Below are 110,156 nucleotides of genomic sequence, written 5' to 3' on the forward strand. Positions count from 1 at the left end.
CGCGATGCCGAGCCGCTTCAGTGGGGCGCGCTCGCGGACCACCGTGCCGTGCCCGCGCGACGCGGTGACCAGCCCTTCGGCTTCGAGTGCCTTGTACGCGGCCAGAACGGTCGACTTCGACCCTTCTCCCTGCTCCACGAGCTCCCTGATCTGCGGTAGAGGCTGGCCGGGCCGGTACTCACCCGCGTTGATCCGTTCCGCCAGCTTGTCGGCCAGCTCTCGCCACTTCGGCGCCATCTCGGGACTCCTCTCACCTCTGCCAGTCAAACACAGTCCCAGGACTGTTGACAGTCCCAGGACTGCGGTGCCATGCTTCTGCTCGTTGGCACGCAGTCCTAGGACTGCGAAGGTCGATGCTGTACACCGCGCCCGGAGGGCCCCGTGAAACGGGCTCGAAGAAAGCGCTCGTTTGCTTGAGAACTGAAGAGTTGCTGCAAGGACTGAAGCCGGGAGTTCCGCATGGGCCCGGCTGGCCCCCAGGTAGGTCCCTGGCTAGGCCGAACTACTGCTGACCAGCGGTCTTTAGGTCCTTGTCCACGCCGCCGCGCCCTGTGCAACGCACGGGACCAGTCGTCTAGGCGTGGCTCACGCGTAACGCACGAACCTTCTCCGCAGCCTGCTCGGCTGCGGGCTACCAGCTACTCGAATCGGAGCAGAACCTTGGGTCTCTTCGGTAAGAAGAAGAGCACGAACGAGCAGTCGACCCCCGCGGCGAGCAAGAAGGCGCCCTACATCGTCAGTGAGGAGCTGGACTTGAGCCGGCACCCGGCGGTGTGGCACATCGTGTGGTCGGACGGGCGCAAGGAGACCACCCGCAAGCACCCGTAGCCCCCTGCCCCCTCGGGCCCAGAAGGGCCCGGCCACGGCTCACAACACGGCCGCGCCAAGACGCGGCCACCTCTGATCAAAACCGCGCACCCCCGGAGTAGCCGCTCCGGGGGTGCTGTCGGGCCGTTCCACCTGGAAGGAACCACGACCCATGAAGACCATCGTTGCACTTCCGGCGGTTGTTACCGCCGACCCGTTCGACGAGGAGCCGTCGAACACCGAGTTGGACGCGATCGAGCGAGAGCTTCCGCTGATCCTGGCGGAAGTCGAGTTGCTGGACGCGCAGATCATCGCCCTGGACCGCGCCCCGAACGAGATCGACGAGCGGCGCATCCGGCGGGCCCGCCGCCGGGTGCTGGCCGAGCGTCGGGCCCTGGCCAACCGCACCAACGGTGTCGCGGAGGTGTCCGCGTGAGCAGCGAGCCGACTCGTGACGTAAGCGCGGCGCTCGATGGAGCGTTCGCCGAGGTCGGGGCGCAGATCGCCCGGACGGATTCCAAGGCGAGCATCCTGCTCGCGTTCTGTGGTGCGGTGCTGGCCGGTGTCCTGGCCGGCGGGAAGGCGCTGCTGGTGTTCTGGCCCGCGGCGGTGGCCGGCGGGTTGGGGGCGGCGCTGCTGGCCGTGGGGGCGGGGGTGCTGCTGTCGGTGGTCCGCCCGCGGCTGAAGCCGGTGGCCCGCGGATCGCTGCTGCACTGGGCGAGCCTGACACCGCAGGAGCTGCGGGAGTCGATGGCGGCGGATCACCGGCATGAGGCTGTGGCGGTGCTGGCGCGGCTGGCCGTGACCAAGCATCAGCGGCTTCAGCGGGCGGTTGACCTGATCCGCGCGGCCGGTGCGCTGCTCGCCCTCGCGGCGGTGCTCGCGATCGGCGGTGCGCTGTGAACGGGCGCGTGTACCCGATCCGGCCGCTACCGGAGGATGATGCGAGGTTCACGTTCGGGCTGATGGTGGATGTGGCCGAGGTACTGGCCCGGCACGGCTACCCGCCCGTCACTGCCGGGGCCGACCTGGTGGGCCTTCAGCAGGCGCTGTACCGCTTCCTGTACGGCGGTGAGGCGCTGTGAACCGGTTCGGGAAGATACTGCTGGTCGCCGCGCTCGTTGCGGTGGTCGGGATGGCGTTTCGGGTGTCGTGGAACGCGCTGCGGGACATCGCCACGGCGACCGGGGCCGACCCGACCGCGGCGACGCTGTACCCGTTCGTGGTGGACGGACTGATGGCGCTGGCGCTGGTCGCCACACTCGTTCTCACCGGCCGGGCGCGGTTGTTCGCGCTTCGGGTGCTGGCCGCGTACACGATCGCGTCGCTGGTGTTGAACTTCGTGCACGGGATGGTGCCCGAGCTTCACGGCGATCGGGTCGACTGGGGTCGGCTGGCCGACTGGGACCCGGCGAACTGGGCCCTGGTGCTGTTGGCGACTTCGCTGCCGGTCGGGTCGATCTACTTCGGCTCGGATCTGGTCGCCAAGGTGCTCCACCACCGGCCCGCGTCGCCTGTGTCGACCCTGGACGCAAACCAGGATGAACAGCAGCGGCACGGGGCGAATCAGTCGCCCCCTGACCTGCCGGAATCGACCCCCGCCGCCCCGCCCCCGGTCGAGGAACCCGCACCTGTGGAATCGGCCGACCCCGCACCGGACACCGCACCGGCCGATCCCGCGCCGCTGCACACGGCAGGTGTGGCCGACCGGCCCCGGCGCGGGGCGACCGGTCGGGTACCGGCCGCGGCCCGATCGGTCCGACCGGCCCGCACCCCCGAACAACTCCTGATCGAGGCCCGGCAGGTGACGGCCGACTGGCCGGACACGGAGTTGACGGCCGAAGCGATCCGCAAGGCCGTGCGCACCGCACCGGCCAAAGCCCGCTCCCTGCGCGACACCCTCAAGGCCGAACGCGCCGAGCAGGCGGCCGGTGACGCACCTGACGTGCCGAGGGTGGTCGCGGCGTGAGCGCCGCCTATGCCGAGGTGTTCGACCCGGACGGGGCCCGGCACGGCATCCCCACCTACCCCTGGCGCCTCGCGCCCGAGGGGCTGGCCACGCGCCGACAACTGCGCGCCAGAGGGTTACGTCCGGGCGGGCAGGAACCCGTCGCGCAGGTCATGCGCCTGCGCCGACGCGGGCACGGGGCGCTGATCGCCTACCTCTACCGCATCGACCGCGCGATGCCGGTGCGGCCGATGACACCGGCCAGGTGGTCGGCGCTGGACTGCGCGATGCGCGCCCGCCGCACCTGCCCCGCCTGCCGCCTGGTCGCCGACTACTGCATCCCCCGCTCCCTCGGGCTGTGCGTTCCCTGCGCCTACCCCGAGCCGGCGGCGGCCCGCGGGAACCGGGAGGAGCCGTGAGGAAGGTACTGCTCTGGTCCGTGGCGCTGGTGGCGCTGCTGCTGTGGCCCGAGGCCGCGGCCGGTCTGCTGCTGGTCGCCGGAACCCTCGCCGTCTGGGCCGCCGCCCAGCCGCAACTCCTGGTTTTCGCCGCCGGGCTCATCGTCGGCAGGCGCATCCTCCGCCGAGACCGGCCCCGGGCTTTCCCGCGCAGGGCGCCCCGTCCGGCTGCAAGCACACCGATCCGCAACGAGTGGACAAGGACTTCGCCATGAATCCTCAGCACGCTCACCACGGCGCGTGCGGCTGCTACACCCCGCCGCCCTCGCCGCCCTCCGGCTGCCAGCACCTCACCGCGCCCCAGTACGCCCCCGCCCCCGCCCCGGCCGTGCAGCCGGACCGCACCGTGCAGATCGCGAAGTGGGCCGCGGCCGGCGGGGCCGCCTCGCTGTTCCTGCTCGCGTTCGCGCTCGCGGCCATCGCCATCGCGGTCGGCGCGGTCGCGGTCACGATCTGCGTCCTGGTGCTGCGTGGCCTGTGGAACGACATGACCAAGGAGAACCGGTGAACGAGACCATCCGCTACACCGCCGACGTCGTACTGCTCGCGCCCGGTGGGCACGTGCTGCTGATCGAACGCGACTGGCCCCCCTTCGAGGGCCGCTGGGCTCTGCCCGGCGGACATGTGGATGCCGGGGAGACCAGCCGCGCGGCTGCGGTCAGGGAACTGGCCGAGGAGACCGGTATCCGCGTGACGGCCGACGCGTTGCGGCAGGTAGGGGTCTTCGATGCCCCGCGCCGCGACCCGCGCGGCCGGTACGTCACGGTGGCCTACACCGCCACCCTGCCCGCCCCGGCACAGCCCGTCGCCGGTGACGACGCCCGCACCGCCCGCTGGTGGCCCCTGAGCGGACTGCCCTCACTGGCGTTCGACCACGCCCACATCCTCAACACGCTCTGAGCAGGAGAAAGATCATGGCGAAGAAGAAGACGAAGAACGCGACGGTCGTGAATGTGGCCACGCCCGGCAGCGTGGTCGGTATCCAGAGCGGTGGCGACGTCAACGGCAACACGGTCGTCGTGAACGGCAACACGGTGACCGCCGACGACGGTGGCCGGTGGGTCGACTTCGAGGACATGGACCGCAGCCTCATCGACGACATCGACTAACGCCCTACCCGTCCCGGGGCCGGTCCCAAGCCTGCCAGCACACGACCGGCCCCGGGCCTCCCCGCGCACCCCATCAGATGCACCGGAGGTACCCCTCATCATGGCCGAACCCGAGATCAACGGACACAGCGCAGATTCCCCCGGCGGCGCGGGCACGCGCGCCCGGGCGCACCTGTCGCTGGTCAAGGACGTACCCGACACCACCCCCACCCCGCCCACCGAGGCGCCTGACGGCGCCACGGTCGAGACGGCGGCGGGGCAGGTGGCCCGTGCCCGCCGCGCCGTGATCGCGGCGGTGCGGCACGAGCGCACCCGCACCGCCGCCCGCTACGCCGCCAGGAACGGCCTGTACGTCGTCGGCGGGGCCCGGGTGCTGACCCGCCGGGCGTGGGAGTCGCGCACCACCGCCCGGTACGAGCGGATGATCCGCGCCGCCGAGGCCACGGGGCAGCTGGAGGAGGCCAAGGAATGGGAAGAGCGCGCGCAGCGGTTCCGCCAGCAGCGCCACCAGCGGCGCATGGAGATGCTGACCGCGCCCGGCCGCGCCGCGAAGGGCGCGGCGTGCGCGGCCGGTCTGGGAGCAGGCGGCCTGCTCCTGCTCGGTGTCGCGCTGGCGGTGTCCACCGAGAACCCGGCCGATGTCGCCGACCCCACGATGTTCGTGGTGGACCTGGTCCGGTGGATGGTGTTCATCGGCTCCGTGGTGTGGGGGCCACTGACCATGGCCGCGCCATGGGCGGCCATGGCCGGTCTGTGGACGGTCGGCCGTAAGCAGCAGGCGGCGCCGAAGTGGGCCCTGCCCGCCCGCCGGCACGACGCCGGTGGTGAGCCGATCACGCCCTCCATCGTGGTCACCGCGCTGCGGGACCTGGGCATCGGCCCGCTGAAGAAGGCCATCAAGGACATGGGCGACGCGGGCGCCGCGATGCTCGGCCCCATCACCCTGGCCGGGTGCGGCGTCGAAGTCGACGTCACCCTGCCCTCAGGCGTGTCCACCGAAGAAGTCATGAACCGGCGCCGGAAGCTGGCGGAGAACCTGGGCCGCCACGAGCACGAGGTCTACCCCACCGTCGCACCCGCCGCGCGCACCATCCGCCTGTGGATCGCCGACTCCGGCGCACTGGACGAACCGGTTCCCGCCTCCCCCCTCGTCCTGGACCCCGGTCTGAGGGCCAACTACAAGACCGGCCGCGCCCCGTGGGGGCTGGACCTGCGCGGCGACGTTGCCGCCATCAGCCTGTTCCAGAAGCACCTTCTGGTCACGGGCCTGTCCAACCAGGGCAAGACCGCCGCACTGCGCGCCCTGGCGCTGTGGCTCGCGCTGGACCCCACTGTGGAGTTCCGCATCGCCGACCTCAAGGGTGTGGGTGACTGGGCCATGTTCGACGGCCTGGCCACGGTGCTGATCCAGGGCCCGGCGGATGAGCACGTCATGCGCGCCACCCACATGGTCGAGGACGCCTTTCAGGAGATGCAGGACAGGCTTCAGGCCCCGCCCGGCACGGTGTTCCCGCCGCTGGTCGTCATCATCGACGAAGCACAGGTCGCCTACGGCTCCGGCGTCATCGGCAAGGACAAGCGGCCCTACGGCGGCGCGAAAGCCAACAGCCGCTACTTCCAGGCGATCAAGGGCATCCACGACCAGGGCCGCGCGGTGAACGTCACCACCTGGGAAGGCACCCAGGACCCCACCAACGACAACCTGCCCAAGCGCTCCCGCGAGGGCAACCACATCCGCGCCTCACTCGTGCTCGGCACCGAGGCGCAGGCCAAGATGGCACTCGGTGAGACGCCCGTGGAGAAGGGCGCCGCCCCGCACAAGCTCCGTCAGGGCCTGGACAAGGGCCAGGTCGTCGCGACCGGTGACGGGGTACCCCTGGGCACCGGGCAGGCGTCCATGAACATCCGCACCCACTACATCAACGGCGACGAAGCCGAAGCCATCGCCGAACAGGCCAAGCAGCGTCGGCAGCCGGTGAACACCGCCGACGACACCGGCCCGGCCGAGCCCGCCGACCACCTCGCGGACATTGCCGCGGTGCTCGGCACGCAGAAGCGGATGCGGACCGAGGAAGTGCGCCAGCGGCTCGCCGAGAAGAACCCCGGTGAGTACCGCGGCTGGACCGCGTCCGACCTGATCCGCACCCTCGAAGCGGCCGGCGCGGACGCCCACAAGTCCAGCGGCGTCATGGTCGTCAGCCGCGCCCGCGTCCTGGAAGCACTCGCCGAACGGGACGACGACACCGACGACGACGCCGACGCCGACGACGACGGAGAGTAACAGGGAGGCGCCGGAGGCGGAGGGAGAACTCCCCAACCGCCTCCCCACCCCCGCCTCCCTGACCTGATCTGCGACAACACCCCGCCAGGGAACCAGGGAAGGCGCACCCCCGCGGCCTGCGGAAACCCCGAGAACACGACCCCGGGGGCGCCCCCTGCCTCCCTCCCCACACGCACAGTGACCAACTGCGTGTGTGGGGACAGCCGAAGTCACGCACACACCACAAGGAGTGCAATGACCTCGCTCACCCACGCCGAGTACCGCCGGCTGAAGAAGGACGCGCGCGCGTTCGCCCGCAACGTCCGGGCCGGCCGGACCTACTACATCGCCGAGAAGACCACCGGCCTCAAGGCCGGCACGTTCGTCGGCGAGATCCAGTTCACCAAGAAGCCGCTGATCGGCCTCACCTGGGGCGGCGGCATCGGCCCGGAACGGTTCTACCTGCTCTACGGCCCCGTCTACGACCGGCGCGACCACCCCGCCATCCGCAACCTGCGCACCTGGCCCGAACAGAACGAACACGAAGCCAAGTTCGAAGCCGCGTTCCTCAACAGCCGCGAACGCCACGACACGGCCACTCACGCCACCCGCGGCACCGCCTTCCGTTCCGCCTTCTAGCCCCACCCCGGGGCGGTCGCCCTCTCGCCAAAGACCGCGACCGCCCCGGCCCAACCAACCAGTTGGAGGTATCCAGCATGACCCATACCCCCCTCCCGCCGCTGGAGGGCGGCAACATCAGTCTGTGCACCGGCTCCGGTGCCCTGGACCAAGCCGTGGAAGCCGTCACGGGCCTGCCCACGGTCATGGTCGGCGAGAAGGACCCGGCCGCGTCCCGGCTGCTGGCCGCCCGCCTGCCCCAGGCACACAACCTGGATGACATCACGGCCGTCGACTGGGCGGCACTGGCCGCCGATCTACCGCGCCCGGCGGCGCTGACGGCCGGCTTTCCCTGCCAGGACATCTCCAACGCCGGACCTCGGGGAGGAATCGCCGGTGACCGCTCGGGACTGTGGAAAACCATCGACCGCGCCATTCGCCACCTTCGACCCCGCCTCGTCTTCCTGGAGAACGTCGCCGCCATCCGCAGCCGCGGACTCGACGTCGTCGCCGCCGACCTGGCCGCGTGCGGGTATGACGCGCGGTGGATGTGCCTACGCGCTTCAGATCCCGAAGTCGGAGCCTGCCACCGGCGCGACCGCTGGTTCGCCGTCGCGTATCCCGCTGCTGAAGACCCCCACATCCCAACTGGGACGCAACGGCGGACCCCAGCACCCGGACAAGCGCAAAGCAGGCGGACACGGGCCCACGCTGGAGGACGAAGTGGTCTTCTTGCTGCCCCCGACGGCCGCCTGACGCTTCTGCCCACCCCCGCCGCCGCCGACGGAACCGGCGGCCCCGGAACCTCCCCCAAGCGCCAAGGCGGCATGAACCTGCGCACCGCCGTCACCCTCCTGCCCACCCCCGAAGCACGCGACTGGAAGTCCGGCGCCTCCAACCTCGTAGGCACCAACTCCCGCCCGCTGAACGAGGTGGTGGTCAACCTGCTGCCCACCCCCAAGCCATCCGACGGACCACACGGCGGACCCAACCAGCGGGACACCACCGGCAACTACTACCTCCCCGGCCAGGCCGTCCGCCTGGACGGGCGGTGGGTGGCCACCAACGGCACCGACTACGGGCCCGCCATCCACCGCTGGGAGGCGGTGTTGGGGCGTCCCGCACCCGAGCCGACCGAAGCGGGCACCAAGGGCAACCGACGCCTGTCCCCGGCATTCGTGGAATGGATGATGGGCGCCGATCCCGGCTGGGTGACCGGCACGGACCTGGGACTGTCCCGCTCCGACCAGCTCAAAATCCTCGGCAACGGCGTCGTCATCCACCAAGCCGCACTCGCCTACCGCACGCTGCTCGCCGCCGACGCACCCGGAGCCGAGGAACCCGTACCCGCCCAGCTCGCCCTGGACGTCGCCTAGACGTGATTCGGGGCGGTCGCCCTCTCGCCAAAGACCGCGACCGCCCCGGCCCAACCAACCAGTTGGAGGTATCCAGCATGACCCATGAACGCCGTGACGCGCTGCTGCGCACGGCACTGAATCTGACCCAGACAGGCATGCCGGTCCTGCCATTGAGGAAGGGCAAGGGGCCGGTGGGCAACTGCCTTTCCTGCTCCGGCCCGACCCCGGGCCTCTGTGGCGGCCGGCCGAACATGAAGCACGCCGGGCCGTGCATCTGTCCCGCGCCGTGCCACGCATGGGCCGCCGCAACCACCAACCCCGCCGTACTCACCTCTCCGGCCTGGGCCCGAGCCTGGCGCGAAGCGGGCACGGTCGGCTACCACCCCGGCGGCGCCGACCTCACCGTCGTGGACCTGGACAACGCGGCGGCCGTCGCCTGGGCCCGCAAAACACTCCCCCCCACCCGGACCGTGCCCACCACCCGCGGAGAGCACTGGATCTACCAGGGCGCCATGGCCTCCCACAACGCCGTGCGCCCCGGCGTCGACATCAAATCGCGCACGGCCTACGCACGCTGGCTCGGCCCCGGCGCCGGCCCCACGACCGATCTGCCGGCGGCCGTCCGCGCGCTGCCGGAGAAGGAAGAGACCACCCCGCCGCGCCCCGGGGTGGTCTCTTCGTCACCGGACCGCGCCACGTGGGACCGCACGGTGGCCACCGGGTGCCGCCACACCGAACGCTTCGTCCGCACCGGACTGGAACGGGGCCTTGCCCTCGTCCGCGTCCGCACCGAACAGGGCGCGGGATCACAGGCGTTCGGCGTGGCCAGGTTCATCGCCGGGCAGCACGCCGCCTGCCCCGGCCCCTGCGGACTGGACACGCTTGGGCGGGACATCATCGACGCCGCGGTTTCCGTGGGCGTCCCCGAGCCCTACGCCGTCCGCGCCGTCACCAACGGCCTGAGCGGGGCGGTGAGGGCCACATGACCACCCAGCCGCGCGGCGCCCGCCAACGCCCGCACACCGCGGCCGTAGGCGCCTCGAAGGGCGTCGCCGAAGGCGTCGTATCTGTCCTTCGCCCTGGCCCGCACCGGCCGGACGGCCGCCGCCCCGTTGCCTGGCTGAACGTCTACGCCCCGCCGGACTGGCGCGTCGTCCCCACCGCCCATTCCTGGTGCCGGTGCGGCAGGGACGAACGTGCCGCCGGGCGCAAGCGCGTCGCCGCACTCGTGGCCGGCCACACCGCACACCGCGACACCTGCCCCCTCCGCAACCCGCAGGAAGGAAGGGCCGCCGCATGACCCCCAGCATCGACGGAGCCGCACTGCTCGACGAGGTGGAAGCCTTCCACCGCCGGTTCAACATCTTCCCCACCGAGGCCGCACACATCGCTGTCACGCTGTGGGACGCGCACGCCCACCTGCTCGACTGCTTCGACTCCACCCCCCGAATCGCATTCCTCTCCCCGGAACCGGGGTCCGGAAAGTCCAGGGCGCTGGAGATCGTGGAAACCCTGGTTCCTCAGCCGATGGTCGCGGTCAACGCCTCGGCGTCCGCACTGTTCCGCGCCGTGTCCGGCATGGACGGCCGACCGACGATCCTGTTCGACGAGATCGATACCGTCTTCGGCCCCAAAGCAGGAGAGAACGAACAACTCCGCGGCTTCCTCAACGCCGGTCACCGCCGCTCCGGCGTCATGTGGCGCTGCGTGGGGGACGGTGCCAACCAGCAGGTACAGGAATTCCCATCCTTCTGCGCGGTCGCTGTCGCCGGTCTGGGCAGCCTGCCCGACACCATCCTCACCCGCTCCGTCATCATCCGCATGCGGCGCCGCGCGCCGAACGAGGACGTGGAGTCATTCCGGCAGCGCATCCACGAGAAGGAAGGCCACGCGCTCCGCGACCGGCTGGCGAACTGGGCCCAGTCCGTGCGGCACCTCGTTGACGGGGTGTTCCCCGAACTCCCCGAGGGCATCACCGACCGGCCCGCCGACGTGTGGGAACCCCTGCTCGCGATCGCCGACGCGGCCGGCGGAACCTGGCCTCAACGAGCCCGTGCCGCATGCGTGGAACTGGTCAACGCGGCCAAGACCAGTGACAAGGGCAGCATCGGCATCCGCCTGCTCACCGACCTGCGCGACTACGTGTTCGCCGGAATCGACCGCCTGCCCACCGTCGCCATCCTCGACCGGCTGCACAGCCTGGAAGAGGCGCCGTGGGCCGACATGAGCGGCAGGCCCCTGGACGCGCGCGGGCTCTCCCGGATGCTCCGGGAGTACATGACCGCCGACAACGCCCCGATCGCTGCCCGCAACATCAAGACCGGCGGCAGCGTCATGAAGGGCTACTACGCGGCAGATCTCCACGACGCGTGGGCCCGCTACTGCCCGCCCCCCGCTGAGAGTCCGCTACTTCCGCTACCTCCGCTACCGGGCAGGTCACCGGTCCTACGCAGGTAGCGGCAAGCCACCGCCGATCCGCTACCGCCCCACCTCACCCGCTACCGGCCCCAGGCACCCGCACGCCGGGCCGGTAGCGGACCCATCCGCTACCGCTGCCCCGATCCGCTACCACGATCATGCCCCTGACCAGGGCGGTAGCGGAGGTAGCGGAAGTAGCGGACCTGACAGGAAGGGGCCCACCAGCCCCGAACACTCCCGGAGGTTCGTCGTGCGCGCCACACCCCCGCCGCTTCCCGAAACCCTCACCATCCCCGAAGTTATGACCGCACTGCGCCTCAGCCGCTCCAAGGTCTACGACCTGCTTCGCTCCGGACAGCTCAGGAGCTTCCGCGCCGGACGGTCCCGCCGTGTCCCGACCGAGGCACTTCGCCAGTACATCGACACCCAGATGGGAGAAGCCGCCTGATGGCAAAGCGCCGCCCCAACGGTGGGGGAACGATCACCAAGCGCAAGGACGGCCGCTACCAGGGCGCCGCCTACGTCACGAACTCCGACGGTATCCGCGTCCGCGTCTACCGGTACGGCCGGACGTACGACGAGGTGGCCGAGAAGTTGGCCAAGCTTCAGGAGCAGGAGCGCAACGGCGTGCCCGTGCCCTCTCGGGACTGGACGGTCGGGGACTGGCTCACGTACTGGCTCGCGCAGATCGTGCAGCCGTCCGCCGAGTACAACACCTACGCCAAGTACGAGGGGAAGGTCCGGCTGTACCTGATCCCTCACCTGGGCAAGAAGTCGCTGCCGCGCCTCACCCCGCACCAGGTGCGGGAAGCGCTCGCCCGGATGAAGAGGGACGAGGTACCGGCGCCGACGCGGGCCGAGACGCTGCGCGTCCTGCGGAACGCGCTCAACCGGGCCCGCCGTGAGGAGCTGGTGACGCGGAACGTCGCTGAGCTGGTGGACATGCCCTCAGTGGACAAGCAGGAGCGGAAGCCGTGGTCCGCGAAGGAAGCGATCACCTTCCTCGGCACGGCCCGTCAGCACCGCCTCTACGCCGCGTTCGTCGTCCTGTTGACCCTCGGCCTGCGCCGCGGGGAACTGCTCGGTCTCAGGTGGCAGGACATCGACTTCGAGAACGAGCAGTTCACCCCCGTCCGGCAGGTGCAGCGGGAGGAGGGGAAGCTGATCCTGAAGAAGCTCAAGACCGACTCCTCACAGGCGGCACTTCCCCTGCCGTCCTTCGTCGCCGAGGCGCTGCGGGAACGCCGGAAGGTGCAGGAGCAGGAGAAGACCGCGGCCGGCGCGCGCTGGCATCAGGAGGCGGGGGAGGAACTGGTTTTCACCGAACGGCACGGCGGGCCGATCGAGCCGCGCGGCTTCTCCCGGACGTTCGAAACGATGGTGGGCCACGCGCCGGTCCGCCGGATCACGGTCCGGCTCGCGCGGCACACGTGCGGGACGTTGCTGGCCTTCCTGAAGGTGCATCCGAAGTCGGCGCAGGCGATCCTTCGGCACAGTCAGATCAGCATGACCATGGACATCTATACACACGTTGTGGATGACGACCAGCGGGCCGCCGCGGCTCTGCTCGCCGATCTCCTGAAGGGAGCGGAGAAGGCGGAATAACGACCGGCTGATGTCAGCCGTAGATGTCAAACGGCCCCGGTCGGGACTGACCGGGGCCGTTTTCGCTGGTGGGGCTAACAGGACTTGAACCTGTGGCCTCATCCTTATCAGGGATGCGCTCTAACCATCTGAGCTATAGCCCCGCGTGGTGCACAGAAAGGCTAGCGCATGTGCACCCCGGCTCCCAAATCGCTATTCGTCCTCCGCCAGCGTCACTTCGATCCCGCCGACGAAACCGGCCGACAGGTTGTACATGAACGCGCCAAGTGTGGCCAGCGCCGTGGCCAGCACGACGTCGATCAGCGCGATCACCGACGTGAACAGCATGACCCGCGGCAGCGAGAGGAACGCCACCAGGTCGAAGCCGCTGTCGGTGTCCGTCTCGGTGGCCTCGGTCACCGTGTCGCCGATCGTGGCGAAGACGCCCATCGCGTCCATCACCATCCACAGGACGGCGACGGCGATGATCGTGCAGATCCCCAGCGCGATGGACAGCAGGAAGCTGACCTTCATCACCGACCACGGATCGGCCTTCGCCACCCGCAGCCGCGCCTTGCGGGTCCTCGGCACGGTGCGCGCCCCCGTGCGGGGGCGGCGCACCGCCGCCTGGCCGGTCCGCTGCGCCTGCTGAGCCTGCTGCCCCTGCGGGGCCTGCTGGCCGCCCTGTGGCGGCCCCTGGGGCTGCCCCGGTGACTGCTGCTGGGACTGGGACTGCTGCCCCACCGTGGGCGCGGCACCCGGCGGGGCCGGGTACGCCTGCGGGGGGTGATAGTGCTGCGGGTCCTGCGCGGAACCGCCGGGGCCCTGCGCAAAAGGCTCCACGGGTCTTGCACTGGTCATCGTGGTCCCCCCACGAGTCGTGTCTTCTGGGGATGTTTTCCGGGAGCGGGAGCTGCCGGAGTCGGTGCCGGTGGCGCCCGCGGCCGGCGGACCCGAAGGTGAACGGTCCGGGGGCTGCTTGTCGTTCCCCGCGCCGCCCGCGGCAGAGCCCCTGGATTCGCTCACGCCTTACTCCTCATCGCCCGGGGCCGGGGCCGCCTCTCCGGACGACTCGGCCTCGACTTCCTCGGCCTCGCGGCCGGCCTCGGCGTTGCGGGCGATGCCGACGACGGCATCCCGCTTCCCCAAGTTGATCAACTGGACGCCCATGGTGTCACGGCCCGTCTCCCTGACCTCGTTGACCCGCGTGCGGATCACTCCACCGCCCAGCGTGATGGCCAGGATCTCGTCCGTGGCCTCCACCACGAGCGCGCCGACCAGGGAGCCGCGGTCCTCCACGATCTTCGCCGCCTTGATGCCGAGACCGCCGCGGCCCTGGATGCGGTACTCGTCGACCGGCGTCCGCTTGGCGTACCCGCCGTCCGTTGCGGTAAACACGAACGTCCCGGCACGGACCACGTTCATCGACAGCAGCTCGTCGCCCTCGCGGAAGCTCATGCCCTTGACGCCCGAGGTGGCCCGGCCCATCGGCCGCAGCGCGTCGTCGGTCGCCGCGAACCGGATGGACTGCGCCTTCTTGCTGATCAGCAGCAGCTCGTCGGCACCCGAGACCAGCTCCGCGCCGATCAGCTCGTCGTCGCGGCCGTCCGGCATCTCGCGCAGGTTGATCGCGATGACGCCGCCTGAACGCGGCGAGTCGTAGTCCTTCAGCGGGGTCTTCTTCACCAGGCCCGACTTCGTGGCCAGCACCAGGTACGGGACGGCCTCGTAATCCCTGATGGCCAGGATCTCGGCGATCTGCTCGTCCGGCTGGAAGGCCAGCAGGTTGGCCACGTGCTGCCCGCGGGCGTCGCGCCCGGCGTCGGGCAGCTCGTACGCCTTCGCCCGGTAGACCCGTCCCTTGTTGGTGAAGAACAGCAGCCAGTGGTGCGTGGTGGAGACGAAGAAGTGGTCGACGATGTCGTCCTCGCGCAGCTTCGTGCCCCGCACGCCCTTGCCGCCGCGCTTCTGCGCCCGGTAGTCGTCCGTCTTCGTCCGCTTGACGTAGCCACCCCGGGTGATGGTGACGACGATGTCCTCCTCGGCGATCAGGTCCTCGATGGACATGTCGCCCTCGAACGGGATCAGCGCGGTCCGCCGGTCGTTCGCGAACTTATCGACGATCGCCGCCAGTTCCTCGGAGATGATGCCGCGCTGGCGCTCCGGGGAGGCGAGGATCGCGTTGTACTCGTCGATCTTGGCCTGGAGGTCGTCGTGCTCCGCGGTGATCTTCTGCCGTTCCAGGGCGGCCAGCCGGCGCAGCTGCATCTCCAGGATCGCGTTGGCCTGGATCTCGTCGATCGACAGCAGCCGGATCAGGCCCTCCCGCGCCACGTCGACGGTGGCGCTGCGCCGGATCAGGGCGATGACCTCGTCGATGGCGTCGAGGGCGGCGAGCAGGCCGCGCAGGATGTGCGCCCGCTCCTCCGCCTTCCGCAGCCGGTAGCGGGTGCGGCGCACGATGACGTCGATCTGGTGCGCCACCCAGTTGCGGATGAACGCGTCGAGCGACAGGGTGCGCGGCACGCCGTCGACCAGCGCCAGCATGTTGGCGCCGAAGTTTGTCTGGAGGTCGGTGTGCTTGTACAGGTTGTTCAGCACGACCTTGGCCACGGCGTCCCGCTTCAGCACGATGACCAGGCGCTGCCCGGTCCGCGAGGACGTCTCGTCCCGGACGTCGGCGATGCCGCTGACGCGCCCGTCCTTGACCAGCTCGGCGATCTTCAGCGCGAGGTTGTCCGGGTTGACCTGGTAGGGCAGCTCGGTGACCACCAGGCACTGGCGGCCCTGGATCTCCTCGACCTCCACCACCGCGCGCATCGTGATCGAGCCGCGGCCGGTGCGGTACGCCTCCTCGATGCCGCTGCGCCCGACGATGAGCGCACCGGTCGGGAAGTCCGGGCCCTTGATCCGTTCGACCAGCGCGTCGAGCAGCTCGTCGGGCGAGGCGTCGGGGTGCTCCAGGCACCACTGGGCGCCGGCCGCGACCTCCCGCAGGTTGTGCGGCGGGATGTTGGTGGCCATGCCGACGGCGATGCCGGCCGAGCCGTTGATCAGCAGGTTGGGGAAGCGGGCGGGCAGGACGGTCGGCTCCTGGTTCCGCCCGTCGTAGTTGTCCTGGAAGTCGACGGTCTCCTCGTCGATGTCCCGCAGCATCTCCATGGCGAGCGGCGCCATGCGGCACTCGGTGTACCGCATGGCCGCGGCCGGATCGTTGCCCGGCGAGCCGAAGTTGCCGTTGGAGTCCACCAGCGGCATGCGCATCGTCCAGGACTGTGCCAGCCGCACCAGCGCGTCGTAGATCGAGGTGTCGCCGTGCGGGTGGTACGTCCCCATCACGTCGCCGACGACGCGGGCGCACTTGTAGTAGCCGCGCTCGGGGCGGTACCCGCCGTCGTACATCGCGTACAGCACGCGGCGGTGCACGGGCTTGAGCCCGTCCCGCACGTCCGGCAGCGCGCGCGAGACGATGACGCTCATCGCGTAGTCGAGGTAGGAGCGCTGCATCTCCGTTTCGAGCGTGACCGGCTCGATGCGCAGCGCACCGGCCGAGTTGAGCTCGGGCTCCTCGCCGGCGGGGGGAGTGGGGTTGTCGTCGGCCATGACGTACGTCCGAATCCTTTCGAGCTGCTGGTGGGGGTGACCGGTGGCGTCCGGCCGTTCAGATGTCCAGGAAACGGACGTCCTTGGCGTTGCGCTGGATGAACGACCGGCGGGCCTCCACGTCCTCGCCCATGAGGATCGAGAAGAGGTCGTCGGCCGCCGCCGCGTCGTCCAGCGTGACCAGGCGCAGCACGCGGTGCGCGCGGTCCATGGTGGTCACCCGCAGCTCCTCGGCGTTCATCTCGCCGAGGCCCTTGAAGCGCTGGATCGAGTCCTCCCTGATGCGCTTGCCGCGCTCGCGGCCGAGCTGGATCAGGCTGTTGCGCTCGCGGTCGGAGTAGGCGTACTCGAACTCGTCGCGGCCCCACTTGATCTTGTAGAGCGGCGGCTGCGAGAGGTACACGTGGCCGGACTCGACCAGCGGGCGCATGAAGCGGAACAGCAGCGTGAGCAGCAGGGTGTTGATGTGCTGGCCGTCGACGTCGGCGTCCGCCATCAGAATGATCTTGTGGTAGCGGAGCCGGGAGATGTCGAAGTCCTCGTGGATGCCCGTGCCGAAGGCCGAGATCAGCGCCTGGACCTCGGTGTTCTGCAGCACCTTGTCGATCCTGGCCTTCTCCACGTTCAGGATCTTGCCGCGGATGGGGAGGATCGCCTGGTACTGCGGGTCGCGGCCGGACTTGGCGCTGCCACCCGCCGAGTCGCCCTCCACGATGAAGATCTCGCACTGCGCCGCGTCGTTGGACTGGCAGTCGCTGAGCTTGCCCGGCAGCGAGGCCGTCTCCAGCAGGCCCTTGCGGCGCGTGAGGTCGCGCGCCTTGCGGGCGGCGACCCGGGCGGTGGCCGCCTGGATGCTCTTGCGGATGATGTCGGCGGCCTCGGTCGGATTGCGGTCGAGCCAGTCGGAGAGGTGCTCGTAGACGATCCGCTGCACGAAGGTCTTCGCCTCCGTGTTGCCCAGCTTCGTCTTCGTCTGGCCCTCGAACTGCGGCTCACCGAGCTTCACGGAGATGATCGCGGTCAGCCCCTCGCGGATGTCCTCGCCCGCAAGGTTGTCGTCCTTCTCGCGCAGCAGCTTCTTCTCCCTGGCGTACTTGTTGACCAGCTGGGTCATCGCCGCCCTGAAGCCCTCTTCGTGCGTGCCGCCCTCGTGGGTGTGAATCGTGTTCGCGAAGCTGTACACGCCCTCGCTGTACTGGTTGTTCCACTGCATCGCGATCTCGACGGAGATCTTGCGCTCGGTGTCCTCCGACTCGATCTCGATGACCGAGGGGTGCACCGGCTCGCCCTTGCGGGAGTTGAGGTGGCGCACGAAGTCCGCGATGCCGCCCTCGTAGTGGTAGGTCACGGAACGCGGCTTGTCGTCGCCGTCCGAGGCCGCCGTGTCCGCGCCCGAGGTCTGCTTCGCCGCCGCCCTCTCGTCCGTGAGCGAGATCGTCAGCCCGCGGTTGAGGAACGCCATCTCCTGGAAGCGGCGCGACAGCGTCTCGAACGAGTAGACCGTCGTCTCGAAGATGTCGCCGTCCGCCCAGAAGGTGACCGTCGTGCCCGTCTCGGCGGTCGCCTCGTTCCGCTGGAGCGGCGCCGTGGGCACCCCGAGCTTGTAGTCCTGCGTCCAGCGGTAGCCGTCCGTGCGAACCTCCACCGCCACCTTCCGCGACAGCGCGTTCACCACGGAGACGCCCACCCCGTGCAGGCCGCCCGACACCGCGTACCCGCCGCCGCCGAACTTGCCGCCGGCGTGCAGCACCGTCAGCACCACCTCGACGGCCGGCTTGCCCTCGGAGGCCACCATGCCCACCGGGATGCCGCGCCCGTTGTCCACGACCCGGACGCCGCCGTCGGCCAGCAGCGTCACGGCGATCGTGTCCGCGTGCCCGGCCAGGGCCTCGTCCACAGAGTTGTCCACGACCTCGGTCACGAGGTGATGCAGACCACGCTCGCCGGTCGACCCGATGTACATGCCCGGCCGCTTGCGTACCGCGTCAAGACCCTCCAGCACCGTGATCGCACTGGCGTCGTAGGAGGGAAGCCCGTCTGCGGACGCGGCCGAGCTGGGAGTGTTGTTGTTGGCATCGCCGGAATCGGCCACGAAGCGCCCTTTCTGGCACAGCACGAGCCAACTCCGGCACAAGGGAGCGGCTGTGTCGTTCGACATGGTCCGCAACGGGGGCGGGTCACTCCAGTCTACCGGTAGCGCCAACCGTAATGACGGTTTGCCGGGCCCTGAGTCCGCATGTGCCGCCCTGAACTGCCATCCGATGACTCCCCATATGCGACCTGGGCCCCTGATCCGCTCACAACGGCGCTCAGCGCTTCGGCCTGTCAACCTCTGGGAACGTGACCGGCATCACTCCCGCACCCCGCGGCACACCCGTCCGCCCGCCGCTCCGGACTTCCCGGGATGCCCCGGGACGCCCCGGGACGCCCCCCGGCGGCCCGCGCTCAGCCGTAGGTGTCGCCCGGCCCACGGCTGCCCGGCGCCCGCAGCCGCCCCGCCCGCCGCACCGGCGCCGCGGGCCCCAGCACCTTCAGCGATGTCACCGTGCCCCGGCCCAGATCCCCGTTCAGCCGGCGCAGCAACTGCGGGGCCAGCAGCCGCAGCTGCGTCGCCCACGCCGTCGAATCGCACCGCACGGTCAGCACGCGCGACTCCTCGTCGTACCCCTCGGGACCGCAGTGCTGCGCCACCTCGGGGCCGACCAACTCCGGCCACCGCCCCAGCACGCCGCCCACGGCCAACGGCATCTCCCAGCCGCGCTCCACCGTCAGCCGCTCCACCGCGGCACCCAGGGGCAACGGGTCGCGCCCGCCGGGGCGCGCCCCGGAGCGCAGCCCACCGCGCCGCGCCTGCCTGCGCTGCTGCACCATCGCCCCGCGCTCGCGCGCCTGCTCCCGCGCCGCGCGCAGGGCCACCCGCGCCAGGTCCACGCCGGACGGCTCCGGCCGCTCCCCGCCGGCCCCCCGCGCCGCGGAACCCTCCGCGCCCGCACCCTCACTCACGGTCCACGCTCCCGCCCGCCACCGTGAACCTGGCGCCCATCAGCGCCATGGGAACGTCCTGCGGCACGGCCGCCGTCACCAGCACCTGCTCGCCCGGCGCCACCAGCTCGGCCAGCCGTTCCCGCCGCTGTGCGTCCAACTCGGCGAAGACGTCGTCCAGCACCAGCACCGGCTCGGGGCCCTCGGCCTTCAGCAGCTCGTACGACGCAAGCCGCAGCGCGAGCGCCAACGACCACGACTCCCCGTGACTCGCGTACCCCTTCGCGGGCAACTCCCCGAGCCGCAGCACCAGATCGTCGCGGTGCGGGCCGACAAGCGTCACCCCGCGCTCGATCTCCTGCGCACGCGCCTCCCCGAGCGCCCCCAGCAGCAGCCCGTACAACTCCTCGCGCGGCACCGCGCCCTCCGCCACCCCGCGGTAGTCGAGACCCACCGGGCCGCCGCCGGGCGCCACCTGGTCGTACGCCTTGTCCGCCAACGGCCGCAGCGCCTCCACCAGCGAAAGCCGCTGCGCCAGCAACTCGGCCCCCGACCGCGCCACATGCTGATCCCACACGTCGAGCGTCGACAGGTCGACGCCGCGGCCGCCGTGCCGACGCGCCATCGCGGCCGACTTCAGCAGGGCGTTGCGCTGCTTCAGCACGCGCTCGTAGTCCGCCCGCACCCCCGCGAGCCGCGGCACCCGCGCCGTGATCAGCTCGTCGAGGAACCGCCTGCGCTCTCCCGGGTCCCCCTTCACCAGGTGCAGGTCCTCGGGCGCGAACAGCACCGTCCGCACCACCCCGAGCACGTCCCTCGGACGCACCTGCGCCGAGCGGTTGAGCCGCGCGCGGTTGGCCCGGCCCGGATTCACCTCTATCTCGACCAGCTGCTGTCGGCCGCCCTCCGTCACCGCGGCCCGCACCAGGGCGCGGTCCGCGCCCATCCGCACCAGCGGCGCGTCGGAGGAGACGCGGTGGCTGCCCAGCGTCGCGAGGTAGCCGACGGCCTCCACAAGATTGGTCTTGCCCTGCCCGTTCGGCCCGATGAACGTGGAGACGCCGGGCCCGAGCGCGACCTCGGCCCGTGCATAGGACCGGAAATCGGCGAGCGACAGATGCGTGACGTGCACCTAGGGCCAACCTCCCGGATACCGCGCCCGACCGGCGCCTGTCTGCTTCCCGGCGCCACGCGGCGCCGCCCCGCGCAACCCGGCGGCTACTTGGGGCTCTCGACGGCGTGCCCGCCGAACTGTTTGCGGAGCGCGGCCACCATCTTCATCTGCGGCGAGTCGTCCTGCCGCGAGGAGAACCGCGCGAACAGCGAGGCCGTGATCGTCGGCAGCGGGACCGCGTGGTCGATCGCCGCCTCCACCGTCCAGCGCCCCTCGCCCGAATCGGCGGCGTACCCGCGCAGCTGGTCCAGGTGCTCGTCGTCGTCCAGCGCCCGCACCGCCAGGTCCAGCAGCCAGGAACGGATCACCGTGCCCTCCTGCCAGGAGCGGAAGACCTCCCGCACGTCGGTCACCGTGTCGGCCGACTCCAGCAGCTCCCAGCCCTCGGCGAACGCCTGCATCATCGCGTACTCGATGCCGTTGTGGACCATCTTCGCGAAGTGCCCGGCCCCGACCTTCCCCGCGTGCACGGCACCGGCGTCCGCCGCCGGCTTCAGCGCGTCGAAGACCGGCTGCACCTTGGCCACGTGCTCGGCCGCACCGCCGTACATCAGCGCGTAGCCGTTCTCCAGGCCCCACACGCCCCCGGAGACCCCGCAGTCCACGAAGCCGATGCCCCGGGCGGCCAGCTCCTCGGCGTGCTTGGCGTCGTCCGTCCAGCGGGAGTTGCCCCCGTCGACCACCACGTCACCCTCGGACAGCAGCGCGGACAGCTCGTCGATCACCGACTGGGTGACCGCCCCCGCCGGCACCATCAGCCAGACGACGCGCGGCGCCGCCAGCGCGTCCACCATGTCCCGCAGGCTGTGGACGTCGGCGGACGGGGTGTCCGGCGCGTACCCGACCACGGTGTGACCGGCCCGGCGGATGCGCTCGCGCATATTCCCGCCCATCTTGCCGAGGCCGACGAGACCGAGCTGCATGGGGGACTCCTTCATAGCGATATGGCCTGAGGCCGAGCCTACGCCCGCGTCCCCGTGCACACCTGTGGGGTCCCGCCGCTCAACAGAGCTGGTCAACGCCCTGGACGACCGCCTCAGCCGCTCAGCCGTACCGGCATGATCAGGTACTTGTAGGACTCGTCCGCCTCCGCGTCGACCGCGGGGCGGCCGCTCAGCAGGGCCGGCTTCGTCGACGTCGTGAACGACAGCTGCGCCACCGGGGAGTCGATCGCGCTCAGGCCCTCGAGCAGGAAGCCGGGGTTGAACGCGATGGAGATGTCGTCGCCCTCCAGCTGGGCGTCCACGCGCTCCACAGCCTGTGCGTCGTCGCTGGACCCCGCCTCCAGGATCAGCACGCCCTGTTCGAAGCTCAGCCGCACCGGCGTGTTGCGCTCGGCGACCAGCGCCACGCGCTTGACCGCCTCGACGAACGGCGCCGTCTCGATGACGGCCACCGAGTTGAACTCCGTGGGGAACAGCGTCCGGTACTTCGGCAGGTCGCCCTCGAGCAACCGGGTCGTGGTCCGCCGCCCGGCGCCCTCGAAGCCGATCAGGCCCTCGCCCGCGCCCGCCCCCGCAAGCGCCAGGGAGACCGTGTCCCCGCCGCTGAGCGACTTGGCGGTATCGAGCAACGTCTTGGCCGGGACGAGCGCCACGGCGGAGATGTCGGGCGTCTCCGGCTTCCACAGGAACTCGCGCACCGCGAACCGGTACCGGTCGGTGGAGGCCAGGGTCACCGAGTCGCCCTCGATCTCGATGCGCACGCCCGTCAGCACCGGCAGCGTGTCGTCGCGGCCCGCGGCGATGGCCACCTGGGAGACCGCGGCGGCGAAGACCTCCGCGGAGATCGCGCCGGTCGCGCTCGGCATCTGCGGCAGCGCCGGGTACTCCTCCACCGGCAGGGTGTGGAGAGTGAACCGGGAGGAGCCGCAGACCACGGTCACCCGCACCCCGTCGGACGAGATCTCCACCGGCCGGTTCGGCAGGGCGCGGCAGATGTCGGCGAGCAGCCGACCGGAGACCAGGACCGTGCCGCCCTCCTCGACGTCCACCTCGACCGAGACACGGGCCGAGACCTCGTAGTCGAAGCCGGAGAGGCTGAGGGCCCCCTCCTCGGCCTTCAGCAGCAGGCCCGCGAGAACGGGCACCGACGGTCGGGCCGGCAGGCTGCGGGCGGCCCAGGCCACCGCCTCCGCGAGCACATCGCGTTCCACCCGGATCTTCACTTCAGCCGCCTCCTGCTGTCGCTGGCTGCTCGCCTGATGGCTTCTTACGGGCCACCAGTCTGACGCACGGCACTGACAGTAGGGGCTTCGGCGAGTCAAATCGACGTGAGGCGGGTAGGACGTCGCCGGCCGAGTTGTGCACAGGCCCCACTTCGAATCGAGTCCAGCGGCTTATATCCGTAGTCGTAGTAGTAGGGCTTGTGGAAACCGTGGAAAACCTCGTTTGCCCAGGTCACCCCCCAGATTTTGTGCACAGGCCCTGTGGGCGGACCGGTGGATGAACAGGGGGTCCCTGTGGACGCCGCCGCGTTGTGCACAGGCCATCCCCAGGAGACCCGTACTTCTCAACAGGTCCGTCCCCAGAATCCGGGCGGTTCTCAACAGGCTCCGGCGGCGCCCACTGTGACCTGTTTCACTCGTCCCGGTGAGAGCGCGCGTTGTGTTGCCGAACAGTGGACAACCCTGTGGATCGACTGTGTACAACTGCCCTTTGCCTGTGGGCGGGCGGTGGACAACGCTCCGGCCCGCCGCCGAGCCCTCGGTCCCGTCCACAGCTGTGGATCACGGCCCTCCACAGTTCCACAGGCACCTGACCTGGGCGTCTGCCGTTTTTCTCGCCTCCCTGTGGACGCGGTTCTGGACGACACGCCCTTCCCACAGGGTGTGGACGGAAAAAATCCGGCAGATCTGTGGAGAACGGGGGGTGTCCCGGCAGTAATCGAACAGCGCCCCCGAGGTGTCCTCGGGGGCGCTGGGGAACGAACGGGCGGTGAGCGGGTGGGGAGCGGGTGGTGAGCGGAGCGCGCGGCGGGCGGGTCAGCCGTTCTTGATGCGGTTGGTGAGCTCGGTGACCTGGTTGTAGATGGAGCGCCGCTCGGCCATCAGGGCGCGGATCTTCCGGTCCGCGTGCATGACGGTGGTGTGGTCGCGCCCGCCGAAGTGCTGACCGATCTTGGGCAGCGACAAGTCGGTCAGCTCCCGGCACAGGTACATGGCGATCTGCCGGGCGGTGACCAGGATGCGGCTGCGCGAGGAGCCCGCCAGATCGTCGACGGTCAGGCCGAAGTAGTCGGCCACGGCCGAGGTGATCGCGTCCGCGGTGATCTCCGGGGCGGCCTCCTCGCCGCCGGGGATCAGGTCCTTCAGCACGATCTCGGTCAGCCCCAGGTCCACCGGCTGCCGGTTGAGGCTGGCGAAGGCCGTGACGCGGATCAGCGCGCCCTCCAGCTCCCGGATGTTGCGGGAGATCCGCGAGGCGATGAACTCCAGCACCTCGGGCGGCGCGTTCAGCTGCTCCTGCACGGCCTTCTTGCGCAGGATCGCGATGCGGGTCTCCAGCTCCGGCGGCTGGACGTCGGTGATCAGCCCCCACTCGAAGCGGTTCCGCAGGCGGTCCTCCAGGGTGATCAGCTGCTTCGGCGGCCGGTCGGAGGACAGCACGATCTGCTTGTTCGCGTTGTGCAGCGTGTTGAAGGTGTGGAAGAACTCCTCCTGCGTCGACTCCTTGCTCGCCAGGAACTGCACGTCGTCGACGAGGAGGATGTCCATGTCGCGGTAGCGCTTGCGGAAGGCGTCCGCCTTGCCGTCGCGGATGGAGTTGATGAACTCGTTCGTGAACTCCTCGGAGCTGACGTACCGCACCCGCGTGCCCGGGTACAGGCTCCGGGCGTAGTGGCCGATCGCGTGCAGCAGATGCGTCTTGCCCAGGCCGGACTCGCCGTAGATGAACAGCGGGTTGTACGCCTTGGCCGGGGCCTCGGCCACCGCGACGGCCGCGGCGTGGGCGAAGCGGTTGGACGCACCGATGACGAACGTGTCGAAGAGGTACTTCGGGTTCAGCCGGGCGGTCGGCTCCGGCGGGCCGCCGGAGTTCGCGGGCGTGGCCTGCTGCGGCACGGCCGCGGGCCCGGGCGCCGCGGACGGCGCGTACCGCTGCTGATCCTCGTAGCGCTGGTCCTCGTAGCGCTGCTCGTCATACCGCTGGTCCTCGTAGGACTGCTCGTCGTAGCGCTGCTCGTACGGCTCCGGGCGCCCGTACCCGGGGTAGTCGCCGCGCTGCCCCCAGCTCACCGGCCGCGGCACGGGCCGGGGGGCCATCGGGTGGCCCGGGTAGGCGGCGCGCGCGGTGGGCGGCCCGTGATAGCCGTCCCCGCCGTACGGGCCGCGTCGTTCCCCGGCCATCGGCGCGCTCGGCGCGCTCGGCTCGGCCGGCTGCCGAGGCTGCGGCAGCGTCTCGGGCGGCGGCGCGGTAACGGTGATCGCCAGGCGGATGGGCTGGCCGCACTCCCGGCTGAGCGTCTCGCTGATCAGCGGGGCGAGCCGGCCCTCGAGCACGCTCTTGGCGTATTCGTTCGACACGCCGAGCAGGGCCGTGCCGGACACCAGGGCCAGCGGCTGGCAGTCCTGGAGCCATCGGTGGTCCTTGTTCTCCAGGCGCTGACCGTCCGCGAGCATCGACGTCAGAGCGCGTGGCCAGACCACGGAAAGGTCTGTAGGTAGGTCAGCCACGAGGCACGCTCTCTCACTCGCAGGGGTGGTGCTGGCTTCGACAGCCGCCCCCGTGTGTGACGGCGGATGCGGTCGGGAAAGGATTCCGAGTTCAGCAACGGTAGTCAGCGCGGCGTATGCGCATCAAGTCATTGTCCACAGGGTGTGTACAAGGGTGCGCCGTCCGGGTTTGACCGGCGGGACGCCTCGCGCGTACCGTTGCGAGGTCGAGTCGTCGACGGATGCTGCCGCCTGCCTCCGATGGTTTGTGGGGCGGCTGACTCGGGCGTTGCGATCCTCGTGGGCGCACGGTGACAGCTGTCGGCGGTCCACACCCTGTCCCGGCAAGCCCGTGCCGGAACACCGAAGAATTTCTGGAGCCCCCGAGTGAGCAAGCGCACTTTCCAGCCGAACAACCGGCGCCGGGCGAAGACCCACGGCTTCCGGCTGCGGATGCGGACGCGTGCCGGCCGCGCCATCGTCGCCAACCGCCGCAGCAAGGGCCGCGCCCGCCTGTCGGCCTGAGCGGCTGACCAGGTCCATGCGGTGCTGCCTGTCGAAAACCGGCTGAGGCGGCGCGAGGATTTCGCGACCGCGATGCGCCGAGGGCGCAGGGCCGGACGCCCGCACCTCGTTGTCCATCTGAGCGGCGGTACGGACCCGCACCCGGTGGGAGAGCATGCTTCTCCGCCGCGTGCGGGTTTCGTCGTGAGCAAAGCCGTGGGGAACGCGGTCGTCCGCAACCGCGTGCTGCGGCGGCTTCGCCATCTCATACGGGACCGGGTGACCGCGCTGCCCGCCGGTAGCCTGGTGGTGGTACGGGCCCTGCCTGGTGCGGGGGATGCTGCCTTCGATCAGCTGGCCCGGGACCTCGACGCCGCGCTGGAGCGGCTGCTGGGAGGGGTACGGCCATGAAGTACCCGCTGCTGCTGCTGATCAAGCTGTACCAGTGGACCATCAGTCCGTTGCTCGGTCCTGTCTGCCGTTACTACCCGTCCTGTTCCCACTACGGGTACGGCGCAATCGACCGGCACGGTGCCGTGAAGGGGACGGCCCTGACCGCGTGGCGCATCCTGCGGTGCAACCCCTGGTCCCGCGGTGGAGTCGACCACGTTCCTCCGCGCAAGCGCCCGGTGTGGCATCAGCGGCTGCTCGGCCGCCTGCGGCCCCGGAGCCTGTCCCACGCCTCACCCGGGGGTGCCCCCAACAATGCCCAAGGAGCCTGACCCGTGGACACGATCAACTCGATCCTGAGTCCCCTTTACTGGGTAGTCACCCAAATCATCGTCCTGTTCCATCGGGGATACAGCCTCGTCTTCCATGAGGACAGCGGATGGGCGTGGGGCCTGTCGATCGTGTCCCTGGTGGTCGTCATCCGGATCGCGCTGATCCCGCTGTTCGTCCGCCAGATCAAGGCAACGCGCAATATGCAGGCGCTCCAGCCGCGGATGAAGAAGATCCAGGAGCGCTACAAGAACGACCGGCAGCGTCAGTCCGAAGAGATGATGAAGCTGTACCGGGAGACGGGGACGAACCCGCTGTCCAGCTGTCTGCCGATCCTGGCGCAGTCACCGTTCTTCATCGCGCTCTTCCAGGTGCTGAACCACATCGCGAACAACGACAAGGTCGGCGTGCTGAGCGCCGAGCAGGTCGACAGCGCACGGCAGGCGACGATCTTCGGGGCGCCGATCGCGGCCCGCTTCCTGGACGGTGCGGAGAAGCTCGCCGATCTCGATGCCTCGCAGGGCACGGTGCGGGTCGTCACCGTCATCATGATCATCCTGATGTCGGCGTCGCAGTTCTACACCCAGCGCCAGCTGATGACGAAGAACGTCGACCTCACGGTCAAGACGCCGTTCATGAACCAGCAGAAGATGCTCATGTACATCTTCCCGCTGATGTTCGCCGTCTTCGGCATCAACTTCCCGGTTGGCGTCCTGATCTACTGGCTGACCACCAACGTCTGGTCCATGGGCCAGCAGATGTACGTCATCACGCGTAACCCCACCCCCGGCAGCCTCGCCTTCAAGCAGCGCCAGGAGCGGCTGCGGAAGAAGGGCAAGCTTCAGGAGGAGCCGGCCGAGACCGAGGCGAAGAAGGCCGGCGAGGCCGCCCGCATGAACCGGTCCCAGCCCAAGCGTCAGTCGAAGTCGCAGCGGCAGGCGGGTGGCACCCAGCCCAAGAAGCAGGCCCAGTCCGCCCCGCAGCTGGACAAGCGGTCGGAGCCGGACCAGCAGCAGTCCGAGCCGGATGAGGGGCCGAAGAAGCAGTCCGACTCGGGACGGCAGCCGAAGAAGCAGTCCCGTTCGGGCCAGCAGAAGGGCGGTCGGCAGCAGCCGAAGAAGTCCCAGTCCGGCAAGCCGAAGCCTTCGGCCAAGAGCAAGAAGTAGAGCGCGAGAAGGAGTCCCACCCGTGACGGACACGACCTCAACCACAGCCGAGGACACCGACGTCCTCACCCGCCTGGAACAGGAGGGTGAAATCGCGGCCGACTACCTTGAGGGGCTTCTCGACATCGCGGACCTCGACGGCGACATCGACATGGACGTCGAGGGGGACCGCGCCGCGGTGTCGATCGTTGCCGAGGGCTCCTCGCGCGATCTCCAGAAGCTCGTCGGCCGCGACGGTGAGGTGCTGGAGGCTTTGCAGGAGCTGACCCGCCTGGCTGTGCACCGCGAGACGGGCGAGCGCAGCAGGCTGATGCTGGACATCGCCGGACACCGGGCGCGCAAGCGGGAGAAGCTCACCGAGCTCGGCAGTCAGACCGCGCAGCAGGTGAAGGAGACGGGCGAGCCGGTCAAGCTCAAGCCCATGTCGCCCTTCGAGCGCAAGGTCGTGCACGACGCCGTGGCCGCGGCGGGGCTGCGCAGCGAGTCGGAGGGCGAGGAGCCGCAGCGCCGCGTGGTCGTTCTGCCGTGAGGCAGGACGATGCTCCCGAGGAGACGGCGGAGGTGCCCGAGCCGCCCCGGGAGGCGCATGCCGTTTTCGGAGACCGGCTGCCGGATGCCGTCCGGTACGCCGGTCTCCTGGCCGATGTGGGTGTGGGCCGGGGGCTCATCGGCCCCCGCGAGGTGCCGCGCCTGTGGGGGCGGCACCTGCTGAACTGTGCGGTGCTCTCCGAGGTGGTCCCGGAGCAGGTGACCGTGTGCGATGTCGGCTCGGGTGCCGGGCTGCCCGGTATCCCCCTGGCCCTGGTGCGGCCTGACCTCCGCATCACGCTGCTGGAGCCGTTGCTGCGCAGGACCAACTTTCTGAACGAGGTCGTGGAGCTGCTCGGCCTGGAGGACCAGGTGACCGTGGTGCGCGGCCGGGCCGAGGAAGTGATGAACAGCTTCACGCCGGTCCATGTCGTGACGGCCCGTGCCGTCGCCCCGCTCGACCGGTTGGCCGGCTGGGGCGTGCCGCTGCTGCGGCCGTACGGGGAGATGCTGGCCATCAAGGGGGACACCGCGGAGCAGGAGCTGAAGGGCGCGCGGGCGGCACTGGCGAAGCTCGGCGTCGTGCGCAGCTCCGTGCTGCACGTGGGCGCCGGGCTGGTGGACCCGCTGTCCACGGTGGTCCGGGTCGAGGTCGGGGAGAGCCCCGGGGGCGTGCGCTTCGCCGCCAAGCGGGCCAGGGCCGCGCGGCGCGGCGCACGAACCGGCCGTCGCACTCCCTGACCGCCGGTCTCCGGACCACTCCCGCCTGATGATCCGGCGAGCTGTTTTGCTCGCCGGATCGCTCCTTTTCATCCGAAGCGACGCCAAAAGAGCCGAATATATCCACGACGCGGAGTGTCTGGCGCGGTGTCGCGCTGTCCGGTGGGCATCGTGTTTCACGTGAAACGCCGCTCGCTGCTCCAAGGAATCATCAGTCGTGGACGCGCAGCCGCCGAGCCACGCGACCGCCGCTCCGGAGGTACACCCAAAAGTGTGTCGCCGGTATCCACAGATGGGCCGTTGTCCACAAGTACGCCCTCCTCGCTGGTTCGTGACCCCCAGGGCATGGCAGGCTTTGAACCCACGAAGGCTGCACGTGTCGAGGAGAGTGAACCATTGCGGTCCGACGCCAATATTGCTGGGCCGACGGCCGATCCGGTGCCCGGCCCTCGGTCCGAGCCCACGGACGCTCCGGGAGGCGCGGTCGATCTCGCTCCCGTGACGCCGCCGCCCGCCGGGGAGTTGCCAAGCCGGGCCGCCCAGCAGGCCGTTGCGGCCATGTACCGCTCCGGAGGCAGCCTCCCCCGGCCTGCGCAGACTCGCATCATGGTCGTTGCCAATCAGAAGGGCGGAGTCGGCAAGACCACCACCACGGTGAACCTCGCCGCGTCGCTGGCCCTGCACGGCGCCCGCGTGCTGGTCATTGACCTGGACCCGCAGGGGAACGCGTCCACGGCGCTGGGAATCGATCACCATGCGGAGGTTCCCTCGATCTACGACGTGCTCATCGACAGCAGGCCACTGTCGGACGTCGTCCAGCCGGTCCGTGACGTCGAGGGGCTGTTCTGCGCCCCCGCGACGATCGACCTGGCGGGCGCCGAGATCGAGCTGGTCTCGGTGGTGGCCAGGGAGAGCAGGTTGCAGCGGGCCATCAGCGCCTACGAACAGCCGCTGGACTACGTGTTCATCGACTGCCCGCCCTCGCTGGGGCTGCTTACGGTCAACGCGTTGGTCGCCGGCGCCGAGGTGGTCATTCCGATCCAGTGCGAGTACTACGCGCTGGAGGGTCTCGGCCAGCTCCTGCGGAACGTCGAGCTGGTGCGTGGCCATCTGAACCCGCGGCTGCACGTCTCGACGATTCTGCTGACGATGTACGACGGCCGGACCCGCCTCGCCTCTCAGGTCGCGGACGAGGTCCGCAGCCACTTCGGGGCCGAGGTGCTGCGGACGAACATCCCACGGTCGGTCCGGATCTCGGAGGCTCCGAGCTACGGGCAGACCGTCTTGACGTATGACCCGGGTTCCAGTGGATCGCTGTCGTATCTCGAAGCGGCCCGGGAGATTGCGCTGCGCGGCACATCCGCGGAGCAAGGAGTGCCGCAGCAGGACCAGCACAACCCGGTGAAGGGAGCGCAGTGAGCGAACGACGGAGAGGGCTTGGGCGGGGGCTTGGCGCGCTGATTCCGCCCGCGCCCAAGAGCTCCGACCAGCGGGACGCGGGGCCGGAGGGCTCGGCATCCACCTCGCCGGCCGCGGTGCCGGTGCTGACGGCGGACCGCGGGGTGGTGATCCCCACCGGGCCGCTGCCCGAGGTGGACGAGGAGCTGGACGCCGTTTCACGTGAAACGGCAACGGCCGCTCCGGCGGAGGAGCCGGAGCCGGTGCTGGAAACCGAGGCCGCCGAAGTGGCGGGCGCGCATTTCGCCGAGCTTCCCCTGGACGCCATTACGCCCAACCCCCGGCAACCGCGCGAGGTGTTCGACGAGGATGCCCTCGTTGAGCTGATCACCTCGATCAAGGAAGTGGGCCTGCTTCAGCCTGTCGTCGTTCGGCAGTTGAGCCCGGACCGCTACGAGCTGATCATGGGCGAGCGCCGCTGGCGCGCCTGCCGGAAGGCCGGCCTGGATACGATCCCGGCCATTGTGCGGGCCACCGAGGACGATCAGATGCTCCTCGATGCCCTGCTGGAGAACCTCCACCGGGCCCAGTTGAATCCGCTGGAGGAAGCGGCGGCCTATGACCAGCTGCTGCGTGACTTCAAATGCACGCATGACGAGTTGGCGGACCGGATCGGCAGGTCTCGCCCTCAGGTGTCGAACACGCTGCGGTTGCTGCGGCTCTCCCCCGCCGTGCAGCGGCGGGTGGCGGCGGGTGTCCTGTCCGCCGGGCACGCGCGGGCGCTGCTGTCCGTGGAGGACGCGGAGGAGCAGGGGCGGCTGGCGCATCGGATCGTGGCCGAAGGGCTGTCGGTGCGGGCCGTGGAGGAGATCGTCACCCTCCAGGGGGCCGGGGCGAAGGCGAGCAGCAGCCGAGGCCGGGGGCCGCGGGCCGGGAAGCGGATCTCTCCGGCGCTGGATCACCTGGCGGGCCGGCTGTCGGATCGCTTCGAGACGCGGGTAAAGGTGGACCTGGGGCAGAAGAAGGGAAAGATCGTCGTCGAGTTCGCGTCGATAGAGGATCTGGAGCGCATCCTCGGTCAGCTGGCGCCGGGTGAGGGTCCCGTGCTGGAGCAGCAGCGGGATGAGCAGGAGCCGGACGAAGAGGAAGCCGGCTGACGCCCGAAGGGCGCCGCGTAGTCTGCACACAGGCGGAGGGCCCGAGCCGTTTCACGTGAAACGGCTCGGGCCCTCCGCCTGTGTCCGGTGGTCTGTCCGGAGCGGTGTTCAGCCGATGAAGTCGCTGAGGTCGCGCTCGATGGCAGCCTTGGGCTTGGCGCCGACGATGGTCTTCACGACATCGCCGCCCTGGTAGACGTTCATGGTCGGGATGGAGAGGATGCCGTACTTCGCCGCGGTCGTCGGGTTCTCATCGATGTTGAGCTTGACGACGGTGAGCTTGTCGGCGTGCTCGGCGGCGATGGCCTCCAGGGTCGGGGCGACCTGGCGGCACGGGGGGCACCATTCGGCCCAGAAGTCGACCAGTACCGGCTTGTCGCTCCGCAGGACTACTTCGTCGAAGTCGGCGTCAGTGGCAGTCACGGTGGCACCGGCCATGATGCTTCTCCTTCACTTTCCTTGGGGTTGGGTGGCGTTGGCTCGTAGGGGCGACGGTCAGACCGTCACGTCGGAGGTGACGGATGCGGCATCGGCCAGGGCGGCGAGATACCGTTCAGCGTCCAGGGCCGCGGAACAGCCCGTGCCCGCCGCGGTGATCGCCTGTCGGTAGGTGTGGTCGACGACGTCGCCGGCGGCGAAGACGCCCGGCACGTTGGTGCGCGTCGTCGGGGCGTCGACCTGGAGGTAGCCCTCCGCGTCGAGGTCGAGCTGCCCCTTGAACAGCTCCACGCGCGGGTCGTGGCCGATGGCGACGAAAAGTCCGGTGACGGCCAGCGGGGTGGACTCGCCGCTCTTGGTGTTGCGCAGAGTCAGCCCGGAGAGCTTGCCGTCGGTGTCGTGGATTTCGGCGACCTCGCTGTCCCACACGAACTTGATCTTGGGATCAGCGAAGGCACGCTCCTGCATGGCCTTGGACGCGCGGAGTGTGTCCCGGCGGTGGACGATGGTGACCGTGCGGGCGAAGCGGCTGAGGAAGGTGGCCTCCTCCATGGCCGTGTCGCCGCCGCCGATCACCGCGATGTCCTGCTCGCGGAAGAAGAAGCCGTCGCACGTCGCGCAGTAGGAGACACCGCGGCCCGACAGGGCGTCCTCGGTCGGCAGGCCGAGCTTGCGGTGCTGGGAGCCGGTGGCCACGATGACGGACCTGGCCTGGTGCACCGTGCCGCTGGTGTCCGTGACGGTCTTGATCTCGCCGGTCAGGTCCGCGGAGACGATGTCGTCCGGCACCAGCTCGGCGCCGAAGCGCTCCGCCTGGGCACGCATGCCGTCCATCAGGTCGGGGCCCATGATGCCGTCCTTGAACCCAGGAAAGTTCTCGACCTCGGTGGTGTTCATGAGGGCACCGCCCGCCGTGACCGCTCCTTCGAAGACGAGCGGGTTGAGCGAGGCGCGTGCTGTGTAGAGCGCAGCGGTATAGCCCGCGGGTCCTGAGCCAATGATGATCACGTTGCGGACGTCGCTCACGGGTTTCTTCCTTGTCTCGGGTGTCTCGCCCAGGGCCCCGGCGGGGCCCACAGTCCAATAACGGCTCTTAGGGTCCCAGACATTCCCGGCGCGGCGGTACCGTCATTCGCGAGGATAGCTCTCTCGGACGAGGATCTCTCCGGAGGCCGACGGTGAGGCGGAGGCGCAGGTGGCGGTGACGACGTAGGCGTCGACCCGCTCCGGGTCGGCCGGATGCGGAAGTACGACGAGATAGGCGTCGACACCCGCGTAGTCCTCTTCCTCCGCGGCGAGCGGCGCCTCCGGGCGGCCGATGGCCTCCTCGACGCACGCAGGGAGGGCGGCCATCGTTTCCGGCTCGGAGCTGGGCTGATCGGGTGCGGACGGGTCGGACTCCTCGTTCCCCTCGGCGAGCAGCGGGTCGTTGCTCTCGGCGGTGGCCAGCAGTTCGCGCACCTGGTTCTCCAGGGGCTCGCTTTCGGTGCTCTCGTTGAACTGCTCGGCGCTGTCGGCGGCCGACTCGGCGCCGCCTCCGCCGTCGTCGCTCGTGCCGCCCTCCAGATCGATGGACGAGAGGAGCGTGCCGCTGAATCCGAGGAAGACGAGCGCACCGACCGCTGCCAGGCCCAGACGCATGCGCCGGTGGCGGCGGTCGCGCCGAGCTAGCCGCTGATGCGCTGTTTCACGTGAAACAGGAGCGGCCGGGGCGGCGGGGCGGGGCTCCACGGCGATGGCGGCATCGATGCGGGCCGCGATGTCGTCGGGCATCGGCCCGGGGTCCGGCAGCTCGTGCAGTGCCTGACGCAGAGCCGTGAGGTCGGCCTGCACCGCGACACAGGCGGAACAACGGGTGAGGTGGTCGCGCAGCCGGGCCGTTTCGTCGGGCGGCAGCAGATCTTCGTCGAGCGCGGCAAGGTCCGCGGGCTCTGGATGGACGTCGTTCACGGGTGCGTGCCTCCTCCCCGCACGGCTCCGGTATCTCCCGTATCTCTTGGTGGTGGGACGGATGTACCGGGTGCCCGGTTCCTTGCTGGCTCGTCCCCCGATGCCCGGGGGTGGAGATGGCGCAGCAGGGGGAGCAGCCGGGCACGGGCACGGGCGCAGCGGCTTTTGACGGTGCCCACGGGGGTCTGGAGGATCTCGGCCGCCTCGGCGACCGGGTAGCCCTGGAGGTCGACGAGAACGAGGGCCGCGCGCTGCTCGGCGGGGAGCTGGGCCAGGGCGGTGTGCAGCTGGCGGCGGAGGTCCTGCCGCTCGGCGGGCACTTCGGCGGACTCGTGCGGGTCCAGGAGCGTTTCCAGTTTCTCCGGCTCGGGCATGGGGGCGGTCCGTCGGCTTTTGGCCTTGCGAATCCGGTCGAGGCAGGCATTGACGGTGATGCGGTGGAGCCAGGTGGTGACGGCGGCCTGGCCGCGGAAGGTGTGCGCGCCGCGGTAGGCGGAGACGAAGGCGTCCTGGAGCGCGTCGGCGGCCTCCTCACGGTCGCCGAGCGTCCGGAGGGCGACGGCCCACAGCCGGTCCCGGTGGCGCCGCACGATCTCGGCGAAGGCGTCCGGGCTGCCGTCGACATGCTGGGCCAGTAGCTCCTGGTCGGAGGGAAGGACAGGCTCGCGTGGCAGGTCATTGCCCACGGCGGAACCTCCCCTGTCCCCTGGCCCGGCTATCGAGTGACGGTGATGTCGGTGATGCGGCCACGGTAGTTGCCATCATTGCCCTGCGGCAGTTCGGTGAGCCAGACGAGAACGAACTGTGTCTCGATCGGCTCCTCCGCCTGAAGCGTCAGCGACTCCCCGGTGCCCTCGTCGATCGAGGCGAAGTCGTCGAGGCCGGACGGCATGGACGTGGTCTCGGCGGACGCGGCGCGGAACTCGACGCTGGTGGACCCCAGCGCCTCGACGGTGATGCCGGACACCGGCTGCGGCTCGCCGAGGTCGAGAATGAGGCCGAGGCCGTCCTTGAGGTTGCCGAACGAGGGACCGTAGTAGTTCTTCGTGCTCCACGCCGTGGCGGGGTCGTCGTCGATGGCCTGGGGCGCGTCCTCCGGGTTCTGCCCGCTGCCGGTGCCCTCCGGATCGAATTCCGAGATGCTCTGGACCGGGACAGGACCGGCCGCCGGCGGGTCCTCCGCCTGCGCGGGCGGGGCCGCGGGGGGCGCGGGCTCGCTGGGGGGATCGCCCTTGAGGAGGGCATCGGCCAGCTGCCAGCTGCCGAGCCCGAGCGCGGCGATCAGCAGCGCGGACACGCCCCACTTGAGCGCGGTGCCGGTGCGGCCCGGCAGAGCCGGGGGCGCGGGCGGCGTGGGAGCGGGCCGTGCGGGGGTGGCCGGGGGCTTCCGGCCCGCGGCAAGGGTTCCGCGCTGGAAGGTCGTGTGCTGGTAGCCGGTGATCCCGTTGGGAGTCGGGTCGGGCGGGGGAATGCGGGGCAGTGCGGCAAGCGCCTCGCTCAGCTCCTGCGGTGTTGTGAACGGCGGCTCCTGGCTGGCCGCGGTGGCTCCGTTGTTGTCGAGCGCGCGCATGGCCAGCTCGGACAGGCCACGGTGGATACCGGCCCGCACCTGCTCCGGGGTGGCCGGCGAGTCCCGTGCGCCCTTGCTGAGGCCCGCCACGCCGTTCAGCCCGTACGCACCCTCGCCGTAGGGCCAGCGCTGCGTGAGCGCGGCGTACAGGAGGGCGCCGATGGCCTCCGTATCGGCCCGCTGCGGGTCCGGGGAGGAGATGCCGCGCAGGGCCGCGTCGACCGCGAGACCGCGGATGCGGAACTGGCAGGAGCCGGTGCGCAGTACGGTCGCCGGGGTGAGGCGGAGGTGGGCGAGGTCCTTGCGGTGGGCGGCGGACAGCGCCTGGGAGATCTGAGTGGCCAGGGCGTACGCCTCGTGGGCGTCCAGCGGGCCGCTGTGCAGCACGGTACTCAGCGGCACCGCGTCGGGCAGCCACTCGTGGATGACGTGGACGAGCCCGTTCTCCTCGACGGCGTCGAGGACCTGCACGAAGCGCAGGTCGCCCAGCAACGCCGTGGAACGAGCCGCGGACAGCACCGCACGGGCCCGTTCGTGCGTGGCGGGCAGCAGGTGGATGCCCACCGCGCGGCGCAGCTTCTCGTCAACGGCGCGCCAGCTGCTGAAGCCGTCCAGTCGGGTGATGCACTCCTCAAGGCGGTAGCGCTTGGCGAGTCTGTGACCGCTGTGCAGCTCGGGCGGTGAGGAGGGTGTTGTGGTGGCCCCGGACGCCTCTTCGGCGGCCGACGAGGCCGCTTCCTGGCTGTCCGGGTCCGTGGCGTGCTGGGCGCTCGCTGGACGCTGCGACGAGCTCGTTGCCGTGCTCCGTTCCGCCACCGTCGTTCCCGCCTCCCCGTTCTCGGCTGTCGGATGCTTGACACTGCCAGACTCATTGTGCCGGTAGTCCGTCACCCTGCACGACATGTGAGTACGGGCCGAGGTTGTACGGCATGTGGCGGCCGGGTGTCGGCGGTGGGCTTGTCCTGCGGCGATCAGCTTTTGAGGGCGCTCAGCGGCCCAACCGGGCGCGCACCATGCCGACGAGCGCGGTCAGTTCCTGGACGCGCATGCGGCGGGCGGCGATGTAGAAGACGCCGAGCAGCACCAGCCCGCCCACCGACAGGGCGGCCAGGGAGCCCAGCATCGTCTCGCCCAGGGCCCGCAGGACCGCGAAGCCGGCGGCGCCGCCGAGCAGGGCTGCCGGGACGCTCGCGCCCGCCAGGCGGATGTAGGTGCGCACGACGCGGGCGCCGTCCAGATCGGCCGCCATGCGGCTGCGCAGCCGGCGCCAGGCGATGCGCACGCCGAGGCTGTACGCGATGCCGTAGCTGAAGGCCACCCCGGCCACGACCCACCGGTCGGGCAGGACGAAGAAGCAGATGCCGGACAGCACGATCCAGGCGGCCGAGACGGCGACGGTGTTGTAGAACGGCGTGCGGGTGTCCTCGTAGGCGTAGAACGCGCGGAGCACGACGTACTGGACCGAGTAGGGGATCAGGCCGAGACCGAAGGCCATGAGGATGTAGCCGAACGACCGGGCCCCGTCGGCGGTGCCGAACAGCAGCATGCACATCGGGACGCCGAGGGCGACGAACGCGAACGCGATCGGCACGATCGCCACGGCCGACGTCCGCAGCCCCTGGGAGAGGTCGTCGCGGACCGCCGCGGTGTCGCCGTCGGCGGCGGAGCGGGAGAGCCGCGGCAGCAGGGCCGCCATGAGGGACACGGTGATGATGGCCTGCGGCATCTGCCAGATCAGCAGGGCGCTGCTGTAGGCGATGATGCCGGTGCCCGGGTGCCCGGACTCGGCCGCGTTCTCACCGGCGCGGGTGGCGATCTGCGTGACGACGATCAGGCCCGCGTGGTTGGCGAGGACGAACAGCACGGTCCACTTGGCCATGGCGGCGGCCTTGCCGAGGCCCTTGCCGCGCCAGTCGAAGCGCAGCCGCATGCGGAAGCCGGCCGCCCGCAGGTAGGGGATCAGGGCCAGGGCCTGGACCACCAGGCCGAGGAGGGTGCCGATGCCGAGCAGGCGGATGCCCTCGGGCGTGATGGTGGTGACGCTGACGCCCGAGGTGCGCTGGGTGCCGTAGACCCACAGGAACATGCCGAAGGTGAAGATCACGACGATGTTGTTGAGGACCGGGGTCCACATCATCGGTCCGAAGCTGCCGCGCGCGTTGAGGATCTGTCCGAGGACGACGTGCACGCCCATGAAGAAGATCGTGGGCAGGAAGTAGCGGGTGAAGGTGACCGTGACCTCGTTGGCGGCCGGGTCGTCCGCGAAGGACGCCGACATCGTCCGCACCAGCAGCGGGGCGGCGAGCACGGCAACGATGAGGAGCGCGCCGAGGAGGACCATCACCAGGGTCAGCAGCCGGTTGGCGAACGCCTCGCCGCCGTCCTGATCGTTCTTCATGGCCCGGACCAGCTGCGGCACGAACACGGAGTTCAGCCCGCCACCGATGATCAGGATGTAGATCATGTTCGGCAGGTTCCAGGCGACGGTGTAGGTGTCGCCGAGCACCGCGGAGCCGAGGGCGGCCACGAGGACCAGCTGGCGCACGAAACCGGTGGCCCGGGAGACCAGCGTGCCGGCGGCCATGATGGCGCTGGACCGCAGGAAACCGCCGGCCCGGCCGGACTTCTTCGGCGTGGGCACCGGCTCCGGGGCCGGCTCCTGCTGCCGCGGCTCGGGCGGCCGCCGCTCCGGTGGCTGCCCGCCGGGCGGCATGTGCCGGGCCGGGCCGGTCTGCTGGTCGCGGAAGAGGTGGGCGAACGCGTCGTCCACCGGCGGCTGTTCCCCGCCCCCGCGGTACGGTCCAGGCGCCTCGCCCGCCTTGTGCATCAGCCCGTCGATGCCCGTGAACTGGGTGGTGGCGGCATCGTCCCCGTGCGGGAAGTGGCGGGAGACGGCGTCGGGCTCTGGCGCGGGCGTGGGCGCCCAGCGCTGCGGGTCCGGCGCGTAGGGCGCGGGATGCGGCTGGTGGTAGAGGGCCGACGGGTCGGGAACGCTGCCCGGCGGGGGCGGCGGGTGCGCGGCCCGGTCGTAAAGCGCGTCCCCGACCGGGTCCTGCGCCAGCGGGTCCCTGCCCGCGTACGGGTCGTGGTGGTAGCTGTCCGCGAGGTACGGGTCGTAGGGGCGCTGCTGCTGCGCCGGATCGTACCCATGCGCGGCGTAGCCCTGCGGGTCATAGCCCTGCGGGTCGTATACGGGCGGCTGGTACCCGGGCGGGCCGTAGCCGCGCGGGTCGTACGGGCCCGGTCCGTAACCCTGCGGCGGACCGTAGGCGTGCGGATCGTACATGGGTGGCTGGTGCGGCGTGGGCCCGTACCCGGCCGGGTCGTAGCCCGCCGGGTCGTGCGCGGCCGGATCGTAGCCCGGAGGCTGTTGATAGGCCGGGGGCTCATAGGGCGGCTGATAGGGATGCTGCCCCTGGTGCCCCTGATGGGGTTGATGACCGTGGTGACCTTGATGACCGTGGTGACCTTGATGACCGTGGTGCCCCTGGTGGTCCGGGTGCCCCTGCTGGTCCCCCTGCCAGCCGGACGGGTCGCCGCCACCCGGCGCCTGGCCGCGTTCACGGTCGTATGGCGCATGCATCGCTACCCCACCTTTGGTTCACGGGCCGGTGCGGACGTCCCGGCCGGCAGCTCACTCGTCGGAGTCCAGCCTCTCACCCCGGGCACGGCCACCGGTGGTGTCGGCGCTGGTGTCGGCGCCGGTCTCACCCGCGGAGCTCTCACCCTCTGCTCCTACCCCGGCGGGCTCCCGCGCAGCGCGCTTGCGCTGCGTGTACATCCGGATTCCGGCCAGCACCACGAGCAGCAGCCCGCCGGCGATCACCATCATGACGGCCGAGGTGATGGACGTGACGCTCGCCTGGAACTGGATGGGGTCCCCGTAGGGCTTGTTGTCGGGCGTGTAGAGCTGGGCTTCCAGGAACGTCCTGCCGTTGGCGCGGGCCGTCGCGGAGAACTTGACCGACTGGCTGTGCCCGCCGCTGACGACGATCTCCTGCTCCTCGCCGACCTCGAGCCCCAGTGTCCTGCTCGACGTCAGCCGCAACTCCAGGTTGTGCACGTCCTGCACCAGGTTGTTCTGCACGGTGACCGGAATCGTCGCGCTGCGCCCGGAGAGGGTGATGGGGGACTTCGGGATCAGATGCACTCGTTCGGTGAGACCGGTCAGACCGTCCTGCACGGTCTCCCGGTACGCGGCGGCGTCGTCCTCGTTGCCCCGCCAGGACGTCGACATCTCGCGGCGTATCGCGTTCCCGAACGGGGTCGCGACGCGGTCGTCGCGCGTCAGGATGACCTGGAAGTCCTCCAGCGTGCGCTGCGTCTCGCGCATCGCCTGGAACGCGCTGGTGGGCAGCTCCTGCTCGCGCAGCTCCTGCGGGTAGTCCGCCGCGGGCGGCACTTCCTGATTGGCGGCCGGGTCGGGAGCGGCCTGCGCGGCCTGTGTGAGATCCGTGAACTGGACCCAGTCCGCGGAGTCCCGCAGCGCGAGGAGCGCATCGGCCATCGCCTGGGCCTGTGCCGCGGTCGGCATGCGCTGCGGTGCCAGCACCACGCTGCGTTCGTTCGCCGGGTCCTGCTGGGTGATCGCCAGCGTCTGGGACAGCAGCTGCTGCTCCGCCAGGCGCGCCTCGGCGGTGCCGGTCATGTCGCCCTCGAACAGGGTGGACAGCCTGGCGTCGGCCACGACGGCCGTGGTGCCGCCGCCGATGGGCCGTGCGGCGGAAGGCGTGTAGCTCAGGTCTCCGGGACGCAGGCTGTCGCTGCGGGCGATGACGTGGTGCGCCCCGGCCGACGTGGCCACGGACACGATGGACGGGTCGATGGCTCCTTCCACGGGCCAGGCGAAGTCGGTGCTCGCGTCCACGTCGAGGACGGTCTCCACCGTTACCTCGGCCGTCTCGGTCGCCTTGGCCAGCTGCCCCAGCGCGCCGAGTACGTCCTTCCCCTGGTGGGCGAGCGAGGCCAGGTCGGGGTCGGCGAAGGGGAGCGCGACGACCTCGTTGCCCTGGACGGCCTCCTGGAGCTTCCTGAGCCAGGCCCTGGCCTCCTCCTGCCCGTCCCCGTCGACCAGCCGGTCCCCGTCGTAGACCTGGTACGGCTCGGTCATGGCGTCCACCGAGGCCAGCAGGTCGGGGTCGACCACCCACGTCACCGGCAGGTCGGCGCCCAGCGAGACCATCTGGTCCAGCCGGCCGCCGGGGGAGATCTCCCCGAGCAGCGAGTCGTCGCGGAACGCGGGGGTCTGCTCCTCGTCCGCGCCCGTCTGCGAGGTCAGATGCGTGGTCGAGATCAGCGGCCACAGCACGGAGAGGTCGGTCCGGGCGCCCTCGGAGTCCGCCGCGTCCGGCTGCCAGGGCAGCAGGGTCCGGCCGACGCCGAGCAGGGTGTCCCATCGCTCGCTCTCGGTCTGCCCGGTCAGCCCCACGCCCAGCTCGTACACGCCGTCCGTGCCCAGCGAGAGGGCGGAGACGGGCACCTGAAGCGAGAAGGTCGCGGACATGCCCGGCGCGATGGTCGGCAGGTCCTGGCCGTGGCCGGACACTATCGTGCCGGTCGCCGTGTCGTGGCCGGTGCGGGGGACCGCCTCGTCGATGGCGCTGCGGCCGGACAGCAGCACGCCGCTCCTGGGGTCGACCGTGCCGTTCACGATGGGGGAGGCCCCGTCGTTGGTGACGGTGCCGCGAATGGTCAGGGTGTCATCCTCGTCGGGCACCGCGGGGCCGAGATCGGTGATCGAGATGGTCGCCGTGCGGCTGCCGGTGCCGATCTCCTGGACGGGGGCGGAGGGGGCGGCTGTCGCCGACGCCGGGCCTAGCCCGGCCAGCATCGGGAACCCGATGATCACGGCGAGCAGAGAGGAGAGCCGCTGCCGTCGGCGGCGTGCCGCATCACGCCGCCGCTTCCCCGACACTGTCACGCGCCAGCCCCAATCCCTCGTTCTCAACCGGCCCTCATGGTAACGATGATCGGTCTTGCGGAGTGTCCAGGACCGGTGGCCCCCCGGGGGAGCCCGCGGCCCGTCCGGGCCACGTACGCTGTGCTGTTGTGCCGAACGACAGGAATGAAACTCAGCTCCGTCAGGCCGCGCCCGGACTCGGAACGGCGCAGCGGCAGGCCGTGGGCGAGCTGCTGCGGGTCTCCCCCATCGCCGACGATCTGGCGGCTCGCTTCGCCCGCGCCGGGTTCTCACTGGCCCTGGTCGGCGGCTCGGTGCGCGACGCCCTCCTGGGGCGGCTCGGCAACGACCTGGACTTCACCACCGACGCCAGGCCCGAGGAGGTCCTGCGTATCGTCCGGCCGTGGGCGGACGCGGTATGGGAGGTCGGCATCGCCTTCGGCACGATCGGCTGCCGCAAGGCCGCGCCGGACGAGGCCGGTGACGAGGGCTACCAGCTGGAGATCACCACCTACCGGTCGGAAGCCTACGACCGCAGCTCCCGCAAGCCGGAGGTCGTCTACGGCGACTCCCTCCATGAGGATCTGCTGCGCCGCGACTTCACGGTCAACGCCATGGCTGTCGCGTTGCCGCGCAAGGAGTTCATCGACCCGCACAACGGCCTCGCCGACCTCGCGCAGCGGGTGCTGCGCACCCCCGGCACCCCCGAGGACTCCTTTTCCGACGATCCGCTGCGCATGATGCGGGCCGCGCGCTTCGCCGCGCAACTGGACTTCGCCGTGGCCGAGCCCGTGCTGGCCGCGATGTCGGACATGGCGGACCGGATCGACATCGTTTCCGCGGAGCGGGTCCGGGACGAGCTGAACAAGCTGCTTCTCGGTGACCACCCGCGCAAGGGCATCACGCTGCTGGTCGAGACCGGGCTCGCCGAGCGGGTGCTGCCCGAGGTGCCGGCGCTCCGGCTGGAGCGGGACGAGCACCATCGGCACAAGGACGTCTACGAGCACAGCCTGACGGTCCTGGAGCAGGCGATCGATCTGGAGGACGGCGCGCCCGACCTGGTGCTGCGCCTGTCGGCCCTGCTGCACGACATCGGTAAGCCGAAGACGCGCCGCTTCGAGAAGGACGGCCGGGTCTCGTTCCACCACCACGAGGTGGTCGGCGCGAAGATGGTCAAGCAGCGGATGGCGCGGCTGAAGTATCCGAACGAGATCATCAAGGACGTGGCCCGGCTGGTCGAGCTGCATCTGCGCTTCCATGGCTACGGCACCGGCGAGTGGACCGATTCGGCTGTGCGCCGCTACGTCCGGGACGCGGGGCCGCTGCTGAGCCGGCTGCACAAGCTGACCCGTTCCGACTGCACCACGCGGAACCGGCGCAAGGCGCTGGCGCTCTCCCGGGCCTACGACAGCCTGGAGGAGCGCATCGAGCAGCTCAAGCAGCAGGAGGAGCTGGACGCCATTCGTCCGGACCTCAACGGCAACGACATCATGGAGATCCTCGGCATCGGCCCGGGGCCGGAGATCGGCCGGGCCTACCGCCACCTGCTGGAGCTGCGGATGGAGAACGGGCCCATGGAGCATGAGGCCGCGGTCGCCGCGCTCAAGGACTGGTGGACCACCCAGCAGTGAGGCACGGGCGGTGACCGGCTCTCAGCCCGTCGCCGCCCGCACTGTTTCACGTGAAACCAGCGAGCGGCGCAGCCCCTGCACCGCGACCGCCGTCGCGCCGTAGAGCACCGCAACGGTGAGGAGCAGCACGGCCGAGCGTCCGTCCGGGGGCAGCATCAGCGCGGCGATACCGGCGGCGCCCACGAACGCGATGTTGAAGAGCATGTCGTAGAGGGAGAACACCCGCCCGCGGTAGGCATCGTCCACCGAGGACTGCACCACCGTGTCCGTCACGATCTTCGAGCCCTGCGACACCAGCCCGAGCACGAAGGCCGCGATCATCACCGGTACGGGCCGGAACCACAGCCCGAGCGCCGGAACGAGCACAGCCGCCAGGCCCGCGCACAGCACGAACCAGCCCAGCGTGCCGAGCCGGGCGACCATCCACGGGGAGATCACGGCGGCCACGAAGAAGCCGGCCCCGGATACGGCGACGGCCGCGCCCAGCCAGGCCATCCCGTCCCCGTCGCCCGTGCCGTCCGACCAGGCGTGGCGGCAGAGCATGAGGACGGTCACAAGCAGGGCCCCGTAGCAGAAGCGCATCATGCCCAGCGCGCCCAGTGTCCAGGCGGCCAGCGGCCGGACGGTCAGGTGGCGCAGCCCCGCAACCAGTCCGCGCGCGGTGCCGGCGACTGCCGCGCCGAAGCGCGGCTGGACCGCGTCGGCCTCCGGGCCCAGCTGGTCCCGGCTCATGCGGAGTGCGGACAGACCGGCCAGCAGGTACAGCACGCCGGCCAGGCCCAGGGCCAGCGCGTCGTCCGCGCCCTGGCTGCCGCCCAGGAACTGCACGACGAAGGCCGCGCCGCCGCCCACCGTGGCGGCGAGCGTTCCGGCCGTGGGGGAGAGGGAGTTGGCGACCACCAGCCGCTCGCGGTCCACGACGCGGGGCAGGCCGGCGGACAGCCCGGCCAGGATGAAGCGGTTGACCGCGGTGACCGAGAGCGCCGAAAGGTAGAACAGCCAGTCCGGCACGTCGGCCACGACCAGGGCGCACGTGCCCGCGGCCAGAACGCTGCGCAGGAGGTTCCCGTGAAACAGCACCTGGCGGCGGCGCAGCCGGTCCAGGAGCACGCCGGCGAAGGGGCCGAGGAGGGAGTACGGGAGCAGCAGGACCGCCATCGCGGCGGCGATGTCCGCGGGGGAGGTCTCCTGCTCCGGCCCGAACACCACGTAGGTGGCCAGGCCGACTTGGAAGACGCCGTCCGTGAACTGCGACAGCAGGCGGACGGTCAGCAGCTTCCGGAAGCCCGGGAAGCGCAGCAGGGCGCGGAGATCAGCGACGGCCGAGGAGCGTTCTGGCCCCTGTCTCTCATGTTTCACGTGAAACGTCATCCGGGGGGCTCGGGCGGCCGGAGCCGGGGGCGGGCAGGGTGCGCCCGGTGACGCCCCAGTCGACGAACGCGGTGGGGGCGGGCGGCCGGTCATGGCGGGGACGGAGTGTGAAGACATCCTCGGCACCGTCGAGCACGCCGCCACCGGGGTCGTCGGAGCCGTCGCGCCGGATCGGGTCGTTCTCCGGCCTGAGCACGTCGCGAACGACCATCGCGCACAGGTAGAGCGTGCCCAAAAGGTGCAGCAGGATGGCGAGTTGGTAGCCGCCGGGGGCGAGCCCCTGCTGATCCTCGCTGTTGAGATAGGCCAGGTACATCCAGATGCCGAGGAAGTACAGCACCTCGCAGCCTTGCCAGATCAGGAAGTCCCGCCAGCGCGGGCGTGCCAGAACGGCCAGCGGGACCAGCCACAGCACGTACTGCGGGGAGTAGACCTTGTTGGTCAGGATGAACAGGGCCACGACGAGGAACGCGAGCTGCGCCAGCCGCGGTCGGCGGGGGGCCGCGAGGGTGAGCGCCGCGATGGCGGCGCAGCCGAGGACGACGAGGCCGGTGGCCAAGGCGTTCACGCCGTCCAGCTCCGTGTCGGTGCGCTGCTTGATGATCAGCCACAGCGAGCCGAAATCGACGGGGCGCTCCTCGCTGAAGGTGTAGAACTTCGCCCAGCCCTCCGGGGCCGGGATCATCACCGGCAGGTTGACCGCCAGCCACGCGCCGACGGCTCCCGCGGCCGAGGCGAGGAACGGGCGCCATCGTCCGGCCCGCCAGCACAGTACGAGCAGCGGACCGAGCAGCAGAACCGGATAGAGCTTGGCCGCGGTGGCCAGGCCGAGGAAGATGCCGGCGGCGAACGGGCGGCTGCGTGACCACATCAGCAGCGCGGCGCACGTGAGCGCACCGGCCAGCAGGTCCCAGTTGATGGTGGCGGTGAGGGCCAGGGCCGGGGCCATGGCGACCAGCAGCCCGTCCCAGGGCCTGCGGGGGTGGATGCGGGTCACGCAGACGGCGATGACGACGGCGCAGATCATCAGAAGCGCCGCGTTCACCAGCCAGTAGGTCTGAGCCGGGGACGGGTCCGTGGTGCCGCCCGGGGTCAGCCAGTCGGCGACCTGCATGAACAGGCCGGTGAGGACGGGGTATTCGAGGAACTCCATGCCGCCGGACAGCTCGGCGGGGATGGACTCGTAGTAGGGAATGACGCCGTCCGCGAAGCCGCGGCCCTGATACAGGTGCGGGATGTCGGAGTAGCAGGCGTGGGTGTACTGGTCGGTCGGGCCGCGGAACCAGCCGCTGTCGTAGCAGGGCGCCTTCTGCACCATGCCGAGGGCGAACATTCCGATCATCACCAGGGCGACGATCCGGACCGGCGTCCACCGGCCGCCGGCGGACACGGCCCGCCGGCCGGCGGGGCCGCCGATCAGCTCGCTGCCGGCGGCGGCCACTTCGTCGTGCCGGGTGGGCCGTACGTCCGCTCGCGGGTTCGGATGCGCCATGTCCTCATCCTGCCGCACGGCCCCGCCCCGGGGTGGCAGGGGCGGTTATCCGACCCTGCCGCCGAACCACGCGCCGCCGTCGTCGGTCTCGCCCGGGTCGGTCGGCTCGTCGGTCGGGTCGTCGGTCGGGTCACCGCCCGGTCCGCCGTCCTGACCACCGTCGTCGCAGGTCGGGTCCCAGTCGTTGCACGGCTCCGTCGGATCGTCCGACGGCGTCGGGTCCTCGGGCTCGGTCGGTTCCTCGGTGGGTTCCTCCGTCGGTTCCTCCGTCGGTTCCTCGGTCGGTTCCTCCGTCGGTTCCTCCGTCGGATCGTCCGTCGGTGTCGGCGGGGGCGGCGGCTCGACGCCGGTGCCGCGGTGCATCTCGCCGATGTCCGAGGGCTCGGGGAACTCCTCGATTTCGTGGCCCGCGGTGGCCTCCTGCATGAATGCCAGCCACACGTCCAGCGGCAGCGAACCACCGTTGATCCGCTCCATGCCCGCGGTGTCGTACATGGACATGAAGCCCATCTGCTCGTCGCCGACCAACTCCTCCTGGGAGTCGGGCATGCGCCACATGCCGATGGCCGTCGATAGCTGGGGGGTGTAGCCGACGAACCACGCGCTCTTGTTGTCGTCGGTGGTGCCGGTCTTCGCCGCGACGGGCCGGCCGAGCGCCTGGACGTCCCGGCCGCTGCCCTCGTCGCCCTCGACGACCTCGGTCAGCACATCCGTGACGTTGTCCGCGACCGCGGAATCGAACGCCTGCTCGGTCTGGGTCTCGTGCTCGTAGCTGATGCCGAGCCGGCTGTTCTCCGCGCTGGTCACCGAGTACGGATCGGCCTGCTCACCGCTGGCCGCGAAGGTGGCGTAGGCCGTCGCCATGCGGATCGGTCCGGGCGTCGAGACACCGAGCGCGAACGTCGGCACGGTGTCGTCGGCCTTGCCCAGACTGTCCGGAAGCAGACCCGCGCTCTCGGCGACGTCCCGGACCGTGGCCGGACCGACATCCATGCCCAGCTGCACGAACGGCGCGTTGGCCGAGATCTCCATGGCCTCCCGGATGCTGAGGTCACCCTGCGACCGGCCCTCGAAGTTGGCCTGGCGCCACTCCTCGTCCTCGCCCGTCTCCGCGTTCTCCACCAGGACCGGCTCGCCGTTGTAATTCATGATCGGCAGCATGTCCTCGCTGCGGTACTCGCTCTCCGGCGAGATCGGCGTGCGTTGGTCCTCGTCCTGGGTGGCGGGGCCCTCCGGGTCCCGCACGCCCTCGCTCATCGCCGCCGCCAGCACGAAGGGCTTGAACGTGGAGCCCACCTGTGCGCCGGGATTGTTAGCGTTGTTGACGAAGTGCTGGGTGTAGTCCTCGCCGCCGTAGATCGCCACGATGGCGCCGTCGCCGGGGACCACCGCGGCGCCGCCGAACTGGACGTGCCGGTCCTCGTCCCGCGCCTCGGGGTCGATGTGCTCCTCCTGCACCCCCACCACGGCCGCTTCCATCTGGTTCATCATGTCTTCGTCGAACGTGGTGTGGATCTGGAAGCCGCCCTTGTCCAGATCCTCCCTGGTCGTGATGCCCTCGCTGATCAGGTACTGGTCCGCCAGGTTTGTCAGGTAGCCGATCTGCCCGGCCTTCTCCATCGCCGGGGTGGGCGGGTCCGGCATCGGGAAGCCCTCCTCGTCGATGGCCTGCCGGTCGGTGGCGCTCAGCCCGCCGACCTCGACCCGCCGGTCGAGCACCCAGGACCAGCGCTCCTCGGCGCGCTGGAGATTCTCCTCGTTTCGGTCGTTGACCTCGTCGCCGCCGCCGCCGATGTACGGGTCGTACAGCGCCGGGCCCTTCAGCAGCGCGGTCATGAACGCGGCCTCGCTGTCCGTGAGGTCGAGGGCGTCCTTCCCGTAGTACGCCTGGGCCGCGGCCTGGATGCCCAGGGCGCCGCGGCCGAAGTCCGAGGTGTTGAGGTAGCCCTCCAGGATGTCGTCCTTGGAGACCTCGGCCCCCACCTTGACCGACAGCAGCAGCTCGCGTGCCTTCCGCTCTATCGTCTGATCCTGGGTGAGGTACATGTTCTTCACGTACTGCTGGGTGATCGTCGAGCCCGACTGCACGTCGCCGCCGCGGGCCATGTTGAGCATGGCGCGGCCGATGCCCATGAGGTCGATGCCGGGGTCGGAGTAGAAGCTGGCGTTCTCCGCGGAGATCACCGAGTCCTGCATCGCCTCGGGGATGTCGCTCAGGTCCAGATTCTGCCGGTTCACATTGCTCTCGCCGGAGACCACCATCCGCTCGCCGCTGGCCCAGTAGTAGACGTTGGTCTCCTGGAGGGCGACGTCATTCGGGTCCGGGATCTCGGTCATCGCGTACGCGACGCCGACCAGCCCCATCATCAGGCCCATGAAGGCGACACACGAGCCGAGCACCTGCTTCCACGACGGCACCCAGCGCCGCAGGCCGCGGTAGCCCGAGCGCGGGTAGTCGATGAAGCGCTTCTTCGACGGGGTCTCCCCGCGCCGCCGCGCGGCCCTGGTCGTGCCTTCGGCCGAACTGGCCGCCCGGCGGCGGCCACCACTGCCGCGCTGCGTGGCGCGGCGGGCCTCGGCACGGCTGCCGTACGGCCGCTCCGGCGTCTCGCCGGTCCGCTGGGCGTCGTCCGCGGGGGGCACGGGCGGCGGGCCGGCCCGCCGCCCGGACGACCCCGCGGCCCGGCGACCGCGGGACTGCGGTGGCTTGCGACGGTGCTCGCTCATGGGACAGCTACTCCTCGGACAGACACAATCGCCTGGTTGGGGCAGGTACTTCAGGTGGCATCCAGTCCCCCGATGTGCGATCCGGCCACGAGTCCGGGCGCACTGCACCTAGAACGATGACGAGGACTGTCATCGCTGGGTTCCCGGCCACGGTGGTCTGCACGGGCTAAAGACTACGCAGCCCCAAAGCGCCATCTTTCTTTGCGTGGCGAACAATTGAGACATAACGCCCTCGACGAAGCGAAGATGTGACCCCCTTCACCGAAGTGCCGCTTGCCCGCTCCGGTCCGCCGTTCTATCGTGTCGATGTATCGAGCTGATACATCGGCTCAATGCATCGCACCAACACTAAGCTCGAAGGGCACGGCACGACGGATGAGAACGGAGGTGACTTCCCGGGTGAGCAGACGCTCAGGCATCCTGGAGTTCGCCGTTCTCGGCCTCCTGCGCGAGTCGCCGATGCACGGCTATGAGCTGCGGAAACGGCTCAACACCTCGCTCGGCGTCTTCCGGGCGTTCAGCTACGGCTCCCTCTACCCCTGCCTCAAGACGCTGGTGCAGCAGGGCTGGCTGGCCGAGGAGCCGGGCCGCAGCCCGGATGACCCGCGCGCCACCGCGCTGTCCAACCGCCGGGCCAAGATCGTCTACAGGCTCACGGCCGACGGCAAGGAACGTTTCGAGGAATTGCTGGGCCAGACCGGCCCGGACGCCTGGGAGGACGAGCACTTCGGCGTTCGTTTCGCCTTCTTCGGCCAGACCTCGCGGGACGTGCGCATGCGCGTTCTGGAGGGCCGCCGCAGCCGGCTGGAGGAGCGCCTGGCCAAGATGCGGGCCTCCATGGCCCGCACCAGGGAGAAGCTGGACGCCTACACCCTCGAACTCCAGCGGCACGGCATGGAGTCCGTGGAACGCGAGGTCCGCTGGCTCAACGAGCTCATCGAGAGCGAACGCGAAGGACGGGACCACCGCGACCCCCCGCACCACGGGGACCAGCGGCCGCCGGACGGCGCCCCCGAGCGCCCGAGGCCCGGCCCGCCCGACGACACCACCACCTAACACCCCCGCGACGAAGCGGGGTCACGTCGAGAACACACAGGGAGCAACCGGAATGGGTTCGGTTCGCGTAGCCATCGCCGGCGTGGGCAACTGCGCCGCATCGCTGGTACAGGGCGTCGAGTACTACAAGGACGCCGCCCCGGACACCCGGGTCCCGGGTCTGATGCACGTCCAGTTCGGTGATTACCACATCTCCGACATCGAGTTCGTCGCCGCCTTCGACGTCGACGCGAAGAAGGTCGGCATCGACCTCACCGACGCCATCGGCGCCAGCGAGAACAACACCATCAAGATCTGCGACGTGCCCCCGACCGGCGTGACCGTCCAGCGCGGCGAGACGCACGACGGCCTCGGCAAGTACTACCGCGAGACCATCGTCGAGTCCGACGAGGAGCCCGTCGACGTCGTCCAGGTCCTCAGGGACAGCAGGGCCGACGTCCTCGTCTGCTACATGCCCGTCGGCTCCGAGGACGCCGCCAAGTTCTACGCGCAGTGCGCGATCGACGCCAAGGTCGCCTTCGTCAACGCCCTGCCGGTCTTCATCGCCGGCACCAAGGAGTGGGCCGACAAGTTCACCGAGGCGGGCGTCCCGATCGTCGGCGACGACATCAAGTCGCAGGTCGGCGCGACCATCACGCACCGCGTGATGGCCAAGCTGTTCGAGGACCGCGGCGTCATCCTCGACCGCACCATGCAGCTGAACGTCGGCGGCAACATGGACTTCAAGAACATGCTGGAGCGCGACCGGCTGGAGTCCAAGAAGATCTCCAAGACCCAGGCCGTCACCTCCCAGATCCCCCACCGGGAGCTGGGCGAGAAGAATGTGCACATCGGCCCCTCCGACTACGTCGCCTGGCTCGACGACCGCAAGTGGGCCTATGTCCGCCTGGAGGGCCGCGCGTTCGGTGACGTTCCGCTGAGCCTTGAGTACAAGCTGGAGGTCTGGGACTCCCCCAACTCCGCGGGTGTCATCATCGACGCGCTCCGCGCCGCCAAGATCGCCAAGGACCGCGGCATCGGCGGCCCGGTGCTCTCCGCCTCCTCCTACTTCATGAAGTCCCCGCCCGTGCAGCACTTCGACGACGTCGCGCGCGACAACGTCGAGAAGTTCATCAGGGGCGAGGGCGACAACTGAGCCCGGCCCCCTGCACGTTCAGGGGAACGAAGGCGCCCCCGCGGCGCCCGCACGGAAAAGCGGCAGCCCCGGTCCCATCCCGGGGCTGCCGCCGTCTCGGCCGCGGGCAGGCTGCCGTCCCGGCCGCGCGCCGCGTCTCGCCGCAGGCCGCTCAGCCGTCCATCAGGCGGTCCACCTGCGTCGTCGTGTGCCGGAGGATCGCCTTGAACTCGTCCCCGACCTTCGGCCCCTTCGACTCCGCCGGCACGAAGAGGATCGACACCTGCATGTGCGGCGGCTCCGCGAACCACCGCTGCTTCCCGTCCCACACGAACGGCGACAGGTTCCGGTTCACGGTGGCCAGGCTCGCCCGCGCCATCCCCTTCGCCCGCGACGTCATCCCGTGCAGCGCCTTCGGCGCCTCCAGGCCCACGCCGTGCGACGTGCCGCCGGCCACCACCGCGAGCCAGCCGTCCCCCGGCGCCTTCTGCTGCCGGTAGCCGAACCGGTCGCCCTTCCCCACCGGCGTCACGTCGAGCACCGCGCCCCGGTACTCCGTCGCCCCGTGGTCACCGAGCCACAGCCGGGTACCGATCCGCGCCTTGAACGTCGTCTGCGGGAACTGCTGCCGCAGCCGCAGGAGTTGCTCCGAGGTCAGGTGGCTCACGTACATCCTGTCCAGCGGCAGCCGCGCCGCGCGCAGCCGGTCCATCCACCCGATGACCTCCTCCACCGCGTCCGTCCCGTCCGTGCGGTCGAGCGGCAGGTGGATCGCGAAGCCCTCAAGTCGCACGTCGTCGAGCGCCGCCTGGAGCTTCCCCAGGTCCGAGGGCGACACCCCGTGCCGCCGCATCGAGCTCATCACCTCCACCACCACGCGTGACCCCACGAGGCCGTACACCCCGTCGACCGAGGACGCCGAACGGATCACCCGGTCCGGCAGGGGCACCGGCTCCTCGCTGCGCCGGTACGGGGTCAGCACCAGGATGTCGCCGCTGAAGCGGTCCCGCATCCCCTCGGCCTCGTAGGTGGTCCCCACCGCGATCGTGTCGAGGCCGAGCAGCGACACCTCGTCCGCGAGCCGGTCGTGCCCGAATCCGTACCCATTGCCCTTGCACACGGGCACAAGACCTGGAAAGTCAGCCACAATCGACCGCTGGTGCGCCCGCCAGCGGTCGGTGTCGACGTAAAGGGTGAGCGCCATGGCCGGTGAGACCCTTTCTCTCGTGAGCCCTGTGGACGGTCAGCGCCGCGACATGTAGATGTCGAGCGCCTTGTGGAGCAACTTGTTCAGCGGGAAGTCCCACTCACCGAGATACTCGGCCGCCTCGCCGCCCGTCCCCACCTTGAACTGGATCAGACCGAAGAGATGGTCGCTGTCCTCCAGCGAGTCACCGATACCCCGCAGGTCGTACACGTCCGCCTGGAGCGCGTACGCGTCCTGCAACATGCGCCACTGCATCGCGTTGGACGGCCGCACCTCGCGCTTGTGATTGGCGGACGCACCGTACGAATACCACACATGGCCGCCCACGATCAGCATGGTCGCGGCGGCCACCGCCTCACCCTCGTGCATGGCGAAGTACAGCCGCATGCGGTCCGGGTCCTCCTCGTTCAGAACCCGCCACATGCGCTGGAAGTACATCAGCGGCCGGGGCCGGAACTTGTCCCGCTCCGCCGTCACTTCGTACAGCTGCTGCCACACCGGCAGCTCGTCGAAGCCGCCCTGCACGACCTGGACGCCGGCCTTCTCGGCCTTCTTGATGTTCCGCCGCCACAGCTGGTTGAAGCCCTTGTGGACCTCGTCGAGCGAACGGCCGCGCAGCGGGATCTGGAACACGTACCGCGGCTGCACGTCGCCGAACCCGGCGCCACCGTCCTCGCCCTGCTGCCAGCCCATGCGCCGCAGCCGGTCCGCCACCTCGAAGGCGCGCGGCTCGATGAACGTCGCCTCGACGTCCCGCAGCCGCTTCACGTCCGGGTTCTGGATGCCCGCCTTCACCGCCGCGGCGTTCCACCGCCGGATCACCACGGGCGGACCCATCTTCACCGAGAACGCGCCCTGCTGCTTGAGGTGCGCGAGCATCGGCTTGAGCCACTCATCGAGGTTGGGCGCGTACCAGTTGATCACCGGGCCCTCCGGCAGGTACGCCAGGTACCGCTTCAGCCGCGGCAGCTGCCGGTACAGCACCAGGCCCGCGCCCACCTGCTGGCCGGCGCGGTCGAACCAGCCGATCGACTCGGAGCGCCACTCGGCCTTCACATCACCCCACGCCGGCACCTGCATGTGGCTCGCCGAGGGCAGCGAACCGATGTAGGCCAGATGCTGCTCGCGACTGATGGTCCTCAGGGTCAGGCTCATACGGGGGGCTCCTCCGGCGTCAATCGCAGGGTCTGGCCGGAAGCCTAACGGCGCGGCCGACGCCGCGGGACGCCGCGGTCCCGCCCCACCCCCCGCCCTCGCCCGCCTGTGTCAGCCGAGCCAGCCGCCGAACAGGCCGCCGTGGGCCATGCCCAGATAGAACCCGAGGCCCGCGGCCCCCAGGCCGAGCACCGCGAGGAACCGCTGCCCGGTCGTCGCGGAGATCAGCTGCGCCCACGCGCCGAAGCCGATCCCGGCCAGGCCCACCCAGCTGCTGATCAGGTGCAATCCGGGCAGAACCGACGCCGCGACGGCGACGAGGCCCAGCAGCAGGGCGGCCGTGGCGAACCGGTTCTCCACCGGGTGCGCGCGGCCGTCGGTGTTCAGATAGGTCGTCGGATGCGCCAGATGAGCCATGACGGCACCTCCAGGACTCCAGGACTCCAGGACTCACGAACTCCGGACGTGAACGGGCGGCGCGGCGCCGTCCCGCCCGTTGCCGCTCGTGTACCCGACTGTCCGGATTGCTACCGTCCCGCCCCGGATTTCAACCGGAAGGCCGGGGGCGGGTACGGTGTACTGTCCGTCCCTTCCGGTCCGCGGCCACGCGGACCGGCCGGAGCGGAACGCATCACGACCCTCCTGCCACGGATCGTCCGTGGCCGCCCGAGTCCAGAGGAGGTGGGTTTTCGCATGCGTCACTACGAGCTGATGGTGATCCTCGACCCCGATCTCGAGGAGCGCGCCGTCGCCCCCCTGATCGAGAGCTTCCTTTCCGTCGTCCGCGAGGGCAACGGGAAGGTGGAGAAGGTCGACACCTGGGGCCGCCGCCGTCTTGCCTACGAGATCAACAAGAAGCCCGAGGGCATCTACTCCGTCATCGACCTCCAGGCCGAGCCGGACGTCGTCAAGGAGCTCGACCGGCAGCTCAACCTGAACGAGTCGGTCGTGCGGACGAAGGTCCTCCGCCCCGCCACCCACTGAGCGCGGGACGCCGAGTAGCACTGTCAGTGCCATAAGTAATCATCGCAGCATCAGCAGTTAACCCGCGCCGAGAGGTACCCCCATGGCAGGCGAGACCGTCATCACGGTCGTCGGCAACCTGGTCGACGATCCCGAGCTGCGCTTCACCCCGTCCGGGGCGGCAGTCGCAAAGTTCCGCGTCGCTTCCACGCCGCGGATCTTCGACCGGCAGACCAGCGAGTGGCGGGACGGCGAAAGCCTGTTCCTCACCTGCTCGGTCTGGCGTCAGGCGGCGGAGAACGTCGCGGAGTCGCTCACGAAGGGCACCCGCGTCATCGTGCAGGGCCGCCTCAAGCAGCGGTCGTACGAGGACCGGGAGGGCGTCAAGCGCACGGTCTTCGAGCTGGAGGTCGACGAGGTCGGCGCCAGTCTCCGCAACGCCACGGCCAAGGTCACCAGGACCACGGGCCGCGGCGGCCAGGGCGGCGGCCCCGGTGGTGGCGGCTGGGGCGGCGGCCCCGGCGGCGGCCAGCAGGGCGGTCAGCAGGGCGGCGGCGCACCCGCGGGCGACCCGTGGGCGACCGGTGCCCCGGCAGGCGGCCAGCAGGGCGGCGGCGGTGGCGGCTGGGGCGGCGGTGGTTCCGGCGGTGGCTACTCGGACGAGCCGCCCTTCTAGGCGGCGGGGCGGGGCCGTGCCCCGCCCAGCACCCACTTCTTTTTGACATCACCGGAGAGACACCATGGCGAAGCCGCCCGCGCGCAAGCCGAAGAAGAAGGTTTGCGTGTTCTGCAAGGAGAAGATCTCCTACGTCGACTACAAGGACACCAATCTGCTGCGGAAGTTCATTTCCGACCGTGGCAAGATCCGTGCCCGCCGGGTCACCGGCAACTGCACCCAGCACCAGCGTGACGTCGCCACGGCCGTGAAGAACAGCCGTGAGATGGCGCTGCTGCCCTACACGTCCACCGCTCGCTAGGAAAGGGGGACCGAAGCGTCATGAAGATCATCCTGACCAGTGAGGTCTCCGGTCTGGGCACCGCCGGCGACGTCGTCGAGGTGAAGGACGGGTACGCCCGCAACTACCTGCTGCCCCGCGGGGCGGCGATCCGCTGGACCAAGGGCGGGGAGAAGGACGTCGAGCAGATCCGCCGCGGTCGCAAGATCCGCGAGATCGCCTCGATCGACCAGGCCAACGACGTCAAGGCCCAGCTGGAGGGCGTGACCGTCCGGCTGAAGGTCAGGGCGGGCTCCGGCGGACGCCTCTTCGGCTCCGTCACCCCGGCCGACATCGTCTCCGCGGTCAAGTCGGCGGGCGGCCCCGATGTGGACAAGCGCCGCATCGAGCTGAGCACGCCGATCAAGAGCCTCGGCTCGCACCGGATCTCGGTCCGGCTGCACCCGGAGGTCGTCGCCGGCGTCGGCATCCAGGTGGAAGCCGCCAAGTGAGCACCGCCGCGGCCGGGCCCCGATCCTCGGGGCCCGGCCGCGCGGACGTCGAAGCCCAGGTCAGGCGCGCACGGCGCCGGTGACCACCCAGCGGCCGGTCCTGGCCCGCAGCGCCAGGGTGATCAGCCGGGTGCCCATCATCAGCCCCGCGACGGCCCACCACAGGGCGGTGATCCCGCCCCCCGCCACGGGCACCAGCAGCGCGACGGGCGTGAAGACCGCGAGCGTCAGCAGCATCGCCCACGCCAGGTAGGGCCCGTCGCCCGCGCCCATCAGCACGCCGTCGAGCACGAACACGACGCCGGCCACGGGCTGGGTCAGCGCCACCACGAGCAGTACCGGCAGCAGCTGGTCGCGCACGTCCTGATCGCCGGTGAACAGCCGCAGGATCAACGGGCTGGCGGCGGCGACCAGCACCGCGAGCACCACCCCGGCGACCACACCCCAGCCGACCATGCGGCGGCAGGCCGCGCGGGCGCCCGGGGCGTCGTCGGCCCCGAGATAGCGGCCGATGATGGCCTGGCCGGCGATGGCGATGGCGTCCAGGGCGAACGCGAGGAGCGTCCACAGGGTCAGCGCGATCTGGTGGGCCGCGATATCGGTGTCGCCGAGGCGTGCGGCGACCGCGGTGGCGATCAGCAGCACGCCGCGCAGGGAAATGGTCCGCACCAGCAGCGGTACGCCGGCTTTGGCGTTCGCGCGGATGCCGGTGGCGCTCGGGCGCAGCGTCGCGCCGTGCTTCCGCGCCCCGCGCACGACGACCACGAGGTAGACGGCGGCCATGCCGAACTGGGCGAGCACGGTGCCCCACGCGGAGCCGGCGATGCCCATGTCGAGGCCGTAGATGAACAGGGCGTTGAGCGCGATGTTGGCGGAGAAGCCGCCGATGGCGACGTACAGCGGGGTGCGCGTGTCCTGGAGACCGCGGAGCACGCCGGTCGCGGCGAGGACGATCAGCATGGCGGGCATGCCGAGCGCGCTGACGCGCAGGTAGGTGACGGCGTGCGGGGCCGCGGACGAGGAGGCGCCGAAGAGGTCGACCAGGGCGGGCGCGGCGGGGACGAGGAAGGCGACGAGGCCGGCGCCGAGGATGACGGCGAGCCAGATTCCGTCCATGCCCTGGCGGATGGCGGCGGACAGGTCCCGGGCGCCGACGCTGCGGGCCACGGCGGCGGTGGTGGCGTAGGCGAGGAAGACGAAGACGTTGACGGCGGTGGTCAGCAGGGCGGCGGCGACGCCGAGTCCGGCGAGCTGCGGGGTGCCGAGGTGGCCGATCATCGCGCTGTCGGCCATGAGGAACAGCGGCTCGGCGACGAGGGAGCCGAAGGCGGGCAGGGCGAGCCGGAGTATCTCGCGGTCCTGTCGCCTGGCGGCCCGGTTCCGCCGGCTCCGGCCGGGAGGAGCGGCGGTCGGTGACGCTGGGGACATGGTCCGATCCAAACATCCACAGGTAATGGACGCAATGGAATATGGGCCCTTACCTTTCAAGGCTGCGGTGTGATGGTCTGCGGTCGTTGACGTGAGCCCGCCGAGACGGGCCCGGTCGGGCTGCCGCCCCGGAACGAGCAGGTAAAAGCGCACGTCAGTGCGCATGTGAGGGGGCGCGGGAAGCCGGCCGCGCCGGTGTGTCCGCCGAGTTGTCCACAGGAATCGGCCGGTAGTTCACAGGGCGTGGTCTGACATCCACATAGCCTGTGGATAACTCTGCCCGGACCTGCCGGTTGGTCGTGCCGTCCGTGGGCCGTAGCGTAGGCCCTCGCTCGGCGAGAATGTCAGAGCTGTGCCGTAGGAATGGGAAGTGCGCGGCGGTTCGAGGCCGGAGGGAGGCGGGGTCGGTGGCTGATCTCGACGAGCACGCGGGGCCGTGGGGCGGGCCCGACACCGGGGAGCCGCCGCCCGTGGCGCGCCCGCGGCACAGCCCGGACGGCGGGGACGAGGAGCGCGCCGCCTTCGAGCGCGTTCCTCCGCAGGACCTCGCGGCCGAGCAGTCGGTGCTCGGCGGCATGCTGATGTCCAAGGACGCCATCGCCGACGTCGTCGAGGTCCTGCGCGGTCTCGACTTCTACAAACCCGCGCACGAGACGATCTACACGGCGATCCTCGACCTGTACGCCAAGGGCGAGCCCGCGGACCCCATCACGATCTCCGCCGAGCTGACCAAACGCGGCGAGCTGGCCAGGGTCGGCGGCGCGGGCTACGTGCACTCGCTGGTCAACGTGGTGCCGACGGCGGCCAACGCGGAGTACTACGCGGAGATCGTCCACGACCGTGCGGTGCTGCGCCGGCTGGTGCAGGCGGGCACCCGTATCACCCAGATGGGGTACGCGGCGGACGGCGACGTGGACGACATCGTCAACTCCGCGCAGGCCGAGATCTATGCGGTCACCGAGCAGCGGACGGCCGAGGACTACATGCCGCTCGGCGACATCATGGAGGGCGCGCTCGACGAGATCGAGGCCATCAGCAATCGCAGCGGCGAGATGACCGGCGTGCCGACGGGCTTCACGGACCTGGACTCCCTGACGAACGGGCTGCATCCGGGCCAGATGATCGTCATCGCGGCGCGGCCCGCGATGGGTAAGGCGCTGGCGCTCGACACCCCGCTGCCCACCCCCACCGGGTGGACCACCATGGGCGAGGTACGGTCGGGCGACTATCTGCTCGACGAGTCGGGAAAGCCGACGCGGGTGGTGGAAGCCACCGATGTGATGACCGGACGACCGTGCTACGAGGTGGCGTTCGACGACGGCACGACCGTGATTGCCGACGCGGATCACCAGTGGCTCACGGACACCAGGGCTTCGCGCAGGTCCGCGCGCGTCCCGGCGGCGGTCAGGACCACCAAGGAAATCGCCGAAACCCTCTACTGCCCCACGACCGATGCCCGCCACAACCACACCGTGCGGAACTCGGCCCCGCTCTGCCTGCCCCAGCAGGACCTGCCGATTGCCCCGTACGTCCTGGGCGCTTGGCTCGGGGACGGTCACAGTGCCGCCGCCAGGATCACCTCGGCGGACGCGGAGCTCGTCCGCCGCATCGCGGACGAGGGCTTCGACGTCCGCCGGGTGGGGACGTCGATCACCTATGCCCTGCGCTTCGCCGTCCGGGCCCCCGAGCCGGTCGAGCGGACGTGCGCGGTCTGCGGAAAGCCCTTCGTGCCCAAGCTCGCCCATGTGCGGACCTGTGGCCGCTCCTGTGGCGGCAGGGCGCGGTTCGTCTCGGCTCCCCAACCCCACACCGCGTGCGTGGATTGCGGCGAAACCTGCTTCTCGGCCTCCTCCGAGCCTCGTTGTGCCTCCTGCTCGCGGAGGTACGGCAGCCTCCTCGTGCGGCTGCGGGATCTGGGCGTGCTGCGCAACAAGCACATTCCGATGAGCTATCTGCGCGGGTCCGTCGCACAGCGCAGGGCACTCCTCGCGGGCCTGCTGGACACGGATGGGACGGTCACGAACACCGGCTCTGTGCAGCTTGCGCTGACCAGCCGAAGCCTGGCCGAGGGCTTGCGTGAGCTGATCGTCGGCCTCGGCTATCGCTGTGGGGTGCGGACCAAACCGGTCAAGGGGCGATCCGTGGGTTCCTCCACCGCGTACCTCATCACGTTCACACCCACGGATGATGTGTTCGCGCTGGAACGCAAGCGGCGGGTCCATGAGGAGCGTAGGCGCCCAGGGACGGCGAAACTGGGGCAGCGGGTCATCACCGGTGTCCGGGAGGTCGCCAGTGTGCCGGTCCGCTGTGTCCAGGTGGACAGTGTGAATCACCTGTATCTCGCCACCCGCTCGATGGTCCCCACGCACAACTCGACGCTGGCGCTCGACTTCGCGCGCGCGTGCTCGATCAAGCACAAGCTGCCGAGCGTGATCTTCTCCCTGGAGATGGGGCGGAACGAGATCGCGATGCGCCTGCTCTCCGCCGAGGCGCGGGTCGCGCTGCACCACATGCGTTCGGGCAGCATGACGGACGAGGACTGGAACCGGCTGGCCCGGCAGATGGCGGAGGTGAACGAGGCTCCGCTCTACATCGACGACTCGCCCAACCTGTCGATGATGGAGATCCGGGCCAAGTGCCGCCGCCTGAAACAGCGGAACGACCTTCAGCTCATCGTCATCGACTACCTCCAGCTGATGCAGACCGGCGGCAGCCGCCGCCCGGAGAGCCGGCAGCAGGAGGTCTCCGAGATGTCGCGAAACCTGAAGCTGCTGGCGAAGGAGCTGGAGGTGCCTGTGGTCGCGCTGTCCCAGCTGAACCGGGGACCCGAGCAGCGCACGGACAAGAAGCCGATGATCTCGGACCTCCGCGAGTCCGGTTCGATCGAGCAGGACGCGGACATGGTCATCCTGCTGCACCGCGAGGACGCCTACGAGAAGGAGTCGCCGCGCGCGGGCGAGGCCGACCTGATCGTGGCCAAGCACAGGAACGGCCCTACCGCCACGATCACCGTGGCCTTCCAGGGGCACTACTCGCGCTTCGTCAACATGGAGGGCGGCTTCTGAGCACAGGGTTGTTAGGGTCATGGCCATGGATACGGCGGCCGGTGACCGGGCTCCCGAGCGGCTGCGGGGGAGGGTGAGTTGGCTTCTCTCGCACGCGGCGACGCACTCGGGTCGGCTGGTCGCGGAGGCCTTCGCCTCGATCGGCACCCGGCGTTACCACCATGCCCTGCTCGCCGCGCTGGCCGAGTTCGGCCCGGCCAGTCAGGCGGCGCTCGGCCGCAGGTGCGGCATCGACCGGAGCGACGTGGTGGCCGCCCTCAACGAGCTGGCGGCGAGCGGGCAGGTCGTGCGCAGCCCCGACCCGGCCGACCGCCGGCGCAATGTGATCACCCTGACACCGGAGGGCCGCGGCCAGCTGGAGCGGGCCGACGAGGCGCTCGGCCGGACGCAGGAGGCGCTGCTCGCGCCGCTGTCGCCAGCGGAGCGTCGGGAGTTGATCCGGCTGCTCGGTCTTGTGCACGACCACTTGGGCCGGCGGAGCCGGCCGCCGTACGCCCCCTGAGGGCGCGTACGGAGCGTGGCCGGTAAGGTCCCCGCGCATGAGCGGCGGCAACGGCGGCAACGGCGGCAGCCAGGGCGGCCTCCCGGTCCCACGCGCGGTGCGCGCGCTGGCCCGGCGGCACGGGATCGGCGCGGACGAGGTACTGCCCGCGCCGTTCCAGGGGGTGGCCGGCACGGTCTTCCTGCTGGGCGAGCACCTGGTGGTGAAGGTGGCGAGGCCGGAGCCGGGCTGCGCCGCGGATCTGCGCAAGGAGGCGCTGGTCGTGCCGTTCGCGACCGGGCTCGGCCTGCGCACGCCCGAACTGGTGGCGTACGGCGAGGGGGACGAGGACCTGCCGGGCCCCTGGGCCGTGCTGCGGCGGGCCCACGGGCGGGCGGCGAACGAGCCGGGCCCGCGGGCGTACCGGGAGCTCGGCCGCGAACTGGCGCTGCTGCACGGCGCGTCCGTCCCGCCCGGGGTGGCGGCGGGCGTGCCGCGGGATGAGCCGGCGGACCCGGCGCCCGGTATCGAACGGCTGGTGGCGGCCGGGTATCTGAGTGCGGGTCTCGGGGCCTGGCTCACGGGGTGGCTGGCCGAGCTCGCGGCGGCGCGGCCGGCGCCGCCGGGTCCCGTGCTGATTCACGGCGACGTGTCGGCGGCGAACCTGGTGCTCGGTGGGCGGAGCGGCGGTCTGGTGGCGCTGCTTGACTGGGGGGACGCGGCGCTGGCCGATCCGGCGGCGGAGTTCGCGAAGGTGCCGCTGCGCCGGGTGCCCGAGGTCCTGACGGGATACCTGGGCGGGCTGCCGGACGCGGACACCGGGCGGGCGTGGGCGGCCGGGGTGCTCACGCACCACCTGGCCTGGGCCGTCGCCCGGCTGCCCACCCCGCCCGACACGCGCGGCGGACACTGGTCGGCGCAGCCGGGCAACCGGCTGCTCGAACTCCTGCGCGCCTACGCGGAGGGCCTGCCGTCCCCCTGGGCGGCCTGGATGAGGTCGAAGAGGTTGCCGTAGAGGTCGGCGAAGACGGCGACGGTGCCGTAGGGCTCGCTCCGCGGTGGCCGCACGACCGTGACGCCCGCCGCGGTCAGGCGGGTGAAGTCGCCGTCGAAGTCGTCGGTGTGCAGGAAGAAGCCGACGCGCCCGCCGGTCTGGTCGCCGATCCTGCTGCGCTGGTGCCCGGTCGCGGCGCGGGCGAGGAGCAGGCCGGTGGCGGCGTCGGGGTGCGGCGCGACGACGACCCAGCGTTTGCCCGTGGGCTCCGGGGGTCCCAGCGGAGTGTCCTCGCGGAGCGTGAAACCGAGGCGGCCGGTGTAGTAGGCGATGGCCTCGTCGTAGTCGGGGACGACGAGGGTGATCAGGGCCAGCTGCCGCATGGGAACAAGCGTGCCATGGTGCATCCTGGGGGCATGTACCGGGAACGTCCCGCGCGCTTCGGGGACGGCGCGGTGGTGTGGAGCAGCCGGGGCGATGCCGACTCGTCCGGCCGGGTGCTGCCGGACGGCTGCGTGGATCTGATCTGGGGCGCGGGACGGCTGTTCGTGGCGGGGCCCGACACGCGCGCCCACGTGTTCACCGTGGTGCACGGGCAGGAGGCCACCGGGCTGCGCTTCGCGCCTGGGGCGGCGCCCGCGGTGCTCGGCGTGCCCGCGGACGAGCTGACGGACCGGCGCGTTCCCCTGGACGGGCTGTGGAACGTGGCGCGGGTGCGCGAGCTGTCGGAGCGGCTGGCGGCGGCGCGCGGCGGCGCGGGCGCCGTGCTTGAGGCGATCGCGGAGGGGCGGCTGCGCCGGGCGGCGGACCCCGGCGGGGCGTGGCGGCCCGCCGTGCTGGCCGCGCTGCACGCGGGCCGTGGGGTCGCGGAGACGGCGGAGCGGCTCGGCCTGAGCGAGCGGCAGCTGCGGCGGCGGAGCCTGTCGGCGTTCGGCTACGGCCCCAAGACCCTGGCGCGCGTGCTGCGGATGCAGCGGGCGCTCGACCTGGCAAGGAGCGGCACGCCCCTGGCCGCGACGGCGGTGCTCGCCGGGTACGCGGACCAGGCGCACCTGGCGCGCGAGGTGAAGGGCCTCGCCGGGGCGCCCCTTTCGGCCCTGGTGGCGGGCCGGGTCGGGGACACCTCGGGTCAGTCCCCCGGCTGAGCCGGGGCGGCGAGCGGCGCGAAGAGGTCCACGCCGTTCCCGTCGGGGTCGAGGACGATGGCGTAGCGCTGGCCCCAGAACGCGTCCCAGGGGTCCTTGCTCCCGGTGTACCCGGCCTGCACGAGGGCGGCGTACTGCCGGTCGACGTCGGCGGGCCCGTCGCACAGGAACGCGAGGGCGATGCGCCGCCCGGCCGGCGGCGGGACCGCGTCGGGCCCGGTGCCGCCGACGACCTCCGCGGCGTCCCAGGCGAGGCGGAGGCCGCCGGGCAGCACGGTTTCCACGTGCGGCTCCTTGTCGGCACCCGCGGGGATGTCGAGGCCGAGGCGGCGGTAGAAGGCGAGCGAGGCCGCGAGGTCGTCGGTGAGGATGCCGATGAGGTCGAGTCGAGGTGTCATGCGAGGCAGCCTAGGCAGCGGCGGACCCGCCGGTATTGAACGAATCGGACGGGTCGCCGCGGCCGGGGCCGTGCGGCGCGCGGGCGGTCCTCCGGCTCAGCCGAGGGCGACGGACAAGGGGGCGAAGCGGCGGTCGATGTCGCCCGGGAGGTCAGGGGCGCCCCGGACCATGAGGGTGCAGACGTAGTCGCCGGTGAGCCCGTTGGCGCGCAGCCAGTCGGCCAGTCCAGGGTGGCGCGGGTCGACGTCGAAGCGCACCGGCATCGGCGCGGCGGCGGCCAGGCGGGCGACGAGGGCGCGCGCGGTGGGCTGGTCGTCGGCGAGGGCGGGGCCGATGACGGTGGTGGTCTCGTTCGGCCAGGCCGCGGCGTAGCCGGTGAGCCGCCCGCCGGGGGCGTGCGCGACCAGGATCTGGTCGGCGAAGGCCGGGAGCCTGGTGAGCAGTTCGGTGCGGTCGGCGCCGAAGACGGGGCGGTCGTAGGCGAGGATCGCCGGTATGTCCGCGGCCGTGGCCGCCCGCAGCACCGTGCCCGCGGGGGCGGGCGCAGGCGCCGCGCCGGTGAACGTGCCGCGGAGGGTCGTGACGGTGCCGACGGGCGCGAACCCGAGCCGCTCGTACAGCGGGCGGCCGTTCGCCGTGGCGGTGAGGAACACGGCGGCCCCGCCGCAGGAGTCGAGGGCGTGCCGCATCAGGTGGCGGCCGACGCCGCGGCGTGCGAAGCGGGCCGCGACGAGCACCATGCCGATGCAGCGGTGGGTCTCGCCGTAGGAGGTGAGGACGAGGGTGGCCAGCAGGGTGCCGGGCCGGTCGGGCGCGTCGATGCCCACGCCCCGGCCCGCGGTCAGCAGCAGCCGCCACTTGTGCTCCTCGCGGGCCCAGCCGTGTTCGGCGGCCAGGTCGAGGCAGGCGGTCAGATCGGCGAGGGTGAGCACGCGGACGGGGAGCGAGGCGGGCGGGGCAGGCGGCGGCGAGGGCGGCGGCGAGGGCGCGGAGGCAGGCGTCACGTTCCTCAGCCTGTCCGACCGGCGCCGGGGGCGGCGACCGTTTTTCGCGCGGGGCGCCGGTTCGCCGCGGCGGCGCGCCGCCCCCAGCGGGTCGTGCCCCAGGGCTTGAGCACCGAGACCGCGGTCATGAACAGGTAGGCGGTCAGCGCGACGGCCGGGGGAATGACGAGCCCGCCCGGATCGGTCACGGGCGTTCCGGCGTCGACCGCGGCGGCGGCCTCGTTGATTCCGGCGCGGAGCGCGAACACCGAGGCGGTAGCGGTGATCAGGGTGAGCACGAATTTGATCAGAACCCACCGGTAGCGGATCAGTCCCCACGGGGTGCCGAGCGAGAGCACGAGGCCGGTGGCGAGCGCGGACAGGGCCAGCGGCGCGAGCAGCCAGTCGCCGAAGATGCGCATGGAACGGTAGGCGGCCGCCGAGGTCTCCTCGGACCCGGTGACCGCCGCGGCAACCGCGAGGACCAGCAGGCACAGGGTGAGGCCGAGCCAGCCGACGGACACGACGACGTGGGCGACGAGGAACGTTTTGCGGGCGGGGCGGGAGAGCGTGGACATGCCCCTCACGCTCCCGCGCCGAAACCGGGCGGTGCGTCTGACGGACGGAGTATCCGCGGCTACTCGGGATCGAGTACGGGCGTCGGGCGCCCGCCCGTGGCGCGGCGGCCACCGGCGGGGTATGAGTGGCGGCATGACAGACGGAGACGCAGAACTGCTGCCCGCCACCCGCCGGGCCCTCGACCACCGGCTCGCCGTGACCCAGGCGGAGGGCCGGGCCCCGTCCGTGGTGGCCGCGGTGGTGCGGGAGGGCCGGACGGTCTGGACGGGCGGCCGCGGCGAGCTGCCGCCGGGCGCGGACCCGGCGACGGTGCAGTACCGCATCGGCTCGATCACGAAATCGCTGACGGCGGTGCAGGTGCTGCGGCTGCGGGAGGAGGGGCTGCTCGACCTCGGCGATCCGGTGGGGGCGCACCTGTCCACGCCGCACGGGGGCGGCGCCACGGTCGCTCAGCTGCTCGCGCACACCGGGGGGCTCGCGGCGGAGGCGCGCGGGCCTTGGTGGGAGCGCACGGATGGCGAGTTGCGCCCCGAGCTCGCGGACGTCTTCGGCGACCGGCCGCAGAAGCATCCGCAGGGCCGGCGGTTCCACTACTCCAACCCCGGCTACGCCCTGCTCGGCGCGCTGATCGAGAAGCTGCGCGGCGCCCCCTGGGCCGAGGTGCTGCGCGAAGAGGTACTCGCGCCGCTGGGCATGACGCGCACCGGCGCGCGGCCCGAGGCGCCGTACGCGGCGGGCTGGGCCGTGCACCCGTACGCCGACGTACGGCAGCCGGAGCCCGCGGTGGATCTCGGACGGCTCGCGGCGGCCGGGCAACTGTGGTCGACGGCCGGCGATCTGGCGAGGTTCGCGGCGTTCCTGCTCGCGGGCGATCCGCGGGTACTCGGCGCCGCGGGCGTGGCGGAGCTGCGCGCGCCCGCGGCGGCACCTGAACCGGCGGACTGGGACACCGGCTACGGGCTCGGCCTCCAGGTGGCGCGGCGCGAGGGGCGGCTGCTCGCCGGGCACGGGGGCTCGCTGCCCGGTTACGTCGCGAGCGTGTGGGCGGCCCCTGAGGAACGGCTCGGGGCGGTGGCGCTGGCGAACGCGACGTCGGGCGTCGCCACGTCGGCCCTGACGGCCGGGCTGCTCGACCTCGTCGCCCGGCACGAGCCGGCACCGCCGGAACCGTGGCGCCCGGCGCGGGACGCGGACCCGGACCTCGTCGCGCTGACCGGCGTGTGGCACTGGGGCACGGCCCCCGTCGTGCTGCGGCTGCACGCCGGGGGCGTGCTGTCGCTCGGCCCCGCGGCGGGCGGCGGGCGGCGTTCGCGCTTCGATCCGGCGGGGGACGGCGCGTGGACGGGACGCGAGGGCTACTACGCGGGCGAGACGCTGCGGGTGGTGCGGCGGCAGGACGGGACGGCCGACCACCTCGACGTGGGTTCGTTCGTCCTCACCCGGGAGCCCTACGAGCCGGGCTCCGCGGTGCCGGGCGGCACCGACCCCGGCGGCTGGCGGTGAGCCGGTGAGCCGGTGAGCCCGGGCGGGCGCGGTACGGGCCGGACGGGTCACAGCTGCAGCTTGAAGCCGACGTGCGTCGGCCGGAACCCGAGTTTCTCGTAGAAGCGGTGCGCGTCGGTGCGGGTGGCGTCCGAGGTGAGCTGGACGAGGGCGCAGCCCTGCCGCTCCGCCTCCTCGACGGCCCGCCGGATCAGCTCGCTGCCCAGGCCGGTGCCGCGGGCTTCCGCGGCGACGCGCACCGACTCGATGAGGGCGCGGGAGGCGCCTTTGCGGGAGAGGCCGTGGAGGATGCTGAGCTGGAGGGTGCCCACCACGCGGGCGTCCTGGTCCCGTTCGGCGACCAGCAGGTGCTGGTGCGGGTCGGCGTCGATGCGTGCGAAGGCGGCGAGGTACGGCGTGAGGTCGGCCGGGTCCTCGCGGCCGGCCCCGAGCACGTCGTCGGCGAGCATCGCGACGATGCGGGGAACGTCGTCCGCCGTGGCCCGCCGCATGGTGATATTCATGCCGGCAGTCTAGGAAACGGGAGAAACCCCATGAACCGCGCGTATCCGGAAGGGGCTTGTGTCTCAGCCGCGTAACGGTAGGGTCTGTTGCGCATCCCGGAGGCGTGAAGCCGTTCAGTTTATGGGATGCGGGGGGCTCGATGGCCGGGTTTCCGGTTAACCACCCGCTCCCGGTGAGCGCGCTGACACGCTGTGCGACCGGGAGTTGATCGAGGCGAGGCAGGGTCATGACCGCGATATCGGCCGACGACGGCGCCACCACCACCGGGAGCGGACACGCGAACGGGCAGGGGAAGCGGGCGCCTTCGCCCGACGCGGTCGCGATCAGGCGCACACTCGCCGAGATCGAGCCCCATGCGGACGAGGCCACTTCGTACTTCTACGCGCTGCTCTTCCTGCACAACCCCGGACTGCGCGAGCTGTTCCCCCCGGCGATGGACACGCAGCGCGACCGCCTGTTCGGCGCGCTGCTGACGGCGGCCGAGCAGATCGACGACACGGTCGGGCTGACCGACTACCTCGGCCATCTCGGCCGCGGCCACCGCAAGTACGGCACGCGGGCCGACCACTACCCGGCCGTCGGCGAGGCGCTGATCTACGCGCTGGAGCGCTACGCCCCGCGGACGTGGGACGCGGCGGCCGAGGCCGCGTGGGTCCGGGCGTACACGGTGTTCAGCCAGACGATGATCGACGCGGCGGCGGAGGACGAGCTGCGCGCGCCGCCGTGGTGGCAGGCGGAGATCGTCTCCCACGAACGGCGCACCAGCGAGGTGGCGGTGGTCACCGTCCGGCCCGACCAGCCGTACCCGTATCGTGCCGGGCAGTACGCCAGCGTGGAGACGCCGTGGTGGCCGCGGGTGTGGCGGTCCTACTCGTTCGCCTCGTGCCCGCGCGCGGACGGGCTGCTGTCCTTCCACGTCAAGGCCGTGCCGGCGGGCTGGGTTTCGCGCTCGCTGGTGCACCGGGCGAGACGCGGGGACGTGATAAGACTCGGGCCGCCCGCCGGGTCGATGGCGGTGGACCACGCGTCGAGCCGCGGGCTGCTGTGCGTGGGCGGCAGTACGGGAATCGCGCCGATCAAGGCGCTGGTGGAAGATGTCGCCGAGCACGGGCGGCGCCGACCGGTGGAGGTGTTCTTCGGTGCGAACCGCGACGCGGACCTGTACGACCTGGACTCCTTTCTCGATCTGGAACGGCGTCTCCCGTGGCTGTCCGTGCGCCCGGTCGTCGCCGAGCTGGCAACCCGCGGATTCGCGGGTCGGCTTCCGGAAGCGGTACGGGAGTTCGGGCCGTGGCGGGAGTTCGACGGATATTTGTCGGGGCCGCCGCAGATGATCAGGAAGAGCGTGGACGCGCTGGTGTCCTCGGGAGTTCCGCAGGACCGGATATGGCACGACTTCCTGGGCACGCTCGTTGCTTCGGGCGGCAGGTAGCCGCGGCAGCGGACGGCGGAGTCGCAACAGCAGACCGAAACGGTAAGAAGTGAAGTAGCGGAATGTCAGGAATATCAGGCATGGGCCAGGGGAGCGGGCACCTGCCGGCTCTTCCCGCGCGGCCGGGCGGTGAGGGCGAGCGCGCCATCCAGCGGCGTCTCGGCACCGAGCGGCGCGCGGAGCGTTTCTACGACGAGCAGGTGCTCGACCATCTGAACGAGCGGATGCGCGAGTTCGTGGCCAGGCAGGAGATGTTCTTCCTGGCCACCTCGGACGCCCGCGGCGAGTGCGACAACAGCTTCCGCGCCGGACCGGCGGGCTTCCTGCACGTGCTCGATCCGCGGTCGCTCGCGTATCCCGAGTACCGGGGGAACGGCGTGCACGCCTCCCTGGGCAACATCACCGAGAATCCGCGCGCCGGGCTGCTGCTGATGGACTTCGACCGGGCGCGGATCGGCCTGCACATCAACGGCACGGCCCGGATCGTTCCGGACGCGGAACTGCGGGCGGCCCACCCGGAGCTGCCGTCCGACACGGTGCCGGGCCGCCGCGCGGAGCTGTGGGTGCGCATCGACGTCGTGGAGGCGTATATCCACTGCGCCAAGCACATTCCGCAGCTGGTCAAGGCGTCGCGGCGCACCGCGCGCGAGTGGGGGACGGACGACTACAAGCGCAAGGGCGGGGACTTCTTCGGGGCGGCCCGCGAGGCGCAGGTGCGCAGGACCCGCGAGCTGAACGGGCTGCCCGCCGCCCCTGCCGCACCCGCCGCACCCGCCGCACCCGCCGCGCCCGCCGCACCCGCCGCGCCCGCGCTGCCCGCTCCGGCGCCCGCCGTCCCTCCCGCGCCCGCGCCCCTGCCGGCGCGCGCCCTGGCCCCCGCGCCCTTGCCGGCCGCGCCCCCCGCACCGGCCGCGCCCCCGCCGCCGGACGTGCGGGCGTGGCAGGAGGAGGCGCGGCGCGCACTCGAACGGGCCAGGAGCCACGGCGAGGGCGCCGAGGGCGGCGGCGGCTGGTTCGGTTAGTCCTTCCGCCGGAGCTGGGCTCAGGGCCTAGCCGGGGCCCGACGGTGCGAGGTCGCCGGCGAGCAGCGCGCGGACGCCCGCGATGTTGCGGGACAGGTAGGCGCGCAGTGAGGCCGGGACCAGGTCGACGGAGGCAAGCCCCTCCGGCGTGAACGGCAGCCGCACCGTCTCGTAGGTGCCGCGCGGCTCCTCCACCTCGGGCCCGTGCCGCAGCGCCGGGTCCATGGTGGCCAGGCGGCACACGAAGAAGTGCTGCACCTTCAGCCCGGGCGGGGTGCGTTCGCCTGGCTCCGGCGTGTGCGGCACGGTGTCGACGAACGCGGGCACCACGTCCGTGACCTCGGCGCCCAACTCCTCGTGCACTTCGCGGTGCAGGGCGTCGAGCACCGAGGCGTCGGAGGGCTCGACGCCGCCGCCCGGAGTGATCCAGTAGGGCGGGCGGCCCGGTTTGGTGCGTTTGATGACGATGAGGTCGGGCCCGTCGAGCAGGATGGCACGGGCGGTGCGCTTGACCACGGGTTCCGCATGGGGCATGGATTTCATGTGGCCCGAGGGGCCCGGGGCGAAACCTTCATGCGGGTGTGTTCGCGGCGTCGAGGGCCTGCCGCACGTCGGCGACGAGGTCCGCGGTGTCCTCCACGCCGACGGACAGCCGCACGAACCCCTCGGGCACCGGGTCGCCGCCCCACCGGCCGCGGCGCTCCGCCGTGGAACGCACCCCGCCGAAGCTGGTCGCGTCGTCCACCAGGCGCAGCGCGGCGAGGAACCGTTCGGCGTGCTCGCGGTCCGGCAGGGTGAACGAGACCACGCAGCCGAACCGCCGCATCTGGCGGGCCGCCACGGCGTGCGCCGGGTCCTCGGGGAGGCCCGGGTAGCGCGGGTCGGCGACTTCCTGGCGTTCGCGCAGTGCGGTGGCGACGGCGAGCGCGTTGATCTGCTGGCGTTCGACGCGCAGGTGGAGCGTGGCGATGCCGCGGTGGGCCAGCCACGCCTCCATCGGGCCGACGATGGCGCCCGTGGTGGTGCGCCACGCCCTGAGCGCGTCGGCGAGCGCCGGATCGCGGGTGACGGTGTAGCCGAGCAGCACGTCGCCGTGGCCGTTGAGCGCCTTGGTGCCGCTGGCCACGGACAGGTCGGCGCCCAGGTCGAGCGGACGCTGGCCGAGCGGCGTGGCGAGCGTGTTGTCGACGGCGACGAGCGCCCCGTGCGCGTGGGCGGCCGCGGCGAGGCGGCGGATGTCGGCGACGTCGAGGCCGGGGTTCGACGGGCTTTCGATCCACAGCAGCCGCACGCCGTCGTCGAGGGCGGCGAGCTGGGCGTCGCCCGCGGTCGGCGCGGTGCGGACGGTGATGCCGAACGTTTCGAGGCGCTCGCGGAGGCGGGGCAGCAACTGGTAGCCGTCGGCGGGCAGGACGGCCGTGTCGCCGGGGCGCAGCAGGCCGAACAGCACGGCCGAGGTGGCGGCCATGCCGGAGGGGAAGACGGCCGCGTGGGCCGGTGTGCCGGGGGACTCGAGGCCGGCCACGGCGGCTTCGAGCGCGGCCCAGGTCGGGTTGTTCTCGCGGCCGTACCCGTAGGGCGCCTCGGCTGGGTCGCCGGGCAGGTGGAAGTGGGCGGCGAGCACCGGCCCCGGAACCGGCGGCTGGTACGCCGCCGCCTCGGGCAGCCCGGCCCGCACGGCTCGTGTTCCGTCCCCGGTCATCCGCGGTGCCTCCCTCACAGTGCGCCTCCTCCGGCCGCACAAGTGTACGGGTATCGGGCGGAAACGGGCCTTCCGCCCCTGCCGCCCCCGCTGCTCCCGCCGCCCCGCCGGGTCTCAGGCGGCCAGCGCGGCCCGCGCGGCGGCGCCGCTCTCCGGGCCGTAGGCGCCGCCGAAGAGCGCCGCGTGGATGAGGACGTGGTGCAGCTGGTGCAGGGGCGCGCGGGCCCGGCGGCCCGGCAGCGGGCGCACCTCCTCGTAGGCGCCGATCAGGCGGTCGAAGTGAGGGCAGTCCGACCCTTCGAGGAACGCGAGATCCGCCTCGGGGTGCCCGCCCTGGGCGGCCGGGTCGATGAGGTGCGGGCGGCCGTCGGGCGTCCACAGGATGTTCCCGGCCCACAGGTCGCCGTGGATGACGGCCGGCGGCTGCGGCGGTCCCGCGACGTTCGCGATGCTCCCGCACAGCCGTTCGACGTCCCTGGCGTCGGCCGCGTCGATGCCGCCGCTGTCGACGGCCAGCCGCAGCAGGGGCAGCAGCCGGTACTCGGCGTGGTAGGCGGGCCAGCCGGCCGGCTCCGTGACGGGCGGCGCGGGCGTGTCCAGCGGCACGGGCCCGAGGTAGAGCGGTCCTTGGGTGCCGTAGTGCGGCGCGGCCGTGGCGTGCAGGGTGGCCAGCTCGCGGCCGAGCCGTTCCGCCTGGGCGGGTGAGGGCGCCGCGGTGTCGACCCATTCCAGCACCAGCAGGTCGGGGAACGCGGCCAGCACGGCGGGAACGGCCACGGCGCCGGTGCTGCGCAGCAGGTCGAGGCCGACGGCCTCGGCGGCGAAGAAGTGGGGCGGCGACGGGCGCAGCGTCTTGGTGAACACGGTGCGCCCGTCGCCGAGTTCCACGCGGTAGGCCGCGCATATCTCGCCGCCGGAGACGGGGTGCGCGGCGACGGGGGCCGCGCCGGTCAGCGCGGCCACGCGGCGGGCGATGTCCGTTGCGCGCACATCGTTCATTCTGCCTCCTCGGCCTCCCTGGCCTCCCCGGTCTCCCGCTGCCGCCGGCGGGCGGCGCCGGGCGGGTCAGTCACGGTCGAACACCAGGTTGACCGCCCAGGACACGATGGAGATGATCAGTCCGCCGAGAACCGCGGAGCCGAATCCGCCGACCTCGAAGGAGTCGCCGGCGATCCAGCCGGTGAGCATCAGCATCAGGGCATTGATGACCAGGGTGAACAGACCGAGAGTGAGAATCAGCACGGGGAGCGACAGAAGCTTCACCACGGGCTTGACGATCAGGTTCACCAGGCCGAAGATCAGCGCGACGATGAGCAGCGTCACCGTCTTGCCGCCGGTGCTCGCGTCGTCCTTCCCCAGGGTGATGTCGTTCACCAGCCAGACGGCGGCGGCCAGGGCCACCGCATTGGCGAGGAACCGAACCAAAATGCTTGTCATACAGGAGATCGTTTCAGATGGCACGGGCGGCGCAAGGGGAATGAGCCGATGAAGGAATTCCGGCTGGACCAGCTGGAGGCGGAACGCATCGCGAACGACGGCGCGTACCTGCGCTTTCTTCGCGAACGCAACATGTCGGTGGGCTTGTACGCGCTGAACGCGGGCCAGTCCGATCCGCAGCGCCCGCAGCGGCAGGACGTCGTCAATTTCGTGGTCAGCGGGCGGGCCTCGATGACGGTCGGCGAGGAGACGACCATGGTGGCGCGCGGCAGCGTGGTCTACGTCCCGGCCGGGGTGCAGGCCAGGTTCCACCACATCACCGAGGACCTGCGGGTGCTCATCATGTTCTCCCCGCCCGAGAGCTGAGCGCGGCCCCGGGCCGCCCCGGCAGGCCGCTTCTCAGGGTCGGCGTCAGGGGCGGTTCAGGGGAGGACCGGGGCCGGTGGGACTCCCGGTGCCGCCCCGGCACGCATAGCATCGGGATGGACACCGGGGGCAGAAGCACGCGCGGAACAGGAGCCGTGGCAATGAAGGAAGCCTTTATGACACTGCCGGGGTGGGTGCGGTGGGTCGCCATTCCCGCCATCGCGCTCGTCGTCTTCGGCACCCTGCTGATCGGCCTGATCACGTGGGTCGTCGGGCTGCTGTTCCGTATCCTGCTGTTCGCCGCCCTGGTCGCCGTCCTGATCTTCGTGGTGCGGAAGTTCACCTCTTCCTCCTCCTCCGGTGGCGGCTGGTAGGCGGCGGGACCGCGGCCGCCGGGTGCCGGTCGGCGTTCACGACGAGCGCCGCGAGCAGCGTCGTGACCGGCACCGACGCCACCAGGCCCACCGACCCGATCAGCGTCCGCACGATCTCCTCGGCGACCAGCTCGCTGAACGCGACGGTGCCCACGCTGCTGTGCGCGATGGTGAACAGCAGGAGCAGCGGCAGCGCCGCGCCCGCGTAGGCGAGCACCAGCGTGTTGACGACCGAGGCGATGTGGTCGCGGCCGATCCGCATGCCGGCCCGGTACAGCCGCAGCCAACTCGCCTTGGGATCGGCCTGCTTCAGCTCCCACACGGCAGAGGTCTGCGTCACGGTCACGTCGTCGAGCACGCCGAGCGAGCCGATGAGGATGCCGGCGAGCAGCAGGCCACGGATCTCGATGCCCGGATAGAGGCTGTGCACCAGGCCCGTCTGGTCGTCGGTATTGCCGGTCAGCGCCGCCCACCCGGTGAACAGCGTGCCGAGCAGCCCGATCAGCACCAGTGAGACCAGGGTGCCGACCACGGCCACCGAGGTGCGGGCGTTCACCCCGTGGCACAGATACAGCGTCACCAGCATGATCGCGCTGCCGCCGATCACGGCCACGAGCAGCGGGTTCGAGCCGTGCAGGATGGCCGGCAGGATGAACAGCGTCAGCACGGCGAAGCTGATCACGAGGCCCACGAGCGCGAGCAGCCCGCGCAGCCGGCCCACCGCGACCACCGCGAGCGCGAAGACCACCGCGAGCACCAGCATGGGCACTTTGCGGTTCACATCCGTGACGTGGTACTGCAACTCCTCGGGCGCGTCGGGGGCGTAGGCGACGATCACCTGCTGACCGACGTGGTAGCGCTGGGTCGCGTCCGGGGGGACCACCTCCTCGAACGAGCGCCCGGCGTGCGGCCCCGAGGTCACCTCGACCGCCGCCTGTTCGCACGCGCCCGACACGCCCCGCGGCACCTGGACCCCGACCTCGTCGCACGGCACTTCGGTGACGGCGGTCACCCGTGCCTGCTCGTGCTGCTGGTCGAACCCGACGCCGGTGTGCTCGTGCTGCTCGGGCGCGCCGCCCGGCCACAGCAGCACCAGACCGGCCACCACGGCACCGGCGAACGGGATCAGAACGGCCGCTATCACCCGGCGCAGATGCCCCGAGACGGGGGCCACCGGTCCACCGTGGTGGTGGGTGTGGCCGTGCGGATGAGGCGGGCGGGCGGGGGGTTCCAGCGTGGCTTCGTCGCGTTCGGTCACGTGCCGATCATCGCGTAAAAAGCCAGGCCCACTGTTCAGCCCGGCCGGTGTGCCGTTAGCGTGGGAGCGCGAGTTTGCACATCGCGGGAGCTCCGAGCACGGGGCTGAGAGGGCGCTGGGGCTGCGCCGACCGCCGAACCTGTTACCGGGTAATGCCGGCGTAGGGAGTAGGTCTCATGACCACGCGGGACACACGTTCGTCTGCCGCCATCGGATCGCACAAGGCATATCTCACCGGCTCGCGCCCGGACCTCAGGGTCCCGGTGCGGCGGGTCCACCTCACCGACGGGAACGCCGTCACGCTCTACGACACCTCCGGGCCCGCCACCGACCCGGCCGTCGGCACCGACGTCCGCCGCGGGCTGCCCTCGCTGCGCCACCGCTGGATCGCGGAGCGGCGTGCCGACGGCACGGGGGACGTCACACAACTGGCCTATGCCAGACGCGGGGTGATCACGCCCGAGATGGAGTTCGTGGCGATCCGGGAGAACCGGCCCCCCGAGTTCGTCCGCGACGAGATCGCCGCGGGCCGCGCGGTGCTGCCGGTCAACGTCAACCACCCGGAGTCCGAGCCGATGATCATCGGTAAGAACTTCCTGGTGAAGGTCAACGCCAACATCGGCAATTCCGCGGTGACCTCCTCCGTCGAGGAGGAGGTGGAGAAGATGACGTGGGCCACCCGCTGGGGCGCCGACACGGTCATGGACCTGTCCACCGGCCGCGACATCCACACCACCCGCGAGTGGGTACTGCGCAACTCCCCCGTGCCCATCGGCACCGTGCCCCTCTACCAGGCCCTGGAGAAGACCGGCGGCCGGGCCGAGGAGCTGAGCTGGGAGATCTACCGCGACACCGTCGTCGAACAGGCCGAGCAGGGCGTGGACTACATGACGGTGCACGCCGGCGTGCTGCTGCGCTACATCCCGCTGACCGCGCGCCGCAAGACCGGCATCGTCTCGCGCGGCGGCTCGATCATGGCGGCCTGGTGCCTGGCGCACCACGAGGAGAGCTTCCTGTACACGCACTTCGCCGAGCTGTGCGAGATCTTCCGCGCCTACGACATCACGTTCTCCCTCGGCGACGGGCTGCGCCCCGGCTCCGTCGCCGACGCGAACGACGAGGCGCAGTTCGCCGAACTCCGCACGCTCGCCGAGCTGAACCGCATGGCCAAGGTCCACGACGTCCAGACGATGATCGAGGGCCCCGGGCACGTTCCCATGGACAAGATCAAGGAGAACGTCGACCTCCAGCAGGAGCTGTGCGAGGAGGCGCCGTTCTACACCCTCGGCCCTTTGACCACGGACGTCGCCCCCGGGTACGACCACATCACCTCCGGTATCGGCGCCGCGATGATCGCCTGGTGGGGCACGGCGATGCTGTGCTACGTCACCCCGAAGGAACACCTCGGTCTGCCCGACCGCGACGACGTGAAGACCGGCGTCATCACCTACAAGATCGCCGCCCACGCCGCCGACCTCGCCAAGGGTCACCCCGGCGCGCAGGTCAGGGACGACGCCCTGTCCGACGCGCGCTTCGAGTTCCGCTGGGAGGACCAGTTCAACCTGGCCCTCGACCCGGACACCGCCCGCGCCTACCACGACGCGACGCTGCCGGCCGAACCGGCGAAGACCGCGCACTTCTGCTCGATGTGCGGGCCGAAATTCTGCTCGATGAAGATCAGCCGCGAGGTGATGGAGAAGTACGGGCCCGACGGCGCGGACGCCTCGCTCAGCGAGGCGGAGATCGAGGCGGGCATGCTCGCGAAGTCCAGGGAGTTCGCCGAAGCGGGCCGCCGCGTCTATCTGCCGCTCACCGACTGACCGGTCGAACACACGCCGCGCGGTCCGGTGGCCGCGGGCCGCGCGCGGTGGGAAGGTGGCGGGGTGTACGGATACATCGGAAGCATGCGGACCGAGCCGGGGCGGCGGGACGAGGTCGCCGCGCTGCTGCTGCGGTCGGCCGACGCGCTCCGGGCGTTCGGGTGCCGGTCGTACGTCGTGGGCGTGTCGGACAGCGACGCGGACGTCATCTGGGTCACGGAGGTCTGGGAGAGCAAGGAGGCGCACGACGCGTCGCTCGACCTGCCGGAGGCGCAGGACGCCATCGCGGCGGCGATGCCGCTGCTCACCGGGGAGTTCACCCGGCAGGAGACGACTATCGTGGGCGGGCTCGGTGCCTGACCGGCCGGAAGCGGGCAGACTGGCCGGATGACTGGCATATCCATCGGCAAGGGCGCGAACGTGCCCGTCGCCGCCGGCGCCGTGCGCGCCGTCCTCAGCTGGGCCGCCGGCCGGCCGGACGCGCCGGACGCGGACGCCTCCGCGCTGCTGCTCACCGGCGAGGGCAAGGTGCGCGGCGACGGCGACTTCGTGTTCTACAACCAGCCCGAGCACGCCTCGGGCGCCGTTCGGCACGTGGGCAAGCAGCCCGGCGCGGACGCGGTCGAGGTGCGTCTGAACGCGCTTGAGCCCGGGATCGAACGGGTGGTGCTGGCCGCGTCCGCGGACGGCGGCACGTTCGGGGAGCTGCCCGGGCTGCGGCTGCTGCTCCAGGACGCGGCGAGCGGCGCGGAGTTGGCGGCGTTCGACATGACGGCGGACAGCGAGACCGCGTTCGTCAGCGGGGAGCTGTACCGGCGGAACGGGCAGTGGAAGTTCCGCGCGGTCGGGCAGGGCTACGACTCGGGCCTCGCCGGGCTGGCCACCGACTTCGGCATCAGCGTCGAGGAGGAGGCGCCGCCGCCCGCCCCGCCCGCGCCGCCCGCCGCGGCACCACCACCGCCGCCGCCGTCCGCGGGTCTCGGGGGTACGGAGCTGCTGCCGCCCGAGATGCGGGAACGGCTGTCGCTGCGCAAGGAGAAGGTGACCGTCTGCCTGGACAAGCACGGCGCGCCCGGCGGCCTGCGGGCGCGCGTGGTGCTCGTGCTCGACGCGTCGGGGTCGATGACGAAGCTGTACCGCACCGGCGTCGTCAAGGACACGGTGGAACGGATGGCCGCCGTGGCCGCCGCCCTGGACGACGACGGGCAGATGCAGGCCTGGACGTTCGCGACGAACCCGGCGCAGCTGCCGGACCTGCGCCTGGGCGAGCTGCCGTCGTGGCTGGAGCTGCACGTCCGCGTCGGGGGCCACAACGCGCCGATGTTCCGCAGGAAGAAGAAGGACGGCGGCGGGCCGCCGCCCGGCCGGCAGCCCGGCCAGGTCGACATGGCGATGGTCGGCATCCAGAACGAGGAACAGAAGGTCATCGAGGCCGTCCGCACGTTCGTGCGGGGCCGGCCGCTCGACGTGCCGACGCTCGTGCTCTTCTTCTCGGACGGTGGCGTCTACCGCAACAGGGAGATCGAGCAGCAGCTGCGCGATGCGGCGCTCGAACCGGTCTTCTGGCAGTTCGTCGGGCTCGGCAAGTCGAATTTCGGGGTGCTGAAGAAGTTCGACACGCTGCCGGGCCGCAAGATCGACAACGTCGGCTTCTTCTCCGTCGCCGACATCGCGAAGGTGCCGGACGACGAGCTGTACGACCGGGTGCTCTCCGAGTTCCCGAAGTGGCTGCGGGCCGCCGCCCAGCTGGGCATCACGTCCTGACGGGCGGCGTCCACGACGGGTCGCGGCCGCTGAGCCCGACGGCGCGGTCGAGGAGCGGCGCGGTTTCCGGCACCGGAACGACGGGCCCGAAGCCGGTGCCGCTCCGCGCCGCGCTGTCCGTCTCCTGTCCGAGCAGCGCGATCGAGGCGCGGGCCGCGTCCTCGTCGGCGGCGAAGGGCTGCCCGGTGGCCCGCGCCAGGTCCCAGGCGTGCAGTACCAGTTCGTTGAGCGCGACGAGCCCCGCGACCTCGCCGGGCAGCTCCACGCCGCCGGCCTGCGTGGTGCCGCGCCACGCGGCGGGCTCGCGCCAGGCGGCGGCCAGCTCGTCGAGCTGCTCGCGCAGCCTGCCCCGCCAGTCGCCCTCCAGCGTCGGGCGCGGCGCGTCGGGTGCGTCGGGGGAGACGCTCGTCCAGGGCCCGAGGTCCTTGCGGGCGGCGTCGCGGAAGGCGAGCGTGAGGGCGAGCAGATGCTGGAGCAGGTCCCGCACCCGGTAGTCGGGGCAGGGGGTGGGGTGGTCGAGACGGTCCTCGCCGACGCCGTCGAGCAGGGCGGCGAGCCGCCGCGCGGTCGGTGCGAGGTCGGGGCCCGTGGCAGGTGTGGTCATGGTGGGTGGACCGCACGGGCGGGCGGAACTCATCGGTCGGGTCGGTCGGGGGCCCGGGACATGAGGTAAGTCACACCGTGTGCGGAATGCGCCGGGCGAACGCTTCCGGTAGTCCGACCGAGGAGTCCGCCGCCCCGGTGGCCCGGCGGGCGCGGTGCCGCGGTGAAGGATCGGCGGCATGTCACCGTCACCGCTCGATGCCGGGGTCCCCGCGCTGCTGCTTCGTCTGGACCGGAACCCGTTCCACCACGGTTCGCTGGGGGCGGTCAGGTCTCTGGGGCGTGCGGGGGTCGAGGTGCACGCCTTCGTGGAGGGCGCGCGCAGCCCGCTCGTCCGCTCCCGTTATCTGTGGCGCGGGCACGTCTTCCGCGGGGACGCCTGCTCGGCGGCTGAGGTGGAAGGGGCGCTGCTGCGGGTGGCGGCGCGCATCGGCCGGCCCGCGGTGCTGATCCCGATGGACGATCTGGGCGCGATCACCGCCGCCCGGCTGGCCGGGCGGCTGCGCGGCCGTTACCTGCTGCCCCGTGGGCCCGCCCGGCCGCCGGAACGGGCCGCGGACAAGGCGGAACTCGCGGCGCTGTGCGGGCGGCTCGGGCTGCCGCACCCGCGGACGGCCGTGCCGGACAGCGCGGCGGACGCGGTGGCGGCGGTGCGGCGGCTGGGTCTTCCGGCCGTGGCGAAGTGGAGCCGCCCGTGGCTGCTGCCGCCGGGCGGGGCGCTGCGCAGCACCACGGTGGTGACGGGGGCCGGGCAGGTGCGGCGGCTGTTCGCGTGCGCGGGGCGCGCGGGCAGCAGGCTGCTGCTCCAGCGTCTCGTGCCCGGGGGCCGCGGCGCGGACTGGTTCTTCCACGGCTGTTTCGCGGCGGACGGCAGGCTCCTGGCGGGCGGTACCGGGCGCAAGGACCTGTCGTGGCCGGTCGGGGCGGGGCTGACGGCGGTGGGCAGCCGCCTGCCGCACCCGGCGGTGGCGCGCGCGGCCCTGCGGCTCGCGGACCACCTCGGCTACCACGGGGTGCTCGATCTGGACTTCCGCGTCGATGCCGGGTCCGGGGTGCCGTACCTGCTGGATTTCAACCCGCGTCCGGGCGCGCAGTTCCGGCTGTTCGAAGGGCCGGACGGCCTCGACGTGGTCCGCGCGCTGCACCTGGACCTGACGGGGCGCGCGGTGCCCGCGGCGCCGCGGGCACCCGGTCCGGGCCGGGTGTTCGTCGCGGAGAACTACGGGCTGCTCGCGGCGCTCGCCGCGGGGCGGCGGTGGCGGCGCGGGGGGCGCGAGGTCGAGTGGGCGTGGTTCGCGGCCGACGACCCGGCGCCGTTCTTCGCGATGGCGGGCGGCTGGCCGCGCCGCGGCCCGCTGCGGGCACGGGCGGGGGACGGGAACGCGAACGGGAACGGGAACGGAAACGGGGACGCAAGCAGGGGGGCCGGAGTGACGGAAGCGAAGGATGTGGCGCGATGCATGACCTGGTAGTGGTGGGGGCCGGGCCCTACGGTCTGTCGATCGCCGCGCACGCCGCGGCGGCCGGTCTCGACGTGCGGGTGCTCGGCCGGCCGATGGCGTCGTGGCGCGACCACATGCCGCCCGGCATGTTCCTGAAGTCGGAGCCGTGGGCGTCCAGTCTGTCCGACCCGGCCGGCGCGGACACGCTGGCCGCCTACTGCGCGGGCCGCGGCCTGCGCGCCGCGCACGGCGAACCGCTGCCGATCGACACGTTCACCCGGTACGGGCTGTGGTTCGCCGACCGGCTGCCGCTGCCGGTGGAGGAACGCACCGTGACGGCGGTGCGGCCCTGGGCGGACGGCTTCCGGGTGGAGACGGGGGACGGCCGCCCGCCGCTGCCCGCGCACAACGTGGCGCTCGCGGCCGGCGTGCTGCCGTTCGCCTCGCTCCCCGGCGCGCTGGCCGGGCTGCCCGCCGGGCTGGCCGGCCACAGCAGCGACCACGGTGATCTGGCCCGCTTCGCGGGCATGGACGTGACGGTGATCGGCGCCGGGCAGGCGGCGCTCGAGACCGCGGCGCTGCTCGCCGAGGCGGGGGCGCGGCCCACCGTGGTGGCGCGCGCGGACGCCGTGTGCTGGAACACTCCGCCGCAGCCGCTGCGCCGCGGTCCCGCGGCGGCGCTGCGCGCGCCGCACAGCGGCCTGGGCGCCGGCTGGTCGAACTGGGCGTGGGCACAGCTGCCGTGGGCGGTGCGGCGGCTGCCGGCCGGGACGCGGGCGCGCGTGGCGGCGACGGCGCTCGGCCCGGCGGGTGCCTGGTGGCTGCGGGAACGCCTGGAGGGCGTCGTTCCGGTGCGGCTCGGCCGGCGGCTGCTGCGGGCGGAAGCGCTGCCGGGCGGCGGGGTCGGCCTCGACGTGGCCATGCGGGACGGGTCGGGCCGTGAGGTGATCAGAACCGGGTACGTGATCGCGGCGACCGGTTTCGTCCCGGATCTGCGGCGGCTGCGGCTGCTCGATCCGGCGCTGCGCGAGCAGCTGCGGACCGTGCGCGGCACGCGGGCGCCCGCGCTGAGCGCGTGCTTCGAGTCGTCCTGGCCTGGCCTCTTCTTCGCCGGGCTGCTGACCGCGCCGGTGTTCGGCCCGGCGATGCGCTTCGTGCACGGCGTCACGTTCACCGCCGACCGGCTCACCCGGGGCGTGCGGCACCGGCTCGGCGCCGCGTCCCCGCGGCTGCCGGGGCAGGGGGCGGGGCGCGGCGCCGACCGGGCCGGCCGGACCCGGGCGGCCGGGTAGCACGGCGGCCGGGCAGGACGGGGCTCAGGCGACGAGCTGGGTGGCCAGGCTCTTGGCCCGCGCGCGGGCGTCCTCGTGGGCCTGGGCGGCCGAGGCCTCGGACTGCTCGACCAGGGACGCCATGGCCGGGGTGGTCGGGGCCAGGGTCAGCTCCGGGACGATGAACTCGACGTCGAGCTGCAACTGCTGGCCGAGCACGAACTGGAGGTAGGGGTGGTTGTAGTCCCGGCCCTCCATCGGGGTGCCGGGCCGGTAGGAGCCGCCGCGGCTGGTGACGATGGTGGCGGGCTTGCCCGCGGCGCTCGGCGCCTCTCCCGCGGTGCGGCCGACGACGATGATGTGGTCGAGCCAGGCCTTGAACGACGAGGGCACCGAGTAGTTGTACAGCGGAACGCCGAGCAGCACCGCGTCGGCGGTCTCCAGCTCCGTCACCAGGGAGTCGCGCAGGGCGAAGGCGGCCTGCTGCTCCTGGGTGCGCTCCTCGGCGGGGATGAAGCCGGGGTAGTACGCCTCCGCGGTCAGGTGGGGCAGCGGGTCGGTGGCAAGGTCGCGGTAGATCACCGTGCCTTCCGGGTGCTGCTCCGCCCACGCCTGGCGGAAGCTTGCGGTGACGGCCCGGGAGACGGACTTGTCGCCGTTGAACGAGCTGTCGATGTGCAGCAGCGTGGCCACGAGGGTTCCTCCACGTATGGTCTGAGTATTAGATTAGGAAGTGAAACTTCCGCTGCTACTAGTTTTACCACAGTGACTTACTTTTCTGCACCAGCTGCCTCTCGGGTAGGGTGGTTACATGCTGGAAGTACCGGACAACCACGACAAGGCGCTTCTGGCGGCCGACGCGGAGAGCGAGCGGCACGCGCTGTGCACCGCCCCGGACGCCGCCGTGCTGCGCGTTTTCGGGCTGCTCGGGAAGCGCTGGACGGGCGTGCTCATCGCCGCGCTCATGGGCGGCCCGGGTCACTTCACCGAGCTGCGGCGGGCCGTTCCCGGCATCAGCGAACGGATGCTGTCCGACCGGCTCACCGAGCTGGCCAACGAGGGCCTGGTCAGCCGGCACGTCCAGGAGGGCCCGCCCCTGCGCGTCAGCTACCGGCTGACGGCCGCGGGCCGCGAGCTGCGCCCCGCGCTCCAGGAGCTGACCCGCTGGGCGGAGGCCCACCTGGAGGACGCCGCGGGGAAGTGCCCCGCCGAGTTCCGCGACTGAGCCGGGCGGCGCCCGGCCCTCGCCACGGCCCGTAGGGTTGAGCGGGTGACGGACGACTACGACGAGACGACCGCGCGGCTCGAACGCGCCGTCCGGGCGGCCGAAACGGCGCTGATCGAGTTCGAGATCGCCGTGGAGACCTTCCGCATCGAGGTGGAGAACTTCTCGCGCCTCCACGAACGGCGGCTCGGGCCGCTCTATGCGCGTCTTGAGGAGCTGGACGCGGAGATCGCCGAGGCCGTCGCGGCCCGCACCGGCGATCCGGCGGACCAGCGGCGGGCGGCCGAGGCCCGCGCGGCGGTCGCGCCGATGCCGCGGGTCGCCGAGCTGTTCCAGGGCTGGCTGGACGGCGAGGGCTTCAGCCCGGAGGGCTACGCCATGCTCACCGAGCAGTCGGTGCAGGAGCCGCAGCGCGTCCGGCCGGACGAGGAGGCCCGGAAGCTCTACCGCGAGGTGGTCCGCGAATGCCACCCCGACCTGGCAGCCGACCCCACCGAACGGGACCGCAGGGACGCGTTCCTCGCCCGCGTGAACCAGGCGTACGCCCGCGGCGACACCGAGGAGCTGCGCGCCCTCGCCGAGGAGTGGGCGCGCGGCGGCGCGGGCCCAGAGCCGGAGCGCAGCCGCGGCGAGGAGCTGTACGCACGCCTGGAGTGGCTGGCCCGGCGCAAGGAGTTGCTCGCGGACGCCGCCGCCGCCCTGGAGGACAGCGCGATCGGCTCCATGCTGCGGATGGCGGGCGACGACCCGGACCGGATGCTGGCCGAGGTCGCCGAGGAGCTGCGGCAGCGGGTCGCCGCCCGCGAAGCCGAACTGGCCGGGCTGCTGGCCGGGTAGGGTCGGGGACATGAGTTTCGCCCTTCCCACCGTGACGGCCGACGCCGTGCCCGCGGGCGCGCCACTGCTCGACGTCCGCGAGCCCGAGGAGTGGGCCGCGGGGCACGCCGAGGGTGCGCTGCACATCCCGATCGGGCAGGTCGTCGAGCGCCTCGGCGAGATCACCGCGCTCGCGTCCGAGGGCCGCCTCCACGTGGTGTGCAAGGTCGGCGGCCGGTCCGCGCAGGTCACCGCCTACCTCGTGCAGCAGGGGCTCGACGCGGCGAACGTGGACGGCGGCATGCACGCCTGGCAGGCGGCGGGCCGCCCGCTGGTCGGCGAGGGGGACGACCCGTTCGTCCTCTGACCGCCCCCCGCCGCGGGACAGCGGCTACGGGGTGAGGGCCGCCAGCCTGGCCACCGCGTCGCGCAGGGACGCCTCGCGCCGGCAGAAGGAGAAGCGCACCAGCCACGGCGTGGTGTCCACGCCCTGCTGGAACGCCGAGGTCGGGATCGCCACCACCCCGGCGCGCTCCGGCAGTTCGCGGCAGAACCGCAGTCCGTCATGGAAGCCCCACGGCCGGATGTCGGCCTGGAGGAAGTACCCGGCGTCCGCGCGAAAGTGGCTGAGCCCGGCCGCGCGCAGGCCGCCGGCCAGCAGATCCCGGTTGCCGCGCAGCGTCTCCCGGAGCCCGGCCGCCCAGTCCGCGACGCCGCCGAGCGCGGTGGCGATGGCCTCCTGGTAGGGCGTGCCCGAGGCGTACGTCAGCCACTGCTTGACCGACATCACGGCCGCCACCAGCGCGGCGGGGCCGCTCACCCAGCCGACCTTCCAGCCGGTGACGTTGAACGTCTTGCCCGCGGAGCTGATCGTCAGCGTCCGTTCGCGCATGCCGGGCAGCGTCGCGATCGGCACGTGGCGGGCGCCGTCGTAGACCAGGTGCTCGTACACCTCGTCCGTGACGACCGTCAGATCGTGCTCGCACGCGGCCTCCGCGATGAGCACGAGTTCGTCCGGGGTGAACACCTTGCCGGTCGGATTGTGCGGCGAATTGAGCACAAGCAGCCGTGACGCGGGCGTCAGCGCGGCGCGCAGCGCGTCCGGGTCGAGCTGGAAGCCGTCCCCGTCGATGGCCAGCGGAACGGTCACCAGGCGCGCGCCTGACAGGCGGGCGCCCGCGGGGTACGCGTCGTAGGCGGGGTCGAAGGTGACGATCTCGTCGCCCGCGCCGGTCAGGGCCAGGCAGGCCGCGGCCAGCGCCTCGGTGGCGCCCGAGGTCACCAGCACCTCGGCGGCCGGGTCGAGGTCGAGGCCGTAGTGCGCGCGCTGGTGCGCGGCGATCGCCTCGCGCAGGGCGGGGAAGCCGAACGCGGGCGGGTACTGGTTGTGCCCGGCGAGGACGGCCGCGGAGACATCCGCGAGGAGCGTCGGCGGCGCGTCCAGCTCCGGCACGCCCTGGCCGAGGTTCACCGACCCGGTGGCGCGGGCCAGTTCGGTCATTTCGGTGAAGATGGACGTACCGGCCGCGCGGCCGGTCCCGCTGTCCTGGCGCTGCTGCCTCATGCGCTCAACGATAGGCCGCGGGCGAGGGCCGGATCTCCCGGCTCAGGCGTCGAAGTCGAGGCCGACCCGGTCCGTCAGCGGGCGGGACTGGCAGGCCAGGACGTACCCGGCTTCGGTCTCGGCGGGCTCCAGCGCGTAGTTCCGGTCCATCCGCACCCGCCCGTCCGTCAGCCGCGCGCGGCAGGTGCCGCACACGCCGCCGCGGCAGGCGTAGGGGGCGTCCGGCCGGTTGCGCAGCACGGCGGACAGCAGCGTCTCGCCCGCCGCGACCGGCCAGCTCGCGCGGCGCCCGTCGAGCGTGGCCGTCAGCGTGCCGGCCTGGGCGTTCGCCGCGTCCGCCGCCCCGGCGGCGTTCGCGCCGGGCTCGGGCGGCGCCGCTCCGGCGTGGAACAGCTCGATGTGCACGCGCTCGCGCGCCACCCCGAGCGCGCGCAGCGCACCGCGCGCCGCGTCGATGAGCCCCTCAGGGCCGCACAGGTACCAGCCGGCGACGGCGTCGCAGGGCAGCAGCGCGGGCAGCAGGGCGCGCAACCGCGCGCGGTCGAGCCGCCCGGGGGGCAGGCCGGCGCTGCGCTCCTCGCGGGTGAGCGCGTGCAGCGACTGGAACCGGCCGGGATGGCGGTCCTTCAGGTCGGCCACCTCGTCGAGGAACATCGCGCTGGCCGCGCTGCGGTCGCTGCGCAGCAGCGTGAAGCGGGCGGCGGGCTCGGCCGCGAGCAGTGTGGCCGCCATCGAGAGCACCGGCGTGATGCCGCTGCCGCCGGCCACGGCGGCGAAGTGCCCGGGGCGCGGGCGCAGCGTGAAGCGCCCGCGCGGCGGCAGCACGTCCACCCACGAGCCCGCGGCCAGCTCCCGCGCGAAGCCGGCGGAGAACGCGCCGCCCGGCACGTGCCTGATGCCGACGGTGAGCAGGTCCGCGCCGCCGTCGGCCGCGGCCGAGGCGATGGAGTAGGTGCGGCGCAGCGCGCCGTGCCGGAACGTCAGGTGCTGCCCGGGAACGTGCCGGAACGCGGCGCGCAGCGGCGGCGGCACGGCGAGCGTGACGGCCACCGCGTCCTCGGCGGCCCGCGAGGTGCGGGCGACGGTGAGTGGGTGGAACATCACCGCTCCTTCACGTGGTCGAACGGCTCGCGGCAGGCGGCGCAGCGGCGCAGCGCGCGGCAGAGAGTGCCGGAGAAGCGGCTGAGCAGGGTGGTGTCGGTGCTGCCGCAGCGCGGGCAGGGCACCGGCGGGGCGGGCAGCCCGACGAACACGGGGCCGCCCGCCCTGGGCGGCGCGATGCCCGCCGCGGTGAGCTTGCGGCGGCCTTCCGCGGTGATGTCGTCGGTGCGCCAGGGCGGGTCCAGAACGGTGCGGACGGTGACCTCGGGCACGCCGTGGGCGCGCAGGGTGCGCCGGATGTCCTCGGCCATGGTCTCGACGGCCGGGCAGCCGAGCCACGTCGGCGCCAGTTCCACGACGACGGGCCCCTCCTCGTTCTCGCGCCGCACGGAGCGCAGGACGCCGAGGTCCGCCAGGGTCACCATCGGCAGTTCCGGATCGGGGACCGCGCCCGCGAGCGCGGTCAGCCGGGTCACCACGCCGCCCCCGGGTGGCTGCGGTGCAGGTGCTGCATCTCGGCGAGGAGGCGGCCGAACGGCTCGGTGTGGATGCCGCGCCGCCCGCCGCCCGCGGACCAGGCGGTGGGGGGCGCCGGGGCCTCGGGTACGGGGAGTGTCGCGGCGCGCAGCGTTTCGGTGACGCGCTCGGTCCAGGCGGCGCGCAGCGCCCCCCGGTCCGTTCCGGCGAGTCCCGGCACGGGCTCGAACAGCTCGCCCGTGAAGCGCCACAGCGCCCGGACGGCGCGCCCGGTCCGTGCGTGGCTCTGGGCCGTACCGTCGCCGAGGCGCAGCGTCCAGGTCACGGCGTGGTCGCGGTGGTAGCGGGTCTCGGGCGCCGCATGGGCGGCGATGGCGGCGAACGGGCCGCCGCCGGACGCGAGTTGTGCGTACAGCAGCTCCTGCCAGGTGGCGTGGAACAGCTGCCGGACGACCGTGTGCGCGAAGTCGCCGTTCGGCTGCTCGACGAGCTGGAGGTTGCGGAAGTCGCGTGCGTCGCGGCGGAACGCCAGCTCGTCCTCGTCGCCCGCGAGGGAGAGCAGCGCGCGGGCCTGGCCGAGCAGGTCGAGCGCGAGGTTGGCGAGGGCCACCTCTTCTTCGAGGACGGGGGCGTGCCCGGCCCATTCGGCGAGCCGGTGGGACAGGATCAGCGCGTCGTCGCCGAGGGCGAGCGCGGCCTCCCGTTCCGACTCCGTGAGCGCGGGCGCCGTCACAGGTGCCGCACCCCCTCGGGCACCTCGTAGAAGGTGGGGTGCCGGTAGGGCTTGTCCGCGGCGGGCCGGAAGAACGGGTCGCGCTCGTCGGGGGAGGAGGCGGTGACGGCCGCCGCGGGGACCACCCACAGCGAGACGCCCTCGCCGCGGCGCGTGAACAGGTCGCGGGCGTTGCGCAGGGCCAGCTCCGCGTCCGGCGCGTGCAGGCTGCCCGCGTGGGTGTGGGCCAGGCCGCGCCGCGGCCGGACGAACACCTCCCACAGCGGCCAGTCGGCGTCGTCCTCGCTCATCGCCTCGCTCATCGCCCCGCTCGTCGCCCCGCTCATCGGTCGGCTCCGGCCGGGTGCTTGGCGGCGTACGCCGCCGCCGCCTCGCGCACCCACGCGCCCTCCTCGTGCGCCCGGCGGCGCTGGTCGAGGCGCTGCTCGTTGCACGGTCCTCCGCCGGACAGCACGGCCCGGAACTCGTCCCAGTCGACCGCGCCGAAGTCCCAGTGGCCGCGCTCCTCGTTCCACCGCAGATCCCGGTCGGGGAGGGTGAGGCCCAGGGCCTCGGCCTGCGGCACGCAGATGTCGACGAAGCGCTGCCGCAGCTCGTCGTTGGTGTGCCGCTTGATCTTCCAGGCCATCGACTGCGCGGTGCGCGGCGAGGCGTCGTCGGGCGGGCCGAACATCATCAGGGAGGGCCACCACCAGCGGTCCACCGCGTCCTGGGCCATGGCGCGCTGCGCGCCGGTGCCGCGGGCGAGCGTGTGCAGCAGCTCGTAGCCCTGCCGCTGGTGGAACGACTCCTCCTTGCAGATCCGCACCATCGCGCGGGCGTAGGGGCCGTAGGAGCAGCGGCACAGCGGCACCTGGTTGGTGATCGCGGCGCCGTCGACGAGCCAGCCGATGGCGCCCACGTCGGCCCAGGTGAGGGTCGGGTAGTTGAAGATCGACGAGTATTTGTGGCGGCCGGTGTGCAGTTTGCCGAGCAGCTCCGCGCGGCTCGCGCCCAGGGTTTCCGCGGCCCCGTACAGGTAGAGGCCGTGGCCCGCCTCGTCCTGGACCTTGGCGATGAGGATGGCCTTGCGGCGCAGCGAGGGGGCGCGGGTGATCCAGTTCGCCTCGGGCTGCATGCCGATGATCTCGGAGTGCGCGTGCTGCGCGATCTGCCGGATCAGCGTGGCGCGGTAGGCGTCCGGCATCCAGTCGCGTGGCTCGATCCGCTCGTCGGCGGCGATGGTCCGTTCGAAGTCCTCGGCGCGGGCCCGTTCCGGCTCCGCGCTCACCGCTGTACCCACCGCTCAGCCCTCCGCGCCGACCGATCGTTCGGTTCGATGGTGCTGCGGACGCTCCGGCGTGTCAAGGCGGCCGGGAGACAGGTACCGTGCTCGGGTCAAGCGAGATGAGTCCCTGGGGGAGCGGGCCGAGCATGCTGTCATCCGACACGGCACAGGAAGAAGCCGAAGCCGACGAGACACCGACGGAGTCCGTCCGCCTCGGCGCGCTGTCGCTCCCGGCCCGGATCATCATCGCGGTCGCGGTGGGGGGCGTCGCCGCGTTCACGGCGTGGCACATGGCGATGGTGTTCCTCTTCGTCGCGCCGTCGAACACCCTGAACGAGGAGCACCACGACACCGTCCGCGGCTACATCTACCCGGAGTTCGAGCAGAACTGGAAGCTGTTCGCGCCCAACCCCCTCCAGCGCAACGAGAGTCTGGCCGTGCGCGCCGAGGTCACGGACGAGGACGGCACCAGCCGCGTCACCGACTGGATCAGCCTGACCGCCATGGACATCGAGGGCATCGAGCACCAGCTGCTGCCCAGCCACACCGCGCAGAACACGCTGCGCCGCGCCTGGGACTTCTACACCAAGTCCCACGACGACGACGGCGACGCGGTGGGCCTGCGGGGCGAGCTGTCCGAGTCGTACGTGCGGCGCATCACGCTGCTGCGGCTGGCGGACCGGATGGACGTCGACACCGTGGAACGCATCCAGCTGCGCTCCACGATCCAGCGGGTGCCCGCGCCCGAGTGGCGGCAGGAGGACTTCGACACCTCGCCCGTCCACGAGGAGCTGGACTGGTGGGTGGTGACGACCGAGGACCTGCCGACCGGCGCACTCGCCTCGGATCGGACCGGGGAAGGGGACCAGCGGTGAGCATTCCCGCTCAGCGGACGAACGCGGCCGGCACGGCCGGCACGGCCACCGGCGGGGGAACGGACGGGCCGCCGCCCTCGCCGTTCCGCGACCTCGGGGGCCGCTTCGACGCGGCGCTCGCGCGCGGCATCGGCCACATCACGCGGCGCGCCCTCGGCCCGCACCAGACGGCGATCGTGCGCATCGGCTTCGCGACGACCGTGCTGCTCTTCCTGCTGCACGAGTGGCCCAACCGGCACGAGCTGTACGGTCCTGACAGCCCGTGGGGCTTCGACCTGGCGACGCGGTTCGTCGACAACAACGGCGCGTTCACGCTGCTGCTGTGGTCGGACTCCGGGGCCTGGTTCGAGCTGGTCTACCACCTGACGATCCTCGCCGCCGTCGGCATGCTGCTCGGCTGGCGCACGCGCGCGACGTCCGTGCTGTTCATGGTGGGCGTGCTGTCCGTGCAGAACCGCAGCGTCTTCATGGGCGACGGCGGGGACAATGTCATCCACCTCATGGTGATGTACCTGGTCCTCACCCGCTGCGGTCAGGTCTGGTCGCTGGACGCGCGCCGGCGTGCGCGCCGGGCGCCGGGGCGCCGCGCCACGGACGACCCGGTGGGCATCGCGGTGTGGGCGGTGCTCGGCGTCGTGCTGGCGGCGGCGCTGGTCAGCGGCAAGATCGACAGCCCGGTGTGGAGCCTGTTCTTCGCCGGGATGTGGCTGGTGCACGGCTACTGGTGGCTGATCCGGCGCTTCGCGCCCGGCGAGCCGCGCATCGTCTCCGACATCGTCGCCAATCTCGTGCACAACGCGGCCCTGTTCGTGATCATGGCGGAGGTCTGCATCATCTACGCCACCGCGGGCTGGTACAAGATCCAGGGCTCGCGCTGGCAGGACGGCACCGCCGTCTACTACCCGATGGAGCTGGACTACTTCAACGTCTGGCCCGAGCTGAGCGACCTGCTGGTGGGCAGCGGCCTGATCATCACGGCCCTCACCTACGGCACGGTGTTCGTGCAGGTGGCCTTCCCGTTCGCGCTGCTCAACCGCCGCGCGAAGAACGTGCTGCTGGTGCTGATGATCGGCGAGCACATCGGGATCGCCGTGCTGCTCGGGCTGCCGTTCTTCTCCATGGCCATGATCGCCATGGACAGCGTCTTCCTGCCGACCGCCTTCCTGCTGTGGCTGGGTGCGCGCGCCCAGCGGGTGACCGATCCCGTGCGCCGGCGCCTGCGCCGCCGTCCCGCGCCCGGCCGGCCCGCGCGGGACGCGGGCCCGGCCGAGCCCGGGGCCGCCGCCGCGGACCGGGCACCGGCCTGGGCGAAGACCCGGTGACGACGAACACGGCCGCCGCCTGGCGCGAACTGGCCGCACGGGACACCGTTCTGCTGGACGGCTTCCACGCGCTCAAGCACGCGCTGCGCTTCGGCGCCGAGGTGCCGCTCGCGGTGGCCGAGGACCGCGCCGCGGCGCTCGACCTGGCCCGGGACCTGGCGCCCGACCTGCACCCGCGGCTGGCCGAGCTGCTCACGCCGGTGCCGCCGCGTGACCTCGCGGCGCTCGTGCCCCGCCCGCACCCCACCGGCGTCGCCGCCCTGGCCCGCCCCGCGCCGCGCCCGCCGGTGCCAGGACGGGGCCCCGTGGTGGTTCTGGAGAACCCGCGCCACCTCGGGAACATCGGCGCCGTCATTCGTCTCGCCGCCGGCGCCGGCGCCGCGGGCGTGATCACCACCGGCACCGCCGACCCGTGGCATCCGGCGGTGCTGCGCGCCGCCGCCGGGCTGCACTACGCGACGGCGGTCGACCGGGCCGGTGGCCTCGACACCCTGCCGCCCGGACCGCTGTACGGGCTCGACCCGGCCGGGACGGACATCCGTTCCGTCCCGGTGCCGGACGGCGCGCTGCTCGCCTTCGGCTCGGAACGGCCGGGCCTGTCCCCCGCCCTCAAGGAACGGGCCACGGGCCTGGTGGCCCTGCCGATGCGGGAGGGCGTCTCCAGCTACAACCTGGCGACCAGCGTGGCGATGGCCCTGTTCCACTGGCTGAGCCGCCCCGGGTGACCCGCCCCCGGTGAGCCGCCCCCGGTGAGCCGCCCCCGGTGACCCGCCCCCGGTGATCCGCCCCGGGGCGCTGCACATCCTGCTGTGCGGGCTGGTGTACTCCGCGGTCGGGCTCACCGCCGCCCGCGTGGGCGGCGCGGCCCGCCGCCCGGGGCGCGGGCTGACGAGGATCTCGGCGGGCCTGCTGCTCGTCGTGGCCGCCGTGACGGCCGCGCCGTGACCGGTCCCGAGCAGGTCAGGACACGCGCGTCACGGCGACGGCGGCCTTCAGGTCGCCCCAGAACTCGGGGCGGACGGCCACGCGCGGGCCGAGCCGGAACACGGTGGTCCGCGACCGGCCGCGCATCCGCAGGTGCACCTCGGTGCCGCCGGGGTGGGCCCGCAGGATGTCCTTGAGCTGCGCCACCGTCCGGGGCGTCACGTGGGATTCGGCGATCTCCAGGCAGATGCGCGTACCGGCGGCGGACGCCAGGTCGGGCACCCTCAGCTCCATGCCGACGAGCCGCGGCACGTCCTCGCGCCGGTCGAGGCGGCCCTTGACGAACACCACCGCGTCCTCGACGAGCTGGTGGGAGACCAACTGGTAGGCGGCGGGGAAGAACAGGCAGTCGATGGAGCCGTTCAGGTCCTCGACGCCCGCGATGGCCCACGGGTTCCCCTGTTTGGTCACCTTCCGCGTCAGGCCCGAGACGATGCCGCCGACGGTGACGATCGTGCCGTCCGCGTACTCGCCCGCGGTCAGGACGGCGATGCCGGTGTCCGACCCGGCCCGCAGCCGTCCTCAAGACCGTCGAGCGGATGCGCGGACACGTACAGGCCGAGCATGTCCCGTTCCCCGGCGAGTAGTTGGGCGCGGTCCCACTCCTCGGCCGGGAATTCGGCCGCCGCCCCGGGCGTGGGGCCGCCGCCGTCCGCTTCCCCGTTCATGCCGCCGAACAGGTCGAACTGCCCTTCCGCCTCCTTGCGCTTGAGGGCGACGACGGAGTCGATCAGCGCCTCGTGGCGTTCGGCGAGGCCCTTCCTGGTATGCCCGAGGTCGTCGAACGCGCCCGCCCTGATGAGTGATTCGACGGTCCGCTTGTTGCAGGCGACCACCTCGGACTTCTCCAGGTAGTCGGGGAACGAGACGAACTTCCCGTGCGCCGCGCGCGTCCGCAGCACCGCGTCCACGACGGGCCTGCCGACGTTCCGCACCGCCGTGAGGCCGAAGCGGATGCGGTCGTCGCCGTTCGGCGTGAACGTGGCGTCGGACTCGTTGACGTCGGGCGGCAGGACGCGGATGCCCATGCGGCGGCACTCCCCCAGGTACAGCGCCATCTTGTCCTTGTCGTCGCCGACGGAGGTGAGCACGCCGGCCATGTACTCGGCCGGGTGGTTCGCCTTGAGGTAGGCCGTCCAGTAGGAGACCAGCGCGTAGGCGGCGGCGTGCGCCTTGTTGTACGCGTAGCCCGCGAACGGGACCAGGACGTCCCACACCGCGCGGACCGCGCCGGGGGAGTAGCCGCGCTCGCGCATGCCGCGTTCGAAGTGGACGAACTCCTTGTCCAGCACCTCTTTCTTCTTCTTGCCCATGGCGCGGCGCAGCAGGTCGGCCTGGCCGAGTGAGTAGCCGGCCAGGATCTGCGCGGCCTGCTGCACCTGCTCCTGGTAGACGACGAGGCCGAAGGTCAGGCCGAGGACGTCCGTCAGCGGCTCCGCCAGCTCCTCGTGGATCGGCGTGATCTCCTGGCGGCCGTTCTTGCGCAGGGCGTAGTTGGTGTGGCTGTTCATGCCCATCGGGCCCGGCCGGTACAGGGCGGTGACGGCGGTGATGTCCTCGAAGTTGTCGGGTTTCATCAGGCGCAGCAGGGAACGCATCGCGTTGCCGTCGAACTGGAAGATGCCCAGCGTGTCGCCGCGGCCGAGGAGTTCGAACGTGGGCCGGTCGTCGAGCGGCAGCGCGAGCAGGTCGATGCGCAGGCCCTTGTTGCGTTCGATCAGCGTGACGGCGTCGTCCATGATCGTGAGGTTGCGCAGGCCGAGGAAGTCCATCTTCAGCAGGCCGAGCGATTCGCAACTGGGGTAGTCCCACTGCGTGATGGTCACCCCGTCGGAGTGCCGCACCCACACCGGCACGTGGTCGGTGACCGGCTCGCTGGACATGATGACGCCCGCGGCGTGCACGCCCATCTGCCGGACCAGGCCCTCCACGCCGCGCGCGGTGTCGACGACCTTCCGCACGTCCGGCTCGCATCCGTACATGCCGCGGACCTCGGCGGCCTCGGCGTACCGCGGGTGCGCCTCGTCGGTGATGCCGGACAGCGGGATGCCCTTGCCGCCCGCGTCGGCGGGCATGGCCTTGGTGATGCGGTCGCCCACCGCGTAGGGGTAACCGAGCACGCGCGCCGCGTCCTTGATCGCGTTCTTGGCCTTGATCGTGCCGTAGGTGCCGATCATGGCGACCTTGTCGGCGCCGTACTTCTCGGTGACGTAACGGATCACCTCGCCGCGCCTGCGTTAGTCGAAGTCGATGTCGACGTCCGGCATGGAGACGCGTTCCGGGTTGCGGAAGCGTTCGAAGATCAGGCCGTGGACCAGCGGGTCGAGGTCGGTGATGCCCAGCGCGTAGGACACCAGGGACCCGGCCGCGGAACCGCGGCCGGGACCGACGGCGATGCCCTGCCGCTTGGCCCACATGATGAAGTCCGCGACCACCAGGAAGTATCCGGGGAAGCCCATCCGGACGATGACGTCCATCTCGTACGCGGCCTGGTCGGCGTACCGCTGTCCGACGCCGCCGGGGAAGCGGCGGGCCATGCCCCTGCCGACCTCGGCGCGGAACCAGGACTCCTCGGTGTAGCCCTCGGGGACGTCGAAGCGCGGCATCAGGTCGTGCTTGTCGAACCAGCCGGTGACGTCGACCTGTTCGGCGACCAGCCGGGTGTTGGCGCAGCCCTCCTGCCAGGCGCCGGAGGAGTCGACGGCGTACATCTCCGCGGGCGACTTCAGGTAGTAGCCCGAGCCGTCGAAGCGGAAGCGGCCCGGGTCGGCGAGGCTCTTGCCGGTCTGGATGCACAGCAGGGCGTCGTGGGCCGCGGCCTCGTCGGCGCGCGTGTAGTGGGCGTCGTTCGTGACGAGCGGCGGGATGCCCAGCTTGCGGCCGATGTCCAGCAGCCCGTCCCTGACCCGGCGCTCGATCTCCAGACCGTGGTCCATGAGTTCGACGAAATACCGGCCGGGGCCGAAGATGTCGCGGTAGTCCGCCGCGGCCTTCAGCGCCTCGTCCCACTGGCCGAGCCGCAGCCGCGTCTGCACCTCGCCGGAGGGACAGCCGGTGGAGGCGATCAGGCCCCGCGCGTGGGTGGCGATGGCCTCCTTGTCGGTGCGCGGCCACTTGGTCAGCCAGCCGGTCGCGTAGGCGTCGGAGGAGAGCCGGAAGAGATTGTGCAGGCCCGTGTCGTCGTAGGCCCAGATCGTCTTGTGCGTGTAGCTGCCGGAGCCGGAGACGTCGTCCCGCTTCTGGTGCGGCTGCCCCCACTGGACGCGCCGCTTGTGCCGCCGCGACTCCGGCGCCACGTACGCCTCGATGCCGATGACCGGCGTCACGCCGGCCTCGCGGGCCTGGTGGAAGAAGTCGTAGGCACCGTGCAGATTCCCGTGGTCGGTGACGGCCAGGTGCGTCATGCCCGTCTCCCGGCACGCCTCGAACAGGTCCGCGAGCTGCGCCGCGCCGTCGAGCAGCGAGTACTGGGAGTGGACGTGCAGATGCGTGAACGGTTTCCCGGCGTGCCCCATGCGGGCCACGGTACACGCGTCTTGGACGTACGTTCAGGACGATCGTTCAATCCGTGCGCCCGTCTCGCGGCCGGATGTCATCCGAACGTGTTCAGCGTTGCGCAAGGCGGACCAAACTCGCGCGGCACAGGACCGCCGAGCGCGCACAGTGGACGTTCGGAAGACGGACGGACGTCAGAGGAGACGCGATGTCCTGGGCTGACGGGGCATGTGTGGTCGATCTGCGCAGCGGCCGGCTGGGCCGGATCACCGGCCGCACCGGCGGCCGCCTGCACCTGCGGCCGCTCAGCGGCGGCCGCCCATGGGACTGCCCACGCGGACGGGTGCGCGCGGCCACCGAATGGGAGCAGCGAAACGCCGACGTCCTGGACGCGACCTGGCGCTACTGGCGCCCCGCGGCGGGCTAGCGCTGTGACCTGTTAGGTTCGCAGGGTGCTGTTGATGTGAAGTGCTCGATGAAGCGGATGTGCCGGTGTGACTCAGCGGTAGTCGGCCAGGCCGTCCGCGAGTTCTTCTTCGTCGCCGTCGCGGATTGCGTAGAGGGCTTGCTGCAGGGCGAATGTGCCGCGGATCGCGGCGATGCGGGTGAAGAGTCCGTGGTTTGACCAGCTGCCCAGCGCGAGCACCCGCTCCAGGAGCTCGGGGCCGTAGCTGACGCCGATGGCTGCGAGGTCCTCGGCCGGGTCGCTGAGTGTGACGTCGTCCCAGTCGAGTACTCCGGAGAGGTGCGGCAGGCCGTGCGTCCACTCCCATAGGACGTTTTCGGCACCGAGGTCGCCATGGACCACTGCCTGGGTGAGGTGGGGAAGGCTGTCGAGTGCTGTGAGTTCCCGCTCGGCCTGTAGGCGTCCGCTGTCGGACATGAGCGAGAACAGCTCCGCGCGCACGTTCTCCGCGAAGCGCCGCCACTGGCCTTCTGGTGCCTGAGGGAGAACTGCTCGTACCGTCTCGTCGGTGCCTGCACGGGCCAGAGCGGACAGCAGCGTGGCGTACTGTGCCGCCACAGTGACGACCACTTGGGCATCGTTGAGGGCGTCGGTCTCCAGCGGTTCTCCGGGAATGCGGCTGAGTGCCAGGAACGGCGCCTCGTCGGTGCCGTGGGCGCCGCCCCGGAGCAGCGGCTCAGGTGTGCGGAAGCCGAGGTCGAGGCCGGCGAGTGCGTGTAGTGCGGCCGCTCGCTGGGGCAGCCGGGCGGCTGCTGCCCGGGTGCGAGGAAGGCACACGACGCGGTCTGAGCCGATGACCACGGTGTGGAATTGCCCCTGACGTACGGCCAGGTCGTCCGGGTTGTCGTCGGGCAGCACACGGCTTAGCAGAGCGTGATGCGTCGTAAGGATGCTCACGAGTGTCCTCTTGATCCTTCGATGGGTCGGAGGCGATGTTGTGCACGAAGTGCTGTCAGGCCGCGCCGGCGGGCGGGCGTCTGCGCCAGCGCAGATAGGCGTGCAGGACTCGGGTCTGCGCGGGGTGGCTGCGGTGGTTTGAGTTGGCCAGGGTGAACTGCCGCAGCGGGCCGAAGTGGGCTTCAATCGGGTTGGCCCAGGAGGCGTAGGTCGGGGTGAAGCACAGCTCGACCTTGTTCTTCGCAGCCCAGTGGCGGATGTCCGTGCCGGTGTGGGCGGAGATGTTGTCCAGGATGATGTAGATCGGGGCACCGTCGGGTCGGGCGGCGCGGATCGACTTCAGCGCGGCCAGGGTGTTGGCGGTGCCTTTGCGGCGGCGGTTGACGCCCCACATCTGGTCGTCGCCGACGGAGTAGCAGCCGTGGAAGTAGGTGACGCCATGGGTACGGTGGTACGTCGCCGGCAGCCGGTCGGGCTTGTTCTGCTTCGCCCAGCAGGAGCCAGCGGTCGGCCTGATGCCCAGGGCCCGAACTCGTCGAAAGCGAAGACCCGGTTCGGGAAGTGGCCCAGGAGATGCTCGATGCGGTCGAGCTTGGCGTCGCGCTCGGGGTCGGGGACTCCTTCCAGGTCTTGGTGCGCTGGAAGGTGATGCCCCTGCGCCGGAGCAGGCACCGTAAGGCTTCCCGGCCGATGCGGATGACGCGTCCGTGCACGCGACGCAGGTATGCGGCGAGTTTGCGGATCGACCAGCGGGTGAAGGGTTGGCCGAGCTTGGTGGGGCGGGTGGTGGCCGTCTGGATGACGAAGTCTTCGTCGTCAGGGGTGAGCAGGCGGGGACGGCCTCCCGCCCACTGAAAGTCCAGGCAGGCCAGGCCGATCTCGTTGAACCGGTGGATCACCTCCCGCACCGTGTCCTCGTTGGCCTGGACCAGCTGGGCGATCACAGGTACGCGGTTTCCGCCGACCGAGGCCAGCAGCATCATCGCGCGCCGGTAGCGCACCGAGCTGGTGCTGCCCCGGCGCACGATCTGCTGCAGTTTCTGCCCCTCCTGCTCGATCAGTCCGCGTACCCGCACAGGCGCGGCCACCACACCTCCAGCGATCGGAACGGACGTCATCGCCCATCCAACCGCTCCAACTACCAACCCAGCGAACCTATTCGGTCACAGCACTAGCGACCCGCGGCGCGGGTAACCACCGGACCTCCCCCGCGGCGCGACGGCGAGCCCGGCCGCCGCTTCGCCCGTTCCGCTCCCGCGGCGGCGGCACGTTCCCAAGGGGGAGCGCGCCCTGCGCACTACCGCGAACCCCGGCAGACGCCCGCCGGCCTCATCCGGCATGCCTGCCGGGCCGGCCCGGCTGCGGCAGCCCTGCCCTCCCGCGACACCACAGCCGTCGCAGGCGGACTCGACAACGATCAGCGGCATCCATCTGCGCCAAGACCCGCCCAGCCCTCACCCCTTCCGTGCCCCGCCGCACGACCGTGCAGGACGCCGTCTAGAGCTGAGCCTCATCGGCGATACCCAAGTGAGAACACTAGGGGGCAGAAGCCACATTCGTACGGTTGTCCGACCAAAACAGGTCGCTTAGGTGGCTGAATCTGACACTTCGGGCGCTGCCGATACTGACAGCAACTAGCATTAACTTTCTGTGGTGCGGCAAAGCGGTTGCCGCACCGTGAACCAGGCAATGCGCCCAGAAACTAACAGGGGAGGCATTGAAAGATACTTTCGTGATATTCACCGCCATAGGCGCGGGCTCCTTGACGACACTCGCAGGCGTCATCAGCGGTGCCTTCCTCATCATCGCGGCTCAACAGAACTCTCGGCCCACGCGGCATGGATCGAATGCCGGGGAGCCGCCGGATGACGCATCACTGCACACTCCTGAGACCCGCACGCCAACCTCTACGAGAGAACAGCCCTCGACTGCTCAACCGACACAAACAGAAGGCTCAAGGACGATGACGACCCCGTTCCCGGATACAGCAGACAGGGTGAGAGCCCTAATCAGGCACAAGAAGGAAATCGGCGAGATTCGGGTCGCCTTCAGGGTTCGAACCATCCAAACGGTAACTCGATGGTTAGCCGCAGCTCTCGCCGTCGCTCTATTATTCGGTTTCACGGTCGCGAATGTCGCGGTCGGGTGGTCGGCCATCTCCCTGGCAAATAAGATCGCTATCCCTGTAGTTTTGCTCAGCGCAGCGACCTTCGGAGTGATCCGTTTTGTCGAAGGTAAGGCAAGCGGGCACTACGAAAAGACAGCGCGCGAACTGAAGATCGAACTCGAAGCAGCAGAGGAGCTGCGGCTCCTGGACGCCGCCCGTCTCGGCCTTCCGGTGACAGACCGCCAGTACTCCTACAAGGACTCTATCCCGGTCGAACTTGAGGGTCTTCGCAAAGACGGAAGAAAATATAGAAGGAAGCACAACATCGCACAGTCTGTCATTATCGTCGGCTCGCTGAGCGGAACGGCCGTTGCCGCCCTTGCCGATACCCCGACTCCCATCAAATACTGGGCTATGGGTATCACCTTCTCCGTCGGCGTGGCAGCAGGATTTACCGGCTACTACAAATGGCGTGAGCGGGCCTTCTATCTTCAACAGACGGCGGATGACATCGAACACCACATCACCGCCTTTGAGCTGGGGATTCCCCCCTACGACGATTCGGATGAATCGACAAGGCTGGCAAAGTTGGCCAAGGAAGTGGAATTCCTGCGTGTTGAGCAACGCAAGCGTGAACAGCAGCTTGATCAGCCGCACGAGGGAAGTGTAGAAGTTGTCTAAAAGGCGACCTCGGTTAATGGGTTTCACCATCAGCCGCTGGTTACTCGCGCCAATCACCACATGGCAAGCCTTACGTCTCACCAAAAAAAACCCCGCCTTGGGGCCGCAAAGGGCATGGATAATCGCCCGCCTCGCCGCTCACCCTGAAGAGAAAACGATGGCTAGAGCGTACTGGCTGAAAATCAAAGCTGGCCGGAAGAAGGGGTCGAGAAATCGGCGAAATCCATGAAGGCGAAGTATTCTGCATAGATGTCAACGATGGGGGCAGGAGCCGTCCGGCTGAGCGGCTTCTGCTGTAACACGCGGGGGGCGTCCCCCTTCCGTCTGTCCGGACCAAAGGAGTGGTCCGGACAGACGGACAGGTTGGACACCTGGGGGTGTTACAGCGCTGTTGACGCGGGTTGTGGTGTAAGTGGCTTCTGCGCGGTCGCCGGACAGGTGAGGAAGGCGGCTTCCAGCACGCGGCCGGTGGTGTCGATCGCTGTGCGCTGGATGGACAGCATGGATACGCCGATGGTGATGTCGAAGGTGTCGGCTTCGTCGGCGGTCGGGGGGCGTGCGGTGACCTGTTCCACTACCCGGTCGAGGGCGATCCCCGCGGCGGACAGCCGTTCGCGGAGGTCGGCACTCCTCAGTGAGGGGGGCATGTCGCCGAGGGGCGCCCCGATACCGGCGAGGGTCGTGGGCTGGTAGACGTGCGTGATGCAGTGCGGGGCGCTGCCGCGGTGCCGGCTTTCGCAGGGGCAGCCGGCGCTACCGTCGGCGTGCCTGGCGAGGGCTGATGCGGCGGGCGGCCCAAAGCACGGTCGTACGGGACATGGTGAGACTTTCGCCGCCGGCGAAGTGCAGACGCTTGCCGCCCCGTCCGATGCTCACCATATCGAGGACGACCCATGCCTGACCGCCGACCATGACTTGGTCTCCGCGCCGGACCGTGCAGGCGTCAACCTCTATGGAGACCAGGACGCCAACCGGAGGACTGCCCGCCTGGGGAAAAGCGCCCGTCATGTGCCCGCCAACCGCTTCAGATGTTCGTCGATCCGCTTGTTCAGGCCGGCCAGCTGGGCGCCGAGGTCCTCCTCATCGGGTGGTCCCGTCTCTCGTCCGCTGCGGTCGTGCTTGGCGTCGCGTGCGGGCGATCCGGTCTCGGGGGGCCCTGTCTCGCTCACGACTTCGCTCCAGCACGCCGATGGGTGCTGGGGCGCCGGTGTCGGCCCGAAGCGGGAGACATCAGGGGTGGGTTGAAGACTCGGGCGGCAGGGTTTGGCATGTCAGTGCTCCTCAGCAGCGTTCGTTATGTCCCCGGACCGCTGTCCCGCGGCCGCGGGGGTACGTGTGAGCACAAGCGTCGTGGCTTCGGGGCGCGTCATGTAGACCCGCATGGTTACCCACCGTGGATAAGATCTCTCTTAGTGGAGCCCAACCCACCCCAGCCGTCCCTGTCTCGGAGCGTGGCGCATGCCCTCCAAGTACGAACCGCCCCACGAGCTTCCGGACCGGCTGCTGCGCGACGCCGAAATGATCGAGGCATGCCGACAGCGCGAATTCGCACGCATCTTTGACCTTGTCAGGGTCCGGGCCGGGATTTTCCCTTCGCTGATTGCCCGGCGTTGCGACCTGACTCCGAGCCGCGTCGGTGAAGTACTCAAGAATCAGCGCGTCATCAGGGACATCTCGGTGATCGAGCGCGTGGCGGACGGCTTACGCATTCCTGGCCGCATGCTCGGACTCGCCGCCCGTGACTGGGAACAGGACGAGCAGGCGCCCCCCACCCCGCGGTTCGGGACGCCCGGCGCCTAGTCTCCGATTGCGGAGGACGATCCGACCGACCCGGCGTTCGTCGTCAGCATGGTCGAGAGCCAACTACCCAAGCACTACGTCGGTGCAAATTTCTTCGGCGCGCCAGACCATCCCGTCCGTGCTGCACCAGGCCCACTGCATCATGCGCGTGCTGGACAGGAGCGCGGTCCCTGCTCGCCAGGAGCTTCTCGGCACCGGTAGCCGAGTAGCCGAGTTCTTGGGGTGGCTCTTCCAGGACCTGGGCGATTTCCGAACGGCTGCCTACTGGTCGGATCGATCCATGGAGTGGGCGCAGGAAGCGGCCGACGATCAAATGCAGTCGTACGTGCTCTTTCGGAAGGCGAATCAGGCGACTGCCCAGGCCAACCCGCAGAGAGCCGTGGGGCTTGCTCGCGCCGCGCAGCGCATGCCCGGAATGATGCCTCGGATCACGGCTCTCGCCGCCCAGCAGGAGGCCCAAGGACACGCGCTCATGGGCAACCCCAAGGCCGCACTCGCCAAGTTCGACGAGGCACACGCGCTGGCCTCGCGGGCGAACGCGACCGACCCGGGCCGCACGCTCGACACCTCGTACTGCACGCCGACCTACGTCGAGATGCAACGGGCCAACTGCTGGATGGACCTGGGCGATCCCCGTCGCGCCGCGCAGCTCTTCGAAGCCGGACTCGCCGCCGTTCCCCAGGTCTTCCGCAACGACCGGGGCGTTTATCTCGCGAGACTTGCCCGTGCCTACGTCGTAGCCGACGAGCCCGAGCGCGGGGCCGACGCCGCAACGAAGGCACTGACGATCGCCGGCCAGACAGGCTCAGCGCGCACCATGAACGAACTCGCCGCCGTCCTGCGCGCGGCTCCACGGCATGCGCACGTGCCCGAGGTGGCCGAGTTTGCCGAGCGGTACCGGTTCACCCGGGCGTCCGCCGGACTTGGGCAGCTTGGGCAGGTCGGGCCGGGTGAGGGAAGCTGACGTCATGGACGATCTGATAACGGGAGCCACCTCCGGTGACGAGCGGCGCAGGGGGCGCGCGGTCGCCGTCCTCCCGGTGGGGAGTTTCGAGCAGCACGGCGAGCGGCTTCCCCTCACCACCGACACCCTGATCGCCTGCCTGATCGCTCGCCGGATCGCCGACGACCACGGGCTGTTCCTCCTGCCGCCCGTTACGGTCTCCTGCTCCCACGAGCACGCACACATGGCGGGTACGGTCAGCATCTCCGCCGGCACCCTGTACGCCATGATCAAGGACATCTGGCGTTCGCTGGAAGGCGCAGGTGTACCAGGTCTGCTCATCGTCAACGGCCACGGCGGCAACTACGTGCTCTCCAACGTCGTCCAGGAGCTCAACGTCACCGGCCCTCGCGTCGCTCTCTTCCCCGCCCACGAGGACCGGCGCCGGGCCCGGGCCGCGGCGGGACTCGAAAGCAGCAGTGAAGAGGACATGCACGGAGGAGAGTTCGAAGTATCGCTGCTCCTGCACGGTGTTCCCCATGCCGTCGGCGAAGGCATCGCCGAGGACGATCACTCGGCGCCCGAACGGCCGCACCTGCTGACGTTGGGCGTGGCGGGCTACACCACGACCGGCATCATCGGCCGGCCCTCTCTGGCAACCGCCGCGAAGGGCAAGGCGATTCTGGACAGCTTCTCCGGCACCGCAGCCGGCCACCTGGCGTTGATCGGCGGGCTCGGTCGGGGCGGCGGATCTTCGCGGTGCTGAAGCGGGGGTGATGTGGACGGCCAGGGGCACGTGCCGCCGCCGAGTACCGGTGGTCAGCTCCTGAGGCGCTGTTGGTACCACTCCGTCAGGATCTCGTCGACTGCCCTGCTCGTGGGGCGTTGGGCAGCCGGTTCCAGGCCCGGTTCATCGGCCAGGGAGTGCCCCAGGTCAGGCACAGTGATCAGTTCGACCACGTCCGGGTCCGCGTATTGCTCGTGCAGCGCGTCGACCAGGGCGAACGCGTCCTCGCGCAGTTCCGGGCGGTCCCGTTCCCCGCTGACGAGCAGCAGCGGCGGTTGTGCTCGGAACTCTCCGGCCCGGGCGACGAAATCCAGTTCGTCGGCGGCCTTCTCGGCTTCCGCGGTCCACCGGTACGGCTGTCCGGTGAGGTCTGCGACCGGCCCGACGGTGGACCGTATGCGCAGAGCCGGGTTGACCATGGCGATCGCCCGGACGGGGATCAGCCCCGTGGCCAGTATCTGGAGCGCCACGGCCCCGCCGAGGGAGGCGCCGAGAAGGCTGACCGGCCCCTCGTCGACCGGCAGTTGATCGCGCAACGCGGTGAGCGCGGCCGGGAACTCCTCGACGGCCTGATGGGCGATCGGCGTCAGGAACGCCAGCACCGCGTCCTGTCGGGCCAGTTCGAGGGCGGCTTCGACGCGGCCGTCCACCATCCGCGTGCCACACATCGGCATGCCCAGGTGGACCCGCCAGGCGGGCACCCCGGCCATGGGCAGCGCGGCGGCGAACGCCGCGTCCGTACGCGGCGCGTCCAGCATGTGCCACGTGACGATCAACGGCGCGGGCCCGTCGACGGCTCCGGCCGGTGGGAGCGCCGTGAACGGTACTCCGGCCGCGGTACCAGTGATCGTTTCCATCGTCTCTCCTTCGGTTCTCGGCTCGCCACTGTAGGCGGCTCGGCGGAGACTGGGACCCTGCTTCTGCCGGTGGCCGATCTGCCAACGGCTGAACCGTCCAGGAGACGACAGGCGGGCGGGCCCGGCCCCGAGGGGGGCTCAGGCCGGGCGGCGGATTTCTACCGTTCGGAAGCGGGGGGTGATGTAGGCGCCGTCCACCAGGGCCGCGTTGGCCGCCGGGTTGCCGCCCGAGCCGTGGAAGTCGGAGAAGGCGGCGGTCTGGTTGACGTGCACGCCGCCGGTGAGGTTGAGCGAGAGCTGCGCGCAGGTGTCCAGGCACGCCTCGGTCAGCGCCCCGGCGACCGCCTCGGACGTGGTGTGGCCGAGCACGGTGAGCGCGCCGCGTTCGGTGACCGTGCGGCGCAGCAGGCCGATCGCGGCCTCCGTCGAGTCGACGGCGACCGCGAAGCTCACCGGGCCGAAGCACTCGGTCAGATACGTCTTCTCGGCCGTCGGCTCTGCCGCGTCCAGGGCGACGATCAGCGGGGTGCGCACCGTCGCTCCGGGGAAGTCGGGGTGCGTGACCGCGCGCGGGGCGAGCGCGACGCGGCCGGTCCGTTCCGCGGCTTCGAGGCGCTCGCGCACCGCTGGGCTCACCAGCGCGCCCAGCAGGCCGACGGCGCGCGCGTCGTCCGCGAGCAGCCGGGTCACCGCGCCGGCCAGGTCGGCCACCACCTCCTCGTACGTCCGGTGGCCCGCGTCCGTGGCGATGCCGGTGCGCGGGATCAGCACGTTCTGCGGGGCGGTGCACATCTGGCCGCTGTACAGGGACAGGGAGAACGCCAGGTTGCCGAGCATGCCGCGGTAGTCGTCGGTGGAGTCGAGCACCACCGTGTTGACGCCCGCCTTCTCGGTGAAGACCTGCGCCTGACGGGCGTTGGCCTCCAGCCAGTCGCCGAACTCCGTCGACCCGGTGTAGTCGATGATCCGGATCTCCTCGCGCAGCGCGAGGGTGCGGGCCGTGCCCTCGCCGTCCCGTTCCGCGGCCAGGGCCACCAGGTTGGGGTCGAAGCCCGCGTCGGCCAGCGTCTCGCGGGCGACGCGGACCGCGAGCGCCAGCGGCAGCACGGCCCGCGGGTGCGGTTTGACCAGCACGGGGTTGCCGGTGGCCAGCGAGGCGAACAGGCCGGGGAACCCGTTCCAGGTGGGGAAGGTGTTGCAGCCGATCAGCAGCGCGATGCCGCGCGGCACCGGCACGAACTCCTTGTCGAGCACCAGCGGATCGCGCTTGCCCTGCGGTTTGGTCCACTCGGCGCGCTCCGGCGTGCGCGTCTGCTCCGCGTACGCGTACGCCACCGCTTCGAGCCCGCGGTCCTGCGCGTGCGGCCCGCCCGCCTGGAGCGCCATCACGTACGCCTGTCCCGTCGTGTGCATGACGGCCTGCGCGAACTCGGGGGTGCGCGCGTTGATCCTGGCCAGCACGTCCAGGCACACCAGGGCCCGCCGTTCGGCGCCCGCGGCCCGCCACGCGGGCAGTGCCGCCCGCATCGCGGGCAGCAGCACGTCCGGGTCCGCGTGCGGGTACGTGATGCCGAGCGGGAATCCGTACGGCGACACCTCGCCGCCGGCCCAGCCGTCGGTGCCGGGCTGGCCGAGGTCGAATCTGCGGTCGCACAGCGCACGGAACGCGGCTTCGCCGTCGTCCGCGTAGGCGCGCGGGTGCTCGGGGTGCGGGGACCAGTGGGCCCGGCTGCGGAGGGTCTCGACGGCGGTGTCCAGCGTGGCGCGGTGCGAAGAGGCCATGGCACGATACTGCTGCCGAACGAACGGTCGGTGCAAGACCGGCGCACGGCCGGCGGAAGAACGGGGCGACGGACCACCATGGCAGGCAGGCGCGAGACCTACACACCGCAGTCCTTGCTCGAAGTCGCCGTCACGGTCTTCAACGAACGCGGCTACGACGGCACGTCCATGGAACACCTGGCGCGCGCCGCGGGCATCTCCAAGTCCTCCATCTACCACCACGTCCCGGGCAAGGAGGACCTGCTGCGCCGCGCCGTCAGCCACGCGCTCGACGGTCTTTCCGCCGTTCTCGACGAGCCGCCCGCCACCACCGGACGCGCCGTCGACCGCCTCGAACACGTCGTGCGCCGCACGGCGGAGGTGCTGATGGAACGGCTGCCGTACGTCACCCTGCTGCTGCGCGTGCGCGGCAACACCGAGACGGAACGCTGGGCGCTGCGCCGCCGCCGCGACTTCGACCACCGCGTGGCGGGACTGCTGCGGCAGGCCGCCGCGGACGGCGACCTGCGCCCCGGGGCCGACGCCAGGCTGGCGACGCGGCTGCTGTTCGGCATGATCAACTCGATCGTCGAGTGGTACCGGCCGCAGCGCGGGGGACCGCAGGTCTCCGCGGAGGTCGTCGAGGCCGTCGTCGCCCTCGCGTTCACCGGCCTGCGCCCGCCGGACCGCGGCGCGTCCTGAGCCGCGCCGGGGCCGCGCCGGGGCCGCGCCGGGGCCGCGCCGGGGCCGCGCCGGGGCCGCGCCGGGGCCGCGCCGGGACGGCGCCGGGGCGGCGCCTGAGCCGCGGCATCAATTACCCTGGCGCCGGCGGGGATCACGCACCGACGACGTACCGACGACGCACCGACGACGTACCCGTGCCGTCCACGACTCCGGGAAGCCCATGCACTCCACGCGCCCCACCGCAGCCGTCCGCCCCGCGGCCCCCGCCTGGCGGGTGCCCGACTGGCAGGAGGCGGAGGAGTTCATCCGGCTGTTCCATACCGAACAGCCGGACCAGCCGGTGCCGTTCGCCACGCGGCTGCGGCAGATCCGCGAGCACCTGGAGCAGACCGGCACCTACCGGCACACGCACGCCGAGCTGGAGTTCGGCGCGCGGGTCGCCTGGCGCAACTCCAGCCGCTGCATAGGCCGCCTGTACTGGAAGAGCCTGCGCGTCGTCGACCGGCGCACCGCGGTCACGGCGCACGAGATCCACGGCCACCTGATGGAACACCTGCGGATGGCCACCAACCGCGGCCGCATCCGCCCGCTGGTCTCCGTGTTCGCCCCGGCCACCCCGTACCGGGCCGCCCCCCGGGTCTGGAACGCCCAGTTGATCCGCTACGCCGGCTACCGCACCGTGGACGGCGCGCCGATCGGCGACCAGGGGCAGGCCGCGTTCACCGACGTCGTGCGCCGGATGGGCTGGCAGGCCCCCGGCGGCTGGTTCGACGTGCTGCCGCTGGTCGTCGAGACGCACGGCGACAAGCCGCAGTTGTTCGACGTACCGCGCGACCTGGTGCTCGAAGTGCCGATCGTGCACCCGGACAACCCGCGGTTCGCCGCGCTCGGCCTGCGCTGGCACGCCCTGCCCGCCATTTCGCAGATGCGGCTGTCGATCGGCGGCATCGACTACCCGCTGGCCCCGTTCAACGGCTGGTACATGGGCACCGAGATCGGCGCCCGCAATTTCGTGGACCCCGGACGCTACAACCTGCTCCCCGTCATCGCCGACCTGCTCGGCCTCGACACCGGCAGCGAGACGACCCTGTGGCGCGACCGGGCGCTGGTCGAGCTGAACGTCGCCGTGCTGCACTCCTTCCAGGCGGCCGGGGTGAAGATCAGCGACCACCACACCGAGTCCCGCCGCTTCCTCACCCACCTGGAGCGGGAGGAGGCGCAGGGCCGCACCGTGCCCGCCGACTGGTCGTGGATCGTGCCGCCCGTCTCCGGTGGCCTGACCCCCGTCTACCACCGGTACTACGACGAGGCCGATCTGCGGCCCAACTTCTACCTCGACGACGAGGCCCGTGCGCTGGGCGAGGGCCGCTGCCCGGTGGCGCACTGACCGTTCCGCCTCCTCGGACCGGGCGCGGCCCGGCGGGCCGGACTCACCGGCCGGGCAGCAGGTCCTGCTCCTCGAAGACCAGCAGCGTGCGCGTGCTCAGCACCTCGGGCATCGCCTGGATGCGGGTGAGCACCAGCTCCCGCAGCGCCCGGTTGTCCGCCGTGTGCACCAGCAGCAGCACGTCGAAGTCGCCGCTGACCAGCGCGATGTGGGTGGCGCCCGGCAGCGCCTCCAGCTTCGCCCGCACCGAACGCCAGCTGTCCTGCACGATCTTCAGCGTGATGTAGGCGGACGCCCCCTGGCCCGCCCGCTCGTGGTCCACCCGGGCCGAGAAGCCGCGGATCACGCCCTCCTCGATCAGCCGGTTGATGCGCGCGTAGGCGTTGGCCCGCGAGATGTGGACCTGCTCCGCCACGGAACGCACCGACGCGCGCCCGTCGGTGCGCAGCAGCCGCAGGATCGCCGTGTCGATGGGGTCGAGGGGGCGGACGGGGGGCGCGGAGCCCGCGCGGTTCGCGCCGTCGGTGGTCAACTGGTCGTCGGGCATGCGTTTCCGGCTCCCTCCCTGGACGTCCTGCTCCCATACCACGTCACATCGGACCAGCTGTCCACAGGGTCTCCCCGGTGGTAGCCAAGCTGCGCCGTCAACCGAACAATCGGTAGGGAGGGTTGCTCGCCGCGAGGAGGTGCCCACGGTGACCGTTCAGGACGCGACCGTTACGGAACTGCCCACACTGCTGCCCGAGAGCGAACCGTTCCGGATGCTCGGCCAGTCCCCGCCCGATTCCGCGCTGTGGCCACGGCTCTACACCGCACTCGTCCGCGGCCGGCGGTACAACACGCAGGCGACCACGCTCACCCGGCAGGGGCGGCTGGCCGTCTACCCGTCCTCCACCGGACAGGAAGCGTGCCAGGTCGCCGCCGCGCTCGCCCTCGGCCCGCGCGACTGGCTGTTCCCCAGCTACCGCGACACCCTCGCCGCCGTGACCCGCGGACTGCCGCCGGCCGCCGCACTCGGGCTGCTGCGCGGCGACTGGCACACCGGCTACGACCCGCACGCCCACCGCATCGCGCCCCTGTGCACCCCGCTGGCCACCCAGCTCCCGCACGCCGTCGGCCTGGCCCACGCCGCGCGGCTGCGCGGCGACGACGTCGCCGTCCTCGGCCTCGTCGGCGACGGCGGCACCTCCGAGGGCGACTTCCACGAGGCGCTGAACTTCGCCGCCGTCTGGCGCGCGCCCGTCGTCTTCCTCGTGCAGAACAACGGCTGGGCCATCTCCGTGCCGCTCGCCAAACAGACCGCGGCGCCCAGCATCGCGCACAAGGCCATCGGCTACGGCATGCCGGGCCGCCTCGTCGACGGGAACGACGCACCCGCCGTCCACCACGTCCTCACCGAAGCCCTGGACCGCGCCCGCGCCGGCGGCGGCCCCACCCTCGTGGAGGCCCTGACCTACCGCGTCGACGCGCACACCAACGCCGACGACGCGACCCGCTACCGCGACGACGCCGAGGTCGCCGCCTGGCGCGCCCGCGACCCGCTCCCCCGCCTCGAACGCGAACTGCGGCGGCACGGGCTGCTCACCGACGACGCGGCGGAGGCCGCCCGCGCGGACGCCGAGGAGCTGGCCGCCGGCCTCCGCGCGGCGCTCGGCAGCGACCCGCCGCTCGCCCCGGCCGACCTCTTCGCCCACGTCTACGCCACCCCCACCCCGCAACTGCGCGAGCAGGCCGCCGGGTTCGGCGGCGGTGCGGGAGGCGCGCCGTGACCGTACCGATGGCGCAGGCGCTGAACCGGGCGCTGCGCGACGCGCTGGCCGAGGACCCGGACGTCCACCTCCTCGGCGAGGACATCGGCGCCCTGGGCGGCGTGTTCCGCGTCACCGACGGGCTGGCCGCCGAGTTCGGCGAGAACCGCTGCACGGACACGCCGCTGGCCGAGGCCGGCATCCTCGGCACGGCCGCGGGCATGGCGATGTACGGCCTCAGGCCGGTGGTGGAGATGCAGTTCGACGCGTTCGCCTACCCCGCGTTCGAACAACTGGTCTCGCACGTCGCCCGGATGCGGAACCGCACCCGCGGCGCCGTGCCGATGCCGCTGACCGTGCGCGTGCCCTACGGCGGCGGCATCGGCGGCGTCGAGCACCACAGCGACTCCTCCGAGTCGTACTACATGGCCACGCCGGGACTGCACGTGGTCACCCCGGCAACCGTCGCCGACGCGTACGGGCTGCTGCGGCAGGCCATCGCCTCCGACGACCCCGTCGTCTTCCTCGAACCCAAGCGCCTGTACTGGACGAAGGGCGAACTCGGCGGCGAGGTCGCGCCGTTCGGCCGCGCCGCGGTCCGCCGCACCGGCGCCGACGCCACCCTTCTCACCTACGGCCCGGCCCTGCCGGTGTGCCTCGCCGCGGCCGACGCCGCCCGCGAGCAGGGGTGGGACCTCGGCGTCGTCGATCTGCGCACCCTCGTCCCGTTCGACGACGAGACGGTCTGCGCGGAGGTCAGCCGCACCGGGCGCGCCGTCGTCGTGCACGAGGCCGCCGGCTTCGCGGGTCCCGGCGCGGAGATCGCCGCCCGCGTGACCGAACGCTGCTTCCACCACCTGCGGGCCCCGGTGCTGCGAGTCACCGGCTTCGACATCCCCTACCCGCCGCCGCTGCTCGAACATCACCATCTGCCCGACGCGGACCGCATCCTGGCCGCGGTCGCCCGTCTCCAGTGGGACCTCGTATGACGACGACACCGACGACACCACCGACGACGCGCGAATTCCGCCTTCCCGACCTGGGTGAGGGCCTGACCGGAGCCGAGATCACCCGCTGGCTGGTGGAGGTCGGCGACCACGTCGACATCGACCAGCCCGTGGTGGAGGTCGAAACGGCCAAGGCGCAGGTCGAAGTGCCCTGTCCCTTCGCGGGCACCGTCACCGCCCGCTTCGGCGCGCCCGGCGAGGACATCCCCGTCGGCAGCCCGCTGGTCCGCGTCGCCGCCGACGCGGGCGCCGACGCGGGCGCCGACGCGGAACCCGGCCCGGGCCAGGTCCTGGTCGGCTACGGACCCCGGTCCCCGTCCCCTTCCCCCACCGGCGCGGGCCAGGTCGCCCCCGCGCACGAGGAGCCGGGGACCGGTCCACCCCTACCCCCGCCACCCCCGCCACCCCCGCCAC

110 protein-coding genes, 1 tRNA gene and 2 pseudogenes (1 of these 113 only partly in view) are annotated in these 110,156 nt (G+C 71.4%); 63 read left to right on the forward strand and 50 right to left on the reverse strand.

Annotated features, from left to right (window positions below; genetic code table 11):
- Positions 1-237: the beginning of a GntR family transcriptional regulator gene (locus tag RM779_RS25670; protein ID WP_311620129.1), read on the reverse strand. 558 nt of this gene lie to the left of the window's left edge; 237 of the gene's 795 nt are visible here — the first part of the coding sequence; its start codon is at positions 235-237; its stop codon lies off the left edge, out of view.
- A 423-nt stretch (positions 238-660) separates the two neighbouring features.
- On the opposite strand from RM779_RS25670, the gene RM779_RS25675 reads away from it, so the two are divergent.
- The 17 genes from RM779_RS25675 to RM779_RS25755 all read left to right on the forward strand — a co-directional run bounded on the left by RM779_RS25675 (position 661) and on the right by RM779_RS25755 (position 12,581).
- Entirely contained in the window at positions 661-828 is a 168-nt protein-coding gene (locus tag RM779_RS25675; protein ID WP_311620130.1) for a hypothetical protein, read from the forward strand.
- 151 nt (positions 829-979) lie between these two features.
- Entirely contained in the window at positions 980-1,243 is a 264-nt protein-coding gene (locus RM779_RS25680) for a DUF6284 family protein (RefSeq protein WP_311620131.1), read from the forward strand.
- Positions 1,240-1,710, forward strand: a complete 471-nt coding sequence (locus RM779_RS25685; protein ID WP_311620132.1) for a Pycsar system effector family protein — start codon at positions 1,240-1,242, stop codon at positions 1,708-1,710. The genes RM779_RS25680 and RM779_RS25685 overlap by 4 nt, the downstream gene beginning before the upstream one ends.
- 178 nt (positions 1,711-1,888) lie before the next feature.
- Positions 1,889-2,776, forward strand: a complete 888-nt coding sequence (locus RM779_RS25690; protein WP_311620133.1) for a DUF2637 domain-containing protein — start codon at positions 1,889-1,891, stop codon at positions 2,774-2,776.
- On the forward strand, positions 2,773-3,174 hold the full coding sequence (locus tag RM779_RS25695) for an RRQRL motif-containing zinc-binding protein (RefSeq protein WP_311620134.1): 402 nt from the start codon (positions 2,773-2,775) through the stop codon (positions 3,172-3,174). The genes RM779_RS25690 and RM779_RS25695 overlap by 4 nt, the downstream gene beginning before the upstream one ends.
- Complete coding sequence (locus tag RM779_RS25700; protein WP_311620135.1) at positions 3,171-3,428, forward strand: hypothetical protein; 258 nt, start codon at positions 3,171-3,173, stop codon at positions 3,426-3,428. Before RM779_RS25695 ends, RM779_RS25700 begins: the two co-directional genes overlap by 4 nt.
- Positions 3,425-3,721: a hypothetical protein gene (locus RM779_RS25705; protein WP_311620137.1), complete on the forward strand. Its 297-nt coding sequence runs from the start codon at positions 3,425-3,427 to the stop codon at positions 3,719-3,721. Before RM779_RS25700 ends, RM779_RS25705 begins: the two co-directional genes overlap by 4 nt.
- Positions 3,718-4,113, forward strand: coding sequence for an NUDIX hydrolase (locus tag RM779_RS25710; RefSeq protein WP_311620138.1), 396 nt, complete (start codon positions 3,718-3,720; stop codon positions 4,111-4,113). Before RM779_RS25705 ends, RM779_RS25710 begins: the two co-directional genes overlap by 4 nt.
- Before the next feature lie 14 nt (positions 4,114-4,127).
- Positions 4,128-4,322, forward strand: coding sequence for a hypothetical protein (locus RM779_RS25715; RefSeq protein ID WP_311620139.1), 195 nt, complete (start codon positions 4,128-4,130; stop codon positions 4,320-4,322).
- 100 nt (positions 4,323-4,422) lie between these two features.
- A complete protein-coding gene (locus RM779_RS25720) occupies positions 4,423-6,603 on the forward strand; it encodes an ATP-binding protein (RefSeq protein WP_311620140.1) in 2,181 nt (726 codons plus the stop codon).
- Positions 6,604-6,837: 234 nt separating this feature from the next.
- Complete coding sequence (locus tag RM779_RS25725) at positions 6,838-7,221, forward strand: hypothetical protein (protein ID WP_311620141.1); 384 nt, start codon at positions 6,838-6,840, stop codon at positions 7,219-7,221.
- A gap of 77 nt (positions 7,222-7,298) precedes the next feature.
- On the forward strand, positions 7,299-8,576 hold the full coding sequence (locus RM779_RS25730) for a DNA cytosine methyltransferase (protein WP_311620142.1): 1,278 nt from the start codon (positions 7,299-7,301) through the stop codon (positions 8,574-8,576).
- A gap of 77 nt (positions 8,577-8,653) precedes the next feature.
- On the forward strand, positions 8,654-9,544 hold the full coding sequence (locus tag RM779_RS25735) for a bifunctional DNA primase/polymerase (protein ID WP_311620143.1): 891 nt from the start codon (positions 8,654-8,656) through the stop codon (positions 9,542-9,544).
- Entirely contained in the window at positions 9,541-9,858 is a 318-nt protein-coding gene (locus RM779_RS25740; protein WP_311620144.1) for a hypothetical protein, read from the forward strand. The genes RM779_RS25735 and RM779_RS25740 overlap by 4 nt, the downstream gene beginning before the upstream one ends.
- On the forward strand, positions 9,855-11,015 hold the full coding sequence (locus RM779_RS25745; RefSeq protein WP_311620145.1) for a DUF3631 domain-containing protein: 1,161 nt from the start codon (positions 9,855-9,857) through the stop codon (positions 11,013-11,015). Before RM779_RS25740 ends, RM779_RS25745 begins: the two co-directional genes overlap by 4 nt.
- A gap of 211 nt (positions 11,016-11,226) precedes the next feature.
- The gene (locus RM779_RS25750; RefSeq protein WP_311620146.1) at positions 11,227-11,424 is read left to right on the forward strand and encodes a helix-turn-helix domain-containing protein; all 198 of its coding nucleotides are present in this window, start codon (positions 11,227-11,229) and stop codon (positions 11,422-11,424) included.
- Positions 11,424-12,581 (forward strand): tyrosine-type recombinase/integrase, encoded by a 1,158-nt coding sequence (locus RM779_RS25755; protein ID WP_311620147.1) that lies wholly within the window; start codon positions 11,424-11,426, stop codon positions 12,579-12,581. The genes RM779_RS25750 and RM779_RS25755 overlap by 1 nt, the downstream gene beginning before the upstream one ends.
- A gap of 66 nt (positions 12,582-12,647) precedes the next feature.
- On the opposite strand, the gene RM779_RS25760 is transcribed toward RM779_RS25755, so the two are convergent.
- The 9 genes from RM779_RS25760 to dnaA all read right to left on the reverse strand — a co-directional run bounded on the left by RM779_RS25760 (position 12,648) and on the right by dnaA (position 24,940).
- A tRNA-Ile gene (locus RM779_RS25760) sits at positions 12,648-12,724 on the reverse strand.
- A gap of 49 nt (positions 12,725-12,773) precedes the next feature.
- A complete protein-coding gene (locus RM779_RS25765; RefSeq protein WP_311620148.1) occupies positions 12,774-13,421 on the reverse strand; it encodes a DUF3566 domain-containing protein in 648 nt (215 codons plus the stop codon).
- Between the two features lie 168 nt (positions 13,422-13,589).
- Positions 13,590-16,163, reverse strand: coding sequence for a DNA gyrase subunit A (gene gyrA, locus RM779_RS25770; RefSeq protein WP_311620149.1), 2,574 nt, complete (start codon positions 16,161-16,163; stop codon positions 13,590-13,592).
- Positions 16,164-16,221: 58 nt separating this feature from the next.
- Positions 16,222-18,279, reverse strand: coding sequence for a DNA topoisomerase (ATP-hydrolyzing) subunit B (gene gyrB, locus RM779_RS25775; RefSeq protein WP_311620150.1), 2,058 nt, complete (start codon positions 18,277-18,279; stop codon positions 16,222-16,224).
- A gap of 329 nt (positions 18,280-18,608) precedes the next feature.
- Positions 18,609-19,166: a DUF721 domain-containing protein gene (locus tag RM779_RS25780; RefSeq protein ID WP_311620151.1), complete on the reverse strand. Its 558-nt coding sequence runs from the start codon at positions 19,164-19,166 to the stop codon at positions 18,609-18,611.
- A complete protein-coding gene (gene recF, locus RM779_RS25785) occupies positions 19,159-20,277 on the reverse strand; it encodes a DNA replication/repair protein RecF (protein WP_311620152.1) in 1,119 nt (372 codons plus the stop codon). The genes RM779_RS25780 and recF overlap by 8 nt, the downstream gene beginning before the upstream one ends.
- An 86-nt stretch (positions 20,278-20,363) precedes the next feature.
- Positions 20,364-21,242 (reverse strand): phosphogluconate dehydrogenase (NAD(+)-dependent, decarboxylating), encoded by an 879-nt coding sequence (gnd, locus tag RM779_RS25790; RefSeq protein WP_077060149.1) that lies wholly within the window; start codon positions 21,240-21,242, stop codon positions 20,364-20,366.
- Positions 21,243-21,355: 113 nt separating this feature from the next.
- Complete coding sequence (gene dnaN / locus RM779_RS25795; RefSeq protein ID WP_311620153.1) at positions 21,356-22,486, reverse strand: DNA polymerase III subunit beta; 1,131 nt, start codon at positions 22,484-22,486, stop codon at positions 21,356-21,358.
- Positions 22,487-23,302: 816 nt separating this feature from the next.
- Positions 23,303-24,940, reverse strand: coding sequence for a chromosomal replication initiator protein DnaA (gene dnaA, locus RM779_RS25800; RefSeq protein ID WP_449657307.1), 1,638 nt, complete (start codon positions 24,938-24,940; stop codon positions 23,303-23,305).
- A gap of 420 nt (positions 24,941-25,360) precedes the next feature.
- On the opposite strand from dnaA, the gene rpmH reads away from it, so the two are divergent.
- The 8 genes from rpmH to RM779_RS25840 all read left to right on the forward strand — a co-directional run bounded on the left by rpmH (position 25,361) and on the right by RM779_RS25840 (position 31,166).
- Positions 25,361-25,498, forward strand: a complete 138-nt coding sequence (gene rpmH / locus RM779_RS25805; protein ID WP_016906158.1) for a 50S ribosomal protein L34 — start codon at positions 25,361-25,363, stop codon at positions 25,496-25,498.
- 21 nt (positions 25,499-25,519) lie between these two features.
- Complete coding sequence (rnpA, locus tag RM779_RS25810; RefSeq protein WP_077060152.1) at positions 25,520-25,888, forward strand: ribonuclease P protein component; 369 nt, start codon at positions 25,520-25,522, stop codon at positions 25,886-25,888.
- Complete coding sequence (yidD, locus tag RM779_RS25815) at positions 25,885-26,199, forward strand: membrane protein insertion efficiency factor YidD (protein WP_077060153.1); 315 nt, start codon at positions 25,885-25,887, stop codon at positions 26,197-26,199. Before rnpA ends, yidD begins: the two co-directional genes overlap by 4 nt.
- 12 nt (positions 26,200-26,211) lie before the next feature.
- Positions 26,212-27,363, forward strand: a complete 1,152-nt coding sequence (yidC, locus tag RM779_RS25820; protein WP_311620229.1) for a membrane protein insertase YidC — start codon at positions 26,212-26,214, stop codon at positions 27,361-27,363.
- A 22-nt stretch (positions 27,364-27,385) separates the two neighbouring features.
- Entirely contained in the window at positions 27,386-27,892 is a 507-nt protein-coding gene (locus RM779_RS25825) for a Jag family protein (RefSeq protein ID WP_077060154.1), read from the forward strand.
- Entirely contained in the window at positions 27,889-28,632 is a 744-nt protein-coding gene (gene rsmG / locus RM779_RS25830; protein WP_311620155.1) for a 16S rRNA (guanine(527)-N(7))-methyltransferase RsmG, read from the forward strand. Before RM779_RS25825 ends, rsmG begins: the two co-directional genes overlap by 4 nt.
- A gap of 324 nt (positions 28,633-28,956) precedes the next feature.
- Complete coding sequence (locus tag RM779_RS25835; RefSeq protein ID WP_311620156.1) at positions 28,957-30,030, forward strand: ParA family protein; 1,074 nt, start codon at positions 28,957-28,959, stop codon at positions 30,028-30,030.
- Positions 30,027-31,166, forward strand: a complete 1,140-nt coding sequence (locus tag RM779_RS25840) for a ParB/RepB/Spo0J family partition protein (protein ID WP_311620157.1) — start codon at positions 30,027-30,029, stop codon at positions 31,164-31,166. Before RM779_RS25835 ends, RM779_RS25840 begins: the two co-directional genes overlap by 4 nt.
- Before the next feature lie 108 nt (positions 31,167-31,274).
- On the opposite strand, the gene trxA is transcribed toward RM779_RS25840, so the two are convergent.
- From trxA to RM779_RS25875, 7 genes are all read right to left on the reverse strand, one after another.
- Positions 31,275-31,604 carry a thioredoxin gene (trxA, locus tag RM779_RS25845; RefSeq protein WP_311620158.1) on the reverse strand — a complete coding sequence of 110 codons (330 nt, stop codon included), beginning with the start codon at positions 31,602-31,604 and terminating at the stop codon, positions 31,275-31,277.
- A gap of 57 nt (positions 31,605-31,661) precedes the next feature.
- Positions 31,662-32,630 carry a thioredoxin-disulfide reductase gene (gene trxB / locus RM779_RS25850; RefSeq protein ID WP_311620159.1) on the reverse strand — a complete coding sequence of 323 codons (969 nt, stop codon included), beginning with the start codon at positions 32,628-32,630 and terminating at the stop codon, positions 31,662-31,664.
- Positions 32,631-32,732: 102 nt separating this feature from the next.
- On the reverse strand, positions 32,733-33,554 hold the full coding sequence (locus RM779_RS25855) for an anti-sigma factor (RefSeq protein WP_311620160.1): 822 nt from the start codon (positions 33,552-33,554) through the stop codon (positions 32,733-32,735).
- Positions 33,551-34,240 carry an RNA polymerase sigma factor SigM gene (gene sigM / locus RM779_RS25860; protein ID WP_311620161.1) on the reverse strand — a complete coding sequence of 230 codons (690 nt, stop codon included), beginning with the start codon at positions 34,238-34,240 and terminating at the stop codon, positions 33,551-33,553. Before sigM ends, RM779_RS25855 begins: the two co-directional genes overlap by 4 nt.
- Positions 34,241-34,269: 29 nt before the next feature.
- A complete protein-coding gene (locus RM779_RS25865; protein WP_311620162.1) occupies positions 34,270-35,940 on the reverse strand; it encodes a protein kinase family protein in 1,671 nt (556 codons plus the stop codon).
- A gap of 172 nt (positions 35,941-36,112) precedes the next feature.
- Entirely contained in the window at positions 36,113-38,410 is a 2,298-nt protein-coding gene (murJ, locus tag RM779_RS25870) for a murein biosynthesis integral membrane protein MurJ (protein ID WP_311620163.1), read from the reverse strand.
- Between the two features lie 348 nt (positions 38,411-38,758).
- Positions 38,759-41,044 (reverse strand): DUF6049 family protein, encoded by a 2,286-nt coding sequence (locus RM779_RS25875; protein WP_311620164.1) that lies wholly within the window; start codon positions 41,042-41,044, stop codon positions 38,759-38,761.
- Positions 41,045-41,172: 128 nt separating this feature from the next.
- Here RM779_RS25875 and RM779_RS25880 point away from each other — a divergent pair, with 128 nt between their 5' ends.
- Positions 41,173-42,654, forward strand: coding sequence for a CCA tRNA nucleotidyltransferase (locus RM779_RS25880; RefSeq protein ID WP_311620166.1), 1,482 nt, complete (start codon positions 41,173-41,175; stop codon positions 42,652-42,654).
- A 21-nt stretch (positions 42,655-42,675) separates the two neighbouring features.
- On the opposite strand, the gene RM779_RS25885 is transcribed toward RM779_RS25880, so the two are convergent.
- The 3 genes from RM779_RS25885 to RM779_RS25895 are packed head-to-tail and all read right to left on the reverse strand — an operon-like array spanning position 42,676 to position 48,244.
- Positions 42,676-44,013, reverse strand: coding sequence for an MFS transporter (locus tag RM779_RS25885; RefSeq protein ID WP_311620167.1), 1,338 nt, complete (start codon positions 44,011-44,013; stop codon positions 42,676-42,678).
- Positions 44,003-45,517 (reverse strand): glycosyltransferase family 87 protein, encoded by a 1,515-nt coding sequence (locus RM779_RS25890; RefSeq protein ID WP_311620168.1) that lies wholly within the window; start codon positions 45,515-45,517, stop codon positions 44,003-44,005. Before RM779_RS25890 ends, RM779_RS25885 begins: the two co-directional genes overlap by 11 nt.
- A 45-nt stretch (positions 45,518-45,562) precedes the next feature.
- Complete coding sequence (locus RM779_RS25895; RefSeq protein WP_311620169.1) at positions 45,563-48,244, reverse strand: transglycosylase domain-containing protein; 2,682 nt, start codon at positions 48,242-48,244, stop codon at positions 45,563-45,565.
- A 399-nt stretch (positions 48,245-48,643) separates the two neighbouring features.
- Here RM779_RS25895 and RM779_RS25900 point away from each other — a divergent pair, with 399 nt between their 5' ends.
- Complete coding sequence (locus RM779_RS25900; protein ID WP_077060166.1) at positions 48,644-49,300, forward strand: PadR family transcriptional regulator; 657 nt, start codon at positions 48,644-48,646, stop codon at positions 49,298-49,300.
- 52 nt (positions 49,301-49,352) lie between these two features.
- A complete protein-coding gene (locus tag RM779_RS25905; RefSeq protein WP_311620170.1) occupies positions 49,353-50,435 on the forward strand; it encodes an inositol-3-phosphate synthase in 1,083 nt (360 codons plus the stop codon).
- A gap of 151 nt (positions 50,436-50,586) precedes the next feature.
- On the opposite strand, the gene RM779_RS25910 is transcribed toward RM779_RS25905, so the two are convergent.
- From RM779_RS25910 to RM779_RS25920, 3 genes are all read right to left on the reverse strand, one after another.
- Complete coding sequence (locus RM779_RS25910; protein WP_311620171.1) at positions 50,587-51,618, reverse strand: alanine racemase; 1,032 nt, start codon at positions 51,616-51,618, stop codon at positions 50,587-50,589.
- A gap of 39 nt (positions 51,619-51,657) precedes the next feature.
- Positions 51,658-52,776, reverse strand: a complete 1,119-nt coding sequence (locus RM779_RS25915) for a lipid II:glycine glycyltransferase FemX (RefSeq protein ID WP_311620172.1) — start codon at positions 52,774-52,776, stop codon at positions 51,658-51,660.
- A gap of 111 nt (positions 52,777-52,887) precedes the next feature.
- Entirely contained in the window at positions 52,888-53,193 is a 306-nt protein-coding gene (locus RM779_RS25920; RefSeq protein ID WP_311620173.1) for a hypothetical protein, read from the reverse strand.
- A gap of 276 nt (positions 53,194-53,469) precedes the next feature.
- Here RM779_RS25920 and rpsF point away from each other — a divergent pair, with 276 nt between their 5' ends.
- The 4 genes from rpsF to rplI all read left to right on the forward strand — a co-directional run bounded on the left by rpsF (position 53,470) and on the right by rplI (position 55,186).
- Positions 53,470-53,760 carry a 30S ribosomal protein S6 gene (gene rpsF, locus RM779_RS25925; RefSeq protein WP_077060171.1) on the forward strand — a complete coding sequence of 97 codons (291 nt, stop codon included), beginning with the start codon at positions 53,470-53,472 and terminating at the stop codon, positions 53,758-53,760.
- 82 nt (positions 53,761-53,842) lie between these two features.
- Positions 53,843-54,415, forward strand: coding sequence for a single-stranded DNA-binding protein (locus RM779_RS25930; RefSeq protein WP_077060172.1), 573 nt, complete (start codon positions 53,843-53,845; stop codon positions 54,413-54,415).
- Between the two features lie 64 nt (positions 54,416-54,479).
- Positions 54,480-54,716, forward strand: a complete 237-nt coding sequence (gene rpsR, locus RM779_RS25935) for a 30S ribosomal protein S18 (protein WP_003978893.1) — start codon at positions 54,480-54,482, stop codon at positions 54,714-54,716.
- 20 nt (positions 54,717-54,736) lie between these two features.
- Positions 54,737-55,186: a 50S ribosomal protein L9 gene (rplI, locus tag RM779_RS25940; RefSeq protein WP_311620174.1), complete on the forward strand. Its 450-nt coding sequence runs from the start codon at positions 54,737-54,739 to the stop codon at positions 55,184-55,186.
- A gap of 60 nt (positions 55,187-55,246) precedes the next feature.
- On the opposite strand, the gene RM779_RS25945 is transcribed toward rplI, so the two are convergent.
- A complete protein-coding gene (locus RM779_RS25945) occupies positions 55,247-56,614 on the reverse strand; it encodes an MATE family efflux transporter (RefSeq protein WP_311620175.1) in 1,368 nt (455 codons plus the stop codon).
- Positions 56,615-57,021: 407 nt separating this feature from the next.
- Here RM779_RS25945 and dnaB point away from each other — a divergent pair, with 407 nt between their 5' ends.
- The 3 genes from dnaB to RM779_RS25960 are packed head-to-tail and all read left to right on the forward strand — an operon-like array spanning position 57,022 to position 61,175.
- The gene (gene dnaB / locus RM779_RS25950) at positions 57,022-59,679 is read left to right on the forward strand and encodes a replicative DNA helicase (RefSeq protein WP_311620176.1); all 2,658 of its coding nucleotides are present in this window, start codon (positions 57,022-57,024) and stop codon (positions 59,677-59,679) included.
- A 25-nt stretch (positions 59,680-59,704) separates the two neighbouring features.
- Positions 59,705-60,181 (forward strand): MarR family winged helix-turn-helix transcriptional regulator, encoded by a 477-nt coding sequence (locus RM779_RS25955; RefSeq protein WP_311620177.1) that lies wholly within the window; start codon positions 59,705-59,707, stop codon positions 60,179-60,181.
- A gap of 37 nt (positions 60,182-60,218) precedes the next feature.
- Positions 60,219-61,175, forward strand: a complete 957-nt coding sequence (locus RM779_RS25960) for an aminoglycoside phosphotransferase family protein (RefSeq protein ID WP_311620178.1) — start codon at positions 60,219-60,221, stop codon at positions 61,173-61,175.
- Here RM779_RS25960 and RM779_RS25965 read toward each other — a convergent pair.
- Positions 61,115-61,537 carry a VOC family protein gene (locus RM779_RS25965; protein WP_311620179.1) on the reverse strand — a complete coding sequence of 141 codons (423 nt, stop codon included), beginning with the start codon at positions 61,535-61,537 and terminating at the stop codon, positions 61,115-61,117. The two genes, RM779_RS25960 and RM779_RS25965, sit on opposite strands and share 61 nt — an antisense overlap.
- Positions 61,538-61,570: 33 nt before the next feature.
- Between RM779_RS25965 and RM779_RS25970 the strand changes: the two genes are divergently transcribed.
- On the forward strand, positions 61,571-62,299 hold the full coding sequence (locus tag RM779_RS25970; RefSeq protein WP_311620180.1) for a DUF6597 domain-containing transcriptional factor: 729 nt from the start codon (positions 61,571-61,573) through the stop codon (positions 62,297-62,299).
- Here the strand turns inward: RM779_RS25970 and RM779_RS25975 are convergent.
- The 3 genes from RM779_RS25975 to RM779_RS25985 all read right to left on the reverse strand — a co-directional run bounded on the left by RM779_RS25975 (position 62,284) and on the right by RM779_RS25985 (position 64,259).
- The gene (locus RM779_RS25975; RefSeq protein WP_311620181.1) at positions 62,284-62,697 is read right to left on the reverse strand and encodes a VOC family protein; all 414 of its coding nucleotides are present in this window, start codon (positions 62,695-62,697) and stop codon (positions 62,284-62,286) included. The two genes, RM779_RS25970 and RM779_RS25975, sit on opposite strands and share 16 nt — an antisense overlap.
- 96 nt (positions 62,698-62,793) lie before the next feature.
- On the reverse strand, positions 62,794-63,702 hold the full coding sequence (locus RM779_RS25980) for a GNAT family N-acetyltransferase (protein ID WP_311620182.1): 909 nt from the start codon (positions 63,700-63,702) through the stop codon (positions 62,794-62,796).
- A gap of 5 nt (positions 63,703-63,707) precedes the next feature.
- The gene (locus tag RM779_RS25985; protein ID WP_311620183.1) at positions 63,708-64,259 is read right to left on the reverse strand and encodes a DUF2269 domain-containing protein; all 552 of its coding nucleotides are present in this window, start codon (positions 64,257-64,259) and stop codon (positions 63,708-63,710) included.
- A 133-nt stretch (positions 64,260-64,392) separates the two neighbouring features.
- Here RM779_RS25985 and RM779_RS25990 point away from each other — a divergent pair, with 133 nt between their 5' ends.
- Complete coding sequence (locus RM779_RS25990; RefSeq protein WP_311620184.1) at positions 64,393-65,763, forward strand: serine hydrolase domain-containing protein; 1,371 nt, start codon at positions 64,393-64,395, stop codon at positions 65,761-65,763.
- A gap of 47 nt (positions 65,764-65,810) precedes the next feature.
- On the opposite strand, the gene RM779_RS25995 is transcribed toward RM779_RS25990, so the two are convergent.
- Complete coding sequence (locus RM779_RS25995) at positions 65,811-66,266, reverse strand: GNAT family N-acetyltransferase (protein WP_311620185.1); 456 nt, start codon at positions 66,264-66,266, stop codon at positions 65,811-65,813.
- 227 nt (positions 66,267-66,493) lie between these two features.
- Here RM779_RS25995 and RM779_RS26000 point away from each other — a divergent pair, with 227 nt between their 5' ends.
- Together RM779_RS26000 and RM779_RS26005 are read left to right on the forward strand one after the other, a co-directional pair.
- Entirely contained in the window at positions 66,494-67,699 is a 1,206-nt protein-coding gene (locus tag RM779_RS26000; protein WP_077060180.1) for a globin domain-containing protein, read from the forward strand.
- A gap of 80 nt (positions 67,700-67,779) precedes the next feature.
- Entirely contained in the window at positions 67,780-68,721 is a 942-nt protein-coding gene (locus tag RM779_RS26005) for a pyridoxamine 5'-phosphate oxidase family protein (protein WP_311620186.1), read from the forward strand.
- Positions 68,722-68,748: 27 nt separating this feature from the next.
- Here RM779_RS26005 and RM779_RS26010 read toward each other — a convergent pair whose 3' ends face one another.
- The 4 genes from RM779_RS26010 to RM779_RS26025 all read right to left on the reverse strand — a co-directional run bounded on the left by RM779_RS26010 (position 68,749) and on the right by RM779_RS26025 (position 71,860).
- On the reverse strand, positions 68,749-69,255 hold the full coding sequence (locus RM779_RS26010; protein ID WP_311620187.1) for an NUDIX hydrolase: 507 nt from the start codon (positions 69,253-69,255) through the stop codon (positions 68,749-68,751).
- 37 nt (positions 69,256-69,292) lie between these two features.
- Positions 69,293-70,423, reverse strand: coding sequence for a cystathionine gamma-lyase (locus RM779_RS26015; RefSeq protein ID WP_311620188.1), 1,131 nt, complete (start codon positions 70,421-70,423; stop codon positions 69,293-69,295).
- A 114-nt stretch (positions 70,424-70,537) separates the two neighbouring features.
- The gene (locus tag RM779_RS26020) at positions 70,538-71,422 is read right to left on the reverse strand and encodes a fructosamine kinase family protein (RefSeq protein WP_311620189.1); all 885 of its coding nucleotides are present in this window, start codon (positions 71,420-71,422) and stop codon (positions 70,538-70,540) included.
- A 66-nt stretch (positions 71,423-71,488) separates the two neighbouring features.
- Positions 71,489-71,860 carry a phage holin family protein gene (locus RM779_RS26025; RefSeq protein WP_311620190.1) on the reverse strand — a complete coding sequence of 124 codons (372 nt, stop codon included), beginning with the start codon at positions 71,858-71,860 and terminating at the stop codon, positions 71,489-71,491.
- Positions 71,861-71,908: 48 nt separating this feature from the next.
- Here RM779_RS26025 and RM779_RS26030 point away from each other — a divergent pair, with 48 nt between their 5' ends.
- Positions 71,909-72,226 (forward strand): cupin domain-containing protein, encoded by a 318-nt coding sequence (locus RM779_RS26030; RefSeq protein ID WP_311620191.1) that lies wholly within the window; start codon positions 71,909-71,911, stop codon positions 72,224-72,226.
- 161 nt (positions 72,227-72,387) lie between these two features.
- Positions 72,388-72,600, forward strand: coding sequence for a DUF5326 family protein (locus RM779_RS26035; protein ID WP_077060186.1), 213 nt, complete (start codon positions 72,388-72,390; stop codon positions 72,598-72,600).
- Here the strand turns inward: RM779_RS26035 and RM779_RS26040 are convergent.
- Positions 72,566-73,858: a YibE/F family protein gene (locus RM779_RS26040; RefSeq protein WP_311620192.1), complete on the reverse strand. Its 1,293-nt coding sequence runs from the start codon at positions 73,856-73,858 to the stop codon at positions 72,566-72,568. The two genes, RM779_RS26035 and RM779_RS26040, sit on opposite strands and share 35 nt — an antisense overlap.
- A gap of 176 nt (positions 73,859-74,034) precedes the next feature.
- Between RM779_RS26040 and thiC the strand changes: the two genes are divergently transcribed.
- The 3 genes from thiC (at position 74,035) to RM779_RS26055 (ending at position 77,442) form a co-directional block, all read left to right on the forward strand.
- Positions 74,035-75,678: a phosphomethylpyrimidine synthase ThiC gene (gene thiC, locus RM779_RS26045; protein ID WP_311620193.1), complete on the forward strand. Its 1,644-nt coding sequence runs from the start codon at positions 74,035-74,037 to the stop codon at positions 75,676-75,678.
- 84 nt (positions 75,679-75,762) lie between these two features.
- The gene (locus tag RM779_RS26050) at positions 75,763-76,038 is read left to right on the forward strand and encodes a putative quinol monooxygenase (protein ID WP_077063404.1); all 276 of its coding nucleotides are present in this window, start codon (positions 75,763-75,765) and stop codon (positions 76,036-76,038) included.
- A 27-nt stretch (positions 76,039-76,065) separates the two neighbouring features.
- Positions 76,066-77,442: a VWA domain-containing protein gene (locus RM779_RS26055; protein ID WP_311620194.1), complete on the forward strand. Its 1,377-nt coding sequence runs from the start codon at positions 76,066-76,068 to the stop codon at positions 77,440-77,442.
- Here RM779_RS26055 and RM779_RS26060 read toward each other — a convergent pair.
- Positions 77,432-78,046, reverse strand: a complete 615-nt coding sequence (locus RM779_RS26060; RefSeq protein ID WP_311620195.1) for a TIGR03086 family metal-binding protein — start codon at positions 78,044-78,046, stop codon at positions 77,432-77,434. The genes RM779_RS26055 and RM779_RS26060 overlap by 11 nt on opposite strands.
- A gap of 178 nt (positions 78,047-78,224) precedes the next feature.
- On the opposite strand from RM779_RS26060, the gene RM779_RS26065 reads away from it, so the two are divergent.
- A complete protein-coding gene (locus RM779_RS26065) occupies positions 78,225-79,517 on the forward strand; it encodes a carboxylate--amine ligase (RefSeq protein WP_311620196.1) in 1,293 nt (430 codons plus the stop codon).
- Complete coding sequence (locus tag RM779_RS26070; RefSeq protein ID WP_311620197.1) at positions 79,502-80,779, forward strand: NAD(P)-binding domain-containing protein; 1,278 nt, start codon at positions 79,502-79,504, stop codon at positions 80,777-80,779. Before RM779_RS26065 ends, RM779_RS26070 begins: the two co-directional genes overlap by 16 nt.
- A gap of 24 nt (positions 80,780-80,803) precedes the next feature.
- Here the strand turns inward: RM779_RS26070 and RM779_RS26075 are convergent, their stop codons facing one another.
- A complete protein-coding gene (locus RM779_RS26075; protein WP_311620198.1) occupies positions 80,804-81,451 on the reverse strand; it encodes an FMN-dependent NADH-azoreductase in 648 nt (215 codons plus the stop codon).
- 118 nt (positions 81,452-81,569) lie between these two features.
- Between RM779_RS26075 and RM779_RS26080 the strand changes: the two genes are divergently transcribed.
- The 3 genes from RM779_RS26080 to RM779_RS26090 are packed head-to-tail and all read left to right on the forward strand — an operon-like array spanning position 81,570 to position 83,166.
- Entirely contained in the window at positions 81,570-81,983 is a 414-nt protein-coding gene (locus RM779_RS26080) for a winged helix-turn-helix transcriptional regulator (protein WP_311620199.1), read from the forward strand.
- Between the two features lie 45 nt (positions 81,984-82,028).
- Complete coding sequence (locus RM779_RS26085) at positions 82,029-82,820, forward strand: J domain-containing protein (protein WP_311620200.1); 792 nt, start codon at positions 82,029-82,031, stop codon at positions 82,818-82,820.
- Positions 82,821-82,830: 10 nt separating this feature from the next.
- Complete coding sequence (locus tag RM779_RS26090; protein ID WP_311620201.1) at positions 82,831-83,166, forward strand: rhodanese-like domain-containing protein; 336 nt, start codon at positions 82,831-82,833, stop codon at positions 83,164-83,166.
- Positions 83,167-83,190: 24 nt separating this feature from the next.
- Here the strand turns inward: RM779_RS26090 and RM779_RS26095 are convergent, their stop codons facing one another.
- From RM779_RS26095 to paaA, 6 genes are read right to left on the reverse strand one after another with little or no spacing between them, the layout of a single operon-like run.
- A complete protein-coding gene (locus tag RM779_RS26095; protein ID WP_311620202.1) occupies positions 83,191-84,363 on the reverse strand; it encodes an aminotransferase class I/II-fold pyridoxal phosphate-dependent enzyme in 1,173 nt (390 codons plus the stop codon).
- A gap of 42 nt (positions 84,364-84,405) precedes the next feature.
- The gene (locus RM779_RS26100) at positions 84,406-85,464 is read right to left on the reverse strand and encodes a 2Fe-2S iron-sulfur cluster-binding protein (protein WP_311620203.1); all 1,059 of its coding nucleotides are present in this window, start codon (positions 85,462-85,464) and stop codon (positions 84,406-84,408) included.
- Complete coding sequence (paaD, locus tag RM779_RS26105) at positions 85,464-85,940, reverse strand: 1,2-phenylacetyl-CoA epoxidase subunit PaaD (protein ID WP_394813388.1); 477 nt, start codon at positions 85,938-85,940, stop codon at positions 85,464-85,466. The genes RM779_RS26100 and paaD overlap by 1 nt, the downstream gene beginning before the upstream one ends.
- Positions 85,937-86,674, reverse strand: coding sequence for a 1,2-phenylacetyl-CoA epoxidase subunit PaaC (paaC, locus tag RM779_RS26110; protein WP_311620205.1), 738 nt, complete (start codon positions 86,672-86,674; stop codon positions 85,937-85,939). Before paaC ends, paaD begins: the two co-directional genes overlap by 4 nt.
- Positions 86,671-87,000, reverse strand: a complete 330-nt coding sequence (paaB, locus tag RM779_RS26115; protein ID WP_449657306.1) for a 1,2-phenylacetyl-CoA epoxidase subunit PaaB — start codon at positions 86,998-87,000, stop codon at positions 86,671-86,673. The genes paaC and paaB overlap by 4 nt, the downstream gene beginning before the upstream one ends.
- Positions 86,997-87,956 carry a 1,2-phenylacetyl-CoA epoxidase subunit PaaA gene (paaA, locus tag RM779_RS26120; protein WP_311620206.1) on the reverse strand — a complete coding sequence of 320 codons (960 nt, stop codon included), beginning with the start codon at positions 87,954-87,956 and terminating at the stop codon, positions 86,997-86,999. The genes paaB and paaA overlap by 4 nt, the downstream gene beginning before the upstream one ends.
- A 131-nt stretch (positions 87,957-88,087) precedes the next feature.
- Here paaA and RM779_RS26125 point away from each other — a divergent pair, with 131 nt between their 5' ends.
- From RM779_RS26125 to RM779_RS26140, 4 genes are read left to right on the forward strand one after another with little or no spacing between them, the layout of a single operon-like run.
- Positions 88,088-88,816, forward strand: coding sequence for a DUF5819 family protein (locus tag RM779_RS26125; RefSeq protein WP_311620207.1), 729 nt, complete (start codon positions 88,088-88,090; stop codon positions 88,814-88,816).
- Positions 88,813-90,138, forward strand: coding sequence for an HTTM domain-containing protein (locus tag RM779_RS26130; protein WP_311620208.1), 1,326 nt, complete (start codon positions 88,813-88,815; stop codon positions 90,136-90,138). The genes RM779_RS26125 and RM779_RS26130 overlap by 4 nt, the downstream gene beginning before the upstream one ends.
- Positions 90,135-90,863, forward strand: coding sequence for a TrmH family RNA methyltransferase (locus RM779_RS26135; RefSeq protein WP_311620209.1), 729 nt, complete (start codon positions 90,135-90,137; stop codon positions 90,861-90,863). The genes RM779_RS26130 and RM779_RS26135 overlap by 4 nt, the downstream gene beginning before the upstream one ends.
- 52 nt (positions 90,864-90,915) lie before the next feature.
- On the forward strand, positions 90,916-91,083 hold the full coding sequence (locus tag RM779_RS26140; RefSeq protein WP_311620210.1) for a hypothetical protein: 168 nt from the start codon (positions 90,916-90,918) through the stop codon (positions 91,081-91,083).
- Positions 91,084-91,098: 15 nt separating this feature from the next.
- On the opposite strand, the pseudogene dnaE reads toward RM779_RS26140, so the two are convergent.
- Positions 91,099-94,637 (reverse strand): annotated as a pseudogene (gene dnaE / locus RM779_RS26145) (DNA polymerase III subunit alpha).
- Between the two features lie 188 nt (positions 94,638-94,825).
- On the opposite strand from dnaE, the gene RM779_RS26150 reads away from it, so the two are divergent.
- Positions 94,826-95,044, forward strand: a complete 219-nt coding sequence (locus RM779_RS26150; RefSeq protein WP_311620211.1) for a hypothetical protein — start codon at positions 94,826-94,828, stop codon at positions 95,042-95,044.
- Positions 95,045-95,116: 72 nt separating this feature from the next.
- On the opposite strand, the gene vph is transcribed toward RM779_RS26150, so the two are convergent.
- Positions 95,117-95,980: a viomycin phosphotransferase gene (vph, locus tag RM779_RS26155; protein ID WP_311620212.1), complete on the reverse strand. Its 864-nt coding sequence runs from the start codon at positions 95,978-95,980 to the stop codon at positions 95,117-95,119.
- Positions 95,977-97,068: pseudogene (locus RM779_RS26160) on the reverse strand (IS630 family transposase). Before RM779_RS26160 ends, vph begins: the two are co-directional and overlap by 4 nt.
- 875 nt (positions 97,069-97,943) lie before the next feature.
- Between RM779_RS26160 and RM779_RS26165 the strand changes: the two are divergent.
- The gene (locus RM779_RS26165; protein ID WP_311620213.1) at positions 97,944-98,768 is read left to right on the forward strand and encodes an SLATT domain-containing protein; all 825 of its coding nucleotides are present in this window, start codon (positions 97,944-97,946) and stop codon (positions 98,766-98,768) included.
- A 380-nt stretch (positions 98,769-99,148) separates the two neighbouring features.
- On the opposite strand, the gene RM779_RS26170 is transcribed toward RM779_RS26165, so the two are convergent.
- Positions 99,149-99,415 (reverse strand): UTRA domain-containing protein, encoded by a 267-nt coding sequence (locus tag RM779_RS26170; protein WP_311620214.1) that lies wholly within the window; start codon positions 99,413-99,415, stop codon positions 99,149-99,151.
- Positions 99,416-99,772: 357 nt separating this feature from the next.
- Complete coding sequence (locus RM779_RS26175) at positions 99,773-99,937, reverse strand: hypothetical protein (RefSeq protein ID WP_311620215.1); 165 nt, start codon at positions 99,935-99,937, stop codon at positions 99,773-99,775.
- Between the two features lie 289 nt (positions 99,938-100,226).
- Between RM779_RS26175 and RM779_RS26180 the strand changes: the two genes are divergently transcribed.
- From RM779_RS26180 to RM779_RS26190, 3 genes are all read left to right on the forward strand, one after another.
- Positions 100,227-100,568 (forward strand): hypothetical protein, encoded by a 342-nt coding sequence (locus RM779_RS26180; protein ID WP_394813389.1) that lies wholly within the window; start codon positions 100,227-100,229, stop codon positions 100,566-100,568.
- A gap of 118 nt (positions 100,569-100,686) precedes the next feature.
- Entirely contained in the window at positions 100,687-101,532 is an 846-nt protein-coding gene (locus tag RM779_RS26185) for a tetratricopeptide repeat protein (protein ID WP_311620216.1), read from the forward strand.
- Between the two features lie 4 nt (positions 101,533-101,536).
- Entirely contained in the window at positions 101,537-102,277 is a 741-nt protein-coding gene (locus tag RM779_RS26190; protein ID WP_311620217.1) for a creatininase family protein, read from the forward strand.
- Between the two features lie 53 nt (positions 102,278-102,330).
- Here RM779_RS26190 and RM779_RS26195 read toward each other — a convergent pair whose 3' ends face one another.
- Together RM779_RS26195 and paaN are read right to left on the reverse strand one after the other, a co-directional pair.
- Entirely contained in the window at positions 102,331-103,155 is an 825-nt protein-coding gene (locus tag RM779_RS26195) for an alpha/beta hydrolase family protein (protein WP_311620218.1), read from the reverse strand.
- Positions 103,156-103,293: 138 nt separating this feature from the next.
- Positions 103,294-104,937 (reverse strand): phenylacetic acid degradation protein PaaN, encoded by a 1,644-nt coding sequence (gene paaN / locus RM779_RS26200; protein ID WP_311620219.1) that lies wholly within the window; start codon positions 104,935-104,937, stop codon positions 103,294-103,296.
- 78 nt (positions 104,938-105,015) lie between these two features.
- Between paaN and RM779_RS26205 the strand changes: the two genes are divergently transcribed.
- Both RM779_RS26205 and RM779_RS26210 read left to right on the forward strand, forming a co-directional pair.
- Complete coding sequence (locus tag RM779_RS26205; protein ID WP_077060214.1) at positions 105,016-105,618, forward strand: TetR/AcrR family transcriptional regulator; 603 nt, start codon at positions 105,016-105,018, stop codon at positions 105,616-105,618.
- A 202-nt stretch (positions 105,619-105,820) separates the two neighbouring features.
- A complete protein-coding gene (locus tag RM779_RS26210) occupies positions 105,821-106,987 on the forward strand; it encodes a nitric oxide synthase oxygenase (RefSeq protein ID WP_311620220.1) in 1,167 nt (388 codons plus the stop codon).
- Positions 106,988-107,030: 43 nt separating this feature from the next.
- On the opposite strand, the gene RM779_RS26215 is transcribed toward RM779_RS26210, so the two are convergent.
- The gene (locus RM779_RS26215; RefSeq protein WP_077060216.1) at positions 107,031-107,534 is read right to left on the reverse strand and encodes an Lrp/AsnC family transcriptional regulator; all 504 of its coding nucleotides are present in this window, start codon (positions 107,532-107,534) and stop codon (positions 107,031-107,033) included.
- A gap of 148 nt (positions 107,535-107,682) precedes the next feature.
- Here RM779_RS26215 and pdhA point away from each other — a divergent pair, with 148 nt between their 5' ends.
- From pdhA to RM779_RS26230, 3 genes are all read left to right on the forward strand, one after another.
- The gene (gene pdhA / locus RM779_RS26220; RefSeq protein WP_311620221.1) at positions 107,683-108,756 is read left to right on the forward strand and encodes a pyruvate dehydrogenase (acetyl-transferring) E1 component subunit alpha; all 1,074 of its coding nucleotides are present in this window, start codon (positions 107,683-107,685) and stop codon (positions 108,754-108,756) included.
- A gap of 8 nt (positions 108,757-108,764) precedes the next feature.
- Entirely contained in the window at positions 108,765-109,724 is a 960-nt protein-coding gene (locus RM779_RS26225; RefSeq protein WP_311620231.1) for an alpha-ketoacid dehydrogenase subunit beta, read from the forward strand.
- Positions 109,721-110,156: biotin/lipoyl-containing protein (locus tag RM779_RS26230; protein ID WP_311620222.1), on the forward strand; the 436-nt coding region annotated here is incomplete at its 3' end. The genes RM779_RS26225 and RM779_RS26230, both read left to right, overlap by 4 nt.

The organism is Streptomyces johnsoniae (assembly GCF_031845565.1).
GTDB classification, from domain to species: Bacteria; Actinomycetota; Actinomycetes; order Streptomycetales; family Streptomycetaceae; genus Streptomyces; species Streptomyces johnsoniae.

What these genes read in the sequence shown, in the direction of transcription:
- RM779_RS25680 (WP_311620131.1), top strand. Translation starts at nt 980, where the DNA reads ATGAAGACCATCGTTGCACTTCCGGCGGTTGTTACCGCCGACCCGTTC.
- RM779_RS25705 (WP_311620137.1), top strand. Translation starts at nt 3,425, where the DNA reads ATGAATCCTCAGCACGCTCACCACGGCGCGTGCGGCTGCTACACCCCG.
- RM779_RS25715 (WP_311620139.1), top strand. Translation starts at nt 4,128, where the DNA reads ATGGCGAAGAAGAAGACGAAGAACGCGACGGTCGTGAATGTGGCCACG.
- RM779_RS25720 (WP_311620140.1), top strand. Translation starts at nt 4,423, where the DNA reads ATGGCCGAACCCGAGATCAACGGACACAGCGCAGATTCCCCCGGCGGC.
- RM779_RS25725 (WP_311620141.1), top strand. Translation starts at nt 6,838, where the DNA reads ATGACCTCGCTCACCCACGCCGAGTACCGCCGGCTGAAGAAGGACGCG.
- RM779_RS25730 (WP_311620142.1), top strand. Translation starts at nt 7,299, where the DNA reads ATGACCCATACCCCCCTCCCGCCGCTGGAGGGCGGCAACATCAGTCTG.
- RM779_RS25735 (WP_311620143.1), top strand. Translation starts at nt 8,654, where the DNA reads ATGACCCATGAACGCCGTGACGCGCTGCTGCGCACGGCACTGAATCTG.
- RM779_RS25740 (WP_311620144.1), top strand. Translation starts at nt 9,541, where the DNA reads ATGACCACCCAGCCGCGCGGCGCCCGCCAACGCCCGCACACCGCGGCC.
- RM779_RS25745 (WP_311620145.1), top strand. Translation starts at nt 9,855, where the DNA reads ATGACCCCCAGCATCGACGGAGCCGCACTGCTCGACGAGGTGGAAGCC.
- RM779_RS25755 (WP_311620147.1), top strand. Translation starts at nt 11,424, where the DNA reads ATGGCAAAGCGCCGCCCCAACGGTGGGGGAACGATCACCAAGCGCAAG.
- RM779_RS25765 (WP_311620148.1), bottom strand. Translation starts at nt 13,421, where the DNA reads ATGACCAGTGCAAGACCCGTGGAGCCTTTTGCGCAGGGCCCCGGCGGT.
- gyrA (WP_311620149.1), bottom strand. Translation starts at nt 16,163, where the DNA reads ATGGCCGACGACAACCCCACTCCCCCCGCCGGCGAGGAGCCCGAGCTC.
- gnd (WP_077060149.1), bottom strand. Translation starts at nt 21,242, where the DNA reads ATGCAGCTCGGTCTCGTCGGCCTCGGCAAGATGGGCGGGAATATGCGC.
- dnaA (WP_449657307.1), bottom strand. Translation starts at nt 24,940, where the DNA reads ATGCTCGCGGACGGTCAGCGCCTGGAGAACAAGGACCACCGATGGCTC.
- yidD (WP_077060153.1), top strand. Translation starts at nt 25,885, where the DNA reads ATGAAGTACCCGCTGCTGCTGCTGATCAAGCTGTACCAGTGGACCATC.
- RM779_RS25835 (WP_311620156.1), top strand. Translation starts at nt 28,957, where the DNA reads ATGGCAGGCTTTGAACCCACGAAGGCTGCACGTGTCGAGGAGAGTGAA.
- trxA (WP_311620158.1), bottom strand. Translation starts at nt 31,604, where the DNA reads ATGGCCGGTGCCACCGTGACTGCCACTGACGCCGACTTCGACGAAGTA.
- murJ (WP_311620163.1), bottom strand. Translation starts at nt 38,410, where the DNA reads ATGTACGATCCGCACGCCTACGGTCCGCCGCAGGGTTACGGACCGGGC.
- RM779_RS25890 (WP_311620168.1), bottom strand. Translation starts at nt 45,517, where the DNA reads ATGGCGCATCCGAACCCGCGAGCGGACGTACGGCCCACCCGGCACGAC.
- RM779_RS25895 (WP_311620169.1), bottom strand. Translation starts at nt 48,244, where the DNA reads ATGAGCGAGCACCGTCGCAAGCCACCGCAGTCCCGCGGTCGCCGGGCC.
- RM779_RS25905 (WP_311620170.1), top strand. Translation starts at nt 49,353, where the DNA reads ATGGGTTCGGTTCGCGTAGCCATCGCCGGCGTGGGCAACTGCGCCGCA.
- RM779_RS25910 (WP_311620171.1), bottom strand. Translation starts at nt 51,618, where the DNA reads ATGGCGCTCACCCTTTACGTCGACACCGACCGCTGGCGGGCGCACCAG.
- RM779_RS25915 (WP_311620172.1), bottom strand. Translation starts at nt 52,776, where the DNA reads ATGAGCCTGACCCTGAGGACCATCAGTCGCGAGCAGCATCTGGCCTAC.
- RM779_RS25920 (WP_311620173.1), bottom strand. Translation starts at nt 53,193, where the DNA reads ATGGCTCATCTGGCGCATCCGACGACCTATCTGAACACCGACGGCCGC.
- rpsF (WP_077060171.1), top strand. Translation starts at nt 53,470, where the DNA reads ATGCGTCACTACGAGCTGATGGTGATCCTCGACCCCGATCTCGAGGAG.
- RM779_RS25930 (WP_077060172.1), top strand. Translation starts at nt 53,843, where the DNA reads ATGGCAGGCGAGACCGTCATCACGGTCGTCGGCAACCTGGTCGACGAT.
- rpsR (WP_003978893.1), top strand. Translation starts at nt 54,480, where the DNA reads ATGGCGAAGCCGCCCGCGCGCAAGCCGAAGAAGAAGGTTTGCGTGTTC.
- rplI (WP_311620174.1), top strand. Translation starts at nt 54,737, where the DNA reads ATGAAGATCATCCTGACCAGTGAGGTCTCCGGTCTGGGCACCGCCGGC.
- RM779_RS25945 (WP_311620175.1), bottom strand. Translation starts at nt 56,614, where the DNA reads ATGTCCCCAGCGTCACCGACCGCCGCTCCTCCCGGCCGGAGCCGGCGG.
- RM779_RS25955 (WP_311620177.1), top strand. Translation starts at nt 59,705, where the DNA reads ATGGATACGGCGGCCGGTGACCGGGCTCCCGAGCGGCTGCGGGGGAGG.
- RM779_RS25960 (WP_311620178.1), top strand. Translation starts at nt 60,219, where the DNA reads ATGAGCGGCGGCAACGGCGGCAACGGCGGCAGCCAGGGCGGCCTCCCG.
- RM779_RS25965 (WP_311620179.1), bottom strand. Translation starts at nt 61,537, where the DNA reads ATGCGGCAGCTGGCCCTGATCACCCTCGTCGTCCCCGACTACGACGAG.
- RM779_RS25970 (WP_311620180.1), top strand. Translation starts at nt 61,571, where the DNA reads ATGTACCGGGAACGTCCCGCGCGCTTCGGGGACGGCGCGGTGGTGTGG.
- RM779_RS25975 (WP_311620181.1), bottom strand. Translation starts at nt 62,697, where the DNA reads ATGACACCTCGACTCGACCTCATCGGCATCCTCACCGACGACCTCGCG.
- RM779_RS25985 (WP_311620183.1), bottom strand. Translation starts at nt 64,259, where the DNA reads ATGTCCACGCTCTCCCGCCCCGCCCGCAAAACGTTCCTCGTCGCCCAC.
- RM779_RS25990 (WP_311620184.1), top strand. Translation starts at nt 64,393, where the DNA reads ATGACAGACGGAGACGCAGAACTGCTGCCCGCCACCCGCCGGGCCCTC.
- RM779_RS25995 (WP_311620185.1), bottom strand. Translation starts at nt 66,266, where the DNA reads ATGAATATCACCATGCGGCGGGCCACGGCGGACGACGTTCCCCGCATC.
- RM779_RS26000 (WP_077060180.1), top strand. Translation starts at nt 66,494, where the DNA reads ATGACCGCGATATCGGCCGACGACGGCGCCACCACCACCGGGAGCGGA.
- RM779_RS26005 (WP_311620186.1), top strand. Translation starts at nt 67,780, where the DNA reads ATGGGCCAGGGGAGCGGGCACCTGCCGGCTCTTCCCGCGCGGCCGGGC.
- RM779_RS26010 (WP_311620187.1), bottom strand. Translation starts at nt 69,255, where the DNA reads ATGCCCCATGCGGAACCCGTGGTCAAGCGCACCGCCCGTGCCATCCTG.
- RM779_RS26015 (WP_311620188.1), bottom strand. Translation starts at nt 70,423, where the DNA reads ATGACCGGGGACGGAACACGAGCCGTGCGGGCCGGGCTGCCCGAGGCG.
- RM779_RS26020 (WP_311620189.1), bottom strand. Translation starts at nt 71,422, where the DNA reads ATGAACGATGTGCGCGCAACGGACATCGCCCGCCGCGTGGCCGCGCTG.
- RM779_RS26025 (WP_311620190.1), bottom strand. Translation starts at nt 71,860, where the DNA reads ATGACAAGCATTTTGGTTCGGTTCCTCGCCAATGCGGTGGCCCTGGCC.
- RM779_RS26030 (WP_311620191.1), top strand. Translation starts at nt 71,909, where the DNA reads ATGAAGGAATTCCGGCTGGACCAGCTGGAGGCGGAACGCATCGCGAAC.
- RM779_RS26035 (WP_077060186.1), top strand. Translation starts at nt 72,388, where the DNA reads ATGAAGGAAGCCTTTATGACACTGCCGGGGTGGGTGCGGTGGGTCGCC.
- thiC (WP_311620193.1), top strand. Translation starts at nt 74,035, where the DNA reads ATGACCACGCGGGACACACGTTCGTCTGCCGCCATCGGATCGCACAAG.
- RM779_RS26050 (WP_077063404.1), top strand. Translation starts at nt 75,763, where the DNA reads ATGCGGACCGAGCCGGGGCGGCGGGACGAGGTCGCCGCGCTGCTGCTG.
- RM779_RS26055 (WP_311620194.1), top strand. Translation starts at nt 76,066, where the DNA reads ATGACTGGCATATCCATCGGCAAGGGCGCGAACGTGCCCGTCGCCGCC.
- RM779_RS26060 (WP_311620195.1), bottom strand. Translation starts at nt 78,046, where the DNA reads ATGACCACACCTGCCACGGGCCCCGACCTCGCACCGACCGCGCGGCGG.
- RM779_RS26065 (WP_311620196.1), top strand. Translation starts at nt 78,225, where the DNA reads ATGTCACCGTCACCGCTCGATGCCGGGGTCCCCGCGCTGCTGCTTCGT.
- RM779_RS26070 (WP_311620197.1), top strand. Translation starts at nt 79,502, where the DNA reads ATGCATGACCTGGTAGTGGTGGGGGCCGGGCCCTACGGTCTGTCGATC.
- RM779_RS26080 (WP_311620199.1), top strand. Translation starts at nt 81,570, where the DNA reads ATGCTGGAAGTACCGGACAACCACGACAAGGCGCTTCTGGCGGCCGAC.
- RM779_RS26090 (WP_311620201.1), top strand. Translation starts at nt 82,831, where the DNA reads ATGAGTTTCGCCCTTCCCACCGTGACGGCCGACGCCGTGCCCGCGGGC.
- RM779_RS26095 (WP_311620202.1), bottom strand. Translation starts at nt 84,363, where the DNA reads ATGAGGCAGCAGCGCCAGGACAGCGGGACCGGCCGCGCGGCCGGTACG.
- RM779_RS26100 (WP_311620203.1), bottom strand. Translation starts at nt 85,464, where the DNA reads ATGTTCCACCCACTCACCGTCGCCCGCACCTCGCGGGCCGCCGAGGAC.
- paaB (WP_449657306.1), bottom strand. Translation starts at nt 87,000, where the DNA reads ATGAGCGGGGCGACGAGCGGGGCGATGAGCGAGGCGATGAGCGAGGAC.
- RM779_RS26125 (WP_311620207.1), top strand. Translation starts at nt 88,088, where the DNA reads ATGCTGTCATCCGACACGGCACAGGAAGAAGCCGAAGCCGACGAGACA.
- RM779_RS26150 (WP_311620211.1), top strand. Translation starts at nt 94,826, where the DNA reads ATGTCCTGGGCTGACGGGGCATGTGTGGTCGATCTGCGCAGCGGCCGG.
- RM779_RS26165 (WP_311620213.1), top strand. Translation starts at nt 97,944, where the DNA reads ATGACGACCCCGTTCCCGGATACAGCAGACAGGGTGAGAGCCCTAATC.
- RM779_RS26170 (WP_311620214.1), bottom strand. Translation starts at nt 99,415, where the DNA reads ATGCCCCCCTCACTGAGGAGTGCCGACCTCCGCGAACGGCTGTCCGCC.
- RM779_RS26180 (WP_394813389.1), top strand. Translation starts at nt 100,227, where the DNA reads ATGCCCTCCAAGTACGAACCGCCCCACGAGCTTCCGGACCGGCTGCTG.
- RM779_RS26190 (WP_311620217.1), top strand. Translation starts at nt 101,537, where the DNA reads ATGGACGATCTGATAACGGGAGCCACCTCCGGTGACGAGCGGCGCAGG.
- RM779_RS26195 (WP_311620218.1), bottom strand. Translation starts at nt 103,155, where the DNA reads ATGGAAACGATCACTGGTACCGCGGCCGGAGTACCGTTCACGGCGCTC.
- paaN (WP_311620219.1), bottom strand. Translation starts at nt 104,937, where the DNA reads ATGGCCTCTTCGCACCGCGCCACGCTGGACACCGCCGTCGAGACCCTC.
- RM779_RS26205 (WP_077060214.1), top strand. Translation starts at nt 105,016, where the DNA reads ATGGCAGGCAGGCGCGAGACCTACACACCGCAGTCCTTGCTCGAAGTC.
- RM779_RS26210 (WP_311620220.1), top strand. Translation starts at nt 105,821, where the DNA reads ATGCACTCCACGCGCCCCACCGCAGCCGTCCGCCCCGCGGCCCCCGCC.
- RM779_RS26215 (WP_077060216.1), bottom strand. Translation starts at nt 107,534, where the DNA reads ATGCCCGACGACCAGTTGACCACCGACGGCGCGAACCGCGCGGGCTCC.
- RM779_RS26225 (WP_311620231.1), top strand. Translation starts at nt 108,765, where the DNA reads ATGGCGCAGGCGCTGAACCGGGCGCTGCGCGACGCGCTGGCCGAGGAC.